Origin of the sequence: Bradyrhizobium sp. AZCC 1719 (assembly GCF_036924525.1) — a bacterium.
Taxonomy (GTDB): Bacteria; Pseudomonadota; Alphaproteobacteria; order Rhizobiales; family Xanthobacteraceae; genus Bradyrhizobium.
Genome location: NZ_JAZHRU010000001.1, coordinates 1400184 through 1515526 on the forward strand (window position 1 = coordinate 1400184; position 115343 = coordinate 1515526).

The following is a 115343-nucleotide window of genomic DNA, read 5'->3' on the forward strand; positions in this document are numbered from 1 at the left end:
TCGACGATTGCTGACCGAACGAGGTGCGGAACAAAAACTTGTTGCCGCCCTGCGTCAGTTCGGCCGCCTCGCCGCCCATGATCTGGGTGATGCCGGCTTCCGCGGCGAGCGGCGAGGTGACCTTGACCGAGCCCGAGTAGCCGGGGCCGAGCAGGACGTAGGGCTCATTGTCGAGCGCCTTCTGCACCTGCGCGCGCGCAACGCCGGGGTTCGACTGCGAATCCGCATGCGTGACTTCCAGCTTGCGACCGAGCACGCCGCCCTTGGCGTTGATCTCCTCGATCGCGAGATCGATGCCGTTTTTCCAGTTGTTGCCAACGGTGGCGCCGCCGCCGGACAGTTCGGCGACATCGGCGAGCTTGATCGGCGCCCCTTGCGCAAATGCGGTTGCGGCCGATACGGTAACGAGCAATAGCCCGGCAAAGATTCCAGATCTCATTTCCATCCCCTCTTGTTGTTGCAAAAGACGGCCTTGTAACCGGCCGTGCTGTTACGCTGCATTCACTTTAGCGTAGCGTTTAGCCATTACGGCGTCGAATGCATTTCCCATCTCGACAACCGATGGCTTCAATCCCGTGAACAGCTCGAAGGCGTCCGCCGCCTGGTAGATCGCGAGCTCGCGCCCGGTCATGACCTCGGCGCCCTTCGCCTTGGCGGCATTCAGCAGCGGCGTCCAGAGCGGCGTGTAGACAGCGTCCGCTACCCAAATATCCCTGTGCAGCAGCGCATCCGGCACAGGCGTGCGACGGTTCGGCAGCATGCCGACCGGCGAGCCATTGACCACGCCGGTGACGCCGCGCATGGCTTCCTCGACGCTATCGGCGGCCTTCGTGCTGCCACGGCTCTCGATCAGGCCGGCAAGTTGCGTTGCCTTGGCTGCATCTGTGTCGAAGATTCTAATCTCCGCCACGCCAATTCCGGCAAGCGCAAAGGCGATCGCCTTGCCGACACCGCCCGCGCCGATCACGGCGACAACGCTCTGCGCGGGATCGCGGACGAGTTCGGTGATCGCCCGGGCAAATCCCGTTGTGTCGGTGTTGTGCCCGATCAGCCGGTCCTCCCGGACCACGACGGTGTTGACGGCGCCGATCGCGCGCGCACCGGGCGACAATTCGTCGAGCAGCGAAACCACCGCTTCCTTGTACGGGAAGGTGACGTTGACGCCGGCAAAGCCCAGCCGCCGCACGCCGTCGAGCAGCAGCCGCAATTCTTCGCGGCCCGCACCGGCAACTTCGATAGGCTGGTAATGGCAATGAGCGCCGAGCGCTTCGGCGGCCCGCTCATGCATCGCCGGCGATGCCGAATGCGCAATCGGCGCGCCGATCAGGCCGGTGAGGAAGCGGCGATCGGCCGGAGCAATCGGGCGGGCGGCAGGGCTCATGATCTCGTCGTTGGGCGCAAATGCGCGTAAGGGCCAGCGGACGGCTCGGGGACGTCCCGATCCGGCCGAACGATAGCGTTTTGCCGACCTAACACAATTACCCATTTATGCCGGATAGATAACATCATGTTATTTCTTGCGCGGCTTGGGGTCGGGCTTTCGCAGCGCCGTCTTGACCGGTCCAACGGCGCGCATTTCCGAGCGCAGGCACTCGATGAAATGCTCGATGTGCAGCGACAGCGGCGCGCCGCGCTTTACCGCGATGTAGGTGTCGAACCTGGTCGGCTCGACGATCTTCAACAGTTCGATGCCGGGATAACCGCCATGCGCGACGGTAAACTGGTCGATCACGGCGATGCCGAGGCCGGCCTTGACCAGCGCGCACACCGTGGTGCCGAAGCGGGCGCGGATGGTGATGTCGTAGTCGAGTTTGTTGCGCGCAAATATCTCCGCCATGATCCGTCCATAGGGATCATTGGGATCGATGCCGATCAGGGGATAGCGGATGATCTCCTTGGCCGAGACCTGCTTGCACCCGGCAAGCTCATGCCCCGCCGGCACGATGCAAAACAACTCGCCCGAGGCCAACGGCAGGAAGTCGAGGCCGGGATGCTCGAGCCGGTAGCTCATGGCGACGCAATCGCCGCGGCCCAGCAGCAGATAGTCGACGGCTTCCTCGATTTTGAGGATGTTGATGTCGATCCGCAGTTCGGGATAACGGCGCCGCACCCGCTCGATCGCGCGCGGCACCATCACCTGCGAGATGCTCGGCACCGAGCCGATGCGCAGTTCGGACAGATCGCCGCGTCCGATCTTGGAGATGATCTCGGAGAGATCATCCATCTTCTCGTAGACGCCGTTGATCTGCTCAAAGATGTTACGGGCTTCCGCTGTCGGGAAATAGCGCCCGTTCTGGCGCTGGAAGAACCGGACGCCCAGCGACTTCTCGGTGTATTTCACCAGCCGGCTGATGCCGGGCGCCGATACGTTCAGAAGTCTCGCAGCTCCGCCGATCGTGCCGGTCACCATCACGGCGCGGATCACCTCGACCTGGCGAAGCGTCATCATGTGCGAAGTCTTGCCTGTCGTGCCGCCCCTGCGATGCAGTCGCGGCTACACGTCGAAGAACACCGTCTCGTTGTCGCCCTGCAGATGGATGTCGAAACGATAGACCGGATTGCCGTTAACCGGCTGGCGCGTCGCGATCAGTGTCGAGCGGCGGTCGGCCGGCACCAGCGCCAGCACGGGATCGGCGGCGTTGGCGGCTTCGCCGTCGAAATAGATCCGCGAATAGAGATGCAGCAGCATGCCGCGTGCGAACACCGCAAGCACGATATGCGGCGCCTGCGGCTTGCCGTCGGGATCGGGCACCACACCCGGCTTGATGGTGTCGAACGCATAGCCGCCTTTGGCATCGGTGCCGATGCGGCCGAACCCCTTGAACGACGTATTCGGCAGCGCGCGCTTGTCCTGCGGATCGGAGAACCGGCCCTGCGCGTCCGCCTGCCAGATCTCCAGCATGCAATCGACGACCGGCACGCCGTCGCCGTCGAACACCGTTCCCTCGACGCGAATGCGCTCGCCCGACGTATCCGGCGTGACGAGATTGTTGTTGAACGCGTCGTTCCAGTCGTATTTGCCGCCTGGCGTCAGGCCATAGGCGAAATAGGGACCGACGGTTTGCGACGGGGTGACCCCGTCCGGTTTGGTCTGAGGCACTTAACTGTTCTCCATCGGCGTGGCGTTGCGCCCGCGCAGCACAATGTTGAAGCGGTAGCACAGCGCCCAATCCGGCTTGGTGTTCTCCAGATCGAATGACGAGATCATCCGGTTGCGCGCCTTCTCGTCGGTGACCGAATTGAAGATCGGATCGAACGGGAATAGCGGATCGCCGGGGAAATACATCTGCGTCACCAGGCGCGAGACGAAGGAGTGGCCGAACACCGAGAAGTGGATATGGGCCGGCCGCCAGGCGTTGTGGTGATTGCCCCACGGATAGGCGCCGGGCTTGATGGTGACGAAGCGATAGTAGCCTTGCGCGTCGGATTGCGTGCGGCCGGCGCCGGTGAAATTCGGATCGAGCGGCGCGGGATGCTGGTCGACGACGTGGACATAGCGGCCGCAGGAATTGGCCTGCCAGAGTTCGACCAGCGTGTTCGGCACACCGCGGCCATCTTCATCGAGCACATGGCCGTGCACGATGATGCGCTCGCCGATCGGCTCGCCCTTGCCGTGAACCGTGAGGTCGTGATCGTTCGCGCGCACGGTCTCGTGGCCATAGACCGGCCCGGTCAATTCCGACAGCGTATGGCGCATCGGAATCAGCGGCTTGGAGGGCGAACGCTTGACCGTGCTCTTGTAGGCGGGAGACAGCCGCGGCGGATGCGCCGCGAGACTTTGCACTGGATAGACCAATGTCATGACGAATTCCTCCCTCGCATCGCGCCGGCTAGTCTTGCTGCGTCACAACCGCTCTATCCCCCCATCCTGAAGAGCCCGCAGAGCGGGCGTCTCGAAGGATGTAGGCTACAGGCGGGCCTCATGGTTCGAGACGCGCTTCGCGCTCCTCACCATGAGGGTTTGTGACACAGCAAGCCGCGTCGCCGGATCATTATACGACATAACTAATTTGGAAAAGGGCGATTTTTCACCCTCCCAAACCGTTGTCTTAATTGACCTTTTCGATCGCGACCGCAACACCCTGGCCGACGCCGACGCACATGGTTGCCAAGGCAAGCTTCCCGCCCCGCTTCTCCATGCCGTGCACCGCCGTCAGCGCCAGCCGCGCGCCGCTCATGCCGAGCGGATGGCCGAGCGCGATCGCGCCGCCATGCGGGTTGACGAAGTCGGCATCGTCCTTGACGCCCAGTTGACGCAGGCAGGCTATGCCCTGGGAAGCGAAGGCTTCATTGAGCTCGATCAAGTCGAAGTCGCTGATCTTGATGCCGAGCCGCTCCATCAGCTTCTTCGTCGCCGGCACCGGACCGATGCCCATGATGCGCGGCGGCACCGCTGCCGAGGCGAGGCCGAGGATGCGCGCCCGCGGCGTCAGCCCGTGCTTTTTCACGGCTAGCTCGGACGCGAGGATCATTGCCGCCGCGCCGTCATTCACGCCGGATGCATTGCCCGCCGTCACCGTGCCGGGATTGCGCACGATCGGCTTCAGTTTTGCCAATCCTTCGAGCGTGGTTTCGGGACGCGGATGCTCATCCTTGTCGACGGTGATGGGACCTGCCTTGCCGCCCGGCACCGATACGGGCGTAATTTCCTCGGCGAAATAGCCCGAGGCGATCGCCGCACCCGCGCGCTGCTGCGAGCGGATCGCCATCGCATCCTGGTCGGCGCGCGACACCTGGAATTCCTCGGCGACGTTCTCGCCGGTCTCCGGCATCGCATCGACGCCATACTGCGCCTTCAACAGGGGATTGATGAAGCGCCAGCCGATGGTGGTGTCGTAAATCTCGGCCGAGCGCGCAAACGCTTCCGGCGCCTTGCCCATCACGAACGGCGCGCGCGTCATCGATTCGACGCCGCCGGCAATCGCGAAATCGACCTCCCCGGCGCGGATCGCGCGTCCCGCGGCGCCGACCGCATCGAGGCCCGACGCGCAGAGGCGGTTCAGCGTCTGACCGGGAACCGATTCCGGCATGCCCGCGAGCAACAGCGCCATCCGCGCCACGTTGCGGTTATCCTCGCCGGCCTGGTTGGCGCAGCCGAAAAATACTTCGTCGACCTGCGACCAGTCGAGATTGGGATGCTTCGCCATCAGCGCCTTGATCGGGGCCGCGGCCAGATCGTCGGCGCGCACCTTGGCGAGCGAGCCGCCGAAACGGCCGATCGGGGTCCGGACGGCATCGCAAATGAATACATCACGCATAGAATCTCTCCCTGAATGCCGTGCTTTAGGCGTTGACCCAGATTTGATGGCGAGTTTTAGGAGCGCGCCCGCGGCAGGTCAATTGAGGCATGGCTGCCCCGCGGCGCTTTCGCGGAGGGGCCGTCATGCTTCGGGCGTATAATCAACCGAGCGGCCCAGGCGTGGAAAACTCTGACAACGCAGGTATGGGAATGGGATCGGGCGGCGAAATTCTGTAGTTTGCCGCCCCTGGAGCCTTCCGGCTCCAGCTTCTCATTTGACGCGTTTTCTTCACGCGAACCGGTACCCACTTCACTTGAAAACGCTCTGATGACGATCCAGCAATCCATCCCCCTGTCCCCGGAGCAAGCACCGGCACCAGAGGCGCCCGCGCGCGTCACGCCGATGATGGAACAGTACCTTGAGATCAAGGCCGCCCATCCCGGGCTGCTCCTGTTCTACCGGATGGGCGATTTTTACGAGCTGTTCTTCGAGGACGCCGAGATCGCCTCGAAGGCGCTCGGCATCGTGCTGACCAAGCGCGGCAAGCATCAGGGGATGGATATCCCGATGTGCGGCGTGCCGGTGGAACGCTCCGAGGATTATCTGCATCGCCTGATCAACGCCGGACATCGCGTTGCGGTATGCGAGCAGACCGAGAATCCGGCCGCCGCGCGCGCCCGCGGCAACAAGAGCGTGGTGGCGCGTGGCGTGGTGCGGCTGGTGACGCCGGGCACGCTGACCGAAGACACGCTGCTGGATGCCCGCACCAACAATTATCTGCTGGCGATCGCGCGCGCCCGCGCCTCCTCCGGCGGCGACCGCATCGGGCTTGCATGGATCGACATTTCGACCTCCGAATTCATGGTCACGGAATGCTCGACCGCGGAATTGGCGGCGACGCTGGCGCGGATCAATCCGAATGAAGCGATCGTTACCGATGCGCTCTATGGCGATCCTGATCTGGGCGCGCTGCTGCGCGAACTGCCCTCCGTTACGCCTTTGACCCGCGACGTCTTCGACGGCGCCACCGCCGAGCGGCGGCTGTGCGACTATTTCGCGGTCGCGACCATGGATGGCCTTTCCGCGATGTCGCGGCTGGAGGCGACCGCCGCGGCCGCCGCCGTCACCTATATCGACCGCACGCAGGTCGGTAAGCGCCCGCCGCTGTCGCCGCCGTCACGCGAGGCTGCGGGCACGACGATGGCGATCGATCCCGCCACCCGCGCCAATCTCGAATTGACCCGGACTCTCGCCGGCGAGCGGCGCGGATCGCTGCTGGATGCGATCGACTGCACCGTGACCGCGGCAGGCTCCCGGCTACTGGCGCAACGGCTCGCCGCGCCGCTCACCGACAGTGCGGCCATCGCGCGGCGGCTGGATGCGATTGCGGCATTTGTCGCCGACAGCGCTGCACGCGATGACATCAGGACCACGCTGCGCGCCGCACCCGACATGTCGCGCGCATTGGCGCGGCTGTCGGTCGGTCGCGGTGGCCCGCGCGACCTTGCGGCTTTGCGCGACGGCATTCTCGCGGCGGACCAGGCGTTGGCGCGCCTCGCGCAGCTCGAAGCCGCACCGGCTGAAATCATCGCCGTGATGGAGGCGCTGCGCCGGCCCTCGCGCGAGCTCGCGCGCGAATTCGAACGCGCCCTCGCCGAGCAACTGCCGCTGATCAAGCGCGACGGCGGCTTCATTCGCGAAGGTTATGAGCCTGCACTCGACGAGAGCCGGAACCTGCGCGACGCCTCCCGCCTCGTGGTCGCCGCGATGCAGGCGCGCTACGCCGACGACACCGGCATCAAGGCGCTCAAGATCCGCCACAACAACGTCCTCGGCTATTTCGTCGAGGTCACCGCGCAGCACGGCGACAGACTGATGGCGCCGCCGCTGAACGCAACCTTCATCCACCGCCAGACGCTGGCCGGGCAGGTTCGCTTCACCACGGCAGAGCTCGGCGAGATCGAGGCCAAAATCGCCAACGCCGGCGACCGCGCGCTCAATTTGGAGCTGGAAATCTTCGAGCGGCTCTCTGCGATGGCGCTCGCCGCCAGCGACGGCCTGCGCGCCGCGGCGCATGCCTTCGCGCTGCTCGATGTCGCGACCGCGCTGGCAAAGCTCGCCGTCGATGACAATTACGTGCGGCCAGAGGTCGACGGTTCGCTCGGTTTCGCTGTCGAAGGCGGCCGGCATCCGGTGGTCGAACAGGCGCTGAAGCGCGACGGCCAGCCGTTCATCGCGAACGCCTGCGACCTTTCGCCGGGGCCGGGCCAGAAGTCGGGTCAGATCTGGCTGATCACCGGCCCGAACATGGCGGGTAAGTCGACGTTCCTGCGGCAGAACGCCTTGATCGCGCTGATGGCGCAGATCGGCTCCTACGTGCCGGCGTCGCGCGCCCGGATCGGCGTCGTCGACCGCCTGTTCTCACGCGTCGGCGCGGCCGACGATCTCGCGCGCGGCCGTTCCACCTTCATGGTCGAGATGGTCGAGACCGCCGTGATCCTGAATCAGGCCAGCGAGCGCTCGCTGGTCATCCTCGACGAGATCGGCCGCGGCACCGCCACCTTCGACGGCCTCTCTATCGCGTGGGCCGCGATCGAGCACCTGCACGAGGCCAATCGCTGCCGCGCGCTGTTCGCCACGCATTATCACGAGCTGACCGCGCTCTCCGCCAAGCTGCCGCGGATGTTCAACGCCACCGTGCGGGTCAAGGAATGGCAGGGCGATGTCGTATTCCTGCACGAGGTGCTGCCGGGTTCGGCCGATCGGTCCTACGGTATCCAGGTCGCCAAGCTCGCGGGCCTGCCACCGGCCGTGATCGCGCGCGCCAAGTCGGTGCTGGCGAAGCTCGAAGCCCAGGACCGCGGCCAGACCGCGCGCGCACTCGCCGACGATCTGCCGCTGTTCGCCGTCCCCTCCCGCGCCGCCGCCGAGGCCGCGCCGCCGAGCGAGGCGGAGCGACTGATGGAAGCCGTGAAGGCCTTGCATCCCGATGAGATGTCGCCGCGCGAGGCGCTGGAGGCGCTCTACAAACTGAAGACGCTCGCATCGAAGGCGGACAAATGAAACAGGTCGCGACGCTGCTGGTGTGGCTCGCGCTTCTGTTCGGCCTGCCGCAGGCCCTGATCTGCGGCGTAATGATCTTTTCTTCGGGCTGGGCGATACCGCTGGTGCTGATTTTCCTGCTGTCGCCGTTCGTGCCGCTGATCCTGATGCAGGAAATCCGCCGCTGGCAGAGGTTGCCGCCAGCGGCGACAGCCAGCGCCGCGCTGCTGTCGATCGCTGTATCGGGCGGCTTCTATTGGATGCTCTATTATCGGATGCGCTAAAGATTCCACGCAAAGGCGGAAGCAATGACGGCGATTAGTGCGCAGCCTTCCGCTTGCTCCACCAGAACAGGCTGAGATTCCACCCCACACACGTCGCCAGCGCCAGGCTCAGCCCGATCGCCGAGCCGAACTGCAGGGCGGCGACATGCAGCACGGCAATCGCGATGCCGAGCCCCATCAATCCCCAGGCGCTGTTGGCAAGCACGGCCGCCGTCGGCGGACCGCCGATGCGCGGATGCAGGATCAGCATCATCGAGGTGAACACGATCGGGAACAGCGCGATGATGCCGCTGATCTTGGGACCGACCCAGCTCGAGGTGGTGACAACGGTCGCCACCAGCGTTGCTACCAGCGATGCCCGCAGCGGGATGTCGTACCAGCGGCGCCGGATCGGCGGCATTTTGGCGTGGCGGTAGCGGGCGAGCAGCGGCACGCAGATGGCAAACGCAATGGCGTTCGCGATCAGGCCGCCGGCGAGCGACCATTGCACCGAGCGGATGATCGCGGCGAGCGCGATCCACACCGCGACCGCCGCAAGGCAACTGAGCGGCGCGCTGTGGCGCTGCGCCAGCACGACGTAAGTCAGGCCCAGGAATATCGTCGCGGCATTGATCGGCAGGCTCGCCAGCGCGCCTTCGGCGATGAAGGCCGCGTCATGATCGAGCGCAAGGAATACGTAGGACGGCCCAGCCGAGATCGGCAGCGTCGCGACCAGCGCGCCGATTACGGGGCCTGAGCGTTCGGTGACGATGGAAGCCGTCACCACGAAGGCTGCGGTGATGGCCATGCGCAGACCGAGCGTCAGGAGGAAGGCGAGTTCGGGGGACATTTACATCTCTTACCCTCCCCTGGAGGGGGAGGGTCGGCTCGCATGAGCGCAGCGAAATGCGAGACGGGGTGGGGTGATCTCTCAACTCGGGCACTGTTGGCTGGGGAGAGACCGTCACCCCACCCCGCCGCTCATTTCATGAGCGTCGACCCTCCCCCTCCAGGGGAGGGTGAACGGCCAATCACACCCGCTTCATCGACACCGAGACCTTCGGGCCGTTCTTGATGGTCTGATAGACCACGCAATAACGCTCCGTCAGCTTGAGCAGCAGATCAAGCTTGTCCTGCGGGGCGTCGGTAGCGACCTCGAAGCGCAGGCGGATCTCCTCGAAGCCGACCGGGGCTTCCTTGTCGACGCCGAGCGTGCCGCGAAAATCGAGATCGCCCTCGGCGATGACGTTGCCGGTCTTCAGGGGAATATCGGTGGCGGTCGCCACCGACTTCAGCGTCACGCCGGCACAGGCGACCAGTGCTTCGAGCAACATGTCGCCAGAGCACAGCTCAAGCCCGGAGCCGCCGGTGGCGGGGTGCAGGCCGGCGACCGCCAGCGCGCGGCCGGTCTCGACCTTACAGGCGATGCCTTCATTGTCGATCGAGCCTTTGGCTTTGAGGGTAATGACGGCGGCGGAAGGGTCAGACTTGTAGCGTTCCTTGAGCGGGGCCTGCATCGCGCGGAGTTCGGCGGCGTCCATCTTGCTCTCTCCCGACTGTGTTTGTGTGAGCCGATATAATCGGCTAGCGACCTGCTGTCATCACGCCCTGCGGCGGCGCGCATGACATTTTGGAAATCCACGCCTTTCCAACGGGTTATGGCTAGCATTCGCCGAGGCGGCGGCATAGCTTTGCGTTGACCTTACAATCGCCCGTGACAGCCCCTGCGCCGTCCGATATCGGGGAGATCATGGACAGCATCGTGACAGAGGACCGCTCCGGAGCGGATGACCGTTTCGATACCGCGCGGATCACCGCAGCGGTCGATGCGCTGGCCGAAAAACATGCCGGCCGCGAGGACGTGTTCCGCTCGGCGCTGGCGCAATTGCTCAAGGCCGAGATGTTCGCGGCGCGCGCCACCGCGCAGGCCGTGCTGCTGAAGGATCGCCACGGCCGCCGCTGCGCGGAACGGCTCTGCTTCATGCAGGACGAGATCATCCGCATCCTCTACGCGGCTGCGACGCGGCATCTCTATCGCTCGCACGTGCCCTCAGGCGCAGAGCGCATGGCCGTCGTCGCCACCGGCGGCTACGGCCGCGGACTGATGGCGCCGGAATCCGACATCGATCTGTTGTTCATCCTGCCCTACAAGCAGACCGCCTGGGGCGAGCAGGTCGCCGAAGCCATTCTCTATTGCCTGTGGGACATGGGATTGAAGGTCGGCCACGCCACGCGCTCGGTCGATGAGTGTATCCGCCAGGCGCGCGGCGACATGACGATCCGCACCGCGATCCTGGAGACGCGGTTCTTGACCGGCGACCGGCCGCTCTATGACGAGCTGGTGGCCCGGTTCGACAAGGACGTGGTGCAGGGCACGGCTGCCGATTTCGTCACCGCCAAACTCGCCGAGCGCGAGGAGCGCCACCGACGCGCCGGGCAATCGCGCTATTTGGTCGAGCCCAACGTCAAGGACGGCAAGGGCGGCTTGCGCGACCTGCACACGCTGTTCTGGATCGCCAAATACGTCTACCGCGTGCGCGAAACCGGGGAGTTGGTCGAGCGCGGCGTGTTCGACGCGCAGGAGTACCGCACCTTCCGCCGCTGCGCGGATTTCCTGTGGTCCGTGCGCTGCAATCTGCATTTCGTCTCCGGGCGCGCCGAGGAGCGGCTGTCGTTCGACATGCAGCGCGAGATCGCAGTCCGCCTCGGCTACACCTCGCATCCCGGCATGCAGGATGTCGAACGCTTCATGAAGCACTACTTCCTGGTGGCGAAGGACGTCGGCGACCTCACCGCGATCCTGTGCGCCAAGCTCGAGGAAGAGCAGGCCAAGCCGGCGCCGGTCCTGAGCCGGATGGTGGCGCGGCTGCGGCCGGCCCCCAAGCGGCGGCGGGTGCCTGACAGCGACGACTTCATCATCGACAACAACCGCATCAACCTCGCCGCGCCCGACGTCTTCAAGCACGACCCGGTCAACCTGATCCGGATCTTCCATCTGGCGCAGAAGAACAACCTCGCCTTCCATCCCGACGCGATGCGCACTGTGACGCGCTCGCTGAAACTGGTGAACAGCCAGCTTCGTGAAAATCCGGAAGCCAACCGGCTGTTCATGGAGATCCTGACGTCGAACGACGCCGAGACCGTGCTGCGGCGGATGAACGAGACCGGCGTGCTCGGTCACTTCATCCGCGCCTTCGGCAAGATCGTGTCGATGATGCAGTTCAACATGTACCACCATTATACAGTGGACGAGCATCTGATCCGCTGCATCGGCTTCCTGCAGGAGATCGAACGCGGCGGCAACGACGAGTTCACGGTCGCCAGCGACCTGTTCCGCAAAATCCAGCCCGAGCATCGCGCGGTGATCTATGTCGCGACCCTGCTGCACGACGTCGCCAAGGGCCGCCCGGAGGATCATTCGATCGCGGGCGCCAGGGTGGCGCGGCGGCTGTGCCCGCGGCTCGGCTTCAACACCGCCGACACCGAGCTGGTGGCATGGCTGATCGAAGAGCATTTGACGATGTCGACGGTGGCGCAGTCGCGCGACCTCTCCGACCGCAAGACGATCGAGAATTTTGCCGCCGTGGTGCAATCCGTCGAGCAGATGAAGCTTCTGACCATCCTGACCACCGCCGACATCCGGGGCGTCGGCCCCGGGGTGTGGAACGGCTGGAAGGCGCAGCTCTTGCGCACGTTGTATTACGAGACCGAGCCGGTCCTGACCGGCGGCTTCTCGGAAGTGAACCGCGCGCAGCGCATCGCGGTGGCGCAGTCGGAATTCCGTGCCGCCTTCACCGAATGGCCGGAGGAGGAGCTCAACGCCTATATCGGGCGGCATTATCCGGCCTATTGGCTCAAGGTCGATCTGCAGCGAAAAATCCGCCAGGCGCGCTTTATCCGCGCCAGCGAACAGGCCGGGCATCAGCTCGCGATCAATGTCGGCTTCGACGAGGCGCGCGGCGTCACCGAATTGACGATACTGGCCACCGACCATCCGTGGCTGCTGTCGATCATCGCCGGCGCCTGTGCGTCGGCCGGCGCCAACATCGTCGACGCGCAGATCTACACCACCACCGATGGCCGCGCGCTCGACACCATCGCGATCTCCAGGGAGTACGACCGCGACGAGGACGAGGGACGGCGCGCGACCCGCATCGGCGAGATGATCGAGCACGTGCTCGAGGGCAAATTGCGGCTGCCAGAAGTGGTGGCGCGCAAGGCCGCCAACCGCGGCAAGGTGCGCGCATTCGCGGTCGAGCCCGAGGTCATCATCAACAACCAGTGGTCGGACCGCTACACCGTGATCGAGGTCTCCGGCCTCGACCGCCCCGGCCTGTTGTATCAGCTCACCACGGCGATCTCGAAGCTCAACCTCAACATCGCCTCCGCCCATGTCGCGACCTTCGGCGAACGCGCCCGCGACGTGTTCTACGTCACCGATTTGCTCGGCGCCCAGATCAACGCGCCGACCCGGCAGGCTGCGATCAAGAGCGCGCTGATCCATCTGCTCTCTGCCGAAGACAACGTCGCCAAGCCGGCGGCGTAGGGTTCTTTCAGCCCCGTAGGATGGGTGGAGCGAAGCGATACCCATCAATCATGTGGAGAGACAGTGATGGGTTTCGCTGCGCCCTGCCCATCCTACGGACCGTCGTCGCCGCGAACGCAGGGACCCATACTCCGCGGCCCGCGGAAATGGCACACGGCGAGACGGCTTTGCTTCAACAACGAAGTGCGGTGGTTATGGGTCCCTGCGTTCGCAGGGACGACGCGCATCAGAGAAGAGTGATCGCCGATAGATGGTGGGCACGGCGCATGCGCGCCTTTGCCCACCCTACGCTGCTAAGTAGTCCGTTCGGCCGCAGCCCGGGCGTGATACTCGAGCGCGATCAAGCTCGCAGCGATGAAGGTAAGATAGTTTGCCTGCGCAATCAGGAGGCCGAGATCGAACAGGTCAAACAGGCCTTCGCACGGGTTCTCTGCCGGAACGACGTTTGTTCGCCTGCCCCCATCGATAACGATAGGCTGAAACCTGCGGTCGCGGCGATTTGTCTCGGGATCGATGTCGTCAGAACAAAGGATCAAATGCAGGTGTGCTTTCGGCATATCAATCCCCCTGAAATTCGGTCGGTGGATCCCTGACGTTTGACCACAGCGACGGTTGCGACCGGCAAGGGGTCAGCTCGTTGGGTCTTCCGTAACACTCTTCCCGCATGGAGGACCGGCGGTCCGCCGCCATCCGGTTAGCCAATCAGCGTAGTCTTCGAGAAGGACCGGACCATTGAACGGAGGTTGATCCAAACGTTCCATTCGGTTGGGCGGACCATACCGAGGTTTAGGATCGCAACCTGCCCTCGCGCGACGGAAGATCGCGCCTGGAGGTCAAGGTGCCGCAAAGGATCGGCCGATTTTACCCGCCGGAAATCCGAAAAGCTGCTAGTATCCAGCCTATTAGGAGGGCGACGTTGTCGCCGCTGATGGTCGCGAACACCTGGCGACGCAGCGCCGCTCGGGATGGCCGAGTGTCAGTGCTGATGATGCGTAAGCCGACGATAAAGTCCCGGAGCTCAGCCGAGCAATGGCTGCTCGGCAGCATGGCGCTGGCGTTGGGAGCGGTGGCCGGAATCTGGCTGCTGCTCGGCCCGGCGCCGACGACCACCCCTCATTTCATTGCGATCGTGCTGCTCATCGCTTCGATTGCCGCCTCATTGATCATGATGGGCCTGGTGGGGCGTACGCGGCGGCAGATGGAAGCCGTGCTTGAGGGCCGCCTGAGCGCCGAAACGCGCGCGATCGAGAAGCTGCGTCACAGCCAGGCGCAATGGAGGGAGGTGTTCGAGCATAACCCGGTGATGTACTTCATGGTCGACGCGACGGGGACCGTGCTGTCCGTCAACACGTTCGGCGCCGCACAACTTGGCTACTCCGTCAGCGAATTGCTCGGGAAATCCGTGCTGAAAGTCTTTCCTGCCGAAGAGCAACGCGCCGCCCAGAGCAACGTCGCCATATGCCTGGAGAATATCGGCGAGACCCACAATTGGGAGATATGCAAGGTTCGCAAGGACGGCTCAACCCTTTGGGTTCGTGAGAACGCCAAAGCGGTGCGGCGGCTGGACGGCCGACTGATCGTCCTGATCGCGTGCGAGGACATCACGGAGCGCAAGCAGGCTGAAAATGCGCTGCGGCAGAGCGAAATGTATTTGGCCAAAGCCCAGCGATTGAGCCACACCGGCAGCTTCGGCTTGCGCGTCGCCAGCGGCGAGATCATCTGGTCGGAAGAGACTTTCAGAATATTTGGATTCAAAAAGGCTCCCTCCATCAAGTTCGCCACCGTCATTCAACGCATTCATCCGGACGATCGCGGACGCGTGCAACGGACCATTGACCGCGCGTCCAGCGAGGGCAAGGACTTCGCGCATAGCTATCGATTGCTGATGCCCGACGGCTCGATCAAACATGTCCACGCCACCGCGCATGCGGTGAAGGATGCATCCGGCGCCATCGAATTCGTTGGGGCGATAACCGATATCACGGCGCGCAAGCGAGCCGAGATGGAATTGCATGAAGCGCAGGCGACGCTTGCGCATGTCACGCGCGTGACTGCCCTCGGCGAACTTGCCGCCTCGATCGCCCACGAAGTGAACCAGCCGCTCGCCGCCGTGGTCACCAATGCCGCCGCATGCCGGCGTTGGCTCGACCGTGAGCCTCCCGATCTGAAGGAAGCGCGCGGGACAGTGGAAGCGATCATCAAGGACGGCAATCGTGCCGGCGAAGTGATCCAGCGGGTCCGTGCGCTCGTGAGCAAGGCGACCGGACGGAAGGCAGCGCTTCACATTAATGATGTCATCAACGAGGTCATCAGCCTCGTTCAGCATGAGCTGCTCAGCCACCAGGTATCGTTGCGGCTTGAGCTCTCCCCCGACCTGCCGCTGGTCATCGCCGATCGGGTCCAGTTGCAACAGGTCATTCTCAACCTGGTCATCAATGGCATCGAGGCGATGCAGCCGGTCGCGGACCGGCCGCGGGAGCTCGTGATCCGGACATGCCAGGACGAAGACGGGCAGATCGTGGTGACGGTGAAGGATTGCGGCGTTGGCCTCGCAGCCGAGAACGCTGGCCGGCTGTTCGACGCCTTCTTCACCACCAAATCCAGCGGCATGGGAATGGGCCTGTCGATCTGCCGCTCCATCATCGGCGCTCATGGCGGGCGGCTGTCCGCGTCCGGAAATGCCGGCCCTGGTGCGACATTCCAGTTCACCTTGCCGTTAACTCAGGAGGATGCAGCGTGACCGCGCGGCCGGCATCACCTTCCAGCCTCGCAAGCGTCGAGGAACCGGTGGTCTTCGTCGTCGACGACGACGCATCGGTACGTGAGGCACTGAGCAATCTCTTTCGCTCAGTGGGATTGCGCGTCGAGGTGTTCGGCTCGGCTCACGAGTTTCTGCAGCACAAGCTTCCGAATGCCCCCAGTTGTCTGATCCTTGACATCAGGCTGCCCCGGCTGAGCGGCCTCGACTTTCAGGCCGAACTGGCCAAGGCCGACATTCACATTCCGATCATCTTCATGACCGGTCATGGCGATATTCCGATGACGGTCCGCGCGATGAAGGCCGGCGCCGTCGATTTTCTGACCAAGCCATTCCGCGATCAGGACATGCTGGATGCCGTAACCGCGGCAATCGAGCGCGACCGCAACAGCCGCAACGAAGCGATGGTTCTCTCGGAGCTGCACGCGCTTTTCGCGACGCTAACTCCCCGGGAGCGGCAGGTGATGGCGCTGGTTACGTCGGGGCTCATGAACAAGCAGATCGCCGCCGAAGTCGGCCTGGCGGAGATCACCGTGAAGATACATCGCGGGCATATCATGCGGAAAATGGGAGCGAAGTCGCTGCCCGATCTGGTACGGATGGCCGAGCTACTCGGGATCGGGCCTGCATCCGGCCGGGCGCAAACCTAAGTATGATTTTCCCTCGCTGATTTGCAGCGCACTCTCCCGAGACGCGGCGGCACAGCAAAAAGACATCCTCTGGTCGTCTCCAGAAAGAAGCGTCTTGTCCAATCGGGCCATATCAATCATCGACGACGACGGGTCGGTTCGCGCCGCGACCCATAATCTCGTCAGGTCGCTTGGTTACGTCGTCCATTCATTTGCGTCGGCCGAGGAGTTTCTGCAATCGCCGCATCTGAATGACACTTCGTGCGTGATAACGGATGTCAGGATGCCCGCCATGAGCGGGCTCGAGCTGCAAGCTCATTTGCTCGCCACCGGCCATCGCCTTCCCGTCATCTTCGTAACGGCTTTTTCGGTCGAAAGCGACCGCGCCCGGGCCATGAAGGCGGGAGCGACCTGCTTCTTGAGCAAGCCGTGCGACGGGGAAGCGCTGATCAAATGCCTCGAAGCGGCGCTGGCGCCAAATGGCGAGGCCGCAACCAAATGAGCCGATCCGGCCCTAGAGCCTTTCGGTTCTGATTGAATCAGAACCGGGCTCTAGATTCTTGTTTTGACGCGTTTTCTTGACGCGAACCGGTGTCCACCCCGGATCAAGTCCGGGGCAAGTTTTCGCTGGAAAACGCTCCGAGGCGAGCCAGCATACGTAAGGATGATCTCGCCAAACATCTGGACGAATTGAAGATAAGCCGCGACCGCGCCAGACTTCGCATCGTCCTTCGAGAAGCGAAGGGCGCGAAGCATCACACATTTTGATCGGCAAGCGGCAATTCCTCGGAAAGGAGGTCGCCATGCGTACAGAACTGCGTTGCGCCGAGTGTGACAGCGAAGGGCCCAAAATCATCTCTCTGCGAAATCCAGCGCGCGAACGCTATTGCGGGCGCTTCTGTCTCGACAAGAGCCACGAGAGCTTCATTCGCTGGATACGGCGTGCCAATGCGGAGGCTGCGTCATGAAAAATTGTTGCGGAAATCCGGAATGCAAGCGTCCCTTCGGGCTGGTCCGGCGTAGCTGGTACTTCCAGCAGTTCTGTTCGGCGAAGTGCCGCGAGATCTACAAGCGTCAACTGGAGCGCAACCGGACATATTGGAAGTGGCTCTACCAGGTGCCGGAACCTGCGGCGCACAGAGACCATCTATCGTGCCGGTGATCGCGGAGCAGCCAGCATGGCAACAGTAAATGCGATGCTGGTGGGCGCGGTGCTGGCGTGGGGGCCTCTGCTGATTGTATTCATCTATATCCTTCGGGACATGCGAAACGCGCCCCGTGACCCCGATTGACTTGAAACGGCGGAATGTCACTAATTTGTAGGGTGGCAAAGCGAAGCGTGCCCACCATCAAGAAGCGAACTCGGTGATAGATGGTGGGCACGGCGCAAGAGCGCCTTTGCCCACCCTACGCACCGAGCACGCAATCTCCACGCCCTCGTGCTTGAGCAGCCAGCGCTTGCGCTCCAGGCCGCCGCCGTACTTCACCAGCGAACCGTTGGCGCCGATCAGGCGGTGGCAGGGCAGGACCACGCTGATCGGATTCGAACCGTTGGCATGGCCGACGGCGCGGACGGCGCGCGGCATCCGAAGTTTTGCGGCGAGCGCGCCATAGCTCATCGTCGTCCCTGCCGCGATCTTCGGTAGCGCGTTCCAGACCTTCTGCTGGAACGGTGTGCCGGCGACGCGCCATTCGATCGCTGCGAGGCGGTCGAGGTCGCCCTTGAAATAGCCGGTCAAGGCGGCGCGCAAATCACGCGGCGCCCGCCCGTTGTTCAAACTCACCGAGCCATAATGCAGGCGCAGCAATTGCTTCATGCGCGGCTCATAGTCTTCCCAGTCCAGCGCGCGGAGCAGGCCGTCCGCATCGGTAACCAATAGCGCCGTGCCGATCGGCGTTGGCAGGCGGTCGAGGTTGAAGTTCTCCGGCATCGTCACCCCTGAAAATATCCGCGAGCGGCCCCGCACTTTTCACCTGCGGCGTGTTGGTGTCCACCCGAATTCCGCTGCCGGTTGGCCGGATCCTCTACGTGCAGGCGGCGCCCACGGCGCTCGCCTTGGTGCTGCTCCGGCTGGCATAACGGCCTCCCCGTACTGCCTTGCATTGGCAAAACCGTTCCGCCACACTCGCTCCCAACGATGACGTCCGGCCTTCCGAACGGATGACCGGAACAGGATCATCGGTCGAGATTATGGGAAGGGAGCAGCGATATGAGAAGTGGCGTTCTTCATCTGATCGCAGGCGCGGCGGTCGCGATCGCGCTGGCGTCACCCGCCAACGCGCAGAAGAAATACGATACCGGCGCGAGCGATACCGAGATCAAGATCGGCCAGACCGTTCCGTTCTCGGGACCGGCCTCCGCCTATGCCGGCATCGGCAAGACGCAGGCCGCCTATTTCAGGATGATCAACGAAAAAGGCGGCATCAACGGCCGCAAGATCAACCTGATCCAGTATGACGACGCCTACTCGCCGCCGAAAGCCGTCGAACAGGTGCGCAAGCTGGTCGAGAGCGACGAGGTGCTGTTCACCTTCCAGATCATCGGCACGCCCTCGAACGCCGCCGTGCAGAAATACCTCAACGCCAAGAAGGTGCCGCAGCTCCTCGCCGCGACCGGCGCCTCGAAATTCACCGATCCCAAGAACTTCCCCTGGACCATGGGATACAATCCCAATTACCAGTCGGAAGGGCGCATCTACGCCAAATACATTCTGCAAAATCATCCCAACGCCAAGATCGGCATTCTCTATCAGAACGACGATCTCGGCCGCGACTACGTCACGGGCCTGAAGGAAGGGCTCGGCTCCAAGGCCGCGTCAATGATCGTCGCCGAAGTCTCCTACGAGCTGACCGATCCGACCATCGACTCACAGATCGTCAAATTGAAAGCAGCCGGCGCCGACCTGCTCTACGACGCCTCGACGCCGAAGTTTGCGGCGCAAGCGATCAAGAAGGTCGCCGACCTCGGCTGGAAGCCGGTCCATATCCTCGACATCAATGCGAGCCCGGTCTCGGCGACGCTGAAGCCGGCGGGCCTCGACATCTCCAAGGACATCATCTCGACCAACTACGGCAAGGATCCGGGCGATCCGCAGTGGAAGGACGATCCCGGCATCAAGGCCTATTTCGCCTTCATGGACAAATATTACCCGGAGGGCGACAAGCTCAACACCGTCAACACGTATGGCTACGCGACGGCGGAATTGCTGGTGAAGATCCTGCAGCAATGCGGCGACAATCTCACCCGCGAAAACATCATGAAGCAGGCGGCCAATCTGAAGAACCTCACCGGCAGCCTGTCGCTGCCCGGCATGGTCACCAACACGTCGCCGACCGACTACCGTATCAACAAGCAGATGCAGATGATGAAGTTCAACGGCGAGCGCTGGGAGCTGTTCGGCCCGATCATCGAGGATACCGGACCGAGCGGTTAGGCCCCGGCTCTTCGTGTCCTGGACGCGGTGCAGCGCGTAGCGCTGCTCCGCAGTGCCAGGACCCACCGCCGCTCGGTACTGGTCCCGGCTCTGCGGCACAGCCCGGACGATGCTTCGCATCGCCTAGGCTGCACCGCGCCCGGGACGAGATTCCCTGTCTGCGTTGAGCTTCTCATGCATTAATTGAAGGCAAGCGGCGCATTGGATTCTTTTTGTGCAGGCGGAACCCGCCTCCTTCACCAAAAAGTCCTGCATCTCCAACTGCGTCTTGCATTGCAACATGGCTTCCGCCACTATTGCGGCAGCGATGAGGCGCGCCCGGCGCCTAACGGCAGCGGGCAAACTCATCGGCTCAATCATAAACTCACGAGGAATGCAGCATTATGAGGAAGGGTATTTTCTATCTGGCCACCGGCACGGCGCTCGCACTTGCGCTGTCGGTTTCGACGGCGTCGGCGCAGAAAAAGTACGACACCGGCGCAACCGATACCGAGATCAAGATCGGGCAAACCAATCCATTCAGCGGCCCCGCCTCCTCCTATGCCACGATCGGCAAGACCCAGGCGGCCTATATCAAGATGATCAACGACCAGGGCGGCGTGAATGGCCGCAAGATCAATCTGATCCAGTATGACGACGCCTACTCGCCGCCCAAGGCGGTCGAGCAGGTGCGCAAGCTGGTCGAGAGCGACGAGGTGCTGCTGACCTTCCAGGTTCTCGGAACGCCTTCGAACGCAGCGGTCCAGAAATATCTCAACTCGAAGAAGGTGCCGCAACTGTTTGCCGCCACCGGCGCGTCGAAGTTTACCGATCCGAAGAATTTCCCGTGGACGATGGGCTTCAACCCCAACTACTTCGTCGAAGGGCGCATCTACGGCCAGTACATCCTGAAGGAACATCCGAACGCCAAGATCGGCATCCTCTATCAGAACGATGATCTCGGTAAGGACTATCTGAACGGCATCAAGGCCGGCCTCGGCGACAAGGCCGCGAAGATGGTGGTGGCGGAAGCTTCCTACGAAGTCTCCGACCCGACCATCGATTCGCAGATCCTCAAGATCAAGGACGCCGGCGCGGACCTGTTCTTCTCGGCGACGACGCCCAAGCAGGCGGCGCAGGCCATCAAGAAGATCGCCGAACTCAACTGGAAGCCGGTGCACATCCTCGACATCAACGCGACCTCCGTCGGCGCGGTCATGAAGCCTGCGGGGCTCGAAGCCTCCAAGGGAGTGATCAGCGTCAACTACGGCAAGGATCCGCTCGATCCGACCTGGAAGGACGACGCCGGCATGAAGAAGTATTTCGAGTTCATGGCGAAGTACTATCCCGAGGGCGACAAGGACTCGAGCTTCAACTCCTATGGCTACATGACCACGCAATTGCTGATCCATGTGCTGAAGGCGTGCGGTGACAATCTGACCCGCGAGAACGTGTTGAAACAGGCCACCAACCTGAAGAACGTTCAACTCGACCTGCTGCTGCCGGGCATCTCGGTCACCACCACGCCGACCGACTATCGCGTCAACAAGCAGCTGCAGATGATGAAGTTCAACGGCGAGCGTTGGGAAATGTTCGGCCCGATCCTTGAGGACGCAGGTCCGGCGGGCTAGGCCCGTTGAGCCAAGAGAACGATCGGCGGAAGAGCGATCGGCGGTCCTTCGGGACCGCCGATTTTTTTCATGTCGTCATTGCCGGGCTCGACCCGGCAATAACTGCCAGACCTCATCCTGAGGAGCGCGGAACGCGCGTCTCGAAGGATGAATGGCACCAGCAGGGCCACATGGTTCGAGACGGCGCTACGCGCCTCCTCACCATGAGGGTTGTAGTGCGAGATTACTTCGGAATCTCGCCGAACGTCTTGCCGGCCGGCAGCACGGCGTGGCGGATCAGGCGGGAATCCTCGACCGCGGCCTGGCGGTGCTTTACCGCCTCGCGGTAGACGGGATCGCGGATCATTTCCGCAAACGCCGCGACATCAGGATATTCGGCGATGAAGCAATGGTCCCAGCGTTCCTCCTGCGGTCCGATCAGCATCAGCTCGAACCTGCCCTGCCACACGATCCGTCCGCCGAGCCGTTCGAACACCGGGCCGCTTTCGCGCCCATAGGCTGCATAGGCCTCCGCGCCGGTCGCCTTGCGGCCGTCGGGGTAGGCCGCCTCGGCGCGCAGCCGGACCAGATTGAGCATGTGGATCGGACCCGGCCGATCATTGGCCCGAAATTGCGCAAACACTTCCTTGGTCGGATCGATATGGCCCATGCCGTTTTCTCCTGCAAACGCTGTCGTTTGCGTCAATCCTAATACGGGCCCGCCGCACCTCCTAATCCGGCATTAACCTTTCCGTAACCGACCCTTAAACAGCGACCGGTAGCGTGCGGCGGGACGGGTGTGAACGGCGTTTGGCATGGCGTGGGGACGGAAAAAGAGCGGCGGACGCAAGGAGCCGCTGTTTGGGCTTCCGGCAGCGCTCGCGGAGCTGCGCCTCTCGCCCGAGGATCGCATTCCTGCTGCCACCGACGACGACAAACCGAAAAAGCCAGTGCCGAAGCGCAAGCACGATGACGACGAGGACGAGCCGCCGCGCGAGCGTAAGCCGCGCGCGGCGCGTAGCGGCGCGAAGCGGCGCTCGAAACGCCGCTTCAGGATTGGCCGTCTCGTTTATTGGGGCGCCGTGCTCGGCCTGTGGGCGACGATCGCGATCATCGGCATCGTGGTCTGGGTCGGCGCGCATCTGCCGGCAATCCAATCGCTGGAAATTCCAAAGCGCCCGCCAACCATCCAGATTGTCGGCATCGACGGCAGCGTGCTGGCCTCGCGCGGCGAAGCGCCGGGCGCCAATGTCGCGCTGAAGGATCTGCCGCCCTATCTGCCGAAGGCGTTCATCGCGATCGAGGACCGCCGCTTCTACTCGCATTACGGCATCGATCCGGTCGGCATTGCACGCGCGGCGGTCGCCAACATCCTGCATCGCGGCGTTTCGCAGGGCGGCTCGACGCTGACGCAGCAGCTCGCGAAAAACCTGTTCCTGACCCAGGAACGGACGATCGCGCGCAAGCTGCAGGAAGTGGAGCTCGCGCTATGGCTGGAGCGCAAGCATTCCAAGAACCAAATTCTCGAGCTTTACCTGAACCGCGTCTATTTCGGCTCCGGCGCCTATGGCGTCGAGGCGGCGGCGCAGCGTTATTTCGGCAAGCCGGCGAAGAACGTCACGGTCGCGGAAGCCGCGATGCTGGCCGGCCTCGTCAAGTCGCCGTCGCGGCTGGCGCCGAACCGCAACCCCGAGGGCGCGGAAGCACGCGCCCAGATCGTGCTCGCGGCGATGGCGGAAGCCAAGTTCATCAGCGACGCCCAGGCCAAGGCTTCGATCGGCCATCCCTCCTACAACGTGAAGCCGGCCGGCGCCGGCACCATCAACTACGTCGCCGACTGGATCGGCGAAGTGCTCGACGATCTCGTCGGCCAGATCGACCAGAGCATCGTGGTCGAGACCACGATCGATCCGAAGCTGCAGAGCGTGGCGGAAGCCGCGATCATCGACGAGCTAGCGGCCAAGAGCGTGAAGTTCCATGTCACGCAAGGCGCGTTGGTGGCGATGACGCCTGACGGCGCGGTGCGCGCCATGGTGGGGGGGCGGAACTACGCCGAGAGCCAGTATAACCGCGCAGTCACCGCCAAACGCCAGCCCGGCTCGGCGTTCAAGCCGTTCATCTACCTGACCGCGATCGAAGGCGGGCTTTCGCCGGAAACGATCCGACAGGACGCGCCGCTCGACCTGAAAGGTTGGCGGCCGGAGAACTACACCCATGAATATTTCGGCTCGGTGACGCTGACGCAGGCGCTGGCAATGTCGCTCAACACGGTCGCGGTGCGGCTCGGCCTGGAAGTGGGGCCGAAGAACGTGGTGCGGACCGCGCACCGGCTCGGGATTTCATCAAAACTCGAGGCCAATCCCTCGATCGCGCTCGGCACCTCGGAAGTCTCGGTCATTGAGCTGGTGGGCGCCTATGCGCCGTTTGCCAATGGCGGACTCGGCGTCTCCCCGCATGTGGTGACGAAGATTCGCACCAACGAAGGCAAGGTGCTGTACAGGCGCACGGCCGATCCGCTCGGCCAGGTGATCGGGCCGCGCCATGTCGCGATGATGAACACGATGATGCAGGAGACGCTGCTCTCGGGCACCGCGCGCAAAGCAGAGATTCCGGGCTGGATGGCCGCCGGCAAGACCGGCACCAGCCAGGATTTCCGCGACGCCTGGTTCATCGGCTACACGGCCAACCTCGTCACCGGCGTCTGGCTCGGCAATGACGACAACTCGCCGACCAAGAAGGCGACCGGCGGCGGCCTGCCGGTGGAAGTATGGACCCGCTTCATGCGCTCCGCGCATCAGGGCGTGCCGGTGGCGGGCCTGCCGAACGCGCAGCGCGGCGGATTTTTGTCGAACATGTTCCAGACCGCGTCGCAGGTCAGTGCACAGCCGCCGCAGTCGGCGCCGGTCCCATCAGGCGGATATCGGCCTGCGCCGGCACGAACCTCCGCGCCGCCACCCAATCCAAATGCTCGCCCCGAGGCGGCTGCAGGACTCGATGGCTGGCTGGTGGATCGGCTGTTTGGAAGGTAGGTGACCCAGAGCATATTGTGCAGAGCAGTTGCGTCAGCCGTCCTTAATTGAAAAGCAACGCCTGGATCTATCCGGCGCTACAGCACGCACCCTGCGCGTTAGCTGACGGTTTGCTTGTTCTGCCGACTTTGCAGGGTAGCGATCAGGCACGCCAGACAAATCGCCCAAATAACGCCCTTCAAGACGATCGATCCTGTGTCCGTGTGCGGGTGATCAGGGCGGAACGTCTCGTTTCGCAGCCACGCTTCGAGATGAGCAGCGAACGGAACGAACATGCCGCCCGTGGCATAGGCCCAGGCGACCGCCATTATTTTTGGTGCTGTGTCATACCTCCTGGACCAGCTCCAGGCGGCCCACAACAACAAGACTCCACATAGATAATCCTCGATCATGGTGGTCGCATTGACTGAGAAGTAGCCGATGCCGCGACGGGCGGTTTCGCCTACGAGAAAGACGAATGCCATGACGTAGGTAAGGTAGTAGACAACTGTCATCGTTGATCCTTCCCTGCCGTCGGATTTTCACAGCGCCGCCGGCAACCCCGCATCCCAGATAAGCAACCCGAAGCCTCCGACGCACCAGGGCCGCAGCAATGCCGCAGCCCTGGCAGGCCTCTGACTACTTGACCTCTTCGATCTCCCCGACACGCCAAGTCTTGTCGAACCACGGCTCGAGCGGCCCGTAGAGGCGGAAGATCGCGAACCAGCCTTTGTTCGGCACGGACGCAACCCAATTGGCTTCCTTACCGGCAGGCGCCTTGGGTCCGAAGTAGATGTCAACCGAGCCGTCGGCGTTCACAATCAGCTTGTCGCGCTTGTTGTTCTTGCTCGGGAACGGCTGCGACGTCTGCAGTTCGGAGCGCGTCTGCGGATCGTAGAGCACGACCGACCAGAAATCTTTCGCTGGAGCGTTCGCTGGAACGCTGAGCCGGTAGGTCTTCGCACCGTCGAATGGCCTATCTGAGCTATCGGCGAAGCTCACGGCGTATTGCGAGCCTCTGCCGATGAGCTTGGCCGCCATCGCGGGCGTGTTCACGGTGTAGCCGTAATAATACACCGTGCGCGCATCGAGATTGCGGCCGCCGATCCCATCGTCGTCGATGAAGCGATAGTCGGCGCCGCCGAACAGGGATTTCCATTGGCTGTTCGGGTAGATTGCCGACCGGGGATCGCGACCGCGGAAACTCACGGCACGGGCGGTGGCGTTGCCGACGGCGACGGCATCGGTAAGGATCTTCTTCATCCGCTCGTCAGGCTTGAACGGCGTGCCCTTGCGGATGCCGATCGAAGCGGCGAGGCCGCGCAGTTCGGGCTCGATGAGGTCGAGCGGCTCCTTCTGAATCACATGATCGAGCTCCTGGTAGAACTCGAAATTGTTGGCGTGGATGGTGTTGAACGGCATCTTCGATCCGTTGAAGAATTCCATCTTCGGCGGATTGCTGGCCTTGCTGAGCGGATAGACCTTGACGCCCTCGCGGAACATTTTTGAAGCCGCATCCGGCTTGCCGTCCACCAGGAAGCCGCGAAGGATCAGCCAGTTCACGTTCGACGGAGAGCGCGCGATGAAGTATTCGCCGCCATCCTTCTTGTCCTTCGGCAGAGCGCCCTTGTAGCCGGCCGGCGCGATCAGATACTTGCCGCCCTTGCCCTGGTCCGGTCCGGGGGCGCCCATATCGATGACGAAGCGGAAGAAGGCATCGTTGACCGTGCCGGGCCCGCTGCCGAGAGGAACTTCAACGACGGTCGGCCCGTCGGTCTCGAGGTCGAGGATGACGCTGCAGTAGACCGTGTCGGTGTTTCCGGTGAGAAACAGCGGACTGGAGTCGAGCAACTGATCCATGATCACAGCCTGATTGCTCTTTGTTGCGCCTATCTCGGCGTTGCCGAGGCGCATCGCCTCCAGGGACGCCGCGGGAATGAAGTTGAGAAACACCTCGACGCCGCGCAGGAAGTCGAGATGATCGTAGAGCTTCTTCGTCGTCTCGTCCGTCGGCACGCCATCGACGAAATTGAGCGTTCCGATCGGGGAGTCGACCTTGTCGGGCGTCAGCAGCTTTTCCGGAATCTTGTTGTTGAATCCCAGCGTGGGATTCACGCCGGGGGCGGCGGTCTGCGCGTGGGCTGCAGTGAAGGTCAGCGCGCCGGCAAGGGCGGCGGCGACAAGGTCATGCTTGCGGATGATCTTCATGATGGCTCTCCTGTTTTTTCGGTGCGGCTCACTTCACTTCTTCGATCTCGCCGGGCCGCCAGGTCTTGTCGAACCACGGTTCGAGCGGACCGTAGAGGCGCAGCAGCGTGAACCAGCCCTTGCCGGGAACGGTCTGGATCCAGTTGGCCTCCTTGCCGGCGGGCGCCTTGGGGCCGAAGTAGAGTTCGACCGAGCCGTCAGCATTGGCGACCAAGTTGTCGCGCTTGTTGTTCTTGCTGGGGAAGGGCTGCCCGGTCTGCAGCTCCGAGCGGGTCTGCGGGTCGTAGAGCACCACGGACCAGAAGTCCTTGGCGGGAGCATTGGCCGGCATCTTGACCCGGTAGTTCTTTGCACCGTCGAACGGCGCGCCGGCCGTGTCGGCCACGCTGAGTGCATATTGCGAGCCCCTGCCGACGATCTTCGCGGCCATCGCCGGCGTGTTGACGGTGGCCATGTAGAAGAAGTTGGTGCGGGCATCCACGTTGCGGCCGGACATACCGTCGCCGTCGAGCCAGCGATAATCGTTGCCGATGAAGCCTGTCCTCCACTGGCTGTTCGGATAGATCGGAGAATTTGGATCGCGGTTGCGGAACGCGATCGAGCGCGAGGTGGCGTTGCCGACCGCGACGGCCTCGGTGAGGATTTTCCTCATCCGCTCGTCGGGCTTGAACGGCTTGCCCTTGCGGATGCCGATGGCGGCGGCGACGCCGCGCAGTTCCGGATCGAACAGCTCCAGCGGCTCCTTCTGGATGACGTGATTGACTTCCTCGTAGAATTCGAAATCGTTGGCATGGACCGTATTGAACGGCACCCTGGATCCGTTGAAGAACTCCATCTTCGGCGGATTGGCAGCCTTGCTGAGCGAATAGATCTTGACCCCTTCCCGGAACATTTTTGAAGCCGCGTCCGGCTTGCCGTCAACCAGGAAGCCGCGGAGAACGAGCAGGTTCACATAGGAAGGGGACTGAACGACGAAGTAGCCCGACTGCGGCAACTCGCCCTTGTAGCCCGCGGGCACGATCAAATACTTGCCGCCCTTGCCCTGATCCAGGCCCGGTCCGCCCATGTCGACGACGAAACGAAAAAACGCGTCGTTGACTGTGCCGGGTCCGCTTCCGGCGGGAACCTCGACGACGGTCGGCCCGTCGGTTTCGAGGTCGAGATAGGCGAACAAATAGACAGTGTCCGTGTTGCCCGTGAGCAGCAGCGGATTGGAATCGAGCAACTGATCGACGATCACGGCCTGATGGGTCTTGGTCGCGCCCATCTCGCCGTTGCCCCGCCGCAGCGCTTCCAGTGACGCCGCGGGCATGAGGTTGAGAAACACCTCGACTCCGCGCAGGAAGTCGAGATTGTCGTAGGCCTTCTGCGCAGTTTCGGCGGTCGGCACGCCGTCGACGAATTTGAGAGTTCCGATGCGGGTCTCGACCGAATTGGGCGTCAGGATTTTCTCGGGAATCTTGTTGTTGAATCCCGGTGTTGGATTCACGCCGGGGGCAGGCACCTGGGCATTGGCTCCTCCAATCGCCAGCGCGCCGGCGAGCGCGGTCATCGTCAGTGTGTGCAAATGCCTCATCGAGATTCTCCCTTTCTACTTATTTCGTCGCAACGCGTCGTGTCGGCGCCACCGTGCTGGCCGGCGCCATCGGCGAGATTGAGAATGTCAGCCAGGCATTCCAGCCGGCGCCGACCTCGTCGGCACCAGCGGAGCCTGGCGAAAACATCGTCGCGAACAAAAGGCATGCGGCTGCGCGGGTTCTCTGGAACATGATCACCCCCCAATGCTCCGAGACAACGCATCAGTTGAAATGGCGGAGCGCGCATCGCCGCGCTCCGAAGTCACGTCGCCGGCAAACGATGATGATGCGGCGCTAAGCGCCGACGGCCTGCGAACATGGACGCCGTCGATGACGCCTTGCCGATCGCAGCGGCGTCAGCCACTTCAGCGCCTGCCAACCCGGTTGACGGGCCCACCACGATTCATCGGTGTGCCCGGTCGTATGCCCACTCCGCGGGCCCCGACACCGGGGGTCACCACGGCCCGCGCGACCGGCCGCGGCCGCAGCACGACGCCGGGCCTGACGACACAACCGGCAGGATAGTCGACGTATTGGCAGTAAACTACTGCGCTGGCCGGTTTAGTGTCTGCGACTACGAAGCCAGCGATCAGCAGCGATGATAACGCAATCGAAAGTTTCATTCTTGCCTCCTCCATTTGCCTCATCAATGTCAGGCGTGAGTCAGCGGCACCGGTAGCAATTCGGCCGCAAGCGTCCGCTGCCTGTGAGCAAGGAAGCGCGATCATCATCGGCACGCAGTGAGCAAGGGAGAAATGGCGGGAAAGACATCATAACGCGAACCTTCCCACGATACGTAATGAATGGTGACGTTCTCTTTGTTCGCACTCAAGCGAACTCAGCGTAGCGTAGATACGTCATCTCACAGCGCGCAATTATGACTATCCGGATTCTGCAAAATCGCGCGCGGAGTATCCGCTTCCTGCAAAAATTCGGTGTAAGCTATCCGGATGCCGGTTCATAGAGTGGTGGGGTCCATGTCGATGTCGCCTGAAGGTTCGTCGTCTGGGCCGCAGCTCGTCGAAGGGCATTTCGAGGACTTCGACAACATGGCAGCCGCCGCGCGCGCTTGGAATCAGGAGTATGAGCAGATCGGGCGCGGCCGCTTTCGGGGAAGGTTGATCCAGCTCGTGCTGGACAAACTGCAATTGGGTCGCGAGAGCTGGTCGCCCGGCATTCTCCAGCGTGGCAGCGCTCCGGCTGGTACCTGGGTGTTCGGCCTGCCGCTTGCTGCGGAGGGATCGCTTCATATCCGAAGACGGCCGGTGCATGCTGGCGAACTGCTGGCAGCGACATCGCACGACGACATCGGTTTTGCTGCGACCGGCCCCACCGACCTGATGGTCGTGGTGCTGCCGACGCAGTTGATCGATCGCTGGTTGCAGGCCCGGCGTGGGATCGACAGGTTCGACGTCGATCTTCCTTCTCCACGCTGGCAAGTGTCCGCTGCCGAAATGTCCCAGCGCGCCGGCGCGCTCTGCAGCCTGCTGCAGACGCTGACGAAGCAGCCGAACGATTTCCTTTACGGCAACAGCAGCCTGTCCCGGATCGAAGAACGGATTTTCGATGCGATCCTTGACATGATCCCGTCCGCGGAGGTCATCGAGCCGCTGCACAGCCGCGCCCGTATCGCACGCGCGGTACTCAACCTTCTACAAGCACGGCTGGACGATCCGCCGACCATTACGGAGATTTGCGTGGCCGTCGGAGCGCGCGAGCGGACACTTCACCTGAGCTGCGTCGAGGCTTTCGGCCGGCCGCCTGCAGCACTGCTTGCCGAGCTCCGGCTCAACGCCGCCCATCGCGCGTTTTCACACCCCGGCAGAGAAACCAGTATCACCGCAGTTGCCGCGCTCTACGGCTTCACCCATTTCGGCCGCTTCGCGGCCGTCTATCGGCGTCAGTTCGGTGAGCTTCCATCGGCCACCTTTGCCAGGGCGCGAGGTGCCTGACGCCGATCGCACCGACCTGCTCGGCCGGCGAATGTCGGTCGCCGCAAGTGTCTCGGTGCCACCGCCCAATTTATCGGCGAGCCGGCAAGCGGCAGCCGGACTCGATGGCTGGCTGGTGGACCGGCTGTTTGGAAGGTAGCGATACGCGCGCCACGATTTCAGGCCGTCATACCCCGCGAAGGCGGGGTATCCAGTACGCCGCGGCCTCTCGGCTGATCACCACCGTCTCTGGAACACTGGGCGGATTCGCCCGGTCAAGCCGTGCGATGACAATAGTGCGTGCAGGAGCGACTAATCCTCAACCCCATAGCGGTGCAAATCGTTGCCGTGGGTGTCGAGCCAACGCTTGGCGCGTTCGACATGAATGCAGATGCGGTCGACAACCCTCCAGAACCTGGCTGAATGGTTCATCTCGACGAGATGCGCCACCTCATGGGCGGCGAGATAGTCGAGCACGTAGGGCGGTGCGAGGATCAATCGCCAGGAATACGACAACGACCCGGCCGAGGTGCACGAACCCCAGCGGCTCGACTGATCGCGGATCGACACCCGCCTGACCCGCACGCCAAGTTCCGCGGCATAGGCGAGCGATGCCTTGTGCAGATCCTTGCGCGCTTCGCGCTTGAGGAAGTCGTGGACGCGCCGGTCCATGTGATCGTAGCCGCCGGCCACGCATAAAATCTTCTCGCCGCTGTCGCGGGTTTCGGTCCACACCGTGCCGCGTTCGCCGGCGCGATGCACCAGGCGATGCGGCACGCCGCGCAACGGTACGATCGTGCCGGGTTGAAAGGGCGCAGCCTTCGGCAAACGGCCGAGACGGGCGGCGATCCAGCCGCCGTGAAGCTGCGCAAAGTCCTTGGCTTCCGCGAGCGTGCCGCGCGGCGGCATCGTCAGGATGGCTTCGCGATCGGTTGGATGAATGCGCAAGGTGTAACGCCGCGCCCGCCGATGTCGGCGCAGCCTGATCGCAAAGACTTGCGAGCAGTGTTTGACCAAAAGAGTCGCGGGTTCGGCGGGCCGCCGATAAAGGAGGGCGCGAGTAGCCATTTCTTGGAGTCCGGGGAGCAGGAGTTCGCCCGGATTCTGCCATATCCGCCGCCAAGGAAATCGCATCTAAATCGCTCGGCGCAAAAACAAATCATTTGCCCAATATACAGGGGCTGGGCGACGAATCGCCCCTAGGGGCAGGGGCTGGAACCCAAAACTTTTGACGGAACCGGACGTCAAAATCGGCGCCAAGGAATGAGTCTGAACTCACCCCTTGATTCGACCGAAATCCGGATTGTTTGAATCTTCTCAGCAACTTATCGGCGAGACGGAATCGGTGCCGCCGGCGCGCTATTCGGCCGCACGGACCAATGTTGGCTTGATCTTAGCTGCTGACTCATTGGTATTCGTCGCCGACATCATGAAATCGGAGATGCGCGGCACGATTTCGGAACGGAATCGCGATCCGTTGAACACGCCGTAGTGTCCGACGCCCTTTTGCACGTAATGCACGCGGCGATGATCGGGAATATGGGGGCACAAAGCGTGCGTCGCTTCGGTCTGGCCGAGCCCCGAGATGTCGTCGTTCTCGCCTTCCACCGTCATCAGCGCCACGCGCCGGATCTTTGACGGATCGACCGGCTTGCCACGGTGAGTCATTTCGCCCTTGGGCAACGCGTGCTTGACGAACACGAGATCGACGGTCTGCAGGTAATACTCCGCCGTCAGATCCATGACCGCGAGGTACTCGTCATAGAACTCGCGGTGCTTGTCGACCATGTCGCCGTCGCCCTTCACCAGATTGTTGAACAGCGCCTTGTGCGCGTCGGTGTGGCGGTCGAGGTTCATGGAGATGAAGCCCGAGAGCTGCAAAAAGCCCGGATAGACGTCGCGCATCACGCCGGGATGCGGGAACGGCACTTTGGTGATGACATGGTTGCGGAACCAGTCGATGCCGCGCTCGGCCGCGAGGTTGTTCACCGAGGTCGGGTTGCGGCGGGTATCGATCGGGCCGCCCATCAAGGTCATCGACAGCGGCACGAAGGGATCGCGCACCGCTTCCATCACGGAGACCGCCGCCACCACGGGCACCGAAGGCTGACACACCGCGATCACGTGCATGTTGCCGCCGAGCACATGCAGCATCTCGATGACGTAATCGACGTAGTCATCGAGATCGAAGCGACCCTCGGTGAGGGGAACCATGCGCGCGTCGGACCAGTCGGTGATGTAGACTTCATGCGTCGGCAGGAACGCCTCGACCGTGCCGCGCAGCAGCGTCGCGTAATGGCCGGACATCGGCGCCACGATCAGGACGCGCGGATGGGGCGCGCGCAGCGGCCGGGTCAGCTTACGATCGAAGTGCAGCAAACGGCAGAACGGCTTTTCCCAGATCGAGCGGACCTCGACGGGCGTATGGATGCCGTTGACCTCGGTGAAATCGAGCCCCCATTCGGGCTTGCCGTAGCGGCGCGTGGTGCGCTCGAACAATTCGCAGGCCGCTGCGATCGATTTACCGAATTGCGTGTGCGACCACGGATTGAGCGGGTTTTGAAAGAGGATCTTGGTGGCGTCGGTCACGGCGCGTGCCGGATTGAGCGACGCGTGGCCCAATTCGTACATCCAGTACATCGGCGTCGTGAGCGCCGGACTGCCTTCGGCCACCAGCGGCGGTGCGCCGCCAAACTCACCAATCGGCATTTTATTTCTGACCTTCTGTTTGCGCCGCAGCATAGTGCAGAATGCAAAATAATGCGTCAATGCGCCGAACGGGCCTGTCCACGCGCCAAAAGGCGTAGAAACCCCGGAAAACCACGGGAAACTGTGACTTATTCGCCACCCCCGAGCAAAGATCCGTGATGTTTGGCACTGCGCAAGAGAGCGAGGAAGATCGCAAAGGAAGCGGTAAACAGCACCGCGTTGATGGCAAGTGACCAGACCATCAGGTCGGCTCTAAGCACGTGATCGATCAATAGCGCGCGCATGCCTTCGAACACATAGGTCGGCGGCAGCATCCACGCGATCCATTGCAGCCAGGCCGGCAGCACCGCGACCGGATAGTAGACACAGGCGAGCGGCATCAAGCCGAACATCATTGTCCAGACGATGCTCTCGGCGCCCAGCCCGTTGCGCAGCACCAGGCCAGAAACAAAGATCCCGATCGACCAGCTCGTGAAGATCAGGTTGCAGAAGAACGCGATCAGCGGCAGGCCAATCGCGAAGAAATTGAAATCGAAGAAGAACAGCGCCAGCAGCGTCATCGGAATCACGCCGATCGCGAGCCGGATCAGGCTCATGATCATCAGCGAGATCAGGAACTCGATCGGCTTCAGCGGGCTCATCATGAGGTTGCCGAGGTTGCGCGCCCACATCTCCTCGAGAAACGAAATCGAAAAGCCGAGCTGCCCGCGGAACAGGATGTCCCAGAGGATCACAGCGCCGATCAGCGTGCCGCCGGCGCGCGCGAAGAAATTGTCATTCTGCGCGATGTAGTTCTGCAGAAAGCCCCAGGTGATGATCTGCAGCGCCGGCCAGTAGATCAGCTCCAACAGCCTCGGCCAGGACGACATCAGGAGATACCAGTAGCGCAGCACCATCGCCTGGATGCGGTGCGCGGAGATCCCGTGATGGGTGTCGGTAGCGCTCATGGCGCGGTCTCCGCCACCCGGCCGCGCGCGACGTCGAGAAACACGTCTTCCAGCGTGGTGCGGTTGTAGCGCGCCATGATCTGGTCGGGACTGTCGTCATCCTCGATGCGGCCGCGCTTCATGATGATGACGCGGTCGCACAGCCGCTCCACTTCCAGCATGTTGTGCGAGGCCAGCAGGATGGTGGCGTCGTGGGTCCTGCGATAGTCCTGCAAATGCTGCCGCACCCAGTCGGCGGTATCCGGATCGAGCGAGGCCGTCGGCTCGTCGAGCAACAGCAGCTCCGGCTGGTTGATCAGCGCCTTTGCCAGCGCGACGCGTGTCTTCTGTCCGGCCGATAGCTTGCCATTGGCGCGATCGAGAAAATCCTTCAGGTCGAGGTCGGAGGCGAGCTGCTCGATGCGCTCGGCGAGATTCTCCACCGCATAGAGCCGGCCGAAAATCGTGAGGTTCTGCCGCACCGTGAGCCGCATCGGCATGTCGACATACGGGCTCTCGAAATTCATCCGCCCGAGCACCTCGGCGCTCTGCTCCGGCATCGCGTGTCCCAGCACCTGGACGCGGCCCGAGGTCGGCAGCACGAGCCCCATGATCATGGCAATGGTCGTGGTCTTGCCGGCGCCATTGCCGCCGAGCAGCCCGGTGACGCTGCCGCGCGCGATCCGGAACGAGATATCGTCGACCGCGCGGGTGGTCTTGTAGAGTTTTATCAGATGCGCGACGTCGATCGCGGCGGGACCTTGCGGCCCGGCCGCGGGCGATTGCGCTGGTACTGTCTCGCTATCGGCCATTACGGCCCGTTCATTGGGCCATTGCGGCTGATAGCGCAAGGCTTTGCGCTCCTGGACGGCGGGAGAACCATGAGGTCCTGCCCCACACGCGATCCAACGAATTTGTGATCGCGCGCTGCGGCCGTTAAACTCCGGCAATGTCCGACGTCGCAGCCTCCGATTTCCGCCATCCGCATCGCTATGTCCGTCTCGATACGATCCTCCGGCTGCGCTGGTTGGCGGCGCTCGGCCAGCTCACCGCGATCTTCATCGTGGCGCATGGGCTGGAGTTCGAGTTTCCCGTTGTTGCCTGCGTGGCCATCGTCGGTATCTCGGCGCTGCTCAATCTTGCGCTGCAGGTTGCCTTCAACCCGATGCAACGGCTGGAACCGGTCTATGCGGCGGCGCTGCTCGCGCTCAACATCGTCGAATTGGCCGCGCTGTTGTTTCTGACCGGCGGCTTGCAGAACCCGTTTTCATTTCTGTTCCTCGGCCCCGTCCTGATCTCGGCGACGGTGCTGCCGATCCGGATGACGGTTGGCCTCGGGCTGTTGGCGGTCGCCTGCTCCTCGGCGCTGGTGTTCTTCCATCTGCCGCTGCCCTGGGACAGTGAAGACCCGCTGGTGCTGCCGCCGATCTATCTGTTCGGCGTCTGGCTCTCGATCGTGCTCGCGATCGGCGTCACCAGTCTCTATGCGTTCCAGGCGACCGAGGAGGCGCGCAAACTTTCCGACGCGCTGGCCGCAACCGAGCTCGTGCTGACACGCGAGCAGCATCTGACCCAGCTCGACGGGCTGGCTGCCGCCGCCGCGCATGAACTCGGCACGCCGCTGTCGACGATCTTCCTGATTTCGCGGGAGCTGGAAAAGACCGTCGAGGACAACGATCAATTGGCCTCCGATCTGAAGACCCTGCGCGAGCAGGCGCAGCGCTGCCGCGACATCCTCGCCAAGATCACCCAGCTTTCCTCGTCCGGGGCGCCGTTCGATCTTATGCCGCTGTCTACGCTGATCGAGGAAGTGGTGGCGCCGCACCGCGATTTTGGCGTCACGATCAGGGTGCGGCTTGCTGTCGCAGCCACCCGGGAGCCTGTCGGTGCCCGGAACCCGGCGATTCTGTATGGCGTCGGCAACATCCTGGAGAACGCCGTCGATTTCGCGCGGACCACGGTAGAGGTTAACGCCTGGTGGAACGCGGATACGGTCGAAATCGTCATCTCCGATGACGGCCCCGGCATCGCGCCCGACATGCTGAAACGGATCGGCGAGCCCTATTTATCAAGGCGTCGCAGCGCAGATGAAACCCACCGCGAACGCGCCGGCCTCGGCCTTGGCGTGTTCATCGCCCGAACGCTCCTGGAACGTACCGGCGCAAAGGTTTCGTTCTCCAACCGGACCTTTCCCGATCACGGCGCCGTGGTGCGAATCGCGTGGCCGCGCGTCCGCTTCGAGGCCGAGGAAAGTGCTGCCGGGCCAGTGGATTAAAAGGCGTTAAGGATTGAGGAAACGGGGGCTGCTCGACGCTGGGGCCCTTGGCAGTGCAAAATTACCGCGCCATATGGTCTATAAGTGCTCCGCATCCGCAACCGGGGATACCTTGCCTTGAACGACATCGCCGAACTGAACGATCTCGCCGACCGCTCGCTGCTGATCGTCGAGGACGACAAGCCGTTTCTGGAGCGCCTGTCGCGAGCGATGGAAACCCGCGGTTTCGCGGTGACATCCTGTGACACCGTGTCCGACGGGCTGGCGCAGATCAACAAGTCAGCGCCGGCCTTTGCGGTCGTGGACCTGCGGCTCGGCGACGGCAACGGGCTCGATGTGGTGTCGGCGCTCAAACGCAAGCGCCCCGACGCGCGTACCATCGTGCTGACCGGCTACGGCAACATCGCAACCGCTGTCACGGCGGTGAAGATGGGCGCGGTGGACTATCTCTCGAAGCCTGCGGACGCCGACGACGTGGTCGCGGCGCTGCTTGCCAGCGGCACCGAGAAATCCGAGTTGCCGTCCAATCCGATGTCGGCGGATCGCGTGCGCTGGGAGCACATCCAGCGCATCTATGAAATGTGCAACCGCAACGTCTCCGAAACCGCGCGGCGGCTGAACATGCACCGCCGCACGTTGCAGCGGATTCTCGCGAAGCGCGCGCCGCGGTGAATTTCGTAGGGTGGGCAAAGCGAAGCGTGCCCACCATTTACGACAACGGTCGCGGATAAATGGTGGGCACGGCGCGAACGCGCCTTTGCCCACCCTACAGCACCTTCGTCAAAACTCGCAGTGACCGGCAATGAAGCATTGGATTCGCTGGCTGCCAGGTCTCGACACCCTCCGTCGATATGAAGCGGCCTGGCTCAGGCACGATATCCTCGCCGGGCTCGCGCTGTCGGCCATGCTGGTCCCGGTTGGCATTGCCTACGCGGAGGCGTCGGGCTTGCCCGGCATCTACGGTCTGTACGCAACCATCATTCCGCTCTTTGCCTACGCATTGTTCGGCCCAAGCCGCATCCTCGTCCTCGGACCGGACTCAGCTCTTGTAGCTATCATCCTTGGCGTTGTCGTTCCGTTGTCTGGCGGGGATCCCGTCCGTGCGGCGGCCTTGGCCGGCATGATGGCAATCGTTTCCGGGGCGGTATGCATTCTGGCAGGCATCGCGCGCCTGGGCTTTGTGACCGAGCTGCTCTCCAAGCCGATACGCTACGGCTATATGAATGGAATTGCATTGACCGCATTGATCAGCCAACTGCCAAAGCTGTTCGGCTTCTCGATCGAGAGCGAAGGATCTTTGCGGAGCTTGTGGGCGGTCGCCGGTGCCTTCCTTGAAGGAAAGACCAACTGGGTGGCCTTCGGGATTGGGCTCGGCACGTTGACGGCTATCCTGCTGCTCCAGAAATACAAGCGGCTGCCAGGCATTCTGATTGCAGTCGTCGGGGCAACCGCCGCCGTCGCTGCGCTGGACCTTACGGCACGTTACAGCGTGGCTGTTCTGGGTCCTCTTGCGCAGGGTCTGCCGGGTTTCGCCGTTCCCTGGATCGGCCCCGCCGATATAGTCCCGGTGCTGATCGGCGGTTGTGCGATCGCGATGGTATCTTTTGCTGATACCAGCGTGCTTTCGCGGGCCTATGCCGCACGGTTGGGCGTTCATGTCGATCCCAACCAGGAGATGGTGGCGCTCGGCGCCGCCAATCTGGCAACCGGTCTTTTTCAAGGTTTTCCGATCAGCAGCAGCAGTTCGCGTACGCCGGTTGCGGAAGCCGCCGGCGCCCACACTCAACTGACCTGCATCGTTGGTGCGCTTGCCATCGCTTTCCTTCTGCTGGTGGCACCCAACCTGCTTCAGTATTTGCCCAACGCTGCGTTGGCCGCTGTCGTCATCGCCGCTGCGATCAGCTTGATTGAGGTTACCGACCTCAAGCGGATCTATCGCATTCAGCCGTGGGAGTTCTGGCTATCGATCTTCTGCTTTGCCGGCGTTGTCGCGCTCGGAGTGATTCCGGGAATAGGTCTGGCAATCGCCATCGCCATCGCCGAATTTCTATGGGACGCCTGGCGCCCGCACTCCGCCGTATTGGGGCGCGCCGACGGCGTCAAAGGTTATCACGACATCACGAGATATCCGGATGCACGCCAGATCCCCGGGCTGGTTCTGTTTCGGTGGGATGCGCCCCTGTTCTTCGCCAACGCTGAATTTTTCAAGGAGCGCGCTCTGGACGCGGTTGCGAAATCACCGACGCCGGTCCGTTGGCTAGTCGTTGCGGCGGAGCCGGTCACCGGCGTTGACGTCACCGCCGGCGATACGCTCGCCGTATTGGACGAGACGTTGCACGCACAGGGTATCGAGCTTTGTTTTGCCGAACTCAAGGATCCCGTAAAGGACAAGCTGAAGAAATTCGGACTATTGGCGCAGCTTGGCGAGAATTGCTTTTTCCCAACCGTCGGCGCAGCCGTTTCCGGCTACCTGGAAGTCCATGACGTAGAGTGGGAGGACTGGGAAGACCGAGCCAAACGTTAGGGGAGATTCCCTCACCTCATGGTGAGGAGCCGCGACAGCGGCGTCCCGAACCATGCAGGCCCGGCTGGCGGCCTCATCCTTCGAGACGCGCGTTCCGCGCTCCTCAGGATGAGGGGCGACCACCGAAACTCCCCGAACTAAAACTCCCCATGTCCCTGCGGATCTACCAGCCGGTTGATCCGCTGGGCTGCGGCCATGGCAAAACGCACCGTCATCGATTTGCGCGTGGCGGCCGGCAGGCGATGCTCGGGCGCCTCGCAATGCAGGTGTGCGCCATAGGCGTCGGCGATGATCAGGCCGGTGTCTTGCGGGAAGATCTTGCACGGCAAATCCTGCGTGAAGGCAAAGAACAGCCGGTCGCAATGCATCCGGTATTCCTGCCATTTCTGGTCGGCGCGCAGATCTTCCACTGACGACTTGATCTCGACGATCCAGATCTCGCCCTTCTCGTTCAGCGCCACCAGGTCGGCACGCCGGCCCGACGGTAGCGGCAATTCGCTGACGCACGAGAAGCCCAGCGACCGTAACAGCCGCGCGGTGCCGCGCGCGATCGTCAGCGCCGTCTCCGACTGACGACGGTCGGGCGGAGGCACAAGGCTGATGTGGCGGGCGGGTGATTCCATGACGCTCGAACTTTAGCCGATTCCGGGCCACGTGGTCGAGGATACGCTGAAGGCGCAGATCAAGCGGTAGGTTATGCAGCTGTCATTCCGGGATGGTCCGTAGGACCAGACCCGGAATCTCGAGATTCCGGGTTCGGCTCTCCGAGCCGCCCCGGAATGACGGACCCAACTCAGAGGTGCCGGCCCATCGCGAGCTGGTAGATCGTCACCAGAACTTCGAACAGGATCAGCAGCACGATAATCACTTCGAGCCGAAGCGAGCGACGCGTGTCGATGATATCGGTCAACACCTGCGCGCTCTCGGCAATGACGGCGAGCTTGCTGTTCAGCGATTCCGCACGCTCATTGAGCTCGTACTCGTCTTCCAGCCGGGCATACAGCCGCTCCAAATGCGGCTTGTCCCAGAGCACGTCGGGTTTCTCTTCCACCTCGACCGGCCCCGACACCCGATGCCGCACCAGAAGCGCGCTGCCGATATTTTTCAGGATCGAGCGACGGCTGCCACGCATACGCCCGCTCAGCGCCAGTTCCCGCGCGAACGGTTCGGTCGTATCGAATACGCTGGCAACCTCGCGTTCGTGCCGAGCCAGAACGACGCTCTTCGCCAGAGCCTCGCCGACCAGAATCAGCCGCTCGGGCGAAAGGCTTTGCAGGCAGATCGGCCCGCCGGGTGGAATCTGGTCCTCCCTTTCGGGGGCCAACTCGACGATTGCGATTTCCTCGTCACGCCGTGCAAACTTGCCCGTCATGCGCTTGTCAAGGCCGCGAAGGAATTCCTCTTCCTCCAGCGCGTTCAGTCCGATCAGGACCACCACGCCATAGCGGAAGAGAATCGCGACGCCATTCTCGTTGACGCGAAACGCAAGCGGTGTGGTGGCAAGGACATCGCTGCGCTCAAGGCCCGACGTATTCAGGCGATCGCTGACAAAGAAGGCGCGAGCCGTGGTGCGAGGCCCGACCAGCGACGATGTAGAAGCCTTATTCGATGCAGAATCCTGGCTCATGGAAATCCCAACTGCCGAACCCCGAAACTGGCCGGCGAAGGCGAAACAAGACCTCGCACCCCAACCCGTCACACGACGCGCAACCCTATCACGGAGCCGTGCGGATCACAGCCGGTTGCAAGATGATCGCAAACCCCGTGTTGACGACCTTCCGGGGATGAATATGTTCCCCAGATGGAAAACAGAACCGATACCCAGGCCGAGAACCAGGCGAAGGCCGGCGCGATGATCGTGCCGGTGACGCTATTCGAGCAGAACTGCACCATCATCTGGCACGAGCCTTCCAAGAAAGCCGTGGTGGTCGATCCCGGCGGGGACGTTCCCAAAATTCTGGAGGCTATCAAGCAGACCGGCGTTACGGTCGAGAAGATCTGGCTGACGCACGGCCATATCGATCATGTCGGCGGCGCCGCCGATTTGCGTGACGCGCTGCAGGTCAAGATCGAGGGTCCGCATATCGCCGATAAATTCCTGCTCGACAACGTCGTCTCGAGCGGCGAGCGCTTCGGCATCACCGGGGTGCGCAATTTCGGGCCCGACCGCTGGCTCGACGAAGGCGATCAGGTCTCGATCGGCGAACTCACCTTCGACATCCTGCACTGCCCCGGCCACTCGCCGGGCAGCGTCGTGTTCTTCAACAAGGAATTGCGCTTCGCCCATGTCGGCGACGTGCTGTTCAACGGATCGGTCGGGCGCACCGATCTGCCCGGCGGCAGCCACGCCACGCTGATCAATTCGATCAAGGAAAAGCTGTTGCCGCTCGGCGACGACGTCGGCTTCATCTGCGGCCATGGCGCCGGCTCCAGCCTCGGTCAGGAGCGGCTGACCAATCCGTTCCTCACAGACGAGATGTGAGCGGAAATTGTCCGGCTGACGCTGTGATGTCCGGCTACTTCATCAAGCCTGCGGCCGTCAGCGCGCGGGTGATGACGCTGCCGACATCGATGCCGCGGCGCTTCGGTTCGCGCGGCGCCGGCTTGTGTTCGCGAACCGGCTTGTGGGTCCTCGACCAGAGTCTTGCGGCGATATCGGACGACTGCAGGGACTCCGTGGCGGCCGACGGAACGATCTTCGGCGCCTGCGCCGGCCTGGCCGCTTCGCTGGCCGGACTGACGCGCTCGGTCAGGCCGAAAAAATTTGCGATGTGATACGACGAGGAAATTCCCGCCTCGATCAGGAACGCACCTTCCGCGCCGTAGCGCTCGTCATTGCCGGCAAGCCCCAGCGGCGTACCGTGGGCCATATCGGTGATGGTATAGGACTCCACGACGGTCTCGCCGTCTTCATTCCACCAGACTTCGCGCGGATGGCCGTCGACGTCTCCCGTCGACATCGGCGCCGCCGGCAGGCTGTGGACGTCGAGCCACTGCTTGACGATCTCATTGGCGTTGCCCGGGTTGACGGTGCGATCGGCGCTGCCGTGCCACACCGACACTTTCGGCCATGGTCCCCTGTGCTTGGAGGCCTTGCGCACGAAATCGCCCAGCTTGCCGGCGGGGCGCGACGTCGACTGCATCATGCCGCCGAGCGCTTCGCGGACATTGCTGGCGATACCGTAGGGCAGACCGGCGATGATGGCGCCGCCCGCAAACACGTCCGGATAGGTCGCCAACATCACCGAGGTCATCGCGCCGCCGGCGGAAAGCCCGGTAATGAAGATGCGGCGCGAATCGATCTTGTGATCGGCGACCATCCGCGCGACCATCTGACGGATCGAAGAGGCCTCGCCGCGGCCGCGCGCGATGTCGCCCGGATTGAACCAGTTGAAACAGGTGTTGGCGTTGTTCGACGCCTGCTGCTCGGGCATCAGCAACGCAAACCCGTAGCGCTTGGCGAGCGTCGACCAGCCGGTGCCGAAGTCGTAACCGGCCGCGGTCTGGCCGCAGCCATGCAGCACGACGACAAGGGCGCGTGCGGGCAGCAATTGCTCCGGCACGAAAGCGAACATTTTGAGCGCACCGGGATTGGTGCCGAATCCGCTGATTTCGACGAGCGGACTGCCGGCCCCGGGCAACTTGCTTCGGCCATAGATTCCCAGGCCATTGAACCCGTTCAGCTTCGGGAAATGGCGCAAGAATTCGACGTTCTTGGCGAGGGACAACGACAGACTCCTGGGGCGATTCTTCTTAACTCATGCTACCCAGAACAGATAGTTGCTGCACTGCAAAATAAAAAGACCGTGCACTGTCATTCCCCACAATCAAATTTTGGCAGTTGACGTTAATTTGTCATCCTGTGATCCGACGCATCCATGTCAGGAATGCGGCGCAGGCGATGATCGACAATGCAAACAGTGCGGCAGCCGCAAGCGGCGCCGGCCACGCCGGCTTGGCAGATTCGATGGCCAAGAATACCGCGCCGATGGCGGCCACGATCAAGCCGGTCGACGGTGGAGCGAACCGAAACGCTGATCATGCTGTCGATGGCAAAGGAGACTGGAGCGTCAGTCTCCAGCGCGCTCAATTCTGACGTTGCTCGCAAGGGCCGCGCGCGCCGCCCGCACCGGGAAGTAACCGAACAAGAGAAAAGCAAGCACCCACGAATTCCGGGCTGCGGCATGTCGCTGACTTTGCGCGACTACCATGCGCTGCCCGCCCCGCTTCGAGGATTGCCTTGCCCTTTCCCTCCCCGTAGGTTTGATCCCGAGCAATTCAAAGAACAAGTATCCGGAGAGGAACACGCATGGCACGCCTGAAATTCGGAGCCTTTCTCGCCCCGCATCATCCGATCGGCGAGCATCCGCTGCTGCAATTCCGCCGCGACCTCGACTTCGTCGAACAGCTCGACACGCTCGGCTTCGACGAATTCTGGTGCGGCGAGCACCATTCCTCGGGCTGGGAAATGATCGCCTCGCCGGAAATGTTTCTGGCCGCTGCCGGCGAGCGCACCAAGCGCATCAAGCTCGGCACCGGCGTGATCTCGCTGCCCTATCACCATCCTTACAATGTCGCGCAGCGCATGGTGCAGCTCGACTGGATGACCGGCGGCCGTGCCATTTTCGGCTCAGGTCCGGGCGCGCTGGCCTCCGACGCGCACACGCTCGGCATCGATCCGATGACGCAGCGCGACCGCCAGGACGAGGCGATCGCGATCATCCGCCGGCTGTTCAAGGGCGAGCGCGTCACCGCCAAGAGCGACTGGTTCACCATGCAGGACGCCGCGCTGCAGATCCTGCCGCTACAGGAGGAAATGCCGTGCGTGGTGGCGTCCATGATCTCGCCGTCGGGCATGACGCTCGCCGGCAAATACGGCATCGGCATCATCTCGCTCGGCTCGATGTCGACGAAGGGCCTGATGTCGCTCGCGCAGCAATGGGAGTTCGCCGAGGATGCGGCGAAGAAGGCCGGCACCAGCGTGAGCCGCGCCAACTGGCGCGTGCTGCTCTCCTGGCACGTCGCCGAGACGCGCGAGCAGGCGCGGCGCGAAGCGCGTGAGGGGCTGATGCGCTGGCACAATGAATATAATGTCGGCACCTTGATGCGGCCGGGCGTCACTGCGTTCAAATCGCCCGACGAGGCCGTCGATCAGACCGCTTTCGTCGACGGCGCGGCTTCCGCCATAGGAACGCCCGACGACCTCGTCAACCTGATCAAGAACGTGATGAAACTGTCGGGCGGCGTCGGCAGCATTATCGGCTTCGCGCATGACTGGGCGAACATCGAAGCCACGCGCCGCAGCTGGGACATGGTGGCACGCTACGTGGTGCCGGAAATCAACGGCTACATCGACAGCCTGCGCAAGTCACAGAAGTTCGTGATCGAGAACCGCGCCGTGTTCGAGCGGGCGGGCGAAGCCGTGATGGCGAAGATCCTGGGCAACGAGAAGGCCGCCGCTGCGCTCACGGAGACGGGACCCGGCCGCGTCCCGATCGCCACTGCGAACGCGCCCGATTTGCAGAAGGAAGCGGCGAAGCGGAAGGCGTAATAGGCTTTGTGAGGGGCGACGAGATTTGTCCCCCGTCATTGCGAGCGAAGCGACTTGTCGCCGAAGCTCGAAGAGCGAAGGCGGAAGCAATCCATCTTCACGGCGGAAGGAAGATGATTGCTTCGTCGCTATCGTTCCTCGCAATGACAGGGGTTAGCGGCATTTTCCTTGGCGGGGGCGCCGACTTCCCGTAATTCAGGCCGCGACAAAGCCGCTGACACGGTGGATAATACTCGCAATCCGAGGCTCAACCGGAGCAATTGCCATGTCGATGCAGAGTGTGGCTTCTCCCGTCAGTATCCCGGTGCCGCCGAACCCCAAGGCGTTGAGGCACATTCCCGGTAACGAGGGGTGGCCGTTCATCGGCAACACGCTGGCGGTGCTGGCCGACCCCAAAGGACAGATTGAGAAGTCGGCCGCCAAATACGGTCTGATCTACCGCACCCATCTGTTCGGCGAGACCAGCGTGACGATGCTCGGGCCCGAGGCCAACGAGCTCGTGCTGTTCGACCAGGCGCGCCTGTTCTCCTCCACCCATGGCTGGGGACCGATCCTCGGCCTGTTGTTTCCGCGCGGGCTGATGCTGCTGGATTTTGAAGAGCACCGCCTGCACCGCCGCGCACTGTCGGTCGCGTTCAAGTCGGGGCCGATGAAGTCCTACCTCGTCGATCTCGACCGCGGCATTGCCGCGCGGGTCAAGCAGTGGAAGGCGCAGCCGGGCGAGATGCTGGTGTATCCGGCGATGAAGCAGCTCACGCTCGATCTGGCGGCGACGTCGTTCCTCGGCGCCGAGATCGGGCCTGAGGTCGACGAGATCACCCGCGCCTTCATCGACATGGTGGCCGCCGCGGTGGCGCCGATCCGGCGGCCGCTGCCGTTCACGCAGATGGGCCGCGGCGTTGCGGGCCGCAAGCGGATCGTTGCCTACTTCGCCGAGCAGATTCCGATCCGCCGCGCGCGTGGCGGCGGCGATGACCTGTTCTCGCAGCTATGTCAGGCGACGCACGAGAACGGCGCGCTGCTGTCGACTCAGGACATCATCGACCACATGAGCTTTCTGATGATGGCGGCGCATGACACGCTGACATCGTCGCTGACCTCCTTTGTTGGCGAGCTTGCCGCCCACCCCGAATGGCAGCAGCAGTTGCGCGAGGAAGTCAAAGGCCTGGGCATCGAGGCCAACGATCCCTCCAGCATCGACAATCTCGAAAAGATGCCGCTGTCGGAAATGGCGTTCAAGGAGGCGCTGCGGCTGAAGCCGCCGGTGCCGTCGATGCCGCGCCGCGCGGTGCGCGGCTTTTCGTTTAAGGGGTACGACGTTCCCGCCGGCACGCTGGTCGGCGTCAACCCGCTGTTCACGCACCATATGCCGGAGATCTGGCTTGAGCCGGACAAGTTCGATCCGATGCGTTTCTCCGACGAGGCGCAGCGCACCCGCCACCGTTTCGCCTGGGTGCCGTTCGGCGGCGGCGCGCATATGTGCCTCGGCCTGCACTTCGCCTACATGCAGGCGAAGACCTTTGCGCGGCATTTCCTGCAGAATCTCGAAGTGTCGCTGGAGCCCGGCTACAAGGCGAACTGGCAGATGTGGCCGATCCCGAAACCGCGGGACGGGCTGCGGGTGGTGGTGAAGGCGGTTTAGATTGGGCGCGTAGGGTGGGCAAAGCGCAGCGTGCCCACCATTCTAAGTCACGAATTCGGAAAGATGGTGGGCGCGCTTCGCTTTGCCCACCCTACGATTTGCCTTACTTCACCAGCGTCGTGAGCTGCGCGCCTTCGTCGGCCACGAACACCGCGATCAATTCCGCTGGCTCCGTAGTGCTGGCATTGGCCGAGACCAGGTGGGTTGAGCCGGGCGGCTCGAAGAACGACTGGCCGACCCCAAACGTCTCGACCGGACCGCCGGCAAGCTGCGAGCGAATCTCGCCCTTGGTAATGTAGGCGGTGACGGAGCCGGCATGCTGGTGCGCAGGCGTAAAGCCGCCCGGGCCGTAGAATACGCGCACGATGGTGACGCGCTTGCCCGGCACGTTCGGCAGTGCATGCGAGCTGATCGGCTCTACGACATCCTGCGTCGAACCGGTCACGCTGTTGGCGCAGAGCGGCTCGATGATCGCTGAAACCGCGTCCATGGTCGACGGCAGCGTCTTGCTGATGACGAAGGCACAGGCGAGCCCGGCGATGATGGCGAGATAGAACGGGCGGCCTTCCGATGGTGATAGGTGTAATGTTGTAGACATTTTCGTCTCTCTCCCAAGCGCGTCAGCTTTTGCATCCGTCATTCCGGGATGGTGCGTTAGCACCAGACCCGGAATCTCGAGATTCCGGGTCCGGTCCTTCGGACCGCCCCGGAATGACGACCCTAACCCTGATCGAATGCCTTCTTCAGCGTGACATAGCCCTGCTGCTGCTGGCTCCAATTGCGGCCGCCGGTCATGGCGCCGTCGACCACCAGATCGTGGCCGTTGATGAAGGAGGATTCGTCGCTGGCCAGAAACACCGCGGCATGCGCGATATCCTCGGGCAGACCGGCGCGCGGGATCGGCTGCACCGCCTTGTAGACCTCGCGCATCACGGCCGAGGTCTTTTCGGCAGCCTCCACCGACAGGCCGAGCGCTTTACCGAAAATGCCGGTCGCGATAGCGCCGGGCGAAATCGAATTGACGCGGATGTTGGCTTCGCCGAGCTCCATCGCCACGCATTTGGTGAGATGAATGACGGCGGCCTTCGCCGCGCTATAGACCATCGACGACGAAAAGCCGGCGAGGCGGCCGGCGATGCTGCCGTTGTTGATGATGCTGCCGGAGCCTTGCTTACGCATATGTGGCGCCGCATGCTTCATGCCGAGCATCACGCTGCGCACCAGCGTCGCCATCGCGGCATCAAACCGCTCGACCTCGAGGCCTTCGATGCCGCCGGTCTGCGCCGGGCCGCCGGCATTGTTGAACAGGCAATCGATACGGCCGAACTTTTCAACCGCAAGCCCGATCAACGCGCTCATCTGCTCTTCCACCGTGACGTCGGTCTGGCGGAAGATGCAGTTGGCGCCGAGCTTCTTGGCCAGCGCCTCGCCCTCCGGCGCGCGGCGCCCGGCGATGACGATTTTTGCGCCCTCGGCGACGAATAGCTCCGCGGTGTGCAATCCGATGCCGCTGGTCGCGCCGGTGATCACCGCGACCTTGCCGTCCAGCCGTCCCATGTTGTCACCCCCGTCGAAATTCGTTGATGCCAATATTCCCGTCCCTCGCGGACAAGGCAAGCGAGCTTGTTCCATCGCGATCACCCGGCGCTCGGCTGGCCTTGCTGCTTCCGCGCCACGAAATCCCCGATTTTCGGTATGATCGGCCATATTTTGGATGCGCTGATCACGTGAAGTGACAACCCCGATGAAGAAATTGATCGACGAGCTCAGGCACGGCTGGCAGGGAATCTCCCAGCCCTCCCTGCTTTCCAGCACGGTGTTCGCGACCGGCTGTCTCGCCTTGTCGACGATCGCCCGGTGGGGCATTGCCCAGATTCGTCCGGACGTATTCTTCACGCCTTATTTCCCAGCCGTGTTCCTGGCAGCCGCCGTCGGCGGCGCCCGGATCGGGATCGCGACGGCAATCGCGGGAGGCGCGCTCGGCGTCCTCGTCAATTTCAGCAGTGCCACGGCCGATTCTGCACGGTTTGCGCTGCTGGTGATGTTCTGGGCAGTTTGTGGCTTTGCCATTTGGGGCGTCGACCATTACCGGAGGATCGTCGCGCAACAACGAGAAGATTCGAAACGACTGGTCCAGGAAGAGGGATATCGCAAGCTCCTGGTCGAGGAGTTGCAGCACCGGCTCAAGAACAAGACGTCGACGATCCACGCTGTGCTGCACCAGGTCCTGCAGGACCAGCCGCAGATCTGGGGCAGCATCGACCACCGCCTCCGCGCCTTGTCGGCGACCGACGATTTGATTGCGCGGCTAGACGGCAGCGGCTGCGACATCAAGGACATGCTGCGTTCCGAGCTCGGGCCCTACGGCCACGTCCGGTTCAATTTGAACGGCGATGCGCTGTTTCTGCCGGCCAAACTGGCGGTCAGCCTGGCGCTGATCTTCCATGAGCTGGCCACCAATGCGGGCAAGTACGGCGCGTTTTCTTCGGCCCGCGGGCTGCTGCAAGTGTCGTGGTCGGTGTCGGACGATCGCCTCAATCTCACCTGGGATGAAACCGAAGGCCCCGTGATCGAAAGCGTCGGCCCGCCGGGCTTCGGCACCAAGCTGTTACAAGCGGCGCTGCGTGCGTTCGACGGCAAGACCGAGATCAGCTTCCTGAAGACCGGCGTGCATTGCACGATGCAATGCAAGATCCCGGCGAGCTAGGCGATTGCCGCCGGCACGCGCGAACTCTCTCGCATTGCGTTGACACTCTGTTAATGACGATCGAGCCCGGGGACGTTCGAAATCGTCGACTCCTACGGTTGTTGCGGCTTTTCGGAAGTGCGCTTAACCAATACTACAACCGACTTTGCCAAGCTCCGCGGCATGCAAAGTCCCTACAAGAACGACTTTCAGGCGGCGGCTACGCAGGCCGTCAACGAAAGCGCATTCGAATCCGAACTGAATATCCTGAGGGATATCGTCAGGCTGCTTCCGACCGGCGTGACGGTTCAGGACGAGAACGGCGAGTTCGTGCTGGTGAACGACGCCGCGGCAGCCGCGCTGCAGATGGCCACCGCCGCGCCGGAGGCCTCGCACCTGAACGATCGCCGCGAAACCTGCCTCGAATTGCTGCGTTCCGGCCGCCCGGCGGTGCTGGAGGAATCCATTGCCGGTAGCCAAACCAAGCAGGTATTTCTGACCTCCCACCGGCCGGTTCGGATCGCCGAGCGCAATCTGCTGATCTCGAGCTCGACCGACATTTCCGAACAAAAGGCGTTCGAGGAACATCTGTTCCGCTCCGCCTATTACGACGAGTTAACCGGGCTGCCGACCCGGCGCGTGATCGAACATCGCGTCAACAGTCTCTTGAAGTACGACAACGGACAGGGCCTTTTCGCGTTGGCCTTTCTCGACGTCGATAATTTCAAGCACATCAACGACTACTACGGACATTCGGTCGGCGACGCGCTGCTGGCGGAGATCGCCAAGCGGGTGGGACTTGATTTGCGCGATTCCGACATTCTGTCGCGGATCAGCGGCGACGAGTTCGTGCTGCTGCTCAACCCGGTCCAGAGCGAGAGCGAGGTTGCCGAATTCATCCGCTTCATCCTGCAGCGGCTGAAGGCGCCGTTCTTCATCGACCAGTCTGAAATCTTCGCCTCGACCTCGATCGGCGTCAGCCTCTACCCCGAGCACGGGCGCAGCTATGAGGAGTTGCGTCAGAACGCCGATATCGCGATGTACCGCGTCAAGAACGGCAGCAAGGGCGCCGCCGCGTTCTTCGACGCCAGCATGGAACGCGAAGCCCAGGCGCGGATGAAGGTCGAGCAGGCGCTGCGGGTGGCGATCCTGGAAAAACGCTTCTGCTGCGCTTTCCAGCCCAAGGTCGATATCCGGACCCAGGAGCTCATGGGCGTCGAGGCGCTGGTGCGCCTGCGCGACGACGAGGGGGTGATTCAAGCCCCCAGCACCTTCATCAATCTTGCCACCGAACTCGGCCTGATCGACGAACTGACTCACCTGGTGCTGGCCGAGATCGTCAAATCGATCGACCTGATCAACGAGAACTTCGGCCCCGACACCACGATCAGCATGAACGTCGCGGCCAAACAGGCCGGCAATCTCGAATTCATGCGCCCGTTTGCCCAGGCGATCGAAGCCACCGGATTTCCAAAGCGCTTCATGATCGAGGTGACGGAAGACGCCTTCGTCACCAAGACGCATTTTCAGGACGAGATCCTGCCGATCTTCCGCAAGCTCGGCGTCAAGATCTCGATCGACGATTTCGGCATCGGCTATTCATCGCTGTCGGCGTTGGCCGACATTACCGCCGACGAGATCAAGATCGACCGCTCCTTCATCACCGATATCCATATGCGTCCGCGCAGCCAGGGCATCTTGCGGGCAATCGAATCCTTAAGCGAAGCGCTCGGCATGACCGTGATCGCCGAAGGCATCGAAACTTTCGAGGAACTGGCCTATCTGCAGGCAGCGACCAAGATCCGCTACGCCCAAGGTTACTACTTCTCAAGGCCGATCTTCCTGGAAGACCTCAAGCTGACGATCCCGCGCGCCAGCGAGGCGCGGGCCAGCCAGGCCAGCCGGCCGGCACAGGAAAACCGCCCCACCTATTCGCGCGCCGGCGGCTATCGCCGCTAAGCCTCGCGATTGCGCCCGAAGGACACTCGATTAAGGCTTAGGTAACCGGATTTCCTAACGGCTTATGACATGCGCGCATCGTATGCGTGTTCCCGGGGAGAAGGGAGAATGCGCGACCTGTTTCACCACCTGCGAGGCATGAAGGCCCGGACCGCGGCCGCCGCACGGCACCTTGCCGCAACGATCCGGGGCCCGGTGTTGTGGCTGACCCTTTGCGGCGGCATGCTGGTCGCGGCGATTTTCGTCGGTACCATCATGATGGCCGGCGAGTTCCGTGAGCGCGCGCTTGTCAACAGCGAGCGCGAGCTGGAGAACACCGTTCTACTGCTCACCCGCCATTTCGACCAGCAGTTCGAGGACTCCGACACCCTCGCCGACGACGTGATCTCCCGGCTGCAGATTTCCGGCATCGGCTCGGAGAAGGAATTCCGGCAACGCGTCGCGAGCGCAGAAGCGCACGAGATCCTGAGATCGAAGGCGGGCGTCCTGTCCTATCTCGGCGACATCTCGATCTTCGATTCCAATGGAGACATCATCAACTGGTCGCGGCCGCTGCCGGCGCCCAAGCTCAACATTTCCGAGCGGGCCTATTTCAAGAGCTTCAAGTTCGATTCGCGATCACCCTCCATTCTCGCCGAGTCGGTTCGCAGCTATCTCACGGGCAACCTGAATTCCGTCATTGCCCATCGATTGAAGGGCGAAGACGGCATCTTCCTCGGCGTGATGACGCGGCGCATCAACCCCGCCAACTACGAAAGATTCTTCGCTTCCGTCGCGCTCGGGACCGGCGCCGCAATTTCGATGTTTCATGCCGACGGCACTTTGCTGGCCCGCTATCCGCGTGTCGACGCCCTGATCGGTCAGAATTTTTCGAACGCGCCGCTGCTGCAGCGCGTGCGGCAAAGCGGCAGCGCGCAGACGCTGCGCGTGCAAAGTCCGATCGACCAGACTGCCAGGCTGGGATCAGCGGCTCCGCTCGCGCACTATTCGGGCGTGGTGGTCGCGACCAACACGGTTGCCGCCGCACTCGCCGACTGGCGGGAGCAAACCAGATTCCTGCTCATCGCCGCAACGCTGTCCGCTGTGGTGATCGCCCTGATCCTGTTCCTTATCATCCGGCAGATCACCCGGCAGAGCCGCGAAGCGCAGCAGCGGCTGGAAACGGAACGGGGCCGGCTCGATACCGCCCTGAACAACATGATTCAGGGTCTGGCGACCTTCGACGCCTCGGCGCGGGTTGTCACCTTCAATCGCCGCTACATCGACATGTACAATTTATCGACCGAGATCGTGAAGCCAGGCTGCCACTTCCGCGATCTGATGCAGCACCGCAAGGACAGCGGATCGTTCGCCGGCGATGTCGATGAATTCTGCTCCACCGTGTTGCGAAATATCGCGCGCGGCCAGGTCGACCACAGCATCATGCAATGCCCGGACGGGCGCTCCGTCATGACGGTGCGAAAGCCGCTGGCGGATGGCGGGTGGATCGCCACCATGGAAGACATCACCGAGCGGCGCAACCTCGAGCAGGAGCGCGACCGCAACTACGCCTTCCTGAGCCAGATCATCGACCACATCCCCTCCCAGATCACCGTGAAGGACGTGCACGACCGGCGCTATCTGCTGGTCAACCGCGTGGCGGAAGCCCAGTTCGGCATTTCGCGCGACCTGATCATCGGCAGGACGGCCTCCGACATCTTTCCGCAAGCCGTCGCCGAGATCATCGCGGCCGACGAAGAGAAGACGCTGCAATCTCCCGACGGCCTGTTCAAGGACGAGCATGTCTGGGAAACCCGGGGGATGGGCCCGCGCTACGTCACCTCCAAACGGCTCGGAATCCGCAACTCGGCGGGCCAGGCCCATTACATCATCAACGTCGTCGATGACGTTACCGAGCGCCGGCTTGCCAACGAGAAGATCGCGAATCTGGCGCATTACGACGCGCTGACCGACCTTCCGAACCGGGTGCTGTTCCGCGAGCAAATCGAGCGCGAGCTTCGCAAGGCCGCAGGCGGCGAGCGATTCGCACTGCTCTATATCGACATCGACGAATTCAAGGGCATCAATGACTCGCTCGGACACCATGTCGGCGACGAACTTCTGAAGGCGGTCGCAGCCTGCCTCAAGGACTGCATCAAGCCGGGCGATCTGATCGCCCGTCTCGGCGGCGACGAATTCGCTGTCATCCAGACCGCGATCGGCAGCCGCGCGGAGGTCGAGGAATTCGTGGCCCGCATTTACGAGGCGATACGGCAGCCCTATCGGTGCCTCGGCCACCATCTCTCGACTGATGCGAGCATCGGCATCGCGCTCGCGCCGGAGGACGGCATCGAACTCGACCAGCTGATCAAGCACGCCGACCTTGCCATGTACGCCGCCAAGGCCGAGGGACGCCGCACCCATCGCTTCTTCGAGCCAGCGATGGATGCGCGCGCCCAGGCGCGACTCACCATGGAGCAGGATCTGCGACAGGCATTGGCCGACGGCGGCTTCGAAATTCACTACCAGCCGCTGCTCGATCTCGCGAGCGGCGAGGTGACGGGCTGCGAGGCGCTGTTGCGTTGGCGGCATCCCGAACGCGGCATGGTGTCTCCGGCCGAATTCATTCCGATTGCCGAAGACACCGGCCTGATCAACGAACTCGGCGATTGGGTCATGCAGATCGCCTGCACCGAGGCGGCCGGCTGGCCGTCCCGGGTCCGGCTCGCCGTCAACGTTTCTCCGATCCAGTTGAAGTCGCCGACGCTGGCGCTGCGGATCACCGGCGCGCTGGCCGCCTCCGGCCTACCGCCCGACCGGCTCGAGATCGAGATCACCGAGGCGGTGCTGATCCATGACGACGAAACCGCTCTCGCCATCCTGCATCAGCTTCGCGCCATCGGCGTGCGCATCGCGCTCGACGATTTCGGCACCGGCTTCTCTTCGCTGAGCTATCTGAAGCGATTCCCGTTCGACAAGATCAAGATCGATCGCTGCTTTGTCAGCGACATCGAGGTCGATGGCTCGGCGGCGATCGTGCAGGCAGTGGTGAACATCGCAGCCGCCCGCAACATGACCACGACGGCGGAAGGCGTCGAGACCGAGCAGCAGCGCGAGATCCTGCGCCAGCTCGGCTGCACGCAGATGCAGGGCTACCTGTTCAGCGCGCCGAAGCCGGCGGCCGAGGCGAGACGATTGCTGGGCGGGCGATTGGAGGCCGCGACGGCCGTCGCCTGACGCCGTTCCAGCGCGCCGGCGTCGAGGATGGCTGCGATCGCCGAACTGCTTCCCGCCTCAAGCGCCACGATGGCCTCCTTGGCCCAGAGGTAGGAAGCTTCGAAGATTTCCGTGTGGCGATCGAAATCCGTCACATCGATATCGAGCGGGAGCGGCGGCCGCATCACCGTATCGGACGGCCCGACCGGCAACGTATCGTAGCGCTGGTGCGCCACGAGGCTTCGCCATAGCACGTTCACGGCGCTGGGGGCCGCGGGCAACAGCTTCTTGCGGAACGGCGTCAGCATGGCGGCGATCAATTCCAGCCGTCCCGGCAGCGAGGCATAGTCGACGTCGAACATCTCCGCCGCCGGCTCACCGAAATGAACAACCAGATTGGGACCGCTCTTGAGTTGGTGCATCGAGGCCAGCGGGACGTTGTCGATCAGACATCCATCGACCAGCATCGCGCCCTCAGCCGTGTAGAACGGCGGCAACAGCCCAGGGATCGCGCTCGATGCGCGGACCGCCTGCCAAAGCGGCCCCGTGCGGATCAGTTCGAGATTGTGCGTCGAAAGGTTGGTGGCGACGGCCGCGAACGGCCGCCAGCAATCCTCGATCCGGCAGTCGGCGCCGTATTGATTGGCAAGCGCCCGATCGAACGCCTTGTGATCCAACAGCGCGTAGCGCGGCCAGGTCGGCCGCCGAAAGCTTCGGCTCCTGACGAAGATTTCATGCGTGCCGCGCTCGAGATGCTCGGCTTCGAGATTTTTGGCAAAGCCGGCAACCATGGCCGAGCCGACGCTGGTGCCGACGAAGATATCGAATATCGCACCGCGCTCGCGAAAGGCCTTGTAGATTCCGACATGGGCGGTTCCAAAACTGCCGCCGCCGGCGGCGACGAAGCCGACGGCGCGGCCGCATAGAAAACGAATCAGGCTGTCGATATCGACCTGATCTTCGAGCGCGACATGGTGATGCATGAAGGCCGGCAGCCGGGCGAGCCAGGCCGCAGTGCCGGAGACCTCGCCGCTTCGCCGGTCATGGATGCGGACGAGACGCCGGGCTGAGATCGAATGAACCTCGCAGGCGAAAGCCTCGATTTCCGTCAATGGGGCCGCAGGCGCATCCCCGCGACAGGCGAACACGACCATGTCGGCCTGACGGATCGCCTTGCGCGCCCAGGGCTGAGCCTCGCGGCCGCCGAGATAGACCACCAGCGGCGCGGTATGTTCGAGCCTGTTGAGCCATTCGGTGACTTCATGTGCATCGAGCGCGCGCCCGGGAAACATCGCATGCAAACGCGCGGCGTCGACGATCTCGGCCTGGGTCGCGGTCAAGCCGTCGCACATCCGGCGATCGAAACCGCCCGGCAGCGGCTGCAATCCGCCGTCGATCAGCGCCACCGTCCGCGCCTTCGGCGAGGTGGGGAACGGCGCGATGCGCGCGGTCTCCTTGGCGAACCGCCGCGCCAGCGCCGCGAGCAGCGCCTCGACGATGGCGGGGGCCTCTTCGACGAGCTTCTGATAGGCCGGGCGCGTCAATGCCAGCACGCTGGTGTCGCGGATGGCGATCACGTCGGCGGTGCGCGGGACATCGGCGAAGAAGCCGATTTCGCCGACCAGTTCGCCGGCGCGAAGCTCGGCGATAGGTTCGAGATAGCCGGTCTTGCGCACCGCCAGCGCGCCGTGCAGCACCAGGAAGAGCGAGTCCGACGGCCCGCCTTGCGCGACCAGCATTTGCCCGCGCACCAGATCCTGGCGGACCATGGCGTTGAGGGCCTTTAGCCGCTGTTCGGAACTGAGCGTTCGAAACAGCGCGAATTCCTCCAACGCGGAGCTCCACGCAAGTACCGAGCTCGATCCACTCATTTGGCGGTACCCAGTTGAATTCGCGGCCCGACTTTAGCGCCGCCCACACCGCACCGCGAGTGATATAAAGAGTGTGCCGCGGCGCGGCGCAGCAATGCGCCCGGCGCCATCTGGCATTCGGCTGCACTGCAGCATGACGGCCGTATCCGCCGCCCGCTCTACGCCGCCCACCGGCCGCGATTGTTCTCGGCGAGAATGGGCCGGATCAGCCGGCCAAAACGCTCGGCCTCCTCGTCATGCAGATAGCCGGACAGGCAGAACGAGTGGCAGCCGGCGTCGATGAATTGCTGCAGCGTATCGGCGCACTGGACGGGATTGCCGACGACGGCAATGCCGGCGCCGGGGCGGACTTTTGTGATGCCGGTCCACAGATGCGGCAGCAGGAGATCGCCATGCTCGCGGGCGAGCTGCTGCACCCGCTGGTTCGCTTCCGATTTGTTGTACAGCGTTTTCATTTCCTGCTTCTGCCGCTCGGTCGCATGCCGCACCAGTTGATCGGCGGCCTCCCAGGCGTCCGCCTCGTTCTCGCGGCAGATCACCTGAAGGCGCATGCCGAAGCCGATGTCGTTCTCGCGGCCATGCGCGCGCGCCATCTCCCTGATCTCGGCGATATTCGAGGCGATCTTTTCCGGCAGATCGCCCCAGAACAGATGCACATCGGAATGTTTGGCCGATATTTCCCAGGCCTGGCGCGAGCCGCCGCCGAGATAGAATTTTGGAAACGGCTGCTGGTGCGGGCGCGGGCGGATGTGCGCGCCAGACAGTTTGTGAAACTTGCCTTCGAAATTCACCGGCCCGCGCGTCGTCCACAGCGCCTTCAGGATCGAGACTTCCTCTTCCATCAATTCGTAGCGCGCTTCCTTCGGATAACGGACGCCCTCGCCTTCGACCTCGCTTTCGTTCTGACCGGCGATCAGATTGATGCAGATCCGCCCGCCCGACATTTGGTCGAAGGTCGAGATCATCTTCGCCAGCAGCACCGGATTGATGTAGCCGGGCCGCGCCGCGATCAGCGGCTTGATCGACGACGAGCGCGCCGCCATGAACGCGCCCGTGATCCAGGCTTCCCAGCACACGGAACCGACCGGGATCAGGAGATATTCGAAGCCGGCCTTCTCCGCCGCCTGCACCACGCGGTCGCACAGTTCAGGAGACCCCGGAATCTGCGCTTCCATCAGGCCATAGGCCGTGGTGTCGCCATGCGTGGGCAGATACCAGCCGAATTCGAGCGGACGCATGAACGCTTCTCCCTTGACGTGTTCTTTGGCGCGCTTGTTGCTTGATCGTCGTGGGAATCAGTCTAGCGTCTGCTGGGCCCGGGGCAATCGGGTTCGCCCGCAGCACGGTTTCGCCCGCATTGCGTCAACACAGGGATAGCAGCCATGTCACCGGTTTCACTGCTCCTCAATGTGATCTGGGTCGTTCTCGGCGGCGCGTGGATGGCGTTCGGCTGGCTGGTCGCGTCCGTCGTCATGGCGATCACGATCATCGGCATTCCCTGGGCGCGGGCCGCATTCAATATCGCGGCCTACACCTTGTTCCCGTTCGGCTTCACCGCGGTCTCGCGCGATGCCTATACGGGCCAAGAAGATATCGGCACCGGGCCGCTCGGGGTGATCGGCAACCTCATCTGGCTGATACTGGCAGGATGGTGGCTGGCGCTCGGGCATGTGGTGACGGCCGTGCTGCTGGCTGTGACCATCATCGGCATTCCGTTTGCCTGGGCACACCTGAAGCTTGCCGGCATCGCGCTATGGCCGATCGGCAAGATCATCGTTCCCGCGAACTAAGTTCGGCGCAGCCTTACGGCTATCCCGAGGCCACTGTTTCCGCCGGTTTCAACCGCTCGAATTCGGCGTCGCTGATCTCGGTCTGGGCCACCAGCACACTGCAGCGCAGGCGCTTGACCAGATAGCTGCCGATCGAGCCGAACCAGCGTGCCAGCGTCCCCTGCGGGCGATGCCCGACTACGACGAGATGCGCGCCGATTTCTTCGGCGACCTCGGCAATTTTCTGCCCGGCATCGCCGACCTCGAGCCGCACGGTCGGCGAAAATCCCAGCGCCTTCAGCCGCTCGGCGCCTTCGTTCAGGATGGCCTTGTAATCCTCGGTCTGCAGCTCGATCGGGATCGTAAGCCCGGCCTCGGGCGTCATGATCGAGGAGACCTCGACGACGGCGAGCAAAAAGACCTCGGAACGGCAGAGTTGTGCGAGCTTTGCGCCCTCCCGCAACGCGCGCCGCCCCTCGACCGAACCGTCATAGGCGAGAAGAACCTTCTTATACATCGGACGTCCCCATCCATGGTAGAAGATCAACGCGTCAAGACTACCACCAATTGGCGCGAGCGGATCAGAATTTTGACGGAAGGCGTGAGCCGTTTTCCTAACCCCATGGGGGTCGCTCCGGCCGGCCTGCCGGCGGGATGACCATTGTTGCGGCACATCGGTCGTCTCAAGGACAGATATAGCCAGCGCCGCTCGGATTCTTGAAGCAGCCGACCGATTCCGGAAGCAGGTGCTTGGGCAGCCACAGCACGACTTCGGGGAAGAAGATGCAGAACGCGATCGCGGCCAGGAACACGATGTAGATGGGGAGCGACGCCAGCATCGCCCGGCCGAAACGCACCCCGACAAATTTCGATGCCATCAGCAGCGCAAGCCCGTAAGGCGGCGTGATCAGCCCGAACGCCAGCGTAACGATGATGACGACGCCCATATGCACCGGATTGATATCGGCGTTCTTGGTTAGATCGTCGATGATGGGCATGAATATGATGATCGCAGGGATCGCGTCGATGAAGTCGCCGACCACGACGAACAAGAGGACCAGCAACAGCATGATCAGGAAGGGATCGCCGCCAGCCGCCGACGATATCCAGCCTGATACCACGGCGGGCCCCCGCAGATAGGCCAGCATCCAGCCGAACACCGATGCGGCGCCGATGGTGATGAGCGGGATGGAATAAAGCAGTCCGGTCAGCGCCATGTCGCGCGGCAAGTGCCGGTAATGCCGGCGATTGAGCAACGGGATCGCCACGAATACGATATAGGCCACGGCAATGATGCCCGCCTCGGTCGGCGTGAATTGGCCGGTGAGGATGCCGCCCATGATGATGAACGGGATCATCAGCGGCACGGCCGCCTGCTTCGTAGCAGTCGCGACCATGCCAAACGTGGCGCGCTCGCGCTTGATGCCAACGGGCCCGAAGAAGTGACTGTAGATCATCAGTCCGATGCCGACGAATACGCCGGGCGCCACGCCGGCGAGGAACAAGCCGCCGATCGAGACATTGCCGGTCGCGCCATACACCACGGCCATGATGCTGGGCGGGATGAGATTGGCCATCGTCGAGGCGGAGGCGATCAGCGCCGCCGTGAAGGCGAGATCATAGCCTTCCCGCTTCATTTCCGGCGCCAGCGTTCGCGACAGGATGGCGACGTCGGCGGCGGACGAGCCGGAGATGCCCGCGAAGAACATGCTGAAGATCGTCACCACCTGCGCCAGGCCGCCGCGCAAATGTCCGACCAGCGTTTGCGACAACGCAATCATGCGGGCAGTGACGTTTGCCGACGTCATGAGGTCGCCGACCAGCAGGAAGAACGGCACCGCAAGCAGGGCTTCGGTGTCCATTCCGTTGAAGAGCTGCGCCATCATCGAGGCGAGGCTGACCGGGGTGAACGCCGTCACCACGAGCACAGACGCAATCAGGGCAAAGGCCACCGGCACGCCCATGTAGCCGAGAAACAGAAAGAGAAATCCCATCAGGAAGATGAGCCCGCCATTGGTCGTCACAGCGCCTTCCTCTTCTCGTCGGCATCCGACAGGCCGCCGAAGCCGTTCTTCCAGCCGTTGGCGATCTGCTCGATGGTAAAAAGGGCGATCAGCACACCGCACAGCGGAATGGCTGCGTACAGGCTCGCCAATGGCGTCATCGACGGCATGCGCAGGCTCTTGAAGCCATCCAGAAAGTTCAAATACCCGAAGTAGATCATGCAGAGGGCGACGCCGAGCACCACCAGCCGGTTGAACGTCTCGAAGAACAGCCGCGTGTTGCCGGTGAGCGATTCCGCCAGCACGGCAAGATAGAGATGATCGTTGCGCCGCGTCGCCGCGCCCACGCCGAGGAAGATACCATAGATGAAAAACGTCATCGTCGCTTCCTGGAGCCAGAGCCAGGGATGACCGATGGTGCGGGTAACGATGTCGCACATTACCAGGACGGAGAACCCGGTGATGGCGACGCCGCAGAGAATCATCAGAACCTGCTCGAGCCAGTCCAGCGCGCGCCACTTCAGGTGACGCTGCTCCTCCAGGACGAGGCTATTGAATCCGGGCATGTCGATTCTCTGATCCGCAAGGCACTGGCACTGCGGGCAGCCGCCGGCTGCCCGCATATGAGCCGCCAGCTATTGGACGTTGCGCACCATACCGAGGACCTTGACGGCGTTCGGTCCGAGATCGGCCGCCAGCTTGTCCTGGATCGGCTTGCTGATCGCCATGAAGCCGCTCTTGTCGACGCTCTTGACGACCTTGACGCCGATCTTTTCGAGCTTCGCCTGCGCGTCGTGTTCGAGCTTGAAGGCCTGGGCCGGCTCGTTCCTGCTGACCTCGTCGGCGGCCGCCTGCACCCACTTCTTCTGCTCGTCGGTGAGACTGCTCCATACCTTGTCGCTGACGAACAATGCGGCATTGTTCGCTTCGTGCTCGGTGAGCGAGAGCACGGGGGCGGGTTCGTAGTGCTTGTTGACGAGATAGTTGTTGATGCCGTTTTCGGCCATGTCGACGACGCCGGTCTGCAGCGAGGTGTAGACTTCGCCGAACGGCATGTGCACGACCTGAGCGCCATACGCCGGGAAGAGCGTATCTTCGGTGACGGTCGCCTGCACCCGAACCTTGACGCCCTTGAGGTCGGCGACCGCCTGCACCGGCTTCTTGCCGTACATGTGCCGCAGGCCCTGCGAGCCGAGCCCCAGCATGTGCGCGCCCTTCATCTTGGCCGCGTATAATTCCTTCATCGCCGCGATGACGGCGGGATCGCCGAGCACCTTGATGGCGTGCGCTTCATCGCGGAAGATATAGTGAAGCGAGAACACGCCCGACTCCGGCTGCGCGGTCGAGGCATTGGCGGTCGACAGCATCACGAAATCGATGTCGCCGGTTTGGACTTTTTGCAGGGTCTGCGCCTCGGTACCGAGCTGGGCGCCGGGATATTGGTTGATCGAGAGCGTGCCCTTGCTCAACTCCAACAGCTTCTTGTTGAACATTTCGGCGCCGATACCGTAGCCGCTGTTCTTCGGCTGGTCGTAGGCGAACGAGAATTCGCGCTTTTGCGCCGACGCTGGCGACGACACCATCGCAATGGCAACGCCCAGCAGAATGCCGCGCGCGAACGGCAAATACCGTGAAACGGACATTGAATTCCTCCCCTGCTTCGCCGCTTTTGCGGGCTGATTGTCGCCGCTTGCCCCCTGATAGGCCGCAGCAAGGGTCATTATGACCGAAGCTGTCCTGTTAACAAGATAGTATTTCAGATTGTATACTATTTCGGCCGATGGCACATTGGCGCCATGGCCACTGCCAAAATCTCCAAAAAGCCGCCCGCGCGCGGCGACATTGCGAAAACGTCCGGGACTGCTTTGCCCCCGGCGGCGACGCATGAGCGCGAGCCGATCGCGCATGTGATCGCCAGAAAGCTCGAGGAAGATGTCGTGCTCGGCAGGCGGCATCCGCGCGAGCGCCTGGTCGAGCAGGATCTGTGCGCGGCCTTCGACACCCATCGCGGCGACATCCGGCTGGCGCTGTTCGAACTGGAAAAGCGCGGCATCGTCGAACGCATTCCAAACCGCGGCGCGATCGTGCGCGATCTGAAGCCGCGTGAGGTGAGCGACATCTATAGTGTTCGCGAGGAACTCGAGGTGATGGCGGTGCGGATTCTGCCGTTTCCCGTGGCGCCCGCCGATATCGTCCGGCTGGAAGCCGTGCAGCGCGAGCACGGCAAGGCCGTGGATGCCGGCGACCTTCTGGCGGTGTTCCACAGCAATGTGCAATTCCACCGCGCCCTGTTCGGGCTATGCGGCAACGCTTGCCTGATCGAGACCATCGAAAATCTGGCGCAAAAGGTCTCGGGCATCCGCTCCTATGCCTACGCCAACCCGGGCGCGCTGAATGAGGCCCGCCAGGACCACATTGCCATGATCGAGGCCCTTCGGCATTCCCGCCGCGACGAGTTGATCATGCTGACAAGGCGTCACCTCAAACCGGCCGAGCAGGCCTATGTTCGCGCCTACCGCCAACGTTTCGGCGACGGCGCAGGTGCCTGACACACGGCCCAAAACGAATCCCGCAGGGCCGTTGCCCCTGCCCGGCCAATCGGCTAAATGAAGCCCTGTTGCACCCGTAGCTCAGCTGGATAGAGCGTTGCCCTCCGAAGGCAAAGGTCACACGTTCGAATCGTGTCGGGTGCGCCACTCTACGATTTTGCGCGATATCGTTGCCGATCAGTTGCAAATGCGCGCGAAAGCCCGCGGAAGACGCCGATTGCTCCTAGCTTCGCGAAATGCTGGATCCATTTCCCGCCACGCGATGCGAGGCAGGGGGACGCACGCCTGGCTCTCACACGCAATGTCGCTCACATTGAAGGCGAAACGCGCTTGCCATCCGACCCAGTGGCGATTGCGAAAACTTTGTCGCCGATTTTCCAGACGTGGGACCCGCCCGACTGAACCACGTAGGTGTTCGCTGGGAGCGCTCGACAGAATTCGACGTAGGTCATGCTGCCGTCCTTCACCCCTTGTATGGGGTCTTTGATGAACGCAGGCCGCCACGCCCCTCATTAGAGAGAGCGCCGTCGCTGGACGGCGCGCCACGCTCCGCAACGCGAGAGAGCGCAATCACCCGATCGAGCCGCGCATGAAGGTCGGTAAGCATCTCCGCGCCGAGGGGCTTCTTGATTTGCTCAAGAACCCGCTTCCACACGGGAAAGATCGTTTCAATCATGCGCTCACCGGACCGCGTGATGACGACGATTTTTGTGCGAGCATCTTCCGGGGACCGCGCCACACGTAAGAGCCCGGCACGTTCGAGCGGTCGGATGCTTCGCGTCAGGGTAGTGCGATCCATCAGCAGTGCCTGTGCGAGCTTGTTCATAGGCGCACCCGAATCTCCGAACAGCGCGGCGGTCGCGATGACGGGCAGTTGCGACGAGAGCAGTCCGAAAGGCGCTAGCTCGTCGTCGAAGAGCTTTGCGAGGACACGCGAGGCTTGCCGCACGCGGAGAGCGGGGCACTCCACGGCCATCGTTCGTGCTAGCTGAGCGAATTCAGCCATGAAACGTGCATACGCATCAGAATTATCTGCCGATCACTTGAGGTTGAAAGCAGAATTCTTGACAGGCGGTTAGCTTAGTAAACATTATAGATGCATATGCAACTGATGTCCAGAGCCTTGCCGGCCCGCCAAATTCATCACGTTCGAACTAACAGAGCGAGGCTCCCGCCATGTCAATGTTCAACACTTCAATTCCAGTATTCGAGGTCGGTCTCAACACGCTGTCGACGCTCCTCGACAAGGCCGAGGCCTATTCCAGGGCGAAGGGCATTGATCCCGCAGTGCTTCTCAATACGCGCCTCTTTCCCGACATGTTCGCATTCTCTCAGCAAGTGCAGAGCGCTTGCGACCAGGCCAAGAACGGGGGCGCGCGGCTCGCCGGTCTTGAGCCGCCAAGATACGAGGACAATGAGAAGACGATCGCTGAACTCAGGAATCGCATTGCAAAAACGATCGATTTCATAAAGACGCTCGACCCGCAGGGCATCGACACGGCTGCCGAACGCGAAATCACGTTCCCGCTCGGCCCGAGCAACAAGGGGCACATGCGAGGTATCGACTATCTCAACCACTTCGCACTGCCCAACTTCTACTTTCACCTGACCACGGCCTACGACATTCTCCGGCACTGTGGCGTCGAGATCGGCAAGCGTGATTTCCTCGGCGCCATCCCGATGAGAATCTCGTGAGACATCATAAGAAAGAGGCCCAGCCGCAGCGTCCTCTCGCGGCACGGCCTGTGGCGCAGCTTCGAGGCGGTTAAGTTCGCTACCTGCAGTGGGTCGACTGGCGCAGCTACCGGAGGGTCATGCAGCCACTACTGTCGGATAGGGTGGCGTAGCATCGCCGTCCCTTTCGTGCAGTGGAGCGCTTCATCATAGCGTCACGGCGAAGCAGTAGTGCCCATCTTCACCGGCCGTGGCGCGCCAGTCTACCGCCAGATCGAAAGCTAACTGGCAGATCACCACTGAAGCATGGCTCTCCGGAAAGGCATCAGTCGCGGTTCTACCGGCCAAGTTCACGTTCCGCCTCCGCCAAGGCGTGCGGCTCGACCAGCAGGCCTTGTCGTTCATAGCGGCCCCGGGTCTTGCTGAAGCGTACCACCACGGCATGCCTCGGGCTCTTTGCCTTCACCCGGCGCGTGAGCAGTGCATTCCCGGCCCCCAAAAATTCAAGATCGGCGAGACCTGTGCATCGCAGGCATGCCGGGCCGGGGCTTTCCATGATGAGAAGATCGCCCGTTCCGCCGCATCGGTGGCATTTCCAGGTATCGTTCAGTGGTTGGATCACCACAAGCTCGGGCGCACGGCTCGCCATCTCCGCCAAACGCTCCCGTTTTCTCTGCGAAAGCTCGCCCGAGATCCAATGGGTGCGGTACAACCTTTCGATCGTCGGATTCCCGCTCTTGCTGAAGCGCAGCGTCTGCCGTGACGGTGTCCGCGCAACATAATGCGTCTCGCTTGGGGTCAGCCCTTTCGCGGTTGCCCACGACCGAAACAGCTTCATGGCCTGCGAAATGCGCGGCAGATTGGTCTGCATGACGCGCTCGAGATAGTCGACCTGCCCCTGCCGCCAACGTTTGAGTGCTCCGGGATCGAGCCATCCGATCCCGACCAGCACGTCGACGGGGCTCACATACTTCTGGGCTGCGAGCGTCGCCTCAGCCGCTCTGATCACGCGGTCGTTGAGTTTGTTGCGGTTCTCCGGATGCATGTCCGCCCTCTCGGCGTGCCGTGGTCATCAGGATGGAGTCCGGCGCCCGATGCCGCGTCAACCGGCGAGCCCAAGGTCAGCTCTCCGACGATGGAGTCGATCCGGCATTGGCTTGCATGGGCGCGCGCGCATAGGCCTCCGGGATAATAATCGAGGGATCGGCCGGGTCCAGCGCATCGTGCGTGACCACCGTACCCACGAGTGCTGTCGCGGCAAGATCGAAGTCGGTCTTCTGTGGCGAAGCGAGCGAGACCTGCACCTGCGTCCGATACAAAACGTAGGCCGCAAGCAACGCCTGGACCATCGCGGTGAACAGGAACAAGGCGCGTGGCCCTTCCGCCGACATGAAGGCAGCGGCAATGAGCGGTCCGACCACTGAACCGAGGCCGTTGGTGAGCAGGATTGTGGCGGCGATCGGTACCACATCACTCGCTGGGGTCTTGTCATAGGCATGAGCCGCGGCAAGCGAATAGCCGGGCAGCGCGAGCGCCCCAAAGAGAATGCCGAATAGCAGCAGCATCATTCCGGATGCGGAGATCAGCCACGAGACAACGCCCGCGGCGGCTGCTCCGATCAAGAGAACGAGCAGCACCAGGCGGCGATCGATGCGGTCGGACAGACGGCCTACCGGCCACTGGACGATCGCTCCTGCCAGCACCGCCGTACTCATGAACAGCGCCACCTGATCGATGCTGAGGCCGCTACCCGCGGCCGACAGCGGCGCAAGGCCCCAGAATGCACCGTTAGCTGCGCCGATCATGAAACTTGCGACCAGCGCGACGGGTGCCGCGCGGTATAGCTGTCCGACGCGAAAGCTGACGGTGGTAATCGGTGCTGGTTGCGCCGCACGGGTCAGGGCCACCGGAACGATGGCCAACGAGGAAAGCATGGCGGCCACCATGAAGTTCCCAGCCTCAGCGATCGGATAAAGCGTTACCAGAGCCTGACCGAATGTGATGGCGCCATAATTGACCACCACGTAGGCCGACAGCACGAGCCCGCGATTCTCGTTGGAGGCGCGATCGTTGAGCCAGCTCTCGACCACCAGGTAGAGACCGGCGAGGCAGAGGCCGGTTACGCCGCGGAAAGCTATCCAGGCCACGACCACCGGCGCGAGCGCGTAGGCAAGCGCGACGGCCGCCGCCACCGCCACCATCGCTGTAAAAGCGCGAATGTGTCCCGCGCGCTGGATCAGATAAGGCGCGAGCAGACAGCCGCTGACGAAGCCGACGTAATAGGCCGAGCTGATGACACCGAGTGCAAGATCGTCAAAACCTTCCGCGCTGCCGCGCAACGGCAGCAACGTGAATTGCAGGCCGCTGCCTGCCAGCAGGAACGCGAGCCCCAGGAGCAACGACACGATCGGGCGCAAGGTCTTCGGCATCCGGATCGACCCAACAGTCATCAGAGTCCAGATTCATTGAATCCACAATGTGTTGATAAGGCAGCAGATCATAAGAAGTTTCGCGCCCAGCAGCGACCCGATCCTGGCAAACTCACGGATGAAATCTGGGCGTTCATGGCTGAGGCCCTGCGCCTGCCGCAAGGCTCCGTCGTCGAAAAGGCGGCCGTGAACGTTCGACAATCGCCCGCCAAACATCGTCAAAGGTGACATGACCGTATCAGACCCGCGCGACTTTCACGCTCCGCAATCGTCCTACACCCGTGAAGAGCTGCTCAAGTCGAGCGAAGGCGGCTATTTCGGGCCGGGCAATGCTCAGCTCCCGGCACCGCCCATGCTGATGATGGACCGGATTATCGAGATCAGCGTGGATGGCGGCGAATTCGGCAAGGGCCATGTCATCGGTGAGCTCGATATCACGCCGGACCTCTGGTTCTTTGGCTGTCACTTTGCCGGCGACCCGGTGATGCCGGGGTGTCTGGGTCTGGACGCCATGTGGCAGATCATCGGCTATTGGCTCGGCTGGTCGGGTTCGCCGGGCAAAGGCCGCGCGGTCGGCGTCGGCGAGGTAAAATTCCGAGGCGACATCAAGCCAGACGTCAAGCGCGTGCGCTACGAGGTCAGTATGCGCCATGTCCGGCGCGGCAAACTGGCTGTCGGCATTGCGAACGGCCGTGTCTTTGCCGACGACACATGCGTCTATATCGCCAGGGATATGCGGGTAGGACTGATAGCGCCGGCGAGCTGATATGCAACCCAGGAAAGAAGCCCCAAGCGGGCTACCGTAAATTTCGATCGTATCACTGTCGAGGATGGCAGGTGGATCGATCGAGTTACCTATCTGGGACGGCGAAGGTAAATGGATCTCACCCACGCCGCCTGAATTCGTTAACTCCGGAGCGCCCCGCCGTCAGTTTACGGCGCAGCTTGCGGAGTGGGTTGGCGCATTGCCGGAAGCGGCCTGACAGAAAGCCTCATAATAGGCTTCCAGCTCCGTTACGGCGCGATGCTCCCACTCCCTTGCTTGCGCAAGCAGGGAACCGCTATGAAGCGGCCGGAAGGCCGCGGTCTGGCGGTACAACGATGCGATTGTGCGGTAGCGGCGAACGTTTTCCATGATGGCCAGCCCGTTCATTGCTTGGATCTCCCCATTCCCTTTCCCGAGGACGAATTTGCGGCAGAACGATTTTCGATTAGTTAGCGGGACTGGAAGAGAGCTCGTGTGGTTTCCGAACTGTTGACGGCGGGTGCGCAGGGCATGGACGCGGCTTGCCACGGCAATGCCGCCAGCATGTGCGCCAGCGGACATGCACACGGCCGCGCGCGATAACGCGCAAACTATTTTCGATGCCAAGATACAAGTTGGCCAAAGCTCGACCGGCTCACTCATTGGTGCGAACTGCCTGCAGCGAATTGCCGCTTGAGCAGATCACACCTTGCGAGCGATCGTCGGCCGAAGCGAAGGACGCGCTGCTCCCATGCCCTGCCGCTGGGATCAGCAATATGCAGGCACAGTAGGCCAGCCCGATACCGAGAAGCGATGCGAACAAGACCGCGGCGGCGGACCGCCAGGCAGCCTGCGTTCTCTGTGGTGACGACGGTGGCCTGCCGATGGTGACGAGCGACATTTGGCTTGAGCTGAGCACGGCGGGATCCTGCAGAGCGCCACCGCGCTAATGGTGCTTGTGCGCGACACCATTGACACCACTAACGGCGGCTCCGGCGTTTTCCTCGACGTTGTAGATGATGTCGACGGGCCCGGCCTTCTCGAACACCAGCGTGCCCCTCACCTTCTGGCCGATCAGGAACGGCTCCTTGAGGCCCATCAGCAGGATGCGATAGGCGCCGGGCTTGAGCTCCACGGTCTTGCCGGGCTTGATCTCGAGACCGTTCGCGAGCGGGCGCGTCTTCGCCATACCGTCCACATCGACCACCTCGTGCACCTCGATCTGGCTTGCCGCGGGCGACGTGCCGCCGATCAGACGATCCGCGGTCTTTCCCTTGTTGGTGATGGTGAGATAGCCGCCCGCGATATTGGAATCCTTCGGGGTCGGGCGCGACCAGGGATGGCCAATGTCGAGCGCGCCGGCCTTGTACTCGTGCGCGCCGGCGCTGGTCGCAATGAACAAACTCGCTGCGACAAAAATAGCCGCGGTGACAAACACAAAGATATCTCTGACGATGGTTGTCATAATTGTCCTACTCCGATACGCGCGCTGGACCGTGAAGCGTGTAGAGAATCAATCAGACGCGATTGCGGCTGGCGCTCGCCGTGATTACGGCCGCTGCCGGACTTGATTGCGGCTGCTGCGTTGCGACGCGAGCGACCCCGGGCATACAACCAAGCAACTGAGTGCACCTCTTTCGCCATTCGCCCAACACGCGACAGCCACACAGACGCCGCGCCCGCGATGGCGCGTTCGCTTTTCCGCTTCGCTTCGGTCGCCAGCCAGCCGCGCTTCTCGCAAGATCCAGTCAATCTCGCGCCCGATTGCGATGGCTAATCGCCGGACAGTGAGTACAGGGGGCGTATGTGTGTGCGTATCTTAGACGGCCAGCGGCCGGCATCTTTTCATCCATGATATTTTTTCTCGCTGCTCCCGCAGCAGCGCATCATCCGGGCGGCGGCGGCAATACCGGCAGTGGCGGCCCCATCAACACCATCTCGGCCGACACGCTTTCCGAAGGACTGATCGCCGCATCGATCCGCTATGAATTCATCAGGCTGGGCCAACTCAGCGATGCTGACCTGCTCGCCGCAGCAACCCGGGGCACGCACGCGCATTCGATCCGCTCGATCGACAGTGTCTCGCTTTCGGTGGCCTACGGCATCACCAACGACCTGACCGTTGCCGTTCGCGCAGCCGGCGTGCGGCGCTCGGATATCCGCGAGCCCGGGGGGGACATGCTGAGCGGCGGCCACATGGGCATTATGGATGCGAGCGACATGAGCAGCCTGATGGGATCCGACAGCATCAACAAGCGCGGCAACTCGGCGGGGTTCGGCGACGTCACCATGCTCGGGCAGTATCGTTTCCACAGCAACGCGCAGAGCGGGACGTCGGCCGCCGTGCTGTTCGGCTTCAAGGCGCCGACCGGCAGCACCAACCAACGCGACGCGGCCGGCCAGCTTTTTCAGGCCGAGTTTCAACCGGGCTCGGGTTCGTGGGACGGCCTGTTCGGCGCCGCCTTCACCAAGCGCGCCGGCCGCTGGTCGTTCGACGTGAGCGGCCTCTATTACCTGATCAGCACGGGCACGCAGGACACCAATCTCGGCGACCGTTTTCTGTTCGGCACCGCCGTGTCGTATCGGCTGGTCGGGCCGACCGGCTCCGCGAAAGAGGTGGAGCTGCACGAGTACTGCATGCAGCCTCGCAATCAGTTGCAGGAGCATTGTCTCTATCACGCCAACCACGACCACAGCGACATGAAGAAGACGCCCTACACGCTCGACCTCGTTCTCGAGCTCAATGGCGAGTGGCACGACAAGCAGCGCATCGCCGGCATTCCGGATCCCAATTCAGGCGGCACCACGGTCTATCTGTCGCCCGGCGTGCGGGTGGGCTTCGATCGTTTTTCGGGCTTCGTCTCAGTCGGCGTGCCGGTCATCAACCAGCACAACGGCATTCAGTCCAAGCCGGACTATCGCGTGCTCACGGGGATCGGGGCGCGGCTGAATTGAACGCTGAGATCGAGAGCCGCCGCTTGTCCGTCATGGCCGGGCTTGTCCCGGCCATCCACGTCTTTGTTGGTGCAGCATGGGAAGACGTGGATGCCCGGGACAAGCCCGGGCATGACGATGAAGCCAGCGCCCACTCTCACGCCGCCCGAACGTTGCCGAGGAATTTGCCGGTTTCAGTTTTGAGCTGCTCGGATTGCGACGTCAGTTGACCGGCGGCATTGAGCACGAGGCTCGCGGCTGCGTCGACCTTGCTCGAAGCTTCGCGCACGCCCGTGATGTTTTGCATCACCTCTTGGGCGCCTTGCGCCGCCTGCTGCACGCTGCGGGCGATCTCGTTGGTCGCAGCGCCCTGCTCTTCGACGGCGGCCGCAATGGAGCCTGCGATCTCGTTCATTTGCCCGATCGTGGTGCCGATCTCGCGGATTGCATTAACCGTCGAACCGGTCGCATCGCGAATTTCCTGGATCTGGCTGGTGATTTCGTCGGTAGCCTTGGCGGTCTGCGACGACAGCGCCTTCACCTCGTTGGCGACGACGGCGAAGCCTCTGCCGGCCTCGCCGGCCCGCGCAGCTTCGATGGTCGCGTTCAACGCCAGCAAATTCGTCTGTCCCGCGATGGTCTGGATCAGCGCCATGACCTCGCCGATCTTTTGCGACGCCTCGACCAGGCGGCCGACCATGGCCTCGGTTCGGTTGGCCTGCCCGACCGCATTCTGGGCAATCGACGAAGATTGGGTGACCTGCCGCGCGATCTCCTGGATCGAGGACGACAATTCCTCCGCCGACGCCGCAACGGTCTGGACGTTCGACGCCGTCTGCTCGGCGGCGGCCGCGACCTTCGCGCTCTGATCCGTCGTTCCCACCGCAATCGTGGACATCGACGAGGCGGAATTCTGCAACTCGTCGGCGGCCGTTGCGGTGCCCCGGATCACCCCGCCGATGCTGCGCTCGAATTCGTCGGCGATGCGGGACAGAACCGCTTGCCGCTCCTCGGCAGACCGCGTCTTCATCGCTTCCTGTTCGGTGCGCAGCCGCGTGGTTTCGACCAGATGATTCTTGAAGACCTGGAGGCTTCGCGCAATCCGGCCGATCTCGTTGGTCCGGTCGACGAACGGAATCTCAGCCGCAAGGTTGCCCTTGGCCAGTTCGTCCATCGCCGAGCAGGTTCTGTTGAGCGGAACGACCATGCCGCGGCCGAGCCAGAATGCCGAGAAGGCCGCGATTGCCAGCCCGGCCAGCCCGGCGATCCCGGCCCAGATCATCCGACTGAAGACCACCGCGTCGATGTCGTCGACATAAACGCCGGCCTGGATCGCGAGAGGCTTGTCGCCTGTGCCAAACGCCCCGACATAGGCGATCTTGCGAAGTTCGGCGCCGCCGGCGGAGCGGGGCGCCAGATATTCGACAAAGCCGCCGCCGGCGCGCGCGGCCCGCACGATGTCCTGGATCAACAGTTTGCCGCTCTTGTCCTTGAACTCCCAGCGGTTGACGTTGATGTATTTCGGATTGACGTGCACATAGGTGACGCCGGCATCGGCGCTTCCGGTGCCGTACACGCCGATGTAGTCGGCGTGTTCGCCCCAGCGCATGGCGCCGATCGAAGCAAAGGCCATCTGACGCGCCCGGTCAGGCTCGATCTTGCCGGCCTTGGCCTCACCTTCGTACTGGGCGAGGATCTTCGTCGCGGACTCGACAAGATTGCGGACCGTGGTGCGCCGCTCGGCCAGCACCGCATCGCGCAGCACCAGGATCTGCAGGGCGGAGACGGCCAGCAGCACGATCGTCAGCGCTGCAATGACCATCGCAAAGCGCTGATAGACGGTGAGGTTACGCATCCGCTTGTCCTTCCTGTCGGTTGCGAAAGCGTAGCAATTCAACGTTAACCGACGGTTATCGGCGGATCCTTCCGGCATGACGCCCGGCTATGCGCGTCGGCTTCAAAGTTGAGCAAGCCGTCACGCCGCGCCGCTGCCAAATCGCGCTTGAAATCATCACGCCAGGGCGACACAATGCTGCCTGTTCCTTCATCAACCGTAATGTGCCAGTGCATCAGCGCCCCCTGACCGGCAGCATGGTGCGGCAAGAGTGACTCATAATGGCTGAAGCCGATCTCGACGTCGTCATCCGGCAAATCGCAAAAACGCAGAACAAGAGCCTGATGGCAGCCGTGAAGAAACGGCGCGACCAGATCATGGCCCGCGCGGCCAAGGCAAAGGACAAGGAGACGCGGGACCAATTCCGGCTGATCGCCAGGAGCACGATGGAGCTCGGTACGGCCGCGGCCAAGCGGCTGCAAAACTCGGCGCAAAACACCGCCGATAGTTACGCGCGGGCGATCAGGAACGCGGCCGAGGAAGCGGCTGCGGCGAAGGCGGCGAAAAAGGCTCCTAAGAAGAAAAACGCCTAGCCGCGATCGGCGCCAAGCATCGCTTTCCGATGCGGCTGTCGCCACAATAGAACTTTGGCAGCAGGAGCGCCCAAGGACCTGTCGCGCTACCCCATGAAATATCTAACCGACCGCGCGGTAGGTGCTTGGCGTTGTACCGATCAGTCGGCGAAATCGCCGGTTAAAAGTGGCGAGATCCTCGAAGCCAGCCTTGAAAGCGATCCTGGAGATCGGATCCGAGCTCTCGCGGAGCTGCCTTGCAGCGTGGTGGAGCCGCATATGCAGAATGTACTGATGCGGCGTCATTCCGGCTACTTGCTGGAACGTACGCAGAAAATGATAGGGACTCATTGCAGCTTCGCGGGCAAGCGCGTTGAGCCCCAGCCTTCCATCTGGTTGTGCATCGATACGGCGGACGACCCGGGTAATCCGCCGCTCATCGTGCGCGCTTGGAGTGCGGATAGGCGCGACTTTGTCGGCCGTCATCATCAGAACGGCGCCGGCAAGTCGGGTCGCGATTTCCTCGAGCGCTGCCCCGTCGCGCTGATCGCGGGCGACTTCAGCATCGGCGAGTAGACCAATGAGGTCGTTTGTCGGAGGCAAGCCGGCATGGTCGAATGTAGTCCTGCGTGCGCCCGGCACGCCTGCGGCAATGCTCTCGAAGAATGCTGGCGCGAAATGAAACGCGAGACACCGGTCGCCCTGCGCATGCTCATGCCCGCACTCGAAGCAGCTGCCGGCATTGCCGAGCAGAAGCGATCCCGGCACGAGCGTCGCGGCTCCAACCTGCGTCCGGTACTGAAAGCTTCCTTGCGTCACTGGCGAGATTGCCGTTTCGGCATGCTGCTCGACGAAAGCGTGATCGTGCGGCCCGTAGTCGCAGACCACGTCACGCACGCTCCAACCAGGACCAGACGCCAATACCTTAATCTTGAGTGCCATAACGCCAGAACGCATAACCTGGTTTCAGGTTCTCCAGCAGAGCGGGCAACAGGCTGTTCCGGCCAGCCCGACCAGATTTAGCAATTTTTCCCAAGCGAAAACCGGCGCCGCGCCACATCTGCAGGGCCAACCGGTCGATCCGAAACCCGCCTCAGGCTTGCACTTCAGTTTCGCGGCACCGGCCCGTGGCAGTGAGCAAGTTCCATGCGGCGACCTTTGATTGATCCCGATGGGTGGATATCGGATCGAGGCTCACGGTGAGGCCAACCGTTGGAGTCAGAGGAGGCTACGATGACATCTGCGCACACCACAAATGCTCAAGCGCCAAGCTCGCTTGCCACATCATTTGCTCGCGTGCTCCACGCCGATGGCCCGGATCCAGAGCGCAAGGCCAAGCTGGAACTATATTCGTGGCTCGTCGGTCAATGGGAGATGGACGTCACCACAATACTTGAGGACGGGTCCACCCATGCCGGTCACGGTGAGATTCACGCAGGCTGGATATTGCAGGGCCGCGCCATACAGGACGTCTGGATGATCCCGCGCCTTATGCAACGGCGCCTGGGTATTGAACAGCTTCCCGGGGCAGGAAATTGGTACGGAACGACGCTGCGCATCTACGATCCGAATCTCGATGCTTGGCGCATTCTATGGAATGACCCTGCGACCGATGTTTTCACGCAACAGACCGGCCGCGCACGAGACCGAGATATTGTGCAGGAAGGCCCGGATCCACGAGGCGGCTCGATGCGCTGGACCTTTTCCGAAATTGAACCGACGTCTTTTCATTGGACGGCGGAGCGGAGTTTGGACAACGAAAACTGGCGGAAGGAAGTCGATATTCGTGCGCGCCGCATGTGAGCTGCTTCCGGCGTGTCCAGCGACCACATCCGAAGCTTGCGTGAGGTCGTGTGCGCAGAACCCAATCCACCGCAGCTCTTGCATTCGGCTACTTCGTTGTGGGGATCGGCGCTTTCGCGGTGACCGGTCTACTCAATGAGATCGCGCTGGAGCTTGGGACGTCAGTCGCAGGTGCGGGACAGTTGATGTCCGCTTATTCGCTTGCGCTCGCGGTCGGGGCGCCGCTGCTGATGTCTCTCACGAGGCGATTTGGTCGGCGGGACTTGATTGCGGCGGGACTTGTCTTGTTTGGAGTCCTGCAGTTTGCCGCGGCGGTGGCGCCGACCTACAGCACGCTTGCAGCGGCGCGCATATTTGCAGGCCTTGCTGCTGCGATCGTCACTCCACACTCGATCGCTGCCGCCGGTCTTGCAGCTCCGCCCGGACAGAGCGGCAGAGCCATCGCCACGATGTTTCTCGGGTTCACGCTCTCGATCGTGATTGGGATACCTGCAGGAAACGCGCTCGGAGCGGTTCTTGGCTGGCGCGTAACGCTCAGCCTTGTCGGCGCAATGTCGTTCGCGAGCGCGGTGTGGGTCGCGCTCACGGTTTCAGCCAGAGTGCCGAATGCGCCGGTAGACTGGAGCGCATGGCGGCCTTTGGCGGGCAATGCAGTCATTCTATGGTTGTTGCTGACCACCGTTCTCCAGTGTGCAGGTCAATTTACACTCTATACCTACCTTGCTCCCGGCCTCAGGGACAGCCTGGGCATTGATGCGGGGGGAATCGGCCTTCTGTTTGGCTGGTTCGGGGTAGCGGGGCTTGCTGGCAATTACTTCGCGAGCCGCGTGATAGATCGCATTGGCGCTGGACGTGTGGTTGGCGCTTGCCTTGTCCTCATGATTGCAGCGTTTGCGATGTGGCCCATGGCATACGGATCGCTGGTGACTACGATGCTGGCGATCTCGATCTGGGGGCTTGGCGGCTTCGCTATTCATCCGTCTCAGCAGGCACGGCTCGTGCTCCTGGCGCCGGAGCTGGCTTCAGCCTCGGCGGCATTGAATCTGTCCGCCACGTATCTCGGGCAAATGTTCGGCAGCGCCTTTGGTGGCGGCCTGATCACTTGGTTCGGTGCGGATGCGCTCGCTTGGGGAGGAGCTGCTCTGCTTGTTGCTGCGATTGGAGCAGCATTTGCCGCTGGCCAACGGCCCGTGGCAAGAGATAACGTTGAGCAAGCCTAGCCGAAAAGACGCCAAACGAGGAAGAAGCCTAGGCTCGGTCCACTCCCAGCATCTTCATCAGCTTCAGCACCGCGCTGTCGGGCGTGGTCAGCACCGGCCGTCCCGTCGCCTCGGCGACCGCGTCAGCCGCCGGCGCCAGGCTGTACTGGGCGAGCGCGATCAGGTCGCAGTCGCGCAAGCTCCTCGCTGCTTCCACCACCAGGCGGTCATGGGTCGCGCGATCGCCGCGATCGAGCGCGGCCAACGCGCCCTCCGCCAGTTTCGGCACCAGCTCGACCCACGACGGAAACTCCGGCGGCATCGAGGCGAGCGTCGGCGGGAACGTCGACAACAGCCCGATCTTCCGGCCATGCGCGACGGCCTGCTCGATCATCGCTTCATTGGGCTTGAGCACCGGCATCGGGGCGTGGGCCCGTGCGACGGCTTCAATGCAGGGGCCGAACGCCGAGCAGGTGAACAGGATCGCATCCGATCCGGTACCGACGGCGTAGCGTCCGAGCCGGAGGAAGCGCTCGGTCATAGCATCAGTGAGCCCGCCGTCACGCGCCAGATCGGCCGACAGGCTGTCGTCGAGCAAATTCATCAGGCGGGCCTCCGGCCAAAGCCTGGCGAAGGAGGCTTCGATCGGCACAATCGAGTGCTTCAGAGCATGGATCAGGGTAATTCGCATATGGGTCAGTCTGGCTGCGGCGCAGAGGGTGTCAACCCGCCGCGCCGCGATAGTTTTTGTTTGACGCGTTTTCTTACGCGAACCGGCATCCACTTCGCTCGAAAACGCTATGCTCCCTACTTGAACGGCAGAGCGTACATCAGGCCGCCCTTGGCCCAGGTCGCGTTGAGGCCGCGATCGAGTTTTAACGGGCTCGCCTTGCCGACATTGCGCTCAAAAATCTCGCCGTAATTGCCGCTCGCCTTGATCGCCTGCAGCATCCATTTGTTGTCGAGGCCCAATCGCGAGCCGAGTTCGCCCGAAGTACCGAGCAGCCGCTGGACGGCCGGCACATTGGATTTTGCCATTTGATCGGCGTTGGCTGCGGTGACACCAAGCTCTTCCGCCTCGATCAGACCATAGTGAAGCCAGGCGATGATGTCGGTCCAGACATCGTCGCCGTTGCGGGTGAACGGCCCGAGCGGCTCCTTGCTGATGGTCTGCGGCAGCACGGTGTAATCGGCCGGATTGGAAGCCGCGGTGGTGATCGCGCCGGCGAGCGCGGAAGCGTCCTGGGTCATGGCATCGCAGCGCCCGCCAAAGAACGTCTGGTACATGGTATCGGTGCGGTCGAACACCAGCGGTTTCCATTCGATGCCGTTGGCACGGCCGTAGTCGCCGAGCGTCACTTCATGGGTCGTGCCCTGCGCGACGCAGACGGTGGCACCATTGAGGCTCTTGAGGTCCTTTACGCCGGCGTCGGCCCTTACGACAAAACCCTGGCCGTCGTAGAAATTGACCGGTCCCTGCCGCAGCCCCAGCGTCGCGCCGCGCAGATAGGTCTGCGTCGAATTGCGGTAGAGCACGTCGATCTCGCCCGACTGCAAAGCCGTGAAGCGGTTCTGCGCCGTGAGCGCGACATAGCGCACCTTGCTGGCGTCGCCGAGCACACCGGCGGCCAAGGCGCGGCAATAGTCGACGTCGAGCCCCTTGTAATTGCCCTGCGAATCCGGCGTGGAGAACCCGGCGAAGCCGATGCTGACGCCGCACACCAGCGTGCCGCGCTGTTTGACCGTATCGAGCGTTGCGGCTTGCGCCATCAAGCCCGACGCGGCGAGCAAGCCTGTAGCGATGATGATTCTCTTCATTCTGCTCCTCCTAATGACCAACACTCTTCAACACCGAGTCGACGGCGTGCCCTAATCGGTCGACGATCATGTCGATGTCGTCTGATGTCGCGATATAGGGCGGCGCGAGCAGGACGTGGTCGCCGCTGCGGCCGTCGACCGATCCACCCGAGGGATAACAGGCAAGGCCGCCTCCCAACGCGGCGGCCTTGATCCGCTGGTGGAGCTTGAGCGCGGGATCGAACGGCGCGCGGGTGGCGCGATCGGCGACGAGCTCAATGGCCTGGAACAGGCCTCGCCCCCTGATATCGCCGACATGGCGGTGATTGCCGAAACGCTCGGTCAGGCGCCGTTCGAGCTGGCGGCCAAGATCCTTGACCCTGTCGAGCAGTTGCTCGTCGTCGATCACCCGCTGCACCTCGAGCGCCGCAGCACAGGCGAGCGGATGCGCCAGATAGGTGTGGCCGTGCTGGAATGCGCCCGAGCCTTCACGGATCGTGTCGATGATGCGCCCGCCGGCGAGCATGGCGCCGATCGGTTGATAGCCGCCGCCGAGACCCTTGGCGATCGCCTGGATATCTGGCGCGATGCCCTCCTGCTCCCAGGCGTGGCGCGTGCCGGTGCGGCCCATGCCGCACATCACCTCGTCCAGGATCAAGAGCGCGCCATGCCGGTTACAGATCTCGCGGACGGCGCGGAAATATCCCTCCGGCGCCGGCACGCATCCGCCGGTGGCACCCACCACCGGCTCGGCGATGAATGCCGCCACCGTATCCGGACCAAGGCGCTGGAATTCGGCTTCCAGCTCGCCCGCCAGTCGCGTCACGAAATCGGCCTCGGATTCGCTGTCGCGTTTTTCGTGATAGGCGAACGCTGGCGTCACGTGGCTGAAGGCCGCCGACAATAACGGCGCGTAGGGTTCGCGCCGCCAGGCGTTGCCGCCGGCGGCGAGCGCACCCAGCGTATTGCCGTGATAGCTCTGGCGGCGCGCGATGAAGCGCTGGCGTTGCGGCTGGCCGCTTTCGACAAAATATTGCCGCGCCAACTTGATGCTGGCCTCGATTGCTTCCGACCCGCCGCTGACGAGATAGGCGTAGGCCAGACCGCCGGGCTCGTCGCCGACGAGCGCCTCGGCCAGCGCTTCGGCAGGCTCCGACGAGAAGAACCCGGTATGGGCAAAGGCCAGCTTCGATGCCTGCCGCGTTATGGCCTCGAGCACGCGAGGGTGCTGGTGGCCGAGACAGGAGACGGCAGCGCCGCCGGAAGCGTCCAGAATCCGCCTGCCATCCTCGGCGATCAGCCAGACGCCATCGCCGCCGATGGCCTTTGGCGGCGTTTCACGCAGGCTTCGGTGCAGCAACCGGCTTTTGCTGGCTCCCATGACGATCAACCTTTCTCCGCGACATATTGCGACAGCGCGGCCAACCGGCCTTCGGTCTCTTCGAGGCGGCGCTTGGCGCCGGTGCCGCCCAGCACGAAGGTCACGGCAGCCAGCGACTGCGCGATGGCAATGGCGCCGGTGAGGCTCGGGAAGAATCCCGGCGACGCGGCGGCCTCATAGAGCAACAGATGATCGGCCCCCTCCGCCATCGGCGCCGTAATCGTATCGGCAATCGCAACCAGCGTGGCGCCAGAATCATGGGCCGCCCGCGCCGACAAAACGCTTGCCCTCGAATAGGGCGCAAACCCGATAACGACGACGGCGTCGCCGCTATGGAACGCACCCAGATCGAGATCTTCGGGACCCGAGCCGCCGACCAGATGCACCGCGTCCGGCCGGAACAAGCGAAGCTGATAATTGAGCAATTCCGCAACGCTGCGGCAGCTCCGAAAGCCGGCGATCCAGATGCGCCGCGCGGCGTGCAGAGCCTTGGCGGCGTTGGCCACCGAGCCGGCCGAAATGCGCGCAAGACCTGCCGCCTCGGCTTCCAGCTTGTCGGAGATCAGCGATATCTCGGCGTTGGGCCCTTTCCCGCCGCCCTTGGCGCGACCCGAAAACGGCGAAGATTGCGCGGGCCGGCGGGCCTCGGTCAGCGCGGCGCGCAACTCGTCCCATCCGGAATAGCCGATCGCTTTTGCAAGCCGGGTGAAAGCGGCGGGATCGGCGCCGGCCTCGGCGGCAAGATCGCGCATCGAGCGCGTGGTGGCGTCATAGTCATTGGCGGCAACGAACCGGCCGACTTGCTGCAGCCGCATCGGCAACGACGGCAGCGCACTGCACAAATCGTTCAGCGGCGAGGATTTCGGCCGGGGCTGCGCCATGAAACATATGTTGCACAAAATCCGTTTTGGTGCAACATTTGAAATGCACCTCGGACGCATGGCCGAGGGTCGCTGCTGGAAGATCGCTGCTGCAAGACATCATCGTTGCTCAAAGTCATCGCCGCTTAAGTCGAGGATCCTTGTGCTGTGACGACATCCACGCCCGAATTGCCTCGCCGGCGGCGGATGCGCCTCCGCCTGAATCGCCAGCAGGTCAACGGCCTCATCTGGCAGATCGTGGTGGTCGCCATCGCGGTCGCGATCGTTGGCTGGCTCTGGTCCAACGCCCTGCACAATTTGTCGGTACGCCGGATTTCGACCGGCTTCGCCTTTCTCGGCCGCGAGGCCGGAATGCCGATCGCGGATAGCTGGCTTGCCTACAGCCCCAGGGATCCTTACGTCCGCGCCTTCATCGTCGGCATCGTCAATACGCTCCGCGTCGCGGTCATCGGCATCGTGCTCGCGACCGTGCTTGGCACGCTGATCGGCATCGCGCGGCTGTCGTCGAACTGGCTGTTGTCGCGGCTGGCTGCAGTCTACGTCGAAGTGCTCCGCGACGTTCCGCTGCTGCTGCAGTTGTTGTTCTGGTACGTGTTGATGCAGGGACTTCCGGCGGCACGCGCGGCCTGGAAGCCGATCGAAGGCGTCTTTCTGTCGAACAGAGGCCTGGTGTTGCCATCGATTCCGATCGAGGAAGCAAATCTGTGGGTCATCGCCGCGGCCGCTGCCGGCCTGAGCGCCCTGTATCTATTGCGGCGGCAGTTAGTGGCGTGGCAGATGGCGGACGGCAAAGCGCGCCCGCTCTGGCCCTATGCGCTAGCCCTGCTCGTCGGCCTGCCGGCGCTGGTGTCGTTCGGTCTCGGCGCGTCATGGACCATCACGTTTCCCGAACTGCGCGGCTTCAATTTTGTCGGCGGACTGACGCTCGCACCGGAATATTTCGCGCTGCTGATCGCGCTCGTCACCTACACCTCGGCCTTCATCGCCGAAATCGTGCGCAGCGGCATTCAGGCCGTCCCAAGGGGTCAATGGGACGCCGCGAACGCGCTCGGCCTGCGCCGTAGCTTTGTGCTTCAGCGCATCGTGCTGCCGCAGGCGCTCCGCGTCATCATCCCTCCGATGACCAGTCAATATCTGAATCTGACCAAGAATTCCTCGCTTGCCGTTGCGGTCGGGTATCAGGACGTGGTGTCGATTGCGAATACCACGCTGAACCAGACCGGACAGGCCATCGAAGCCATCGCGCTCATCATGGCAGTGTTCCTTACCATCAGCCTCGGCATCAGCCTGTTCATGAACTGGTACAATGCGCGCATCGCGCTGGTGGAGCGCTGATGCCATGACGTCGATCACGGACACCCCGCAAAATCCGCTGCCCTTCGACGCGCGCCCCCGCAGGACTCCGGGCGGCCGCGTCATCCGGTGGCTGCGTGCGAATCTGTTCGCCTCGATCACGTCAAGCATCATCTCCGTTCTCCTGATCGCGTTGCTCGCCAAGGCATTCGTCAGCCTCGTGCAGTGGGGCTACTGGAATGCGATCTGGATCGTTTCCGGCAACCAGACCGGCCCCTGCCGGTCGATTCGTGGGCTCGGCGCCTGCTGGGCCGTGATCCCTGAAAAATATCGCTTCATCCTGTTCGGCACTTACCCCTTCAATGAGCAGTGGCGGCCGGCACTGGTGTGCCTCACCTTCGTTGCGCTGTTCTGGGTGTCGAGCCGGCGCAATTGGTGGCGCAAGGAACTGGTACTGGTGTGGGCGGCGGCGCTGGTCCTGATCGGCATCTTGATGTGGGGCGGCGTCTTCGGGCTGTCCTACGTTTCACAGGATCGCTGGGGCGGGCTGCCGGTGACGCTGATCCTGGCGACGTTTGGGCTGGCGTTCGGCTTCCCGCTCGGGATCGTGGTGGCGCTGGGCCGCCGTTCAAAATTGCCCGCGATCAGGTCGCTCTGCGTGCTCTATGTCGAGTTGATCCGCGGCGTTCCCCTGATCAGCCTGTTGTTCATGGCGAGCGTGATGTTTCCGCTGTTCCTGCCCGACGGCGTCAACATCGACAAGCTGCTCCGGGCGCAGATCGCGTTCATATTGTACGCCGGCGCCTATCTTGCCGAAGTCATCCGCGGCGGCCTGCAGGCAATTCCGAGAGGACAGCACGACGCCGCCGACGCGCTCGGGCTCACCTACTGGAAGAAGAACGGCCTGATCATCCTGCCGCAGGCGATTCGCCATGTGATCCCGCCACTGGTGAATACGTTTATCGCCTTCTTCAAGGACACCAGCCTGGTGCTGATCATCGGCATCTTCGACCTGCTGACGACGGCGAAGACCTCCATCATCGATCCCGCCTGGCAGCAGTTCAGCGTCGAAGTCTACGTGTTCGTCGGGCTGATCTATTTCGTGTTCTGCTTTGCGATGTCGCGCTACAGCCGGCAATTGGAAGCGCAGTCCCGGCCAGGCTGACGGCCGGCCGCCTGGCGTTGTCAGGCGTTATCGGTCGGTCCATTCGATTGCGGCGCGGTCCTGCAACGAAAACAGCGGTCCATCGTAAAGGAACGAGCATTGGTGAATCACCACCTGCCCGGCGCTGACGGTCACGTGCGAATAGTCCGGCAGTTCGTGCGACCCGGGAATGTGATCCGCCGTATCGAGGTCGAACGCCACCTGATGGGATAGCGCGCGCTGGATGTGGAAGGGGATGCCGCGCCAGATGCCCGAGATCGGCCGGTGCAGATGGCCCATGAATAGATAGTCCGGCTTTCGCGTGCGTGCGATCACGTCCCATTCGGCCTCGGGATTGGCGAGCTTGATGTCGTCCATGTAGCGCAGCCCGGTATCGAACGGTGGATGGTGCTGAAACAGCAGAAGCGGGCGATCGGCTGGCGCCGAAGCAAGCGCGTGTTCGAGGAAGGCGAGCCGCGCCTCGCACAGCCATCCGGCATGATCAGGGGCGGCCTCGTTCAGCGTATCCAGCGTGACGATCGTGGCAGCATCGAACAAATGAATGGACTGCACAAAGCCGGATTCGTCGCGCGGCACCCCGGGGAAGAAGCGGCCAAACGGACCGCGCTTGTCGTGATTGCCCATCAAAAGGATGGTCGGCGCCTTCAGCCGCGCCAGGACCGAGGCGAGATTTTCGTAAGCGGCGTCCTCACCCCAATGGGCCAGGTCACCGGTCACGATCACGAAGGAAAGATCCGGATGATCGCGGTTGATCCGCTCGACCGCCGCGCCAAGCCGCTCGGTGGGATCCAGCCCGTAGAGCTTGCGGCCACGGGCGACGAAATGAGTGTCGGTGAGGATGACGAATTTCATCGAACCATGTCTCCTGTTAGCGACCGCCGCGGCGTGGAGCCGCAGCGGTTCTTGGTAAGGCAGTTGTCGTCAACGCACCGAACCGACCGTCTTCGGCAGCAGCTTCTGCACGTCGCTCGTCATGTCAGCGAGCACGGCTCCCGGCTCCTTGGTGCGTGCACCGGTCACGATGGAGTTGAGATGATCCTTGATCACGTCGGTGATCTTGAGGCCGTTGTCGCCGGGGAAGGCGTACCATTTGGTCAGCAGCGCGAGCTGGCTGACCGCGGTGTAATTGTTCGGATTCTTGACGTAGAAATCTTTCAGGTGAACGTCGTTGGCGACCTTGTTCGGCGGCATGTAGCCGGTGGTCTCCGCCATGATCGCCGCGCCCTTCGGGCCAGTCCAGAATTTCACGACCTCCCAGGCCGCGTCACGCTTGGCCTTGTCCTTGGCCAGAATCATCACGACGTTCCCGCCGGCCGGCAACCGGCCGTTCGGCGACACCACGTCCGGGAAGGTGTGGGTCTTCAGCTCGAACTTGCCGCCGATCATCTGCGTGGTCTTGTTGAGGTCGGAGGTCGAGGTGACGTGAATGCCGGTCTTGCCGGCGGCAAAGGTCGCGCGCATCGCCGGCTGGTCGAGATTGGGCATGCCGGCTTCACTGACAAGGCGCGCCAGCGTCCTGATCGCGAACTGGCCTTCCGGCCCGTTGAACGCCACCTTGTTTTCCTCGGCGTTCAACATGGTGCCGCCGCGCGAAAACACCGGCGCCTGCCACAGCCAGTTGCCGGTGATGTCCCAGGCGTAGGTGATACCGTTGATATCAGGACCGAGCGCCTTGATCTTCTTGGCGAGATCGATCAGCCCGTCCCACGTCTGCGGCAGATTGGCCGGATCGGCGCCGGCCTTCTTCGCCAGATCGAGATTGACGTAGACGATCGGCAGCGAAATCGCGAACGGCAGCGCATAGACCTTGCCGCTCGCCGTGCCGATATCGAACATCGCCTGATGGAAGCCCTGCTTGTCGAAATCCTTCTCGGCCGCGATATAGCCGTCGAGTTCGGCCGGAATGTTCTTGTCCACCAGCACGCGGATACGGTTGAGACCCTGGAAGCTCACGTCGGGCATCTGGTTGGTCACCGCCTCGCGCAGCACTTTCTGGGTGCCTTCCTCGTAGGAATCATAGGGCGCACGCAGCGTGACCTTGATGTCCGGCCGCACCTTGGCGAACTCCTCGATGATGCGCTTGTGCGTGCCTTCGAACAGTTCAGCATAGGGGTATTGAACGACGACTTCGGTCTGCGCATGCGCGAGGCCGGCGGCGAGCGAAAGGGCGGCTGCGGCAATCCATGTTCTGAACATTGTCGTCTCCTGAGGTTTGAAAAACTCGGTTACTTGATGCCGGTGAGCGTGATGCCTTCGATGAAGCGTCGCTGGGCGAACAGAAAGGCGATGACGAGCGGGGCGATGATGACCATCGCCGCTGCCATCAGAGGGCCGTAGTTGGTTCCGGCCTCATTGTTGCGAAAGTGCGCGACCGCAAGCGGCGGCGTCTGCAAATGCTCGCTGTTCAGCACGATCAGCGGCCAGAAATAGTCGTTCCAGTGCGCGACCACCGAGAAGATGCCGAACGCGGTCACCGCCGGAATCGCGGTCGGAAGCATCACGCGCCAGACGATGCCGAACTCGGAAATCCCGTCCATTCGCGCGGCGTCGATCAGGTCGTCGGGCACGGTCTTGAAAAATTGGCGCATCAGGAAAATGCCGAACACCGAGATCGTGAACGGCAGCACCAGCGCCGCATAACTGTCGAGAACACCCAGTTTATGCAGCAGCAGGAACACCGGGATCGCGGTCGCCTGCGGCGGAATAAGGATGCAGAACACGACGAGCGCAAACAGCACGTCACGGCCGAGAAAGCGCAATTTGGCGAGGGCGTAGGCGGCAGGTAGGGCAACCAGCACCTGAAGGCCGAAGATCGCGGTCGTGACGATCAAGCCGTTGAGCAGATAGCGCCATAGATCGGCCTTGGAGAAAGCGATCAGCAGATTGTCCCACAGCGCGAAGTGGTAGGGGATCAGGTGCAGATCGGATGAAAAAATCTCGGTTTGAGGTTTTGACGCGGTCGACAGCATCCAGATGAACGGCGTCAGCATCACCAGCGCTCCCGCCAGCAGCACGATGTGCCGGATCGCAGACCACAGCAGCATGCGGGCCCGCGGCGTCATGCGTAGTGCACTTCGCGATTGCCGAGGGCCGATTTGAGCAGGGTGAGCAGCAGCACGAAGGCCAGGAACACGACGGTAACGGCCGCCCCGTAACCGGAGCGGAAGAACTCGAACCCTTCGGTATACATCGTGTAGATCAGCACTTCCGACGATTTCGAGGGGCCGCCCTTGGTCAGGACCTGAACGGTGTCGAACACCTGGAACGAGCGGATTGCCGAGATCGCCACCACGAACAGGGTGACCGGCCCGAGCATCGGCCACGTCACCAGGCGGAAACGCGACCACGCGCCTTCGGCGCCGTCGATCTCGGCTGCGTCGTAGAGATGCTTCGGGACCGAGACGAGGCCGGCGAGAAACAGCACCATGTTGAAGCCTGTGGCCTGCCAGATGCCGATCACGCACAGCGAATAAAGCGCGGTGCCGCGATCCTGCAGCCAGCTCTGGCCCTGCAGGCCGGCGGCGCGCAAAAGTCCATTCACCAGGCCGAACTGCGGGTGCAACATGAATTCCCAGACGATCGCCATCGCAATCAACGTCGCCATGACAGGAAGGAAGTAGACGGTGCAATACCAGCTCTTGAGCCCGGCGCCGCTCTGGATCAGGAGCGCAACGCCGAGCCCGAGCGCCACCGCGCCGGGCACGACGATCGCGACATAGGTCAGCGTGTTCTTCAGCGAAATCCAGAACACGCGGTCGGCGAACATCTCCCGGTAATTCGAGAGGCCGATCCAGGAGAAGGCCGGCGCGCCGAGCTGATAGTCGGTAAACGAGAGCGCGATCACGCCGGCGAGCGGGCCGATCAGCATCAGCAGCATCAGCACGAAGGCCGGCGCGGCCAGCGCATAGGCTGCCTGCGATCGCCCTGTCCGGCGGAAACTGGCAAGCACCCGCGCAGGGACGCGTGGCACCATCGCCACTCCCTGTAGCGCGGTGGTGGCGTCAGACAACGGCCATCTCCCGTGGCCGCTCGACGCGCGACGGGACGGAGGTCACGATGCGCTTACCATCAGCGTCGAAGGCGCGAACCGCTTCCGACGCAAAGCCGTAGCCGACTGTGGCACCGATCGCCGGCAACTGGCTGGGGTCGTTGACGCGCGCTACCACGGGCGCGTCCGTGCCCGCGCTGCCGATATGGACGAAGGCTTCCGACCCCAGATTTTCCAGATGCACGACCGTGCCGGAAAGCAATCCGTGCGAAGCCAGTTCGATCCGCTCCGGCCGGACGCAGACGCGACACTCTCCTTCCGGCGCCGGTGTTGACATATGGAGAACATGCCCGAGCATCTCTAGCCGGCCATCGCTGCGGATACGACCGGGAAATGCGTTTATCTTCGGCGTGCCGACGAATTCGGCGACGCGGATATCGCAGGGGTCGTCGTAGACGGCGGCGGGCGTGCCGACCTGAATGAGCTCGCCGCCGATCATGACGGCAATCCGGCCCGACATGGTCATGGCTTCGGCCTGGTCGTGGGTGACGTAGATGAAGGTCGTCTTGAGCTGGCGGTGCAACTGGGCGATCTCGGCGCGCATGTGCACGCGAAGCTTGGCGTCGAGATTGGATAGCGGCTCGTCGAACAGAAACGCGCGCGGTTGACGCACGATGGCGCGGCCGACGGCAACGCGCTGGCGCTGCCCGCCGGACAATTGCCCGGGCTTGCGCTTCAGCAGCGGCGAAATTTCGAGCTGCTCGGCCACCCTTTCGACATCGTCGCGGATGACGCGTTCGGCCCGGCGGCGGCTCGGCATCAGCCGGCCCACGAACGGCGCCCGCTCCAGCGCAGACAGGCGCTTCATCCGCAGCGGCACGGCGATATTGTCAAACACGCTCAGGTGCGGATAAAGCGCGTAGGACTGGAACACCATTGCCAGATTGCGCGCGCTCGGCCTGACGCCGTCGGCACTGGCACCGTCAATCCGGACTTCGCCCGAGGATTGCGGTTCGAGACCGGCGATGACGCGCAGAAGCGTGGATTTGCCGCACCCCGACGGACCGACGAGGGAGATGAACTCCCCGTCGTGAATCGTGAGATCGACGCCTTTCAGAACTTCGGCGCCGTCAAAGGCCTTGCGAAGCGCCCGAATCTCGATCTCGGCCATTTCAATCCGGTATCCGTGGCTGCGGTACCGGATGTCCTAAATGGCTTGTTTGACAGTTATATCACAATGGAACGAACCGCCGGGCTTGGCCCCAGCTTTCCCACCGCTCGCCTTCGGGGAACATGGCTGATGCACAGGCGGAGCTCCGCCTACACCTTCACCAGGCTCTCGAATCCGCCATAGATCATCCGCTTGCCGTCGAACGGCGGCTTCGATTTCGGATCCATCATTTCGCTGAGCCGCGGGTCCGCCATCACCTTGGCGTTGATCTTGTCGCGCTGGGCGCGCGACTTGTAGGTGATCCAGGCGAACACGACGGTCTCGCCCGGCTTGAGCTTCACGGCGCGCGGGAATGAGGTGAACTTGCCGACCTTTACGTCGTCAGCAACCCATTCGCGATAGTCGAGCGCGCCATATTCGCGCCAGATCTTGCCGGCCTTCTTCGACAGGCGGGAGTAGGCTTCGAGATTTTTCTTCGGCACGGCGACGATGAAGCCATCGACGTAAGGCATTGCATTACTCTCCGGTATTTCTGTCGATACGACGCCATCTCGGGGAGATGCGCAGCATCGAACTGTGGTGCGCAACTGCGCACCTGAGAATATCGAGATTCCCCGATGTGCAATTGCACATCTGAGGTCTGGTGCTTGCGCACCATCCCGGAATGACGACTGGGAATGTGGGGTTAGCGACGACTAACCATGACAACAAGATGCCTGAACCTGCGACGGCTGGTATTGGTCACGTAGTCGCACCCAGTCCATCGGATACGGCAGGCCTTCCTCGTGACGTCCAAGCGGAGTGAGGTCGAGATAGTGATAGGCGGCGTTCATCATGTCGAGGCCGCGCGAGAAACAGGAATAGGTGTGGAAGACGGTCCCGGCCTCGTCGCGGTAGAACACGCTGATGCCTGGCGCCTCTTCGCCGCCGAAGGGCGTGGTGCCGAAATTATAGAGCGTGGCGCCCGACTTGAGCTGCTCTGGCGTAAACGAGACGCCGAAATCGTAATTGAACTCATTTGCACCCGACGACAGCCAATCGAAGGTCCAGCCCATCCGCTGCTTGAATGCGGTAAGCTTTTGCAGCGACGCGCGCGAGATCGCGACCATCGTGGTGTCGCGGGCGGCCAGATGCGGGATCATGCGCTCGAACCCGTCGGCCCAGAACGAGCAGCTCTTGCAGGCCTCGTTCCAGTCGGGCGCGAACATCAGATGCTGCACCACGAGCTGGCTGCGTCCCTTGAAGAGGTCGCCGAGCGACACCTTGCCGTTAGGCCCTTCGAACACGTAATCCTTATCGACCTTGACCCATGGCAGCGCGCGACGCTCCTCGTTCAAGCGCTCGCGCGCTTTGGTGTATTCCTTCTCATGCGCAAGGTGAGCCTTGCGCGCGGCGACCCATTCCTCGCGGGAGACGATGGGGTGCGGCTGCATGGGCGGCTCCTTTGTTCAGGTCAGGTAGCTTTCGAGCTTGCCAAGAAGCTCCGTCCAGCCGCGCTGGTGACTGTCGCGCGCTTTCTCATCGACGAACTGCGCGTGGTTGAAGACGAGCAGCGAACCGCTTCCTTCCGGCCTGATCGAAATGGTCACCAGCGATTCCCGCTCCGGCGTCGAATGCCATGCCCAGCTAAACACCAACCGCTCGTTCGGAACGACCTCGCGATAGACGCCACCGACCTCGTTATAGTCGCCATTGGCGCGGAAGCTGATGCGGTAGCGCCCGCCGACGCGCAGATCGATGTCGGCCTTGACCGAGCCCTCCTCGACGGAGGTCGGCCCGAACCATTGCACTAGCTTTTGCGGGTCGGCCCACGCGGCGTAGACTTTTTCGGGCGCCGCGCTGAACCGGCGCGTGAGCGTGAGGCTGGGGCGCGCGGCGAGTTCGGCGTCGCGGGCAGTATCGTGCTTGGCAAGGCTTGACTGGGTGGCCATGGGTCTTCCTCCACAAAAGCGGCAAGGCGGTCGAGCGCGTCGGACCAGAAGCGCCGGTAGCGGTTGAGCCAGTCCATCGCCTGCTCCATCGGCTGGGCGGTCAACCGGCACGCGACCGTACGGCCGGTCTTTTCGCGCGCGATCAGTCCGGCATCGGACAGCACATCGAGATGCTTGATGATCGCGGGCAGCGACATCGAAAATGGCTTCGCCAGTTCGCTGACCGACAGGCTGTCTCGATCGCCGAGCCGCGCCAGCAGCGCGCGCCGGGTTGGGTCGGACAGTGCGGCAAAGGTGCGGTCCAGAACGTCTTCCTGATACTTAACCATAAGGTTCAGTATAGACGCAAACGAAACGCCGTCAAGCCGGCGCATGCATCACGAAGTCGGGAGTGGCGGAAGAGAGAGACACCGATGGCCGGATCGTTCAGCGCGAACAGCGCTCTCGCCCGGCCATCATGCGGGAGGATTGCAAGGAGCGATCAATCAATAATCCCGATAAACCCGCATCCGCCGCTGCTGTCCGTAGGCGAAGCGCGGATTGACGTTGCAGTAGAGCGCACGCCCCGATGCCGATGCCATGCACTGGCCGTAGGTAGCATACGAGCAATCGCCGGGAACGCCGATGCCCCGGCCCTGGAGGCAGTAGGGATAGTCATACGCCGCCGCGGGTGAACTGCCCGCGACGGTGGCGACCGTCGCCACCGTCAGCGCCAATGTCGCTAATATTGTACTGCGCATCTTCGATCTCCTTCACATGAGGCAAGCCGCGTCGGCCTTTGCCATAAAACACCGCGGCTGTGCCTATGTTCCGTGACGAAGATCACTGCACCTTTTCGACCTTGGCTTCCTCGATCACCTTCTTCCACTTTTCGGTTTCGGCCACGATCATCTTGCCGAACGCCTCCGGCGGCCCGATCAGCGGCTCGCCGCCAAGCTCGGTCAGGCGGGCCTTGATCGCCGGCTCGGCGAGGATCTCGTTGATCTCCTTGTTCAGCTTGGCGATGACTTCCTTCGGCGTGTTCTTCGGTGCACCCACGCCGAACAGCGCGCTCGCCTCATAGCCCGGGATGGTATCGGCAAGCACCGGCACATCAGGCAGCAGCGGCGACTTTGTCGTGCTGGTGACGGCCAGCGCCCGCACCGAGCCGGCACGAACATGCTGGAGGATGGAAGGCATGTTGTCGAAAATCAACTGGACCTGGCCACCGAGCAGATCGGTGATCGCGGGCGCCGCACCGCGATAGGGCACGTGCTGCATCTTGGCGCCGGACATCGCCATGAACATTTCGCCCGATAGATGCACGGACGTGCCGTTGCCGGACGAGGCCAGGTTCACCTTGCCGGGATTGGCCTTCACGTAGGCGATGAACTCGGCGGCCGTCTTGGCCGGCACGTCCTTGTTGACCGTCATCACGTTCGGCACGCGATTGAACGCCGCGATCGGCGCAAGATCGCGGACCAAGTTGAACTTCAAATTGGCGTAGAGCGTGGCGTTGATGTAGTTCGCGGGATTGACCAGCAGCAATGTATAGCCGTCCGGCTCGGCGTTGATGACGGATTCGGTCGCGATATTGTTGCCGGCACCGGGCTTGTTCTCGATCACGAATTGCTGGCCGAGCCGCTCGGAGAGCCGCTGGCCGATCAGCCGCGCAATGATGTCGGTCGCGCCGCCCGGCGGATATCCGACGACCCATTTCACCGGCCGGGTCGGATAATCCGCCGCCGAAACGCTGCCGATCGAAGCGGCAGTGGAAAGGCCGATGACGGCCAGGCAAATCGCGGTACGGCGTGAAATCATAAAACTTCTCCTTGGAGGCCGGGGTTCAGGCCCGGTCCGTTTCTATTGAGGCGCGGTTCTATTGAACCGAACGCGGCGCGCGTTGTAACAAACAAACCCGGGTGCGGCCAGTGGGGCGCAGCGTCTCCGACCGCGACGAAAGGATAAGGCATGTCTGTCAGGGTTAACGCTCTCGACCATCTCGTCATCAATGTGTCGGACGTGGCGCGTTCCGCCGAGTGGTACCGGAAGATCCTCGGCATGGAGGTCAAGGTGTTCGATCCAGGTTCGGGCAAGACGCCGCGGACCTCGCTGGTGTTTGGTAACCAGAAGATCAACGTGCGGCCGCGCGACGCCGACAAGGTCGAGTGGTTCACAGCCGACCACGAAACCGCCGGCAGCGACGACCTGTGTTTCCTGACGTCGAGCACGCCGGACGAAGTTGTGGCGCACCTGAAGGCCAACAGCGTCGCGATCGAGGAAGGCCCGGTATCGAAGCAAGGCGCCCGCGGCACTCTGCGCTCGGTCTATTGCCGTGATCCGGACGGGAGCTTGATCGAGATTTCGTCGTATGAGGGGGATGCGGGTTAGGGCGCTCCGGCCCATCCCCGTCATTGCGAGCGAAGCGAAGCAATCCAGAGATCTGACCGCGGAGACAGTCTGGATTGCTTCGTCGCTTTCGCTCCTCGCAATGACGGGGAGAGAGCCCTGCAAATTCCCGATTTGCGCGCTGCGCCGTCCGATGGCAGAACTACTTCCAAGCAAAAACCAAGGCGGCCGTAGAGCCGCGCGGGAGGAATTCTATGCCACTTTCACAGCCAGCCCCAGGCATTGTCGGACCATTCGCAGGGCTCGACGTGCCGTGGCTGCTGCGGATGCGCGCCGAAAGCCGCCGCAACCATCCATTTTTAGTCTGGGCGCCGTTCGAGGGGCCGGCGCGGAGTTGGTCGTACGGGGAATTCCATGAGCGCGTCGGCGCGCTTTCCGCTGGCCTCGCCAAGCGCGGCGTCAGGCCCGGCGAATACGTCCTGATCCATCTCGACAATTGCATCGAGGCCATGCTGACCTGGTTCGCCTGCGTCGAACTCGGCGCGATCGCGGTCACCACCAACACCCGCTCGGCAGCAGCCGAGATGGAATATTTCGCCGGCCATTGCGGCGCGGTCGCGGCCATCACCCAGCCTGCCTATGCCGAGCTGATCTCGGCCAGTTGCCGCGGCCTGCGCTGGATCGCCGTGATCTCGCACGACGCCGGCAGTACGCCAGCGCGAGTCGCGCCGCGCGACGAGAGTTTTGAGCAACTCTTCGCCGACAGCGCCGACCGGCCACGCCGCGCCACCGATCCGTTCGCGCCGTGCAGCGTGCAATATACCTCCGGCACCACGTCGCGACCAAAGGCGGTGCTGTGGACGCATGCCAACGCGTTGTGGGGCGCCAAGATCAATGCCGCGCATGAAGACCTGCACGCGGGCGACGTGCACCAGACCTATCTGCCGCTGTTTCATACCAACGCGCTGGCCTATTCGATGCTGGCATCGCTGTGGGTTGGTGCGACGTGCGTGATCCAGCCGCGGTTTTCGGCGAGCCGCTTCTGGGGCGTGGCGCTCGAGCACAACTGCACCTGGACCTCGACCATTCCCTTCTGCATGAAGGCGCTGCTGGAACACGAGATTCCGAAGAACCACAAATTCCGGCTCTGGGGCACCGCGGTATCCGAGCCGCCGCCATTTGCCGCCTTCGGCGTCAAGACGATCGGCTGGTGGGGCATGACGGAAACCATCACCCACGGCATCGTCGGCGAGGTCGACCAGCCCAACACGCCGATGTCGATCGGCCGCGCGGCGCCAGAATATCAGATCCGCATCGTCGAGGACGACGGCACGCCGACACCAGTCGGCGGCACCGGCAATCTCCTGATCAAGGGCATTCCCGGCCTGTCGCTGTTTTCAGAGTATCTCCACAACGAGAAAGCCACGCGCGAGAGTTTCGACGAGCACGGCTATTTCATCACCGGCGACCGCGTCACGCTGCTCGAAAACGGTTTCATCCGGTTCGGCGACCGCACCAAGGACATGCTGAAGGTCGGCGGCGAGAACGTCGCGGCCTCCGAGATCGCGGTGGTGCCCGGCGTGCGCGAGGCCGCCGTGGTCGCGAAGAAACACCCGATGCTGGATGAAGTGCCGGTTGCCTTCATCATTCCGCAGGCCGGTGTCGCGGGCGCACCTCGCGATCTGCACGACACCGTGATGGCCGCCTGCAGAACCGCTCTCGCCGACTTCAAGGTGCCGCGCGAAATCCACTTCGTCGACGACATGCCGCGCTCGACGCTGGAGAAGGTGGCGAAGGCGGAATTGCGAAAGATGCTGGAATGAAGGCCGAATGGCACGTCATTCCGGGGCGCGAAGCGAACCCGGAATCTCGAGATTCCGGGTTCGATGCTTCGCATCACCCCGGAATGACGGCGATGGCTCAATAATACCCGAACGCCACCGGGCGGAAGGCGTGCAGCAGATGCTGGTCGAGCTTGTCGCCCATTTCTTCCATCATGCCGTAGGCCCGGGCGTGGGTGAACTGCAGCCGGTAGGCGCGCTTCTCGACGAGGGCCGCGTAGATATCCACGATCGTGGTCAGCCTCACAATGTCGCTGATCTGCTTGCCGCTCAGTCCGTTGGGATAGCCCGTGCCGTCGAGGAATTCGTGGTGGTGCAGCACCACATCGAGCATTTCGGGCGGGAAGCCGCCTTGCGCGGACAGCGCGTCATGGCCACGACGCGGATGCTGGCGCATCTCTTCCATCTCTTCCAGCGTCAACGGACCCGGCTTGTCCAGGATCGCCACCGGAATGAACGCCTTGCCGACGTCGTGCAGCAGGGCTGCACGGGCGAGACGGCGCTGATCGTCGTCGCGCATGCCGAGATGCTGCGCATACGCCACCGCAAAACCAGTGACGAAGAGACAATGACGGTAGCTGCCGGTGTGATGGCAGCCGACCGCCGTCAACCATTCCCGCAAGGATGAATGCTTGATCGCCTTGAGAATCTTGCTCTCGGCCTCAATGATGTCGCTGAACTTCAAGGGAACGCCGGCCGGAAGCTTTTCGAAGATCTTGACCATCACGGCATGCGCCGCCTCGACGCCCCTGTTGAGGGCTTTGCCGCGATCGGTCTCGTCATATCCGTCGCTGTCCGGAAACGCGGCGCGGATCCGCTGCAGGATGCCCTGCGCGTCGAACGGCCGCGCGATCGTGTCGGTGGCGCCGAGCGCCCAGGCCTGCATCGATCCGTGGTGAAGCGCGTCCGCCAGCACGAACAGCCGCGGCATCTCGCGATAGGCCTCGGCCCGCAGTTTGTTGCGCACCAGTTGCACGCTCTCGGCGGAACGCAGGTTGATGTCGACCACGATGCCCGCCAGGTCCCGTTCCGGGCTGTCGGGAATGTCAGAAGTCGCGATGGTGTCGACCTGACCGACGGATCGCAAAATGCTGGCGAGTTCGCTGCTCTGATCGCTCCGATCCGAAGCAAGCAACAGCCGGCGCCTGGTCGAAGTCTTGTTGGTTGCGGATGTCATGAAACCCCAGACCCCTAGCGATGATGACTTGCAACCGAGGCTAGCGGATAAGGAGTTCCCCGGGCCTTAAGAGGCGTCGTGAATATAGGCTAATGTGAACGCTAAAATTTTAGCGATCTCGTTCGCGATGCGCCGCATCCACGCTAATCCCACGACTGTCATCATGCGTGAAAGCGGATGATCCAGTACGCCGTGACGGCTGTGGAGACGGCACGGCCACGGCGTACTGGATGCCCCGCATGCGCGGGGCATGACGAGAGGAGGCAAAGAGATCGCGAGCCGATGCTCGTCGCTTTTTGCTCATCGTTCGCGATGGAGCAATGCGGGCTGCCGTCAGCAAGGGTCATATCAATGCGCTGATACCGCCCTCGCTTTCCGCATTTCCCAATCGCGATCAGATCGCGCTAGGATGGGGGTCGACAGTTGCATGGGAACTCCCAAGGAGCCGCAATGCCGACAATCGATCGCGACGGGGTCCGCATCTATTACGAGGTTCACGGCTCCGGCCCACCGTTGCTCTTGACCCACGGCTATTCATCGACGAGTGGGATGTGGCAGGGCCAGATCGCGGCCTTGTCGAAGCATCACAAGCTCGTGTTGTGGGACATGCGCGGCCACGGCCAGTCCGATTATCCCGGTGATCCCGCAGCCTATAGCGAAGCGCTGACGGTTGCCGACATGGCGGCGCTGCTTGACGCCGTCGGCGCCGACAAGGCGATCGTCGGCGGGCTCTCGCTGGGCGGCTACATGTCGCTGGCATTCTACCGCGCCCATCCAAACCGCGTCCGCGCGCTGCTGATCATCGACACCGGCCCGGGCTTCAAGAAGGACGAGGCGCGCGAGGCCTGGAACAAGCGCGCGTACGATACCGGCGACCGCTTCGAGCGCGAGGGCCTGGAGGTTTTGAAATCGGCCAGCCGCGAACGCTCCAGCGTCACCCATCGCGATGCATCGGGACTGGCGCGCGCCGCGCGCGGCATGCTGACCCAGCGCGATGCCCGCGTGATTGAATCGCTACCCGATATCAAGGTGCCGTCGCTGATCGTGGTCGGCGCCGACGACACCCCGTTCATCGCCGCTTCCGACTACATGGCGGCCAAGATTCCGGGCGCGCAGAAGGTGGTGATCCCGGCTGCCGGCCACGCCGTCAATATCGACCAGCCGCAGGCTTTCGTCGACGCGGTGCTGCCGTTCCTCGACAGCCTTGATGCCAACGCACCACAGAAGGCCGCGTCATGAAGACAGCCGCGGTGGCCCTCGCCCTTATCGCAAGCAGCTTCACGCAAGCTGCCGCGCAACACTTGCCGCCGGTCGGCGGCCCCTACCCGCCACCGTTCACCGAGACGCTGTCGAACAACATCCCGCTGGCATTCGGCATGGAGGCCGATGAAGCCGCACGCGCGCTCGGCGTCCCGCTCAATTACATCAGGGGCCGTCCCGGCGATGAAATCTTTCTCGCGTTCCGCAACGTCGGCGGCAGCGGGCTGTTTTACAAAAAGGACCGGCTCTATCTGCAATTTCGCAAGGGCAGGCTGGCCGGCTGGAAGGGCGACTGGGGCCACAACTGGATGTGGCAGTAGCCGACCCCAGAACATCGACCTCGTGCAACTCAAACGCAAATGGATGACCCGTGGGACAAGATATCGAACTGACGGCTTCGGACGGCTTCAAACTGGGCGGCTATCGCGCCGATCCCGCAGGTCGGCCGAAAGCGGCGATCGTGGTGATCCAGGAGATTTTTGGCGTCAACCACCACATCCGCTCGGTGTGCGACCGATTGGCGGGCGAAGGTTATGTCGCGATTGCGCCGTCGATCTTCGATCGCACGCAACCGAACTTCCAGTGCGGCTATTCGCCTGACGAGATTGCAAACGCACGAAAGTTCATCGCCAATCCGGATTGGGCCGCGATGCTGCGCGATACCCAGGCCGCGATCGACGCCGTGAAGGATATCGGCCCGGTCGGCATCATCGGCTTCTGCCTCGGCGGCAGCATCGCCTATGCGGCAGCGACCAAGCTGTCGGGCTTGTCTGCCGCGGTCGGCTATTACGGCGGCGCCGTTGTCCGCTTTGCCGACGACAAGCCGCAGGTGCCGACGCAATTGCATTTCGGCGAAAAGGATGCGGGCATTCCGCTAACCGACGTCGAAACCGTCAAGGCCAAGCGGCCGGACGTCGAAGTCCATCTCTATCCCGGCGCGCAGCATGGCTTTCACTGCGACGAACGCGCGAGCTACGACAAGGCCAGCGCCGATATCGCCTGGCCGCGCAGTCTGGCGTTTTTTGAGAAGCATCTGAAGAAATAGGCGGCAATCCTTCCGCCGTCATTCCGGGCCGTGCGCAGCACGGACCCGGAATCCCGAGATTCCGGGTTCGATGCTTCGCATCGCCCCGGAATGACGAGTAACTCACTCGCCCTTGACGCCGGTTGCCTTCACGACATCGGCCCATTTCGCGTGGTCGCGGCGCAGGACTTTCTCGAACGTTTCCGCCGATCCGCCCACCGGCACGAGGCTGAGCGTCTCGATTCCGGCGACGCCCTCGGGCGAGGCGATGATGCGGGCGAGTTCGTCCGAAAGCTTCTTCACAATCTCCTTGGGCGTTGCGGCGGGCACGAACACGCCGAGCCAGCCTTCGATCTCAAACCCGGGGTAACCGAGTTCGGCCATCGTCGGCACGTCGGGCAACGCAGTCCTGCGCTTTTCGCCGCCAACCGCCAGAGCCCGGAGCTTGCCCGCCTTGATTTGCGCGCTCGCCGTGGTCAGGTCCTGGAACGCCGAAGTGACCGTGTTGGCGAGCAAGTCGTTCGTGAGAGGCGCCGAGCCGCGATAGGGGACATGGGTCATGTCGATATTGGCGGTCTTCTTGAGCAATTCGCCGTAGAGGTGAGACGTCGTGGCGTTGCCGAAGGTGCCGTAAGGCTTGCCGGGGTTCGCCTTGGCAGAATCGATCAGTTCCTTGACGGACTTGATCGGCTGCTGCTCGGGGACCACCAGAACGATGGTCGACAAGGCGATCTGGGTAACGGGCGCGAGATCCTTGAAGACATCGTAGGGCAGCTTCGTAACGAGGCTCGGCGCCTGAATGATCTGCGTAATGCCGACCAGCACGGTGTAACCATCGGGCTGTGCCTTGGCCACGTAGTCGTTGCCGACCACGCCGCCGCCGCCCGACTTGTTCTCCACGAGGACGGTCTGCTTCCACGACTCCTGCAATTTGTTGGCGAGCAAGCGGGCCAGGACGTCGGTGGCGCCGCCCGCGGGATAGGGCACCACGAAGGTGATGCGGCGGCTCGGATAGGGATCCGCCGCCGATGCTTGATGCGAAGAGGCGCACAAAGCGGTCACGGCGATGGAAGCGAGCAACGCCAAAGCCGTCGCCGTGCGCACCACGCGGACCGGCAAATGATAGTTCATGGTCATACTCCGGATTGCAGGCATCTACCGACAAACCGGCGCGCCTCGATTGAACGGCGGCTTTCTACATCGCTGCAGCGCAAGATGGAACATGGTTTCGAACGCATTCAGCGCATAGCGCCAATTCATCGCACCGAAGCGGCCCGAAGCTGCTGCCAGAACGCAGCGTCCGCGCTGACGCGAAACGGATGGTGAATTTTCTTGGTCAAATGCGAGGCATTTGCCTGACACAAATGCTCAGGAAACAAGCGCGGGTCGAGATGACAATTCGATGGAATGGCTTGGCGCTTTAGAACCAGCGCTCGCTGACCAGCACGGTGTCGCCAGGGCTGATCGGGCTGCCGGGCGGAACCACGAAGCGTGACGTGCCGGACGCATCGGTGTGGGTAACCGTGACGCTGTCGCGGCGGGCGCGCGGCGAAAAGCCGCCGGCGATCGCCACCGCGCTCTCGACTGTCATGTTGGGGACGTACGGATATTGCCCAGGTGCTGCGACCTCGCCGAGGATGAAGAACGGCCGATAGGCTTCGATCTCGACAGCGACCGATGGTTCCCTGATAAAGCCGGCGCGCAGTTTCGCTGAAATCTCCGCCGCCAGTCCCGCCGTGGTGCGGCCGCGCGCCCGAACCGAACCGATCAGCGGCATCGTGATCGCGCCGCCGGCGTCGATCGCGTAGGTGTTGGTCAGGCCCTCCTGGCCATAGACGACGACGCGCAGCTTGTCGCCGGCATCGAGATGATAGGCCGCGTCGTATCGCACGGGCGCGGGTTCGGCATAGGCGACAGGCGCGGCAACGTCGGCGGATGCCGGTGCCGTGCGTGGCGCCGCGGCAAAGGCAGCGCGAAGCGCGCCAATGGCGCCGCCACCGGAATTGACCGCGACCGTCCGCGGCGGCGGAGTGTTGGGCTGGCCATAGGCCAACTGGTCGAGATCGCCTTGCGGCGCGCCCGCAACCGGCCCGGTCGTGCGCATGCAGCCCGACAGTGCGAGCGCGGTGATGATCGCAGTGATCGGTATTCGAAACGCGCGTACAACCCGCACCAGAGCCATCCCTCAAAGCGAGACAGCTCTAGTCTTGCACCAGGTATGGTTAATAAACGGTTTTTTGGAAGGTGGAGTGCGACAACGGCGCTCAAAGCTCCCTCTCCCCGTTCTTCACGGGGAGAGGTTGAGAGAAGCAAGAATCAAGCACTCACGCCGACGCCGATCGGGCAGGACACGCCGGTGCCGCCTAGCCCGCAATAGCCCGCCGGGTTCTTGGCGAGATATTGCTGATGATAGTCCTCGGCGAAATAGAACTCGCCCGCCGGCGCGATCTCGGTGGTGATGGCGCCAAGGCCCTTCGCCGCCAGCGCCTTCTGGTACATAGCCTTCGACGCGTCGGCTGCTTGACGCTGCGCGTCCCCAAACGTGTAGATCGCCGAGCGATACTGGGTACCGACATCGTTGCCCTGGCGCATGCCCTGCGTCGGGTTGTGATTTTCCCAGAACGTCTTCAGGAGCTGCTCGTAGGTGACCTTCTTCGGATCGAACACGACCAGCACCACTTCGGTGTGACCGGTGCGGCCCGAGCAAACCTCCTCATAGGTCGGGTTGGGCGTATGCCCGCCAGCATAACCGACGGCGGTCGCATAGATGCCGTCGCCGAGCTCCCAGAACTTGCGCTCTGCGCCCCAGAAGCAGCCCAATCCAAAAACGGCCTGCTCGAGGCCCGCAGGATAGGGTGGCTGAAGCTTGCGGCCGTTGACGAAATGCGTGGTTGCGGTCGGTATCGGGATGGCACGGCCCGGCAGCGCTTCGGCTGCGCTCGGCAACGCGGTGGTCTTGCGCATGAACAACATGGAGCACCTCCAGGCGGGACATCGGCGGACGCGATGACGGCATCGGCCGGTTGGACTTCTATATATGTCTTTACGCCTGTTACCGCAGCCCTGTTACCCGACCCCGCGGGCGGGCGCCGGCCGGGTCAGTCCCGCGAATAGCCGATCAACGGCTTGCGGGGCCGGAACAGGATCATGAGCAGAATGCCGACCACGCCCAGCACGGCGAAAACCGGTTGGTCCAGCAGGACCTTCATGACACTGTCCCAGAGCCAGGGTGCGTTACCCTCGACCCAGGTCCGGAACGCAAGCTGGCTGGACTGATGGACGTCGTTCCAGAACTGGCCGAACCGGGTAAACCGCAGGGTCTGGTCGGCGACGAAACGGGCCCCGTCATAGACCATGAAGATGAATCCGCCGGCCAGAAGGAGCAGGCCGATAAGCCGAAAAAAACCGCGGATCATGCGTCACCTTATATCTGTCGCCCCCAAAGGCCGTCAGCCAATACCGGGGGCACCCCGGAAATTCAACCTCGTCAGCACCTTACGGGCCCCGTTCCGCCGCCTTTTCCGGCCTTTCGGGGAGGCCGGAAAGCGTTGACGGTGCAGGATGCGCCCTCTATAAGACCTCCAATGGCGGCGGGCGCAATCCCGCCGCCGCTGTTCTTTGAGCAGCGCCGCTTGCGGGAGCATTTTGGCTTCCGTCCATGGCATCCTCAAGAACGGCTTAGGTTACGAACACCCTGGAAAATACAACCAGCGATCACGCAATTTGAACGGCCGGCGCGCTCAAGGGCCGACCACCCGAGCGATGACAGCCGAAGGATAGTTGAGAACATGGCCAATACGACTTCCGCCAAAAAGGCGACCCGCAAGATTGCCCGCCGCACCATCGTCAACAAGTCGCGTCGCACCCAGATGCGCGGCGCGGTCCGCACCGTCGAGGAAGCGATCAAGACCGGCGACCGCAATGCGGCGCTGGAAGCGATGAAGCGCGCGGAACCAGAACTGATGCAGGCGGCGCAGCGCAACATCATTCACAAGAACAATGCAAGCCGGAAGGTGTCGCGCCTGACGCATGCGATCGCCAAGCTCGCGAAGTGAACTGACAGAAATGAGTATTCGTCAAAAGCCCGGCGCCGCCGGGCTTTTTCTTTTTCTGCCACACCGGCGCATGAGCACGAGCCCGAAATTCATTTTCGTCCCGGACGTGCACCCTGTTGGATTTCGGACACACACCCAAGGCTGCGCGCCGGATCGACCGTGACAATTCAATTGTCTCGTTGCTGAGCGCCGGCTTGCGTGTCATATTTCGGGCACCCGTAGTTTTACGAGGTGCAACTTATTGCACCAGCGTTGCCGTGCGCCTTTGCGAGAAGTGCGATCGCGGCGGCTGACCCGATCGGACAACACCCCCCTCCTCCGCCGGCATCGCTCGCGCGAGTTACCCTGCAAAAACAATTCCGAAAAGCTTCGTCTCGCTAATCACTTATCCACATAGCGAGGACAAGCGTTTTGAAAATTGGTCCCGGTAACCAAGATTGTAACGGTTTCTTAAAAAATTTTGCGCGTGCGGCGAAAATTGTCACGCTCGTTCGCGTCGCGGGATTCTCTGCGCTGATTCAAAAACTTGGTGTGGAGTGTCGCATTTGCAGTGTTGCAACAAAGCCGAAGAGTCACGCGACATCGTCGAATCACGGATTGTCAGAAATCACGCTTGGTGTATTTGTTACTCGTTCGCGACGCTCAAGGCTCTCCTGACCAGCGCGGTTTGAGACCCAAGAGCGGACGTGCAAATCGGCGGCGGTGTGCGCGTTAGCGACGCTTTCCAAGCGAAGCTGAGTTGGTAACTCATAGCAATATGAGGACGGTTGTTCTGTGTCTAAATTTCCCGGCGTGGCGCTCATGTTCAAGCGTGCTCCGGACAAGGGGAATAAGATGCTTGCCGACCATGCAGCGATTGGGAACGCGGAGCTCGTGAACGTGTTGAAGACGACAGACTGAGGTACGCGGCGGACGCGGCGGTCGAACAAGCGGATGTTCGGTAGCAGCAGACTGGCTTTGAAACACTGGTGATCTGGTTACTCGTCGCGCGCTTTCGCGACGAGAGGGGGAGGTACTATGCTTTACGGAATCAACGCGACATTCGGCACGCTTATTTCCATCGAGACCGCTTCAGAATTCCTGAACAACGTATTTGGCAGTCCCCCTACGCGAGCTCCACACCGAGCGTCGAGTACGCGCTGACCTCGCGGCAGCCTTCCACTCCATCCAGCCTTTGATCTGTGCAACGGCGATTCCGCCGAACGTTAGATCTGTGTCTGGTGGTTGAAGCGCCGCGCCGAGGTCACGTCTGGCAGGAGACCTGCAAGGCTACCGCCAGCCGATTTCACAAGACACCATTACTCATTCAGAAAAGTTCTCAGGCAATGACAAATATGGAACAGGATCGCTGGTCGCGCGTGAAGGGGCGGTTGCGGACGAGTGTGGGCGAGGACGTCTACACGAGCTGGTTTGCGCGCATGGACCTCGAAGGCGTGCAGGACGAAAGCGTCCATCTGTCGGTGCCGACCCGCTTCCTCAAGAGCTGGATCCAGGCGCATTACGCCGACCGTGTCCTGACCTGCTGGCAGGCCGAGATGCCGGAAGTGCACCGGATCGACCTCACCGTGCGCACGGCGATGCGATCCACCGCGACCGCCAAGGAACCGACCGCGCCGGCCGATCAACGCCGTACCGAGCAGACCAATGGCCGGCCCGCGCCTGAATTGCGCGCGACCGCCACTGCGCCGGTGTCCGCAAGCCATGATGCGCTCGGCGGCTCGCCGCTCGACCCGCGCCTGACCTTTGCAAGTTTTGTCATCGGTCGGTCGAATACCCTCGCCCATGCGGCGGCGCGCCAGGTTGCAGAAGGCCGCCGCGGCGATCCCGTGATGTTCAACCCGCTCTACATTCACGCCGGCGTCGGCCTCGGCAAAACCCACTTGCTGCAGGCCGTGACGTGGGCCGGCAATTCCGGGAATGAGCGCAAGGTGCTCTATCTCACCGCCGAGAAATTCATGTACGGCTTTGTCGCAGCGCTGAAGACGCAGACGGCGCTGGCGTTCAAGGAGGCGCTGCGCGGCATCGACGTGCTTGTGATCGATGACCTGCAGTTCCTGCAGGGCAAGTCGACCCAGGCCGAGTTCTGCCACACGCTGAACGCGCTGATCGATGCCGGACGTCAGGTGGTGATCGCCGCCGACCGCCCGCCGTCTGATCTCGAAAGCCTCGACGACCGCGTGCGCTCGCGGCTGGCCGGCGGCCTCGTCGTCGAGATGGGCTCGCTCGGCGAAGAGCTGCGGCTCGGCATCCTGAAATCGCGCGTGGCGGCAGCGCGCGCGCATCATGCGAGCTTCGATGTGCCGGAAGCAGTGCTGGATTATCTGGCGCGCACCATCACCCACAACGGCCGCGATCTCGAAGGCGCCATCAACCGCCTGCTCGCCCATTCCAAGCTCAACGCCCAGCCGGTGACGCTGGAAATGGCCGAGCGCGAAGTGCGCGACCTGATCCGTCCGCAGGAACCGAAGCGGATCAAGATCGAGGACATCCAGCGGGTTGTCGCCCGGCAGTACAATGTCAGCCGTTCGGATCTCTTGTCGTCGCGGCGGACCGCGAACGTGGTTCGCCCGCGCCAGGTGGCGATGTATCTGGCAAAGACGCTGACGCTGCGCTCGCTGCCCGAGATCGGCCGCCGGTTCGGCGGACGCGACCACACCACGGTGCTGCACGCCGTGCGCAAGATAGAGGCACTGGTGGCCCGGGATATCGCGCTGTCCGAAGAGGTCGAGTCTCTGAAGCGGCAATTGCAGGAATAGCGGCTATAGCGTTTTCGCGCGAAGCATGTCCTCGGACCTGATCCGTGGATGGGTACCGGTTCGCGTGAGAAAACGCGTCAAAGCACGAATCTAGAGCGTCGGTTCTAATTCAGTCAGAACCGATGCTCTAGCAGGGAACAGGATCTGGCTCCTCCCCAGCCTCTCCCGCCCACCCAACTCGGGTAAACCCGAGTTGGGTGGGCGGGAGAATTTTTTTCTGCGGCCATTTTTCGCCGCAAAAGTCGGGGAACGGCGGCCTGCTCCCTTGCACCGGCGCCCCATCCGCGCCACCTTGCGGTCCCCCCGGGGGTTTGATCAAATCCGGTCATGATCCGGCTTTTCGGGTTTCCAATGCCGCGGCGCTGCCTTGACGGGCCGCCCGGCTTTTCCATCTCTGGCGGATATTGCAATGAAGGTCACCGTCGAACGCGCGCAACTGCTGAAATCGCTGGGTCACGTCCATCGCGTGGTCGAGCGCCGCAACACCATCCCGATCCTCGGCAATGTGCTGGTCCGCGCCGAAAACGCCAGGCTGTCGCTGAAGGCGACGGACCTCGATCTGGAGGTGACCGAAACGCTGGCGGCGGAGACCGGAACCGCCGGCTCCACCACCGTGCCGGCGCATATGTTCTATGACATCGTCCGCAAACTGCCCGACGGCGCGCAGATCGTGCTGGAAGCCGACGGCGACCGTTCGGTGATGGCCATCCGCGCCGGCCGCTCGCGCTTCACCCTGCAGACCCTGCCCGAAAGCGATTTCCCCGATCTCGCCGCCGGCGAGATGACGCATTCGTTCTCGCTCACGGCTGCCGGCGTCAAGCGCCTGATCGACCGTACGCAGTTTGCGATCTCGACCGAAGAGACCCGCTATTACCTCAACGGCATCTACCTGCACACGGCCGGCAGCGCCAAGGCCGCGACGCTGCGCGGGGTTGCGACCGACGGACATCGGCTGGCGCAGATCGATCTGGAGCTGCCCTCCGGCGCCACCGGCATGCCCGGCGTGATCGTGCCGCGCAAAACGGTGGGCGAGGTGCTGCGGCTGATCGAGGACAATGAAGCCGAAGTCAAAATCGAACTGTCGCAGGGCAAAATCCGCTTCACCCTCGGCAATGTGGTGCTGACCTCAAAGCTGATCGATGGAACCTTCCCGGATTATGGCCGCGTCATCCCGCAGAACAACGACAAGGAACTGATCGTCGACAAGAAGGATTTCGAGGCGGCGGTAGATCGCGTCTCGACCATTTCGAGCGAGCGCGGCAGGGCCGTAAAGCTGGCGCTGTCCGCCGGCAGGCTCGTGCTGTCGGTGACCAATCCGGATTCCGGCAGCGCCACCGAAGAACTCGAAGTCGAATACGCCTCCGACGCGCTCGATATCGGCTTCAACTCGCGCTACCTGCTCGACATCGCCGCCCAGATCGAAGGCGAAGTCGCCGTGCTCCGCCTCGCCGACCCCGGCTCGCCGACCCTGGTGCAGGACAAGGACAACAAGGGCGCACTCTACGTGCTGATGCCGATGCGGGTGTGACTGCGCCTCGCGAAACGGACACCGACCTTCCCTCTCCCCTTGTGGGAGAGGGTGGCGCCGAACAAAGTTCGGCGACGGGTGAGGGGTTCGCGCCGCATACACCAAGCCATAGGCCTGTCGCCAAGCGCATCCGCAGCTTCGCCAAGAAGATGCGTCACGAGCCCACCGATGCGGAATTAGCCATTTGGCGACTGCTTCGCGACCGGCGCCTCGCACGTTTCAAATTTCGACGGCAAGTTCCATTCGGAAACTTTATTCTCGATTTTGTCTGTTTCGAGAAGCGCCTGGTCATCGAAGTCGATGGAAGTCAGCACGCATCATCGACACGTGACGAAGCGAGGGAAGCGGTGTTGATCGCTGAAGGATTTCGAATTGCGCGCTACTGGAACAATGACGTGCTGCAACAACCCTCTGCCGTGTTGGAGGACATTTTCGTGAAGCTCGCCGAGCGGTAAGAACCCCTCACCCGTCGCCTCACTTCGTGAGGCGCCACCCTCTCCCACAAGGGGAGAGGGGAAGAAAGACCGACCTGACTCATCATGACCCCCTCCCGCATCCATCGCCTGTCGCTCACGCACTTCCGCAATTATCGCGCGGCGAGCGTGCAGGTGCGCGGCGATATGGTGGTGCTGGTGGGGCCGAACGGCGCCGGCAAGACCAATTGCCTCGAGGCGATCTCGTTTCTGTCGCCGGGTCGCGGCCTGCGGCGCGCGACGCTGGAGGATGTCGCCGACAATCAGGGCGACGGCTCCTGGGCGGTGTCGGCCGAGGTGGAGGGCGCGCTGGGGCTTGCCACGCTTGGCACCGGCATCGATGCACCGGGAACAGAGGCCTCGTCCAGCCGGCGCTGCCGGATCGACCGCGAGCCGGTGGGTTCGGCGGCCGCGTTTGGCGAACATTTGCGCATGGTGTGGCTGACGCCGGCGATGGACGGCCTTTTCCTTGGCGCGGCCTCGGAGCGGAGGCGCTTCTTCGACCGCCTGGTGCTGGCGATCGACAGCGAGCATTCCAGTCGCGTTTCCGCGCTGGAGCGCTCGCTGCGTTCGCGCAACCGCCTGCTCGAAGTGCGCAATTATGACGACCATTGGTGCGACGCGATCGAGCGCGAAACTGCCGAGCTGGCGGTTGCGGTTGCCGCCACGCGCGGCCAGACCGTGACGAGACTGGCGGCGATGCTGCGTGAACGTGGCGCGGCTTCGGCCTTTCCGTCGGCGCAGATCATGCTCGACGGCTGGATGGAGAATGCGCTGGTCAATGAATCCGCAACCGCCGTGGAGGATCGCTACCGCGAGATCCTGCGCGCCAGCCGCGCCCGCGACGCCGCCGCCGGCCGCACGCTGGACGGGCCCCATCTCACGGACTTGCAGGTGATCTACGCGCCAAAAAACATGCCGGCGCGCGACGCCTCCACCGGCGAGCAGAAGGCGCTGCTGATCGGGCTGGTGCTGGCCCATGCCACGCTGGTCGCCGAGATGACCGGGATCGTACCGTTACTCCTGCTCGACGAAGTCGTCGCACATCTTGATCCCGTCAGGCGCAAGGCGCTGTTCGATGAACTCGCAAAGCTCGGCGCACAAGTCTGGATGACCGGCGCAGATCCGGCAGCGTTCGTCGATATCGGAGCGACCGGCGAGATTTTTGACGTCGAGTCTGGTCGGGTGAGCCGCCGCGCCTAAAGGCTGTTCAACGCCTCTTACCCTCTGATGCCTGCCCGCCGAGCAAGCGATCGATGATCGATGCGATCAGGAATACCGACCCCTTTTCGGTCAGGTGGACCTGATCGCTCGCGGTCAAATCGCCTGCCGCATAGCCAATGCGCGTCAGGCAACCCTGCGCGTTGCAAAGGACGTCCGACGCCGAGATGAATTCCGCTCCGAGCGGCTCGAGCCTGGCGCGCATGATGGCATCGTAGGCGCTGGGCGGGATGCCGTTGGGCGAACGCTGCGGGATCAGCGTGCGATGGAGCATGAAGTATCGGAGCACTTCGGACGGAAGCCCGCGCCGCCACATCGGCACCCCACCGAGAACAACGACGCGGGCATTTGTCTCCCTCTTCAACGCGACCACCGTCTCGGCCACGTTATCGAGATGTTTTTCCCAGGTTCCGTGCAGCAATACGACGTCGGGCTTGATCTGCCGAGCGAGCGACAAGACCTTGTCATTCATCGCCCGGCAATTGGGCGTGCTCGCGATGTCGGCATTCAGCGCCGGAACGCAGGAACTGGAGGTGAGCTGCGCAATGCCGAAGCCTCGTGCCTCCTGTGCCTTGCGCAGTCCGGGCAACAGCGCGCCGGCGGTCGAGTCGCCCCATATCAGAACCAGCGGACGCCGATCACGCTCGATGCAGGTCTCGGCAAACGTCATTTCGCGGCTGAGATCAAGCAGGCATTCGTGAAACCGCCACTTGAAACTCTCCGTCGTCACGTTGGCCATCGCGCGGATTTCCGGTGGCAGCCGGGAATCGAAGCCGCGCCCCCAGATGACGGCAATGCCGGCGACTGCGATCATCGCCATGCCCGTCCCAAGCCCGAACATTTTGCGTCGGCTTGGGCAGCCGAAACGGAACGGCCTCTCGACAAACCGGTAGGTCGTCCAGGCCAGCAGCGCGCTCGCAAGCAGGATCAACTCACGCTCCGGCAAGGTCAGCGGACCGAATTTGATAATCCCGCCGAACACCAATAGCGGCCAGTGCCAGAGATAGAGCGGGTAGCTGATCAGCCCGATCCATACCAAAGGCGGGCTTGCGAGTACGGCCCGGTTCACCCAGGCCGCGGGCGATGACAGCAGAAGCGCGGTGCCGGCGACCGGCAACACCGCCCACCAGCCCGGAAAGGCGCGATGGCTGTCGAGGATCACGGCAGCTAGAGCGATCAGTGCCACGCCGATCCAGGCGCGCCAATCACTCGCTTTAACGCTGTGGCCGATCCTGTTCCAGCCGTACGCCAGCGCCGCTCCGGTGAGCAATTCGAACGCGCGCGTAAACGGCAGATAGAAGGTCGCAACGGGATTCGAGCCGATCAGCGCGACATTGAGCAGGAAAGACCCGATGCCGAGCACCACGGCCATCGCCATGATGCTCATTCGCAGCCGGGCTGCGAGCATCAGCAGCAGCGGCCAGAACAGATAAAACTGCTCCTCGATGCCGAGCGACCACAGGTGCAGCAGCGGCTTCTTGGCGGATTCGACATCGAAATAGCCGGAGTGCAGCAACAGCGCGATATTGGCCAAAAACGCCGCACTGGCGAAACTGTCGCTGCCGAGCTGTGCGAAGGCCGACGGCAGCATCCAGAACCAGCCCAGCACCAATGTCGCAGAGAGCACCACGATCAGCGCCGGGAAGATGCGCCGGATCCGCCGGTTGTAGAATCCGATCAGACTGAAGCGACCGAGTTCCAGTTCGCGCACGATGATTCCCGTGATCAGAAAGCCCGAGATCACGAAGAACACGTCGACGCCGATGAAGCCGCCCGGCATGGCGTCCGGGAATGCATGGAAATTCAGGACCAGCATCACGGCGATGGCCCGGAGGCCGTCGACATCCGGCCGATATTTTGGGGAAGACGAGGTCAATTGGAGAGCGAACCCAGGATCGCTGTGGACGGCGCACAACGACGACAAGCTGCCGCGCCGCCTTCTCTAGCAGGTCCGCAGCAGACTGCCATTTCCCATCGCGCGGCGTCCAAAAATCCGGCGATCGAGGGCGCAGAAGCAGCCCTCGAATCGCGCTTTTCGGGGCCTCCAGAATCGGCCCTTGGAGACCTTGAAAAAGGGTAAAAAACCACCATTTATTCAACAGCTTGCACACAGAGAGATTGCGCTAGGCGCGGTGCCTGTTTCATGGCACAAATAGATCAATCAGCGCCTCATATTGCGCAGCTGATTCGGGACATCCTCGAAGGCCTCACATGACAGAACCTGCCCGGCGGACCCCTGCCGACACTGAGCATCCCATTCCCGTTGAATATGGTGCGGAATCGATCCGGGTGTTGAAGGGCCTCGATGCCGTTCGCAAGCGGCCGGGCATGTATATCGGCGACACCGATGACGGTTCCGGCCTGCATCACATGGTCTACGAGGTCGTCGACAACGCCATCGACGAAGCGCTCGCGGGCCATGCGACGCGCGTCGACGTGCTCCTCAACGCGGACAATTCGGTGACCGTGCGCGACGACGGCCGCGGCATTCCCGTCGATATCCACAAGGGTGAAGGCATTTCCGCCGCCGAGGTCATCATGACCCAGCTCCACGCCGGCGGTAAGTTCGACCAGAATTCCTACAAGGTATCGGGCGGACTGCACGGCGTCGGCGTCTCCGTCGTCAACGCGCTGTCGAGCTCGCTGAAGCTCAGGGTCTGGCGCGACGACAAGGAGCACTTCGTCGAGTTCGCCCACGGCGACGCGCTGGCACCTTTGAAGGTGGTCGGCGAGGCCGAAGGCAAGCGCGGCACCGAGGTCACCTTCCTCGCCTCGGGCGAGACCTTCAAGAACATCGAGTATGATTTCGCGACGCTGGAGCACAGGCTGCGCGAGCTCGCGTTCCTCAATTCCGGCGTTCACATCATCCTCTCCGACATGCGTCACGCGGTCGAGAAGCGAGAGGAGATGTATTACAGCGGCGGCGTCGAGGAGTTCGTCAAATATCTCGACCGCAACAAGAAGGCGATCGTCCCAGCCCCGATCATGGTGCGGTCGGAATCCAACGGCATCGGCGTCGAGGCGGCGCTGTGGTGGAACGACAGCTACCATGAGAACGTTCTGTGCTTCACCAACAACATCCCACAGCGTGACGGTGGCACCCATCTCGCCGGTTTCCGCGGCGCGCTGACACGCCAGGTCAACGGCTATGCCGACGCCAACGCGAAGAAGGAAAAGATCGCGCTGACCGGCGATGATTGCCGCGAAGGCCTCACCGCCGTGCTGTCGGTGAAGGTGCCGGACCCGAAGTTTTCGTCGCAGACCAAGGACAAGCTGGTGTCCTCGGAAGTGCGTCCGGTGGTCGAGAACGTCATCAACGAGGCGCTGGCGGCGTGGTTCGAGGAGCACCCGGCTGAGGCCAAGGTCATCGTCGGCAAGGTGATCCAGGCGGCCGCCGCGCGCGAAGCCGCCCGCAAGGCGCGCGAACTGACGCGCAAGAGCCCGCTCAGCGTTTCCTCGCTGCCCGGCAAGCTCGCCGACTGCCAGGAGAAGGATCCGGCCAAGTCCGAACTGTTCATCGTCGAGGGCGACTCGGCCGGCGGCAGCGCCAAGCAGGGCCGCAACCGCGAATTCCAGGCGGTGCTGCCGCTGCGCGGCAAGATCCTCAATGTCGAGCGCGTCCGCACCGACAAGATGCTGTCGAGCGAGCAGATCGGCACGCTGATCACCGCGCTCGGCACCGGCATCAGTGACGATTTCTCCGCCGACAAGCTGCGCTATCACAAGATCATCGTGATGACGGACGCCGACGTCGACGGTGCCCACATCCGCACGCTGCTGCTCACCTTCTTCTACCGGCAGATGCGCGAATTGATCGACCGCGGCCACCTCTATATCGCGCAGCCGCCGCTCTACAAGGTGACGCGCGGCAAATCCGAGCAGTATCTGAAGGACGAGCGTGCGCTGGAGGATTATCTGATCGCGACCGGCCTCGATGACTGCGTGTTCAAGCCGGCGTCGGGTTCGGAACGCGGCGGGCGCGACCTGCTGTCGCTGGTGGAGGACGCGCGCGTCATCCGCGGCATCCTGAACAATCTGCACAGCCGTTATAACCGCAAGGTCGTCGAACAGGCGGCGATCGCGGGCGTGCTCAACCCGAGGATCACCGGCGACATCGCGACCGCCAATGCCGCCGCCGGCTACATCGCCAGGCGTCTCGATGCGCTGGCCGACGAGGTCGAGCGCGGCTGGATCGGCCGTTTCACTGAAGGCGAAGGTTTCTTCTTCGAGCGCACCATCCGCGGCGTCAAGGATGTCGCCATCATCGACGACGCCCTGCTCGGCTCCGCCGACGCCCGCAAGCTCGACGACTATGCCGTGAGACTTCAGGAGGCCTATCCGAACCCGACCGGGGTGTTGCGCCGCAAGGATACGGAAACCGCCGTTTATGGACCGGTCAGCCTATTCGAGGCGATAACCGACGCCGGCCGCAAGGGCGTGGCGTTGCAGCGCTACAAAGGCCTCGGCGAAATGAACCCGGACCAGCTCTGGGAAACCACGCTCGATACCAACGAACGCTCGCTGCTGCAGGTGAAGATCAAGGAGGTCGACGAGGCCGACGACATCTTCACCAAGCTGATGGGCGACGTCGTCGAACCTCGCCGCGAATTCATCCAGGATAATTCGCTCAGCGCCAATGTCGACGTGTGAGGCAGGACGCGTCCATGCCGCCCATTCAGTACATCGTTGAAGGCGGCCACCGTCTTTCGGGTACGATCGAGCCGTCCGGCAACAAGAATTCGGCGCTGCCGATCATCGCCGCCGCTCTGCTCACCGAGCATCCGGTCACGCTGGAAAACGTGCCGCGCATCCGCGACACTGAGACGCTTGTCGAACTGATCCGCTCGGTCGGCGCTTCCGCCGAATGGCAGGCGCGCAATACGCTTGCGATCCACGCCAAGGAGGTCCGCGCCGCCGATCTCGATCCCGAACTCTGCGCGCGGATCCGCGCCTCGATCCTGCTGGCCGGGCCACTATTGGCCCGCTGCGGCGAGGTGGCGCTACCGCCGCCCGGCGGCGACGTCATCGGACGCCGTCGTCTCGATACGCATTTCCTCGCCTTCGAGCAGTTAGGCGCCACCGTCACCGCCACACACCGGCTGGAATTCCGCGCCTCCCGCCTCGAGGGTGCCGACGTCTTTCTCGACGAGCCCAGCGTCACCGCAACCGAAAACGCACTCGTCGCAGCGGTCGCCGCTCACGGCACCACATACTTGCGCAACGCGGCCTCCGAGCCGCATGTGCAGGACCTCGCGCATTTCCTCGTGGCACTCGGCGCCAAGATCGAGGGCATCGGCACCAACACCATCATCGTGCACGGCCCGGCGACGCTTGGCGGCGCAAGCTATTCGATCCAGCCCGACCATATCGAAGTCGGCTCGCTGATCGGACTTGCCGCGGTGACGCGCTCGCCGCTGCGCATCGCCAAGGCTGGCGTCGAGCATCTGCGCTCCATCCGGATGGGCTTTGAGCGGCTCGGCATCGTCTGCGGCGTCGAGGGCGACGATCTCGTGGTGCCCTCAGGGCAGACCATGAAGATCCATGACGATTTCGGCGGCCATGTGCCGAAGCTGGAAGACCAGCCGTGGCCGGCCTTCCCGGCCGACCTGATGTCGATTGCGATCGTGACCGCGACGCAATGCGACGGCGTGATCCTGATGTTCGAAAAAATGTTCGAGTCGCGGATGTTCTTCGTCGACAAGCTGATCTCGATGGGCGCCCGCATCGTGCTGTGCGACCCGCATCGCGCGATCGTGGCCGGCCCGAGCCGGCTGCGCGGCGCGCCGATGACTTCCCCCGACATCCGCGCCGGCATGGCGATGCTGCTGGCGGCGGTCGCCGCCGAAGGCACATCAACGATCAACAACGCCGACCAGATCGAGCGCGGCTATGAGCGCATCGAGGAGCGGCTCAATGCGCTGGGCGCGCGAATCACCCGAGTTCCGGCACGCGACGGCCATTAGCCTGCAGACGCCGGCGTCACTTTTTCGACTTTCGCCGGTATTAATCTGCTGCCATGACCTCGCTCGAAAAAATCGAACGCGCAACCATTGCGCCGCCCGCCGCTGCGGCCGTGCCCGGCCGCCATCTCGCGATTGAGCTTGCCGAGACGCTGAAACTCGCGGTGCCGCTCGCACTGACGCAGCTCGGACAGATCGCGATGATGACGACCGATCTTGCGTTCATCGGTCGGCTCGGCAGCGAAACGGTGGCTGCGGCAGCCCTCGCCCACACGGTGTTCTTCGTTACCTTCACTTTCGGCATGGGCCTGGTATCGGCGGTCGCGCCGCTAGCGGCGCAGGCTTTCGGCGCTCGCGATCCGCGCATGGTACGGCGCGCGCTGCGCGTCGGCTTGTGGGCGGCGCTGTTAATCGCGCTGCCGCTGATGGCACTGCCATTCCGCGGCGAGGCGATCCTGATTGCGCTTGGCCAGGCGCCGACCGCCGCCGGGCCCGCGCAGCAATACCTGTTCGGCCTCGCCTGGGGCATCCTGCCGGCGCTGTGGTTTATCGCGATCCGCGGCTTCATGAGCGCGGTGAACCGGCCCGAGCCGGTGCTGTGGATCACGCTGGCCGCGATCCCGGCGAATGCGTTGCTGGTCTATCTGCTGCTCTATGGAAAATGGGGCCTGCCCGAACTCGGGCTGTTCGGCGCGGGTCTTGCGACCAGCATGGTCAATCTCGGCACGTTTCTCGCCGGGCTGTGGTTCACCGCGCTGCGCCAGCCGTTTCGAAAGTACCACGTGCTAGGTAACGTCTGGCGTATCGACTGGCCGTTAATGGCGAAGCTCGTGATCGTCGGCGCGCCGATCTCGATGGCGTTTCTGCTGGAATACGGGTTGTTCGGCGCTGCCGGCCTGCTGATGGGTCTGATCAGCACCACAGCACTAGCTGCGCACCAGATTGCACTACAAATCGCAGCTATCCTGTTCATGGTGCCGTTTGGAATCAGTATGGCAGCGACCGTCCGGGTTGGCCATGCAGTCGGGCGCCGCGACAGCGGCGCGGTCAGGCGCGCAGGCTACGTGGCGATACTTCTCGGCGCGGCGTTCATGGCCACGATGACACTCGCCGTGATCCTTGGACGGTTCCTGATTGCCGAGATATTCCTCGGCGAAGCCGTCGACGCGACCGCGACGCTGACGGCAACACTGCTGCTGATCGGCTCCACTTTCTTTGTCGCGGACGGTATCCAAACCATCGCCGCCGGTGCGCTACGCGGAATGAATGACACGCGCGTGCCGCTGCTATTCGCCACCTTCAGCTACTGGCTGATCGGCTTTACTTTCGCCTGCGCACTCGGGTTCTGGACATCGCTTGGCGCCAGCGGAGTCTGGATCGGATTGTCGATCGGCACCGTTGTCTTCGCCATTCTGCTCGTCTTGCGATTCCGGCTGCTGGCGAGCAGAATGGCGTCTCCATGACCGTCCGCGAAATCACGCCTGCCGTCGATGCCGGTGCGCTGCTGGCCGGCGCTCAGTTCGCCGACGCCTTCTGTATTGAAATCAGCGACCGCGATCTCGACGCCCGCCGTGCAGCAGAGCGGATGATGGCGCGTCAGCCCCGATGGGTCGAGGCGCTGTTATCGCTGCGCAATTTTTTGGTCGCGCCACTCGGGCTGAGAACGTCGGGTGACGATCCGAGCCACCCCCGCGACATGGTCGGAATTTTTCCGGTCGTGAGCGAAACGCCGGATCGCCTGATCGCCGGCTTCAACGACCGTCATCTCGACTTTCGCGTCGTGGTGGATGTGACGCCTCCCGGCGGCGTCAGGCAGGTCACCGCGACGACGCTGGTGCTGACACACAACTGGCTCGGCCGGACCTATCTCAAAATCATCATGCCGTTTCATCGTCTGATCGTGCCAACGCTGTTGCATCAGGTTGCTGCCGGCAGCCTGGACCGGATGTCCCGGTCTGGCGCAAGTAAAGCGAAGGTCTGACCCGCCGTAACGGACGTTGACGACGCCCCGGCTGCGCCGTACCTAACTCAAACGCAAGAACAACGAGGCAACGCCGTGGCCCACGAAACCGCAACGCTCGCAGCCTATGTCGCCGACCTCAAATTTGGAGATATTCCGCCCGAGGTGCTGGAGCGCGCCAAGGTGCTGACACTGGATTTCCTCGGGAGTGCGATCCGGGCGCGCCGCGATGCGGAATCCACGCCCTCGCTGCTGAAGATGCTGGAAGCGCTGGCGCTGGATGGCAAGGGCGAGGCCACCGTGTTCGGCGATGCGAAGACCTGGACGCCCGCGGTCGCCGCGCTGCTTAACGGCGCGCTCGGCCATTCCCTCGATTTCGACGACACGCATGCCGACTCCTCGCTGCACCCGAGCGCACCCGTGGTGCCGGCGGCGTTTGCGGTTGGCGAAATGGTCGGCGCATCCGGGCGCGACGTGCTGACTGCGATCGTGGCCGGCTATGAAGTGTGCTGCCGGCTCGGCAACGCGCTCGATCCGACCTCGCATTATGCGCGCGGCTTTCATCCAACCGCGACAGCGGGAACCTATGGCGCGGCAGCCGCGGCGGGGAAGCTGTTCGGCCTCTCGAAGGACCAGATCATCTCAGCCTTCGGCGTTTCCGGCAGCCAGGCCGCTGGCTCGCTGCAGTTCCTCGTCAACGGCGCCTGGAACAAGCGCTACCAGGTCGGCGCCGCCGCGATGAACGGTGTGATTGCCGCGACCCTGGCACGCAACAATTTTGTCGGCTCGACCGAGTCGGTCGAGGGCAAGCATGGCCTGCTCGTCGGCTACAGCGACGACGCCCATCCCGACAAGGCGACAGCCGGCCTCGGCACCACCTATGAAACGCTGCGGATCGGCGTGAAGCCTTATCCGAGCTGCCGCTATACCCATGCCGCGCTGGATGCGCTGATCGCGATGCGCAGGGAGCACAATCTGACGCCGGACCAGATCAAGCGGGTCGAGATTGGCCTGCACCGCAACGGCATCACGCTGACCGGCGACGCCGCCACCAAGCGGCATCCGACCTCGATCGTCGG

105 protein-coding genes, 1 tRNA gene and 1 pseudogene (2 of these 107 cut by a window edge) are annotated in these 115343 nt (G+C 62.9%); 47 read left to right on the top strand and 60 right to left on the bottom strand.

Annotation, left to right across the window (positions count from 1 at the left end; all coding sequences use genetic code 11):
- The 6 genes from V1292_RS06755 to pcaF form a co-directional block, all read right to left on the bottom strand.
- Positions 1–439, bottom strand: partial view of an ABC transporter substrate-binding protein gene (locus V1292_RS06755; RefSeq protein WP_334371243.1) — the 5' end (the start) only. The gene continues 698 nt to the left of window position 1, outside the view; 439 of the gene's 1137 nt are visible here — the first part of the coding sequence; the start codon lies at positions 437–439; its stop codon lies beyond the left edge, outside the window.
- Between the two features lie 51 nt (positions 440–490).
- Positions 491–1381 carry a shikimate dehydrogenase gene (locus V1292_RS06760; protein WP_334371244.1) on the bottom strand — a complete coding sequence of 297 codons (891 nt, stop codon included), beginning with the start codon at positions 1379–1381 and terminating at the stop codon, positions 491–493.
- A gap of 129 nt (positions 1382–1510) precedes the next feature.
- A complete protein-coding gene (locus V1292_RS06765) occupies positions 1511–2449 on the bottom strand; it encodes a LysR family transcriptional regulator (RefSeq protein ID WP_334371246.1) in 939 nt (312 codons plus the stop codon).
- A gap of 45 nt (positions 2450–2494) precedes the next feature.
- On the bottom strand, positions 2495–3100 hold the full coding sequence (gene pcaG, locus V1292_RS06770) for a protocatechuate 3,4-dioxygenase subunit alpha (protein ID WP_334371247.1): 606 nt from the start codon (positions 3098–3100) through the stop codon (positions 2495–2497).
- The gene (gene pcaH / locus V1292_RS06775) at positions 3101–3802 is read right to left on the bottom strand and encodes a protocatechuate 3,4-dioxygenase subunit beta (RefSeq protein WP_334371249.1); all 702 of its coding nucleotides are present in this window, start codon (positions 3800–3802) and stop codon (positions 3101–3103) included. It abuts the gene before it with no gap.
- A 247-nt stretch (positions 3803–4049) separates the two neighbouring features.
- Positions 4050–5258 (bottom strand): 3-oxoadipyl-CoA thiolase, encoded by a 1209-nt coding sequence (gene pcaF, locus V1292_RS06780; RefSeq protein WP_334371251.1) that lies wholly within the window; start codon positions 5256–5258, stop codon positions 4050–4052.
- Positions 5259–5567: 309 nt separating this feature from the next.
- Between pcaF and mutS the strand changes: the two genes are divergently transcribed.
- Positions 5568–8303 carry a DNA mismatch repair protein MutS gene (gene mutS, locus V1292_RS06785; protein ID WP_334371252.1) on the top strand — a complete coding sequence of 912 codons (2736 nt, stop codon included), beginning with the start codon at positions 5568–5570 and terminating at the stop codon, positions 8301–8303.
- A complete protein-coding gene (locus tag V1292_RS06790; protein WP_334371254.1) occupies positions 8300–8566 on the top strand; it encodes a hypothetical protein in 267 nt (88 codons plus the stop codon). The genes mutS and V1292_RS06790 overlap by 4 nt, the downstream gene beginning before the upstream one ends.
- Positions 8567–8600: 34 nt before the next feature.
- Here V1292_RS06790 and V1292_RS06795 read toward each other — a convergent pair whose 3' ends face one another.
- Positions 8601–9395, bottom strand: a complete 795-nt coding sequence (locus V1292_RS06795) for a hypothetical protein (RefSeq protein WP_334371256.1) — start codon at positions 9393–9395, stop codon at positions 8601–8603.
- Between the two features lie 181 nt (positions 9396–9576).
- A complete protein-coding gene (locus V1292_RS06800; protein ID WP_334371258.1) occupies positions 9577–10086 on the bottom strand; it encodes an OsmC family protein in 510 nt (169 codons plus the stop codon).
- Between the two features lie 209 nt (positions 10087–10295).
- On the opposite strand from V1292_RS06800, the gene V1292_RS06805 reads away from it, so the two are divergent.
- The 5 genes from V1292_RS06805 (at position 10296) to V1292_RS06825 (ending at position 16980) form a co-directional block, all read left to right on the top strand.
- On the top strand, positions 10296–13091 hold the full coding sequence (locus V1292_RS06805) for a [protein-PII] uridylyltransferase (protein WP_334371260.1): 2796 nt from the start codon (positions 10296–10298) through the stop codon (positions 13089–13091).
- 266 nt (positions 13092–13357) lie between these two features.
- Positions 13358–13684, top strand: coding sequence for a hypothetical protein (locus tag V1292_RS06810; protein WP_334371262.1), 327 nt, complete (start codon positions 13358–13360; stop codon positions 13682–13684).
- 380 nt (positions 13685–14064) lie between these two features.
- Complete coding sequence (locus V1292_RS06815) at positions 14065–15831, top strand: PAS domain-containing sensor histidine kinase (protein ID WP_334371264.1); 1767 nt, start codon at positions 14065–14067, stop codon at positions 15829–15831.
- On the top strand, positions 15828–16499 hold the full coding sequence (locus V1292_RS06820; protein WP_334371266.1) for a response regulator transcription factor: 672 nt from the start codon (positions 15828–15830) through the stop codon (positions 16497–16499). Before V1292_RS06815 ends, V1292_RS06820 begins: the two co-directional genes overlap by 4 nt.
- A gap of 94 nt (positions 16500–16593) precedes the next feature.
- Complete coding sequence (locus tag V1292_RS06825; RefSeq protein ID WP_334371268.1) at positions 16594–16980, top strand: response regulator transcription factor; 387 nt, start codon at positions 16594–16596, stop codon at positions 16978–16980.
- An 847-nt stretch (positions 16981–17827) separates the two neighbouring features.
- Here the strand turns inward: V1292_RS06825 and V1292_RS06830 are convergent.
- Complete coding sequence (locus V1292_RS06830; protein ID WP_334371270.1) at positions 17828–18409, bottom strand: methylated-DNA--[protein]-cysteine S-methyltransferase; 582 nt, start codon at positions 18407–18409, stop codon at positions 17828–17830.
- A gap of 279 nt (positions 18410–18688) precedes the next feature.
- On the opposite strand from V1292_RS06830, the gene V1292_RS06835 reads away from it, so the two are divergent.
- Positions 18689–19912, top strand: coding sequence for an ABC transporter substrate-binding protein (locus V1292_RS06835; RefSeq protein WP_334371272.1), 1224 nt, complete (start codon positions 18689–18691; stop codon positions 19910–19912).
- Between the two features lie 383 nt (positions 19913–20295).
- Positions 20296–21522 carry an ABC transporter substrate-binding protein gene (locus V1292_RS06840; protein ID WP_334371274.1) on the top strand — a complete coding sequence of 409 codons (1227 nt, stop codon included), beginning with the start codon at positions 20296–20298 and terminating at the stop codon, positions 21520–21522.
- Between the two features lie 223 nt (positions 21523–21745).
- On the opposite strand, the gene V1292_RS06845 is transcribed toward V1292_RS06840, so the two are convergent.
- On the bottom strand, positions 21746–22171 hold the full coding sequence (locus tag V1292_RS06845; RefSeq protein ID WP_334371275.1) for a DUF1330 domain-containing protein: 426 nt from the start codon (positions 22169–22171) through the stop codon (positions 21746–21748).
- Positions 22172–22316: 145 nt separating this feature from the next.
- Between V1292_RS06845 and V1292_RS06850 the strand changes: the two genes are divergently transcribed.
- Complete coding sequence (locus V1292_RS06850; RefSeq protein WP_334371276.1) at positions 22317–24530, top strand: transglycosylase domain-containing protein; 2214 nt, start codon at positions 22317–22319, stop codon at positions 24528–24530.
- Positions 24531–24628: 98 nt separating this feature from the next.
- On the opposite strand, the gene V1292_RS06855 is transcribed toward V1292_RS06850, so the two are convergent.
- The 5 genes from V1292_RS06855 to V1292_RS06875 all read right to left on the bottom strand — a co-directional run bounded on the left by V1292_RS06855 (position 24629) and on the right by V1292_RS06875 (position 28917).
- A complete protein-coding gene (locus V1292_RS06855) occupies positions 24629–25024 on the bottom strand; it encodes a hypothetical protein (RefSeq protein ID WP_334371277.1) in 396 nt (131 codons plus the stop codon).
- 124 nt (positions 25025–25148) lie between these two features.
- Positions 25149–26717, bottom strand: coding sequence for a DUF1254 domain-containing protein (locus tag V1292_RS06860; protein ID WP_334371279.1), 1569 nt, complete (start codon positions 26715–26717; stop codon positions 25149–25151).
- Between the two features lie 28 nt (positions 26718–26745).
- Positions 26746–28293, bottom strand: a complete 1548-nt coding sequence (locus V1292_RS06865; protein WP_334371281.1) for a DUF1254 domain-containing protein — start codon at positions 28291–28293, stop codon at positions 26746–26748.
- A 19-nt stretch (positions 28294–28312) separates the two neighbouring features.
- On the bottom strand, positions 28313–28486 hold the full coding sequence (locus V1292_RS06870) for a hypothetical protein (protein WP_334371283.1): 174 nt from the start codon (positions 28484–28486) through the stop codon (positions 28313–28315).
- A 173-nt stretch (positions 28487–28659) separates the two neighbouring features.
- Positions 28660–28917 carry a hypothetical protein gene (locus tag V1292_RS06875; protein WP_334371285.1) on the bottom strand — a complete coding sequence of 86 codons (258 nt, stop codon included), beginning with the start codon at positions 28915–28917 and terminating at the stop codon, positions 28660–28662.
- Positions 28918–29343: 426 nt separating this feature from the next.
- On the opposite strand from V1292_RS06875, the gene V1292_RS06880 reads away from it, so the two are divergent.
- The gene (locus V1292_RS06880; RefSeq protein ID WP_334371287.1) at positions 29344–30246 is read left to right on the top strand and encodes a helix-turn-helix domain-containing protein; all 903 of its coding nucleotides are present in this window, start codon (positions 29344–29346) and stop codon (positions 30244–30246) included.
- 291 nt (positions 30247–30537) lie between these two features.
- Here V1292_RS06880 and V1292_RS06885 read toward each other — a convergent pair.
- The 4 genes and pseudogenes from V1292_RS06885 to V1292_RS06900 form a co-directional block, all read right to left on the bottom strand.
- Positions 30538–31388 (bottom strand): annotated as a pseudogene (locus V1292_RS06885) (M48 family metallopeptidase).
- A gap of 196 nt (positions 31389–31584) precedes the next feature.
- Positions 31585–32934, bottom strand: coding sequence for a polyhydroxyalkanoate depolymerase (locus V1292_RS06890; protein ID WP_334371289.1), 1350 nt, complete (start codon positions 32932–32934; stop codon positions 31585–31587).
- A 128-nt stretch (positions 32935–33062) separates the two neighbouring features.
- Positions 33063–33881, bottom strand: a complete 819-nt coding sequence (locus V1292_RS06895; RefSeq protein WP_334371291.1) for an ABC transporter permease — start codon at positions 33879–33881, stop codon at positions 33063–33065.
- Positions 33878–34672, bottom strand: a complete 795-nt coding sequence (locus V1292_RS06900; RefSeq protein WP_334371292.1) for an ABC transporter ATP-binding protein — start codon at positions 34670–34672, stop codon at positions 33878–33880. Before V1292_RS06900 ends, V1292_RS06895 begins: the two co-directional genes overlap by 4 nt.
- Positions 34673–34809: 137 nt before the next feature.
- On the opposite strand from V1292_RS06900, the gene V1292_RS06905 reads away from it, so the two are divergent.
- The 3 genes from V1292_RS06905 (at position 34810) to V1292_RS06915 (ending at position 38659) form a co-directional block, all read left to right on the top strand.
- Positions 34810–36135 carry an ActS/PrrB/RegB family redox-sensitive histidine kinase gene (locus tag V1292_RS06905; RefSeq protein WP_334371293.1) on the top strand — a complete coding sequence of 442 codons (1326 nt, stop codon included), beginning with the start codon at positions 34810–34812 and terminating at the stop codon, positions 36133–36135.
- A 117-nt stretch (positions 36136–36252) separates the two neighbouring features.
- A complete protein-coding gene (locus V1292_RS06910; RefSeq protein ID WP_028347745.1) occupies positions 36253–36807 on the top strand; it encodes an ActR/PrrA/RegA family redox response regulator transcription factor in 555 nt (184 codons plus the stop codon).
- Positions 36808–36937: 130 nt separating this feature from the next.
- Positions 36938–38659 (top strand): SulP family inorganic anion transporter, encoded by a 1722-nt coding sequence (locus V1292_RS06915; protein WP_334371294.1) that lies wholly within the window; start codon positions 36938–36940, stop codon positions 38657–38659.
- Between the two features lie 137 nt (positions 38660–38796).
- Here the strand turns inward: V1292_RS06915 and V1292_RS06920 are convergent, their stop codons facing one another.
- Together V1292_RS06920 and V1292_RS06925 are read right to left on the bottom strand one after the other, a co-directional pair.
- Entirely contained in the window at positions 38797–39282 is a 486-nt protein-coding gene (locus V1292_RS06920; protein WP_334371297.1) for an MmcB family DNA repair protein, read from the bottom strand.
- 170 nt (positions 39283–39452) lie between these two features.
- Positions 39453–40286 carry an RMD1 family protein gene (locus V1292_RS06925; RefSeq protein WP_334371299.1) on the bottom strand — a complete coding sequence of 278 codons (834 nt, stop codon included), beginning with the start codon at positions 40284–40286 and terminating at the stop codon, positions 39453–39455.
- A 174-nt stretch (positions 40287–40460) separates the two neighbouring features.
- On the opposite strand from V1292_RS06925, the gene V1292_RS06930 reads away from it, so the two are divergent.
- Complete coding sequence (locus V1292_RS06930) at positions 40461–41141, top strand: MBL fold metallo-hydrolase (protein ID WP_334371300.1); 681 nt, start codon at positions 40461–40463, stop codon at positions 41139–41141.
- Between the two features lie 34 nt (positions 41142–41175).
- Here V1292_RS06930 and V1292_RS06935 read toward each other — a convergent pair whose 3' ends face one another.
- Positions 41176–42387, bottom strand: a complete 1212-nt coding sequence (locus V1292_RS06935; RefSeq protein ID WP_334371302.1) for an extracellular catalytic domain type 1 short-chain-length polyhydroxyalkanoate depolymerase — start codon at positions 42385–42387, stop codon at positions 41176–41178.
- A 173-nt stretch (positions 42388–42560) separates the two neighbouring features.
- Between V1292_RS06935 and V1292_RS06940 the strand changes: the two genes are divergently transcribed.
- The 3 genes from V1292_RS06940 to V1292_RS06950 all read left to right on the top strand — a co-directional run bounded on the left by V1292_RS06940 (position 42561) and on the right by V1292_RS06950 (position 45852).
- Positions 42561–42755 (top strand): hypothetical protein, encoded by a 195-nt coding sequence (locus V1292_RS06940; RefSeq protein ID WP_334371304.1) that lies wholly within the window; start codon positions 42561–42563, stop codon positions 42753–42755.
- A 213-nt stretch (positions 42756–42968) separates the two neighbouring features.
- Positions 42969–44210 carry an LLM class flavin-dependent oxidoreductase gene (locus tag V1292_RS06945; protein WP_334371306.1) on the top strand — a complete coding sequence of 414 codons (1242 nt, stop codon included), beginning with the start codon at positions 42969–42971 and terminating at the stop codon, positions 44208–44210.
- A gap of 265 nt (positions 44211–44475) precedes the next feature.
- Entirely contained in the window at positions 44476–45852 is a 1377-nt protein-coding gene (locus V1292_RS06950) for a cytochrome P450 (protein ID WP_334371308.1), read from the top strand.
- Between the two features lie 103 nt (positions 45853–45955).
- Here the strand turns inward: V1292_RS06950 and V1292_RS06955 are convergent, their stop codons facing one another.
- A complete protein-coding gene (locus tag V1292_RS06955; RefSeq protein ID WP_334371310.1) occupies positions 45956–46450 on the bottom strand; it encodes a cupin domain-containing protein in 495 nt (164 codons plus the stop codon).
- A 122-nt stretch (positions 46451–46572) separates the two neighbouring features.
- Positions 46573–47409 carry an SDR family NAD(P)-dependent oxidoreductase gene (locus tag V1292_RS06960; protein ID WP_334371312.1) on the bottom strand — a complete coding sequence of 279 codons (837 nt, stop codon included), beginning with the start codon at positions 47407–47409 and terminating at the stop codon, positions 46573–46575.
- Between the two features lie 187 nt (positions 47410–47596).
- Here V1292_RS06960 and V1292_RS06965 point away from each other — a divergent pair, with 187 nt between their 5' ends.
- The 3 genes from V1292_RS06965 (at position 47597) to V1292_RS06975 (ending at position 53713) form a co-directional block, all read left to right on the top strand.
- Positions 47597–48559, top strand: a complete 963-nt coding sequence (locus V1292_RS06965; RefSeq protein ID WP_334371314.1) for a sensor histidine kinase — start codon at positions 47597–47599, stop codon at positions 48557–48559.
- Between the two features lie 162 nt (positions 48560–48721).
- Positions 48722–50497, top strand: a complete 1776-nt coding sequence (locus tag V1292_RS06970) for a putative bifunctional diguanylate cyclase/phosphodiesterase (RefSeq protein ID WP_334371316.1) — start codon at positions 48722–48724, stop codon at positions 50495–50497.
- Positions 50498–50605: 108 nt separating this feature from the next.
- Positions 50606–53713 carry an EAL domain-containing protein gene (locus V1292_RS06975; RefSeq protein WP_442895500.1) on the top strand — a complete coding sequence of 1036 codons (3108 nt, stop codon included), beginning with the start codon at positions 50606–50608 and terminating at the stop codon, positions 53711–53713.
- On the opposite strand, the gene V1292_RS06980 is transcribed toward V1292_RS06975, so the two are convergent.
- Positions 53629–55563: a patatin-like phospholipase family protein gene (locus tag V1292_RS06980; RefSeq protein WP_334371318.1), complete on the bottom strand. Its 1935-nt coding sequence runs from the start codon at positions 55561–55563 to the stop codon at positions 53629–53631. The two genes, V1292_RS06975 and V1292_RS06980, sit on opposite strands and share 85 nt — an antisense overlap.
- Before the next feature lie 158 nt (positions 55564–55721).
- Complete coding sequence (locus V1292_RS06985; protein WP_334371319.1) at positions 55722–56801, bottom strand: LLM class flavin-dependent oxidoreductase; 1080 nt, start codon at positions 56799–56801, stop codon at positions 55722–55724.
- 144 nt (positions 56802–56945) lie between these two features.
- On the opposite strand from V1292_RS06985, the gene V1292_RS06990 reads away from it, so the two are divergent.
- Positions 56946–57353 carry a YccF domain-containing protein gene (locus tag V1292_RS06990; RefSeq protein WP_334371321.1) on the top strand — a complete coding sequence of 136 codons (408 nt, stop codon included), beginning with the start codon at positions 56946–56948 and terminating at the stop codon, positions 57351–57353.
- A 19-nt stretch (positions 57354–57372) separates the two neighbouring features.
- Here the strand turns inward: V1292_RS06990 and V1292_RS06995 are convergent, their stop codons facing one another.
- The 4 genes from V1292_RS06995 to V1292_RS07010 form a co-directional block, all read right to left on the bottom strand.
- Complete coding sequence (locus tag V1292_RS06995) at positions 57373–57849, bottom strand: universal stress protein (protein ID WP_334371323.1); 477 nt, start codon at positions 57847–57849, stop codon at positions 57373–57375.
- A 166-nt stretch (positions 57850–58015) separates the two neighbouring features.
- The gene (locus tag V1292_RS07000) at positions 58016–59326 is read right to left on the bottom strand and encodes a TRAP transporter large permease (protein WP_334376964.1); all 1311 of its coding nucleotides are present in this window, start codon (positions 59324–59326) and stop codon (positions 58016–58018) included.
- A gap of 26 nt (positions 59327–59352) precedes the next feature.
- Complete coding sequence (locus V1292_RS07005) at positions 59353–59901, bottom strand: TRAP transporter small permease (protein WP_334371325.1); 549 nt, start codon at positions 59899–59901, stop codon at positions 59353–59355.
- Positions 59902–59970: 69 nt separating this feature from the next.
- Positions 59971–60978 (bottom strand): TRAP transporter substrate-binding protein, encoded by a 1008-nt coding sequence (locus V1292_RS07010; RefSeq protein ID WP_334371327.1) that lies wholly within the window; start codon positions 60976–60978, stop codon positions 59971–59973.
- Positions 60979–61131: 153 nt separating this feature from the next.
- On the opposite strand from V1292_RS07010, the gene V1292_RS07015 reads away from it, so the two are divergent.
- Complete coding sequence (locus V1292_RS07015; RefSeq protein WP_334371329.1) at positions 61132–61884, top strand: GntR family transcriptional regulator; 753 nt, start codon at positions 61132–61134, stop codon at positions 61882–61884.
- A 70-nt stretch (positions 61885–61954) separates the two neighbouring features.
- Positions 61955–62031: transfer RNA gene (locus V1292_RS07020), tRNA-Arg, on the top strand.
- A 316-nt stretch (positions 62032–62347) separates the two neighbouring features.
- On the opposite strand, the gene V1292_RS07025 is transcribed toward V1292_RS07020, so the two are convergent.
- The gene (locus V1292_RS07025) at positions 62348–62890 is read right to left on the bottom strand and encodes a MarR family winged helix-turn-helix transcriptional regulator (protein WP_334371331.1); all 543 of its coding nucleotides are present in this window, start codon (positions 62888–62890) and stop codon (positions 62348–62350) included.
- A gap of 170 nt (positions 62891–63060) precedes the next feature.
- Here V1292_RS07025 and V1292_RS07030 point away from each other — a divergent pair, with 170 nt between their 5' ends.
- The gene (locus V1292_RS07030; RefSeq protein ID WP_334371333.1) at positions 63061–63579 is read left to right on the top strand and encodes a DUF1993 domain-containing protein; all 519 of its coding nucleotides are present in this window, start codon (positions 63061–63063) and stop codon (positions 63577–63579) included.
- Positions 63580–63895: 316 nt separating this feature from the next.
- Here V1292_RS07030 and V1292_RS07035 read toward each other — a convergent pair whose 3' ends face one another.
- The 3 genes from V1292_RS07035 to V1292_RS07045 form a co-directional block, all read right to left on the bottom strand.
- A complete protein-coding gene (locus V1292_RS07035; RefSeq protein WP_334371334.1) occupies positions 63896–64603 on the bottom strand; it encodes a hypothetical protein in 708 nt (235 codons plus the stop codon).
- Between the two features lie 76 nt (positions 64604–64679).
- Positions 64680–66008 (bottom strand): MFS transporter, encoded by a 1329-nt coding sequence (locus tag V1292_RS07040; RefSeq protein WP_334371335.1) that lies wholly within the window; start codon positions 66006–66008, stop codon positions 64680–64682.
- A 12-nt stretch (positions 66009–66020) separates the two neighbouring features.
- Complete coding sequence (locus V1292_RS07045) at positions 66021–66218, bottom strand: hypothetical protein (RefSeq protein ID WP_334371337.1); 198 nt, start codon at positions 66216–66218, stop codon at positions 66021–66023.
- Between V1292_RS07045 and fabA the strand changes: the two genes are divergently transcribed.
- Complete coding sequence (fabA, locus tag V1292_RS07050) at positions 66217–66753, top strand: bifunctional 3-hydroxydecanoyl-ACP dehydratase/trans-2-decenoyl-ACP isomerase (protein WP_334371339.1); 537 nt, start codon at positions 66217–66219, stop codon at positions 66751–66753. The two genes, V1292_RS07045 and fabA, sit on opposite strands and share 2 nt — an antisense overlap.
- A 162-nt stretch (positions 66754–66915) precedes the next feature.
- On the opposite strand, the gene V1292_RS07055 is transcribed toward fabA, so the two are convergent.
- Both V1292_RS07055 and V1292_RS07060 read right to left on the bottom strand, forming a co-directional pair.
- Positions 66916–67140 (bottom strand): hypothetical protein, encoded by a 225-nt coding sequence (locus tag V1292_RS07055; protein ID WP_334371341.1) that lies wholly within the window; start codon positions 67138–67140, stop codon positions 66916–66918.
- Positions 67141–67678: 538 nt separating this feature from the next.
- Complete coding sequence (locus V1292_RS07060; RefSeq protein WP_334371342.1) at positions 67679–68197, bottom strand: copper chaperone PCu(A)C; 519 nt, start codon at positions 68195–68197, stop codon at positions 67679–67681.
- Positions 68198–68583: 386 nt separating this feature from the next.
- On the opposite strand from V1292_RS07060, the gene V1292_RS07065 reads away from it, so the two are divergent.
- Entirely contained in the window at positions 68584–69687 is a 1104-nt protein-coding gene (locus tag V1292_RS07065) for a transporter (protein ID WP_334371343.1), read from the top strand.
- Positions 69688–69823: 136 nt separating this feature from the next.
- On the opposite strand, the gene V1292_RS07070 is transcribed toward V1292_RS07065, so the two are convergent.
- Entirely contained in the window at positions 69824–71521 is a 1698-nt protein-coding gene (locus tag V1292_RS07070) for a methyl-accepting chemotaxis protein (RefSeq protein WP_334371345.1), read from the bottom strand.
- A gap of 44 nt (positions 71522–71565) precedes the next feature.
- Positions 71566–71736: a hypothetical protein gene (locus V1292_RS07075; RefSeq protein WP_334371347.1), complete on the bottom strand. Its 171-nt coding sequence runs from the start codon at positions 71734–71736 to the stop codon at positions 71566–71568.
- A 45-nt stretch (positions 71737–71781) separates the two neighbouring features.
- Here V1292_RS07075 and V1292_RS07080 point away from each other — a divergent pair, with 45 nt between their 5' ends.
- On the top strand, positions 71782–72093 hold the full coding sequence (locus V1292_RS07080) for a hypothetical protein (protein WP_334371349.1): 312 nt from the start codon (positions 71782–71784) through the stop codon (positions 72091–72093).
- Between the two features lie 102 nt (positions 72094–72195).
- On the opposite strand, the gene V1292_RS07085 is transcribed toward V1292_RS07080, so the two are convergent.
- Complete coding sequence (locus tag V1292_RS07085) at positions 72196–73029, bottom strand: helix-turn-helix transcriptional regulator (RefSeq protein ID WP_334371350.1); 834 nt, start codon at positions 73027–73029, stop codon at positions 72196–72198.
- A 276-nt stretch (positions 73030–73305) separates the two neighbouring features.
- Between V1292_RS07085 and V1292_RS07090 the strand changes: the two genes are divergently transcribed.
- A complete protein-coding gene (locus V1292_RS07090; protein WP_334371352.1) occupies positions 73306–73875 on the top strand; it encodes a hypothetical protein in 570 nt (189 codons plus the stop codon).
- A 50-nt stretch (positions 73876–73925) separates the two neighbouring features.
- Entirely contained in the window at positions 73926–75095 is a 1170-nt protein-coding gene (locus V1292_RS07095; RefSeq protein ID WP_334371354.1) for an MFS transporter, read from the top strand.
- Positions 75096–75123: 28 nt separating this feature from the next.
- Here V1292_RS07095 and V1292_RS07100 read toward each other — a convergent pair whose 3' ends face one another.
- The 4 genes from V1292_RS07100 to V1292_RS07115 all read right to left on the bottom strand — a co-directional run bounded on the left by V1292_RS07100 (position 75124) and on the right by V1292_RS07115 (position 79133).
- Entirely contained in the window at positions 75124–75765 is a 642-nt protein-coding gene (locus tag V1292_RS07100; protein WP_334371356.1) for an arylsulfatase, read from the bottom strand.
- A 116-nt stretch (positions 75766–75881) separates the two neighbouring features.
- Positions 75882–76892, bottom strand: coding sequence for an amino acid ABC transporter substrate-binding protein (locus V1292_RS07105; RefSeq protein ID WP_334371358.1), 1011 nt, complete (start codon positions 76890–76892; stop codon positions 75882–75884).
- 10 nt (positions 76893–76902) lie between these two features.
- Positions 76903–78252, bottom strand: coding sequence for an aspartate aminotransferase family protein (locus V1292_RS07110; RefSeq protein WP_334371359.1), 1350 nt, complete (start codon positions 78250–78252; stop codon positions 76903–76905).
- Positions 78253–78257: 5 nt separating this feature from the next.
- Positions 78258–79133, bottom strand: coding sequence for a MurR/RpiR family transcriptional regulator (locus V1292_RS07115; RefSeq protein ID WP_334371361.1), 876 nt, complete (start codon positions 79131–79133; stop codon positions 78258–78260).
- Positions 79134–79280: 147 nt separating this feature from the next.
- On the opposite strand from V1292_RS07115, the gene V1292_RS07120 reads away from it, so the two are divergent.
- Both V1292_RS07120 and V1292_RS07125 read left to right on the top strand, forming a co-directional pair.
- On the top strand, positions 79281–80468 hold the full coding sequence (locus V1292_RS07120; protein ID WP_334371363.1) for an amino acid ABC transporter permease: 1188 nt from the start codon (positions 79281–79283) through the stop codon (positions 80466–80468).
- Positions 80469–80472: 4 nt separating this feature from the next.
- A complete protein-coding gene (locus V1292_RS07125; protein ID WP_334371364.1) occupies positions 80473–81591 on the top strand; it encodes an amino acid ABC transporter permease in 1119 nt (372 codons plus the stop codon).
- A gap of 27 nt (positions 81592–81618) precedes the next feature.
- On the opposite strand, the gene V1292_RS07130 is transcribed toward V1292_RS07125, so the two are convergent.
- The 11 genes from V1292_RS07130 to V1292_RS07180 all read right to left on the bottom strand — a co-directional run bounded on the left by V1292_RS07130 (position 81619) and on the right by V1292_RS07180 (position 90481).
- On the bottom strand, positions 81619–82443 hold the full coding sequence (locus V1292_RS07130; protein WP_334371365.1) for a phosphodiesterase: 825 nt from the start codon (positions 82441–82443) through the stop codon (positions 81619–81621).
- A gap of 69 nt (positions 82444–82512) precedes the next feature.
- On the bottom strand, positions 82513–83787 hold the full coding sequence (locus V1292_RS07135; RefSeq protein ID WP_334371367.1) for an ABC transporter substrate-binding protein: 1275 nt from the start codon (positions 83785–83787) through the stop codon (positions 82513–82515).
- Positions 83788–83816: 29 nt separating this feature from the next.
- Positions 83817–84653 carry a carbohydrate ABC transporter permease gene (locus V1292_RS07140; RefSeq protein WP_334371369.1) on the bottom strand — a complete coding sequence of 279 codons (837 nt, stop codon included), beginning with the start codon at positions 84651–84653 and terminating at the stop codon, positions 83817–83819.
- Complete coding sequence (locus V1292_RS07145; protein ID WP_442895602.1) at positions 84650–85564, bottom strand: carbohydrate ABC transporter permease; 915 nt, start codon at positions 85562–85564, stop codon at positions 84650–84652. The genes V1292_RS07140 and V1292_RS07145 overlap by 4 nt, the downstream gene beginning before the upstream one ends.
- Positions 85565–85592: 28 nt before the next feature.
- Entirely contained in the window at positions 85593–86750 is a 1158-nt protein-coding gene (locus tag V1292_RS07150; protein ID WP_334371372.1) for an ABC transporter ATP-binding protein, read from the bottom strand.
- 149 nt (positions 86751–86899) lie between these two features.
- Positions 86900–87262, bottom strand: a complete 363-nt coding sequence (locus V1292_RS07155) for a DUF1428 domain-containing protein (protein ID WP_334371373.1) — start codon at positions 87260–87262, stop codon at positions 86900–86902.
- Between the two features lie 183 nt (positions 87263–87445).
- Positions 87446–88183: a DUF899 domain-containing protein gene (locus tag V1292_RS07160; protein ID WP_334371374.1), complete on the bottom strand. Its 738-nt coding sequence runs from the start codon at positions 88181–88183 to the stop codon at positions 87446–87448.
- A 15-nt stretch (positions 88184–88198) separates the two neighbouring features.
- Entirely contained in the window at positions 88199–88540 is a 342-nt protein-coding gene (locus tag V1292_RS07165) for an SRPBCC family protein (protein ID WP_334371375.1), read from the bottom strand.
- Positions 88540–89010 carry an ArsR/SmtB family transcription factor gene (locus V1292_RS07170; protein WP_334371377.1) on the bottom strand — a complete coding sequence of 157 codons (471 nt, stop codon included), beginning with the start codon at positions 89008–89010 and terminating at the stop codon, positions 88540–88542. The genes V1292_RS07165 and V1292_RS07170 overlap by 1 nt, the downstream gene beginning before the upstream one ends.
- A gap of 156 nt (positions 89011–89166) precedes the next feature.
- Positions 89167–89421, bottom strand: coding sequence for a DUF3551 domain-containing protein (locus V1292_RS07175; RefSeq protein WP_334371378.1), 255 nt, complete (start codon positions 89419–89421; stop codon positions 89167–89169).
- An 82-nt stretch (positions 89422–89503) separates the two neighbouring features.
- Entirely contained in the window at positions 89504–90481 is a 978-nt protein-coding gene (locus V1292_RS07180) for a Bug family tripartite tricarboxylate transporter substrate binding protein (protein WP_334371380.1), read from the bottom strand.
- 150 nt (positions 90482–90631) lie between these two features.
- Between V1292_RS07180 and V1292_RS07185 the strand changes: the two genes are divergently transcribed.
- Both V1292_RS07185 and V1292_RS07190 read left to right on the top strand, forming a co-directional pair.
- A complete protein-coding gene (locus V1292_RS07185) occupies positions 90632–91051 on the top strand; it encodes a VOC family protein (protein WP_334371382.1) in 420 nt (139 codons plus the stop codon).
- 212 nt (positions 91052–91263) lie between these two features.
- Positions 91264–92832, top strand: a complete 1569-nt coding sequence (locus V1292_RS07190) for an AMP-binding protein (RefSeq protein WP_334371384.1) — start codon at positions 91264–91266, stop codon at positions 92830–92832.
- Positions 92833–92929: 97 nt separating this feature from the next.
- Here the strand turns inward: V1292_RS07190 and V1292_RS07195 are convergent, their stop codons facing one another.
- Entirely contained in the window at positions 92930–94027 is a 1098-nt protein-coding gene (locus V1292_RS07195) for an HD-GYP domain-containing protein (protein ID WP_334371386.1), read from the bottom strand.
- Positions 94028–94477: 450 nt separating this feature from the next.
- Here V1292_RS07195 and V1292_RS07200 point away from each other — a divergent pair, with 450 nt between their 5' ends.
- The 3 genes from V1292_RS07200 to V1292_RS07210 are packed head-to-tail and all read left to right on the top strand — an operon-like array spanning position 94478 to position 96332.
- Positions 94478–95266: an alpha/beta fold hydrolase gene (locus tag V1292_RS07200; RefSeq protein ID WP_334371388.1), complete on the top strand. Its 789-nt coding sequence runs from the start codon at positions 94478–94480 to the stop codon at positions 95264–95266.
- On the top strand, positions 95263–95607 hold the full coding sequence (locus tag V1292_RS07205; protein ID WP_334371390.1) for a hypothetical protein: 345 nt from the start codon (positions 95263–95265) through the stop codon (positions 95605–95607). The genes V1292_RS07200 and V1292_RS07205 overlap by 4 nt, the downstream gene beginning before the upstream one ends.
- A gap of 50 nt (positions 95608–95657) precedes the next feature.
- On the top strand, positions 95658–96332 hold the full coding sequence (locus tag V1292_RS07210; protein ID WP_334371392.1) for a dienelactone hydrolase family protein: 675 nt from the start codon (positions 95658–95660) through the stop codon (positions 96330–96332).
- A 102-nt stretch (positions 96333–96434) separates the two neighbouring features.
- Here V1292_RS07210 and V1292_RS07215 read toward each other — a convergent pair whose 3' ends face one another.
- The 4 genes from V1292_RS07215 to V1292_RS07230 form a co-directional block, all read right to left on the bottom strand.
- Positions 96435–97442 carry a Bug family tripartite tricarboxylate transporter substrate binding protein gene (locus tag V1292_RS07215; RefSeq protein ID WP_334371394.1) on the bottom strand — a complete coding sequence of 336 codons (1008 nt, stop codon included), beginning with the start codon at positions 97440–97442 and terminating at the stop codon, positions 96435–96437.
- Positions 97443–97731: 289 nt separating this feature from the next.
- A complete protein-coding gene (locus V1292_RS07220; protein ID WP_442895501.1) occupies positions 97732–98484 on the bottom strand; it encodes a polysaccharide biosynthesis/export family protein in 753 nt (250 codons plus the stop codon).
- A gap of 143 nt (positions 98485–98627) precedes the next feature.
- Positions 98628–99284, bottom strand: coding sequence for a peptide-methionine (S)-S-oxide reductase MsrA (gene msrA, locus V1292_RS07225; protein WP_334371396.1), 657 nt, complete (start codon positions 99282–99284; stop codon positions 98628–98630).
- Positions 99285–99409: 125 nt separating this feature from the next.
- The gene (locus V1292_RS07230) at positions 99410–99727 is read right to left on the bottom strand and encodes a hypothetical protein (protein ID WP_334371398.1); all 318 of its coding nucleotides are present in this window, start codon (positions 99725–99727) and stop codon (positions 99410–99412) included.
- A 372-nt stretch (positions 99728–100099) separates the two neighbouring features.
- Here V1292_RS07230 and rpsT point away from each other — a divergent pair, with 372 nt between their 5' ends.
- The 5 genes from rpsT to recF all read left to right on the top strand — a co-directional run bounded on the left by rpsT (position 100100) and on the right by recF (position 106326).
- Positions 100100–100366 (top strand): 30S ribosomal protein S20, encoded by a 267-nt coding sequence (gene rpsT, locus V1292_RS07235; protein ID WP_334371399.1) that lies wholly within the window; start codon positions 100100–100102, stop codon positions 100364–100366.
- A gap of 1325 nt (positions 100367–101691) precedes the next feature.
- Positions 101692–103122 carry a chromosomal replication initiator protein DnaA gene (gene dnaA / locus V1292_RS07240; protein WP_334371401.1) on the top strand — a complete coding sequence of 477 codons (1431 nt, stop codon included), beginning with the start codon at positions 101692–101694 and terminating at the stop codon, positions 103120–103122.
- 409 nt (positions 103123–103531) lie between these two features.
- Positions 103532–104650, top strand: a complete 1119-nt coding sequence (dnaN, locus tag V1292_RS07245; protein WP_334371403.1) for a DNA polymerase III subunit beta — start codon at positions 103532–103534, stop codon at positions 104648–104650.
- Between the two features lie 149 nt (positions 104651–104799).
- Positions 104800–105105 carry an endonuclease domain-containing protein gene (locus V1292_RS07250; RefSeq protein ID WP_442894579.1) on the top strand — a complete coding sequence of 102 codons (306 nt, stop codon included), beginning with the start codon at positions 104800–104802 and terminating at the stop codon, positions 105103–105105.
- Between the two features lie 84 nt (positions 105106–105189).
- Positions 105190–106326 carry a DNA replication/repair protein RecF gene (gene recF / locus V1292_RS07255; RefSeq protein ID WP_334371405.1) on the top strand — a complete coding sequence of 379 codons (1137 nt, stop codon included), beginning with the start codon at positions 105190–105192 and terminating at the stop codon, positions 106324–106326.
- A 7-nt stretch (positions 106327–106333) separates the two neighbouring features.
- Here the strand turns inward: recF and V1292_RS07260 are convergent, their stop codons facing one another.
- Positions 106334–108220: an acyltransferase family protein gene (locus tag V1292_RS07260; protein WP_334371407.1), complete on the bottom strand. Its 1887-nt coding sequence runs from the start codon at positions 108218–108220 to the stop codon at positions 106334–106336.
- A gap of 335 nt (positions 108221–108555) precedes the next feature.
- On the opposite strand from V1292_RS07260, the gene gyrB reads away from it, so the two are divergent.
- The 5 genes from gyrB to V1292_RS07285 form a co-directional block, all read left to right on the top strand.
- Positions 108556–110994: a DNA topoisomerase (ATP-hydrolyzing) subunit B gene (gyrB, locus tag V1292_RS07265; protein WP_334371409.1), complete on the top strand. Its 2439-nt coding sequence runs from the start codon at positions 108556–108558 to the stop codon at positions 110992–110994.
- A 14-nt stretch (positions 110995–111008) separates the two neighbouring features.
- Positions 111009–112307, top strand: a complete 1299-nt coding sequence (gene murA, locus V1292_RS07270; RefSeq protein WP_334371411.1) for a UDP-N-acetylglucosamine 1-carboxyvinyltransferase — start codon at positions 111009–111011, stop codon at positions 112305–112307.
- Between the two features lie 53 nt (positions 112308–112360).
- Positions 112361–113767 carry an MATE family efflux transporter gene (locus V1292_RS07275; RefSeq protein ID WP_334371413.1) on the top strand — a complete coding sequence of 469 codons (1407 nt, stop codon included), beginning with the start codon at positions 112361–112363 and terminating at the stop codon, positions 113765–113767.
- Positions 113764–114285, top strand: a complete 522-nt coding sequence (locus V1292_RS07280; RefSeq protein ID WP_334371415.1) for a DUF2867 domain-containing protein — start codon at positions 113764–113766, stop codon at positions 114283–114285. Before V1292_RS07275 ends, V1292_RS07280 begins: the two co-directional genes overlap by 4 nt.
- Before the next feature lie 75 nt (positions 114286–114360).
- Positions 114361–115343, top strand: partial view of an MmgE/PrpD family protein gene (locus tag V1292_RS07285; protein WP_334371417.1) — the 5' portion only. The gene runs 388 nt beyond the window's last position; only the first 983 of its 1371 coding nucleotides appear in the window; the start codon lies at positions 114361–114363; the stop codon falls past the right edge of the window.

Excerpts from the sequence above, each read along its gene's own strand:
- V1292_RS07025 (WP_334371331.1), bottom strand. The coding sequence starts at position 62,890 with ATGGCTGAATTCGCTCAGCTAGCACGAACGATGGCCGTGGAGTGCCCC.
- V1292_RS06870 (WP_334371283.1), bottom strand. The coding sequence starts at position 28,486 with ATGTTCCAGAGAACCCGCGCAGCCGCATGCCTTTTGTTCGCGACGATG.
- V1292_RS07015 (WP_334371329.1), top strand. The coding sequence starts at position 61,132 with ATGGCCACTGCCAAAATCTCCAAAAAGCCGCCCGCGCGCGGCGACATT.
- V1292_RS07195 (WP_334371386.1), bottom strand. The coding sequence starts at position 94,027 with ATGACATCCGCAACCAACAAGACTTCGACCAGGCGCCGGCTGTTGCTT.
- V1292_RS07175 (WP_334371378.1), bottom strand. The coding sequence starts at position 89,421 with ATGCGCAGTACAATATTAGCGACATTGGCGCTGACGGTGGCGACGGTC.
- V1292_RS06855 (WP_334371277.1), bottom strand. The coding sequence starts at position 25,024 with ATGACAGTTGTCTACTACCTTACCTACGTCATGGCATTCGTCTTTCTC.
- V1292_RS07060 (WP_334371342.1), bottom strand. The coding sequence starts at position 68,197 with ATGACAACCATCGTCAGAGATATCTTTGTGTTTGTCACCGCGGCTATT.
- mutS (WP_334371252.1), top strand. The coding sequence starts at position 5,568 with ATGACGATCCAGCAATCCATCCCCCTGTCCCCGGAGCAAGCACCGGCA.
- V1292_RS07045 (WP_334371337.1), bottom strand. The coding sequence starts at position 66,218 with ATGTCACCTTTGACGATGTTTGGCGGGCGATTGTCGAACGTTCACGGC.
- V1292_RS06890 (WP_334371289.1), bottom strand. The coding sequence starts at position 32,934 with ATGCCGATTGGTGAGTTTGGCGGCGCACCGCCGCTGGTGGCCGAAGGC.
- V1292_RS06835 (WP_334371272.1), top strand. The coding sequence starts at position 18,689 with ATGAGAAGTGGCGTTCTTCATCTGATCGCAGGCGCGGCGGTCGCGATC.
- V1292_RS06990 (WP_334371321.1), top strand. The coding sequence starts at position 56,946 with ATGTCACCGGTTTCACTGCTCCTCAATGTGATCTGGGTCGTTCTCGGC.
- V1292_RS06915 (WP_334371294.1), top strand. The coding sequence starts at position 36,938 with ATGAAGCATTGGATTCGCTGGCTGCCAGGTCTCGACACCCTCCGTCGA.
- V1292_RS06795 (WP_334371256.1), bottom strand. The coding sequence starts at position 9,395 with ATGTCCCCCGAACTCGCCTTCCTCCTGACGCTCGGTCTGCGCATGGCC.
- V1292_RS07140 (WP_334371369.1), bottom strand. The coding sequence starts at position 84,653 with ATGACGCCGCGGGCCCGCATGCTGCTGTGGTCTGCGATCCGGCACATC.
- rpsT (WP_334371399.1), top strand. The coding sequence starts at position 100,100 with ATGGCCAATACGACTTCCGCCAAAAAGGCGACCCGCAAGATTGCCCGC.
- V1292_RS06925 (WP_334371299.1), bottom strand. The coding sequence starts at position 40,286 with ATGAGCCAGGATTCTGCATCGAATAAGGCTTCTACATCGTCGCTGGTC.
- V1292_RS06900 (WP_334371292.1), bottom strand. The coding sequence starts at position 34,672 with ATGGCCGATAGCGAGACAGTACCAGCGCAATCGCCCGCGGCCGGGCCG.
- V1292_RS06840 (WP_334371274.1), top strand. The coding sequence starts at position 20,296 with ATGAGGAAGGGTATTTTCTATCTGGCCACCGGCACGGCGCTCGCACTT.
- V1292_RS06945 (WP_334371306.1), top strand. The coding sequence starts at position 42,969 with ATGGCACGCCTGAAATTCGGAGCCTTTCTCGCCCCGCATCATCCGATC.
- V1292_RS06830 (WP_334371270.1), bottom strand. The coding sequence starts at position 18,409 with ATGCCGGAGAACTTCAACCTCGACCGCCTGCCAACGCCGATCGGCACG.
- V1292_RS06965 (WP_334371314.1), top strand. The coding sequence starts at position 47,597 with ATGAAGAAATTGATCGACGAGCTCAGGCACGGCTGGCAGGGAATCTCC.
- pcaF (WP_334371251.1), bottom strand. The coding sequence starts at position 5,258 with ATGCGTGATGTATTCATTTGCGATGCCGTCCGGACCCCGATCGGCCGT.
- V1292_RS07010 (WP_334371327.1), bottom strand. The coding sequence starts at position 60,978 with ATGTCCGTTTCACGGTATTTGCCGTTCGCGCGCGGCATTCTGCTGGGC.
- V1292_RS07150 (WP_334371372.1), bottom strand. The coding sequence starts at position 86,750 with ATGGCCGAGATCGAGATTCGGGCGCTTCGCAAGGCCTTTGACGGCGCC.
- dnaN (WP_334371403.1), top strand. The coding sequence starts at position 103,532 with ATGAAGGTCACCGTCGAACGCGCGCAACTGCTGAAATCGCTGGGTCAC.
- V1292_RS06995 (WP_334371323.1), bottom strand. The coding sequence starts at position 57,849 with ATGTATAAGAAGGTTCTTCTCGCCTATGACGGTTCGGTCGAGGGGCGG.
- V1292_RS06975 (WP_442895500.1), top strand. The coding sequence starts at position 50,606 with ATGCGCGACCTGTTTCACCACCTGCGAGGCATGAAGGCCCGGACCGCG.
- V1292_RS07075 (WP_334371347.1), bottom strand. The coding sequence starts at position 71,736 with ATGCACTGGCACATTACGGTTGATGAAGGAACAGGCAGCATTGTGTCG.
- recF (WP_334371405.1), top strand. The coding sequence starts at position 105,190 with ATGACCCCCTCCCGCATCCATCGCCTGTCGCTCACGCACTTCCGCAAT.
- V1292_RS07135 (WP_334371367.1), bottom strand. The coding sequence starts at position 83,787 with ATGTTCAGAACATGGATTGCCGCAGCCGCCCTTTCGCTCGCCGCCGGC.
- V1292_RS06765 (WP_334371246.1), bottom strand. The coding sequence starts at position 2,449 with ATGATGACGCTTCGCCAGGTCGAGGTGATCCGCGCCGTGATGGTGACC.
- V1292_RS07280 (WP_334371415.1), top strand. The coding sequence starts at position 113,764 with ATGACCGTCCGCGAAATCACGCCTGCCGTCGATGCCGGTGCGCTGCTG.
- V1292_RS06760 (WP_334371244.1), bottom strand. The coding sequence starts at position 1,381 with ATGAGCCCTGCCGCCCGCCCGATTGCTCCGGCCGATCGCCGCTTCCTC.
- V1292_RS07250 (WP_442894579.1), top strand. The coding sequence starts at position 104,800 with ATGCGTCACGAGCCCACCGATGCGGAATTAGCCATTTGGCGACTGCTT.
- V1292_RS06920 (WP_334371297.1), bottom strand. The coding sequence starts at position 39,282 with ATGGAATCACCCGCCCGCCACATCAGCCTTGTGCCTCCGCCCGACCGT.
- V1292_RS07085 (WP_334371350.1), bottom strand. The coding sequence starts at position 73,029 with ATGCGTTCTGGCGTTATGGCACTCAAGATTAAGGTATTGGCGTCTGGT.
- V1292_RS06955 (WP_334371310.1), bottom strand. The coding sequence starts at position 46,450 with ATGTCTACAACATTACACCTATCACCATCGGAAGGCCGCCCGTTCTAT.
- V1292_RS07065 (WP_334371343.1), top strand. The coding sequence starts at position 68,584 with ATGATATTTTTTCTCGCTGCTCCCGCAGCAGCGCATCATCCGGGCGGC.
- V1292_RS07230 (WP_334371398.1), bottom strand. The coding sequence starts at position 99,727 with ATGATCCGCGGTTTTTTTCGGCTTATCGGCCTGCTCCTTCTGGCCGGC.
- V1292_RS07115 (WP_334371361.1), bottom strand. The coding sequence starts at position 79,133 with ATGGCGCAGCCCCGGCCGAAATCCTCGCCGCTGAACGATTTGTGCAGT.
- V1292_RS06940 (WP_334371304.1), top strand. The coding sequence starts at position 42,561 with ATGATCGACAATGCAAACAGTGCGGCAGCCGCAAGCGGCGCCGGCCAC.
- V1292_RS07275 (WP_334371413.1), top strand. The coding sequence starts at position 112,361 with ATGACCTCGCTCGAAAAAATCGAACGCGCAACCATTGCGCCGCCCGCC.
- V1292_RS07030 (WP_334371333.1), top strand. The coding sequence starts at position 63,061 with ATGTCAATGTTCAACACTTCAATTCCAGTATTCGAGGTCGGTCTCAAC.
- V1292_RS07100 (WP_334371356.1), bottom strand. The coding sequence starts at position 75,765 with ATGCGAATTACCCTGATCCATGCTCTGAAGCACTCGATTGTGCCGATC.
- V1292_RS06880 (WP_334371287.1), top strand. The coding sequence starts at position 29,344 with ATGGCAGCCGCCGCGCGCGCTTGGAATCAGGAGTATGAGCAGATCGGG.
- msrA (WP_334371396.1), bottom strand. The coding sequence starts at position 99,284 with ATGTTGTTCATGCGCAAGACCACCGCGTTGCCGAGCGCAGCCGAAGCG.
- V1292_RS07105 (WP_334371358.1), bottom strand. The coding sequence starts at position 76,892 with ATGAAGAGAATCATCATCGCTACAGGCTTGCTCGCCGCGTCGGGCTTG.
- V1292_RS06970 (WP_334371316.1), top strand. The coding sequence starts at position 48,722 with ATGCAAAGTCCCTACAAGAACGACTTTCAGGCGGCGGCTACGCAGGCC.
- V1292_RS06980 (WP_334371318.1), bottom strand. The coding sequence starts at position 55,563 with ATGAGTGGATCGAGCTCGGTACTTGCGTGGAGCTCCGCGTTGGAGGAA.
- V1292_RS07190 (WP_334371384.1), top strand. The coding sequence starts at position 91,264 with ATGCCACTTTCACAGCCAGCCCCAGGCATTGTCGGACCATTCGCAGGG.
- V1292_RS07170 (WP_334371377.1), bottom strand. The coding sequence starts at position 89,010 with ATGGTTAAGTATCAGGAAGACGTTCTGGACCGCACCTTTGCCGCACTG.
- V1292_RS06845 (WP_334371275.1), bottom strand. The coding sequence starts at position 22,171 with ATGGGCCATATCGATCCGACCAAGGAAGTGTTTGCGCAATTTCGGGCC.
- pcaH (WP_334371249.1), bottom strand. The coding sequence starts at position 3,802 with ATGACATTGGTCTATCCAGTGCAAAGTCTCGCGGCGCATCCGCCGCGG.
- V1292_RS06875 (WP_334371285.1), bottom strand. The coding sequence starts at position 28,917 with ATGAAACTTTCGATTGCGTTATCATCGCTGCTGATCGCTGGCTTCGTA.
- V1292_RS07035 (WP_334371334.1), bottom strand. The coding sequence starts at position 64,603 with ATGCATCCGGAGAACCGCAACAAACTCAACGACCGCGTGATCAGAGCG.
- V1292_RS07145 (WP_442895602.1), bottom strand. The coding sequence starts at position 85,564 with ATGGTGCCACGCGTCCCTGCGCGGGTGCTTGCCAGTTTCCGCCGGACA.
- V1292_RS06950 (WP_334371308.1), top strand. The coding sequence starts at position 44,476 with ATGTCGATGCAGAGTGTGGCTTCTCCCGTCAGTATCCCGGTGCCGCCG.
- V1292_RS07185 (WP_334371382.1), top strand. The coding sequence starts at position 90,632 with ATGTCTGTCAGGGTTAACGCTCTCGACCATCTCGTCATCAATGTGTCG.
- V1292_RS07000 (WP_334376964.1), bottom strand. The coding sequence starts at position 59,326 with ATGGGATTTCTCTTTCTGTTTCTCGGCTACATGGGCGTGCCGGTGGCC.
- V1292_RS06805 (WP_334371260.1), top strand. The coding sequence starts at position 10,296 with ATGGACAGCATCGTGACAGAGGACCGCTCCGGAGCGGATGACCGTTTC.
- V1292_RS07205 (WP_334371390.1), top strand. The coding sequence starts at position 95,263 with ATGAAGACAGCCGCGGTGGCCCTCGCCCTTATCGCAAGCAGCTTCACG.
- V1292_RS07125 (WP_334371364.1), top strand. The coding sequence starts at position 80,473 with ATGACGTCGATCACGGACACCCCGCAAAATCCGCTGCCCTTCGACGCG.
- V1292_RS06790 (WP_334371254.1), top strand. The coding sequence starts at position 8,300 with ATGAAACAGGTCGCGACGCTGCTGGTGTGGCTCGCGCTTCTGTTCGGC.
- V1292_RS06865 (WP_334371281.1), bottom strand. The coding sequence starts at position 28,293 with ATGAGGCATTTGCACACACTGACGATGACCGCGCTCGCCGGCGCGCTG.
- V1292_RS07110 (WP_334371359.1), bottom strand. The coding sequence starts at position 78,252 with ATGGGAGCCAGCAAAAGCCGGTTGCTGCACCGAAGCCTGCGTGAAACG.
- murA (WP_334371411.1), top strand. The coding sequence starts at position 111,009 with ATGCCGCCCATTCAGTACATCGTTGAAGGCGGCCACCGTCTTTCGGGT.
- fabA (WP_334371339.1), top strand. The coding sequence starts at position 66,217 with ATGACCGTATCAGACCCGCGCGACTTTCACGCTCCGCAATCGTCCTAC.
- gyrB (WP_334371409.1), top strand. The coding sequence starts at position 108,556 with ATGACAGAACCTGCCCGGCGGACCCCTGCCGACACTGAGCATCCCATT.
- V1292_RS07155 (WP_334371373.1), bottom strand. The coding sequence starts at position 87,262 with ATGCCTTACGTCGATGGCTTCATCGTCGCCGTGCCGAAGAAAAATCTC.
- V1292_RS07130 (WP_334371365.1), bottom strand. The coding sequence starts at position 82,443 with ATGAAATTCGTCATCCTCACCGACACTCATTTCGTCGCCCGTGGCCGC.
- V1292_RS06985 (WP_334371319.1), bottom strand. The coding sequence starts at position 56,801 with ATGCGTCCGCTCGAATTCGGCTGGTATCTGCCCACGCATGGCGACACC.
- V1292_RS06930 (WP_334371300.1), top strand. The coding sequence starts at position 40,461 with ATGGAAAACAGAACCGATACCCAGGCCGAGAACCAGGCGAAGGCCGGC.
- V1292_RS07040 (WP_334371335.1), bottom strand. The coding sequence starts at position 66,008 with ATGACTGTTGGGTCGATCCGGATGCCGAAGACCTTGCGCCCGATCGTG.
- V1292_RS07160 (WP_334371374.1), bottom strand. The coding sequence starts at position 88,183 with ATGCAGCCGCACCCCATCGTCTCCCGCGAGGAATGGGTCGCCGCGCGC.
- dnaA (WP_334371401.1), top strand. The coding sequence starts at position 101,692 with ATGACAAATATGGAACAGGATCGCTGGTCGCGCGTGAAGGGGCGGTTG.
- V1292_RS07070 (WP_334371345.1), bottom strand. The coding sequence starts at position 71,521 with ATGCGTAACCTCACCGTCTATCAGCGCTTTGCGATGGTCATTGCAGCG.
- V1292_RS07215 (WP_334371394.1), bottom strand. The coding sequence starts at position 97,442 with ATGAACTATCATTTGCCGGTCCGCGTGGTGCGCACGGCGACGGCTTTG.
- V1292_RS06800 (WP_334371258.1), bottom strand. The coding sequence starts at position 10,086 with ATGGACGCCGCCGAACTCCGCGCGATGCAGGCCCCGCTCAAGGAACGC.
- V1292_RS06960 (WP_334371312.1), bottom strand. The coding sequence starts at position 47,409 with ATGGGACGGCTGGACGGCAAGGTCGCGGTGATCACCGGCGCGACCAGC.
- V1292_RS07090 (WP_334371352.1), top strand. The coding sequence starts at position 73,306 with ATGACATCTGCGCACACCACAAATGCTCAAGCGCCAAGCTCGCTTGCC.
- V1292_RS07005 (WP_334371325.1), bottom strand. The coding sequence starts at position 59,901 with ATGCCCGGATTCAATAGCCTCGTCCTGGAGGAGCAGCGTCACCTGAAG.
- V1292_RS06860 (WP_334371279.1), bottom strand. The coding sequence starts at position 26,717 with ATGAAGATCATCCGCAAGCATGACCTTGTCGCCGCCGCCCTTGCCGGC.
- V1292_RS07200 (WP_334371388.1), top strand. The coding sequence starts at position 94,478 with ATGCCGACAATCGATCGCGACGGGGTCCGCATCTATTACGAGGTTCAC.
- V1292_RS06850 (WP_334371276.1), top strand. The coding sequence starts at position 22,317 with ATGGCGTGGGGACGGAAAAAGAGCGGCGGACGCAAGGAGCCGCTGTTT.
- V1292_RS07080 (WP_334371349.1), top strand. The coding sequence starts at position 71,782 with ATGGCTGAAGCCGATCTCGACGTCGTCATCCGGCAAATCGCAAAAACG.
- V1292_RS06810 (WP_334371262.1), top strand. The coding sequence starts at position 13,358 with ATGCGCGCCTTTGCCCACCCTACGCTGCTAAGTAGTCCGTTCGGCCGC.
- V1292_RS07055 (WP_334371341.1), bottom strand. The coding sequence starts at position 67,140 with ATGAACGGGCTGGCCATCATGGAAAACGTTCGCCGCTACCGCACAATC.
- V1292_RS06895 (WP_334371291.1), bottom strand. The coding sequence starts at position 33,881 with ATGAGCGCTACCGACACCCATCACGGGATCTCCGCGCACCGCATCCAG.
- V1292_RS07180 (WP_334371380.1), bottom strand. The coding sequence starts at position 90,481 with ATGATTTCACGCCGTACCGCGATTTGCCTGGCCGTCATCGGCCTTTCC.
- V1292_RS06905 (WP_334371293.1), top strand. The coding sequence starts at position 34,810 with ATGTCCGACGTCGCAGCCTCCGATTTCCGCCATCCGCATCGCTATGTC.